Here is a 102,668-nt window from a genome sequence, read left to right as displayed (position 1 = left end):
TGTAGTGCCCCCAATTTAAACCGGTCCACCTAGCCAATAATTAACGACTAGTAATAGGACTAGTAATATGACTGTATCGACACCATTAGAATGTAATGAAATAATCCATTCAAGCAGCAATCGACGTCGTTGGACGCCGTTAGAGAAACAACAAATAGTCCATGAAACCTATCATTCAGGAGCAACGGTATCTTACGTTGCGCGAAAACATGGAATACCGCCCAGCCAATTATTTTATTGGCGTAAATTAATGGAGAGCAGTGCATTGACTGGAGTAAAGGCTGAAGAGTCTGTGGTACCCCAAAGTGAAGCGAATGAACTCAAAAGGCGAATTAAGCAACTAGAACAAGTGTTAGGCCAAAAAACGTTAGAGAACGAAATACTACGTGAAGCGGTAAAGCTCGGCCGGGAAAAAAAACTGATCTCGCGGCAACCCTTGCTCGGAATAAGCGATTTCGAATAAGAGCGATAGCCCGTGCTCTAGAAGTATCCCGTTCAAATCTAACAGAAAGGCTTAAAAAAATGGAACCACAAAAGAACCATTACGTTAAAACAGAGGACAATGAACTGCTCCCTTATATTCGCGAAATCACGGACAAACGCTGTAGCTATGGCTATCGAAGAGTCACTGTTTTACTCAACCATCGACTACAGTCTGAAGGCAGATTAAAAGTGAACCATAAACGTGTATATCGCATTATGAAGCTCAATAATTTATTGCTTCTGGCTCCTAAGAAAAAACCAACACGTTCTCACGACGGTAAGGTGATTACTTTAAAAAGTAATACGCGTTGGTGCTCTGATTGCTTTACCATTCAGTGTGCTAACGGAGATCGAGTGCATGTGGCTTTTGCTATGGATACCTGTGACCGAGAGGTTATTAGTTACGTTTCATCAACTATCGGTATAGATGGCAGAACTATTAGAGACTTGCTACTTGAAAGTATGGAGTATCGTTTTGGCAAAATCGACGTATTAGCAAAGCCGATACAGTGGCTTAGTGACAATGGGCCTTGTTATACAGCTCGCGAAACAGTAGCATTTGCTAGGAAACTTGGCTTTGATGTGAGAACCACCCCAGCTTATAGCCCTGAAAGTAATGGAATGGCTGAGGCATTCGTCAAAACGTTTAAGAGAGACTATGTCGCATTTAGCGATCCATTTGATGCTCTCACGCTCATGAGGCAGTTACCCGATTGGTTCAATGACTACAATGAACATGCGCCCCATAAAGGGTTAAATATGATGGCACCAAGACAATTTATCAATAGTGCTTTGGCTGGCTAAGTGGTCCGGTTTTATAGGGGCAACTCCAATATGTCGCAATCATCTCTAGTTTTTTATATAAAGAGTCACTAAAAATTTATTAAAAGTAATTAAATAATCGTTCACGCAGTGCATTGCTAAAGAATGGCATTCCTGTAGAAACAAGAATACTCAGTGGGGCAGGCTCGATTGCTTTTCAAATCAATATTTAAATATTACTCCACAAGGAAGCTGGAAGGGGCCTATGATGAATACTAGAGTAGTACTCAAATACGCAAACTCACACCCAAATCTAGGAGGCAAGAATCAATTCTTTATTTACAATGTCTGTTTGGTAGGTATCATTTCGATTAAAAGAGTTGTATATTGATTTTTCAAACTCCTTGCCTGTAGCCTGCTTTATCCAAAAAGCTGATCTGGATACCGATATTATCGGGATATTATTTTGTTTCGCATAAATGGCAAGCCAGATATCGGACATATTTGGCGTTAAAAATATATTTTGGGTCAACTTAATATGTTCGGTATGAAAAGCTAGCGTTCCCGTCCCCGGGATATCAGCGGGAGTATCTTTTTCTAATTGTTTTGCAAAGTGTATACCTTGTTTGTCTTTGTAATAAGATGAGATTGCTCTTTTAGGTAGAATGTTTGCATGCGTACAAATAAAGGCTTTTCTGCCATAAGATTCAATTTTATCTAATAAAGTCATTACATAATCTGATGGATAAATTAAATCGTCATCTAAAGTAAATACATATCCATTTATTTCTTCAATTTGATAAAATTTACCTACATCCCCTCGGTCGCCATATTCTTGACTTGTGAAAACTTGTATATTTTTCTTCTCTAAGAAAGCCGGAATTTTATGGTAATTGTTTAAGTAGACTTGAATTCTGTCTACTTGCTTCAATAGTACTTGAATCGTTAACTCAAGCTGATGAGCCCGCTCTGGGATAGATGCAATTTTTGCTGTAATCACGCTCTTAATTCTCGCTTAGATAAAATTTAAGTTCTTTTGGTGGTACATAATCTATTTTCCATGTCCAAGCTTTATTTTTAATATATATATCCTTTGCCTTGTTATAGAAGTCTATATCGTTATTTATGCTCAAGATGTTTGTATTGTTGTGATTATTATCTGATATTATGGGGCAATATATCTTAGTTTTAGAAAAAATCTCTTTAACTAAATCGTGAACTAAAATATGGTCATCATGACCATACTCCCCAACTGAATTATGTGTAAAAATTTCTGTAAACGAATATTTTGATTTCAATTCGAGTAATGAGTGATATAGGCTGGTTTTTGCATCAATAAATTGTTCTTGCCTCTTTTTATCTTTCCAATATCCCGATTCATCAATTTCCAGTAACAGTAATCTATCATTTAAAGGATGTTCATTGAGTGCAAATCTTCTGAATTGTGCGGCATGGGGTCTATCATGACGAGCAAGAAAAGCAATGACAATTAAATCAAAATATTTTGCAGGGAACCAAATGATTTCATCATCAGGATGAGCAACAATCAATGCTTTCATACCAGTTTATTTCTCTCAAGCTTTAATTCAGTTAATTGTTGATTGGATAATTGAAGCTTATAGGGGTGCAATTGCGCGATTTTATCTTCTTCATGGCAAGTGAGAATAAGGCCAGAATTTCTGGATTTTTTTTCGAGTATTGTTAAGAGAATAGACTGGGAGTTTTGATCTAACCCATTCATCGGTTCATCTAAAATGATAAAATCTGGAGTCCCTATTAATGCGGTAGCTAAGAGAAATTTCTTTTTTGTCCCAAATGACATATTTGAAATTTTTGTGTTCATATGTGGGTTTAAATGAAAGCATTCAAGAATATTTTCTATTTCACCACCATGGGGCGCTCTTGCTTGTGCAATCCAGTTAAGAAATTCTCGACCAGTAAGAAAAGGATAAACTTCCAAATCATCAGGAACATAATATATATTTTTAGCCATTAAATTATGGCTGCTTACTTCCCAATTACCATTAATTATTACAGAACCAGAGTCAGGTAATTCTAAGCCGATTAAAAGTCGTAAGAGTGTTGATTTTCCAACTCCATTGCTACCAATTATATGATAGATATTTTTAGTAAACTGATATGAAATATTATTCAAAAGCTGACGACTTTCATAACTTTTGCTGACATGATTCAATTGTATATTAATATTCAAAAATACCTCCTAATATCCAATATTGAGCGATCATCCATAAAATACTATTTATTAATGATGTAAAAAAACAGAAACGAAGGGATAGCCAATAGAAAATTCTATTGATTGTTAGGGGAATGAAACTCATTAAAAAAGCTGTAAAAATGACGATGAATAGATTTTCATTTTCTATTGCCAAATAAAATAAAAGAGGCAAGCCTGCAATTAAAAAAATCAAAAATGTTAAAGTGATTTCTTTAACATACTTGAGGAAGCTTTGGTATGGGAATATTGTATGAAATAACTTGTAACTCTTATCATCTTGTTGAAAAACAGAAAACAAGGTGCAAAGAATATATATACTAAACCCCAGTATAGCCATAAAAATACCAATGTGGTCGATATTTAAATTTTGTATCATTACTAAGTAAACTAGAAAAATATTAACAATGGTGCAATATAAGGCTTTAGTAAGAAATACTTTCCTATGTTGCTTATAAGTGGCGAGTTGAATTGTAAAATATCGCCTGAGTGAGTTTGATACTAATTGTTTATTATAACCGGTAGCTCGTTTATTCGATGTATTTTCTTTTCCTGAAGGTATTTCTCTCCTGAAAATAAATAAACTGAAAAGAGTTCCTAAAATCGACCCTGTATAATTTGCAAAAGGTATTGTTAATAGGGGAATACATGCAATAAAAATTAAGTTCACAAACAATAGAAACATATATTTTTTATTGCGATACAAGTGACTTAATAATAATACTAAGTAACTAAATATAAATGATACATATAAACAGAAAAGAGAAAATAAACTGATGATATTTTGTGAGTAGGAATAGATAAATCCAGCACCCAAAACTATTGCAACCCAAATAAAATTAAGTGAAATCGCTAAAATCATTAAGTCTATTTTTTTATGTGTATGCACAGAAATATCGAAAGTATTTAGATAGTTTCTTAATTTACCCCCTTTTATAAAATTCGACTGTGCATTGGTTAGCATGAGTGAAAAAGCTAAAATAATTCCTAGGCACAATAATTTTGATTGTATGGTTGCTAATGGATTAATTATTTCAAAAAACGGAATACCAATTTTAGGTAGATTGTGTACTCCTGGAACCAATAAACAAATAATAAAAGCCAGTAATAACTTATGTCGGGTAAGAAAATCAGCGGTTTCATTGAAATAATTTTTTATTCGATACTTGCAAAATAATATGTTGAAACTGTTTTTATTAGAGAAATAGGTTTCTAGCATACTGCCTCTTTGGTCAAAGTATAATAAGTTGATCTCTTTTTAGGCATCACAATGTGCCTGCTTATAAGTGCTTGTATCTCAGTTGAGTGACTAATAACTAATAATGTTTGTTCTTGAATAGACATTAAGTTACTAATTACTTTTATTTCCAGCTCTTTTTCCAGTCCGGAGGTGGATTCATCGAGTATAAGCAATTTGGGTTGAGCTAGTATTGCTCTTGCGAGCGCTATTCTTTGAGTTTGTCCTCCTGATAGTAATACTCCTTCTTCTCCGATTTTGGTTTCAATTCCATCGGGGAAATCATTTATAAATTCATGACAACATGAAAGACGAAGGGCAGTAAACAATTGCTCGTCCGTATAACTGGTATTGTTATAACATATGTTTTCTTTAATAGTTCTATTAAACAGTAAAAGGTTTTGTTCAACTAATACAATGAGCTTTCTTAATTGTTCTCTTGTTATTTCTTTAATATTAATTCCATCAATAGAAATACAGCCAGAATAGTTTGTGTGTAAACCAGACAATAGTTTTACTAACGTTGATTTACCTGTTCCAGATGTTCCTTTTAAAAGAACTTTTTCACCGTAATTAATTTTTAGCGAGAAGTTATCAATTATATTTTCATGTTTTTTGATTGAAAAATTTAAATTTTTTACTTCAAAGCTCGGCGAGGCACTAATTAACTGATTTTTTGTTTCTTGTATTAAGCCATAAGGGTCAGAGTCACCCTTCTGTAATGTATTAAAGGAGTTTTTTATAATTCCCATCTCTCTAATAAAGATAGTAAGTTGAAATGAGCAGAACCACACATAATTAATTAAGTTATAGGTTATGAAGAGCACAAATATAAAATTTCCTGCCTGAAATTTTCCATTAATTAAACCATGTAATTGATGGAAAACTAGAGTAAATATTAAAAAAATGGAAAGTATGCTTTGCAATACTTTGATTTTTTCGAAGTAGATCTGTGCTTTTTGCAAAGATTGTTTTTCCATAGAGAATCTATTTTTCATTCTTTCTAGCTCAAATATCTCTCCATTAAATATTTTGACAGTGGCAATTTTTGATAGTAAATCAATCAAATTGCCAGATATATTAGAATGTATTGAATGATGATCCTTAATATATTTTATTGACTGATTAAACCTCAAATAGGTTGAAAACACATGGATAGCAAACCAACTGATGAGAAGAATAGAATACAGTGGCGTTATAAAAAATAATAAAATTGAAGTTAAAATGAAGCTTATTATGATTGTGAAAAAATTATAGATAATAATTAGAAGTATTCTTTCCGATGAGGAAGTAAAATCTTGTATTTTTTGTGTTAATGTACCAGGCATATTATCTATGAAATATCGATAATCTTTGTTTAAGATACTTTTGATTAGAAAGCTTTTTACATTTTCTTTAAAGCTTGGAATAACTTTGGCAATGAGCACTCCCTGGCTTCTTATAATAATTTCTGAAACTAAATAAACTGAGAGAAAAATAGATAGAATTGTAATTAAATCAGTTTCTTCAAAATTTTTAGATTGGAGTGTGTTCAGGATAAACTTGATTAACCAAGGTGTCAGGCATTGCTGAATTGCAGCAAATAAAGATGATATAAGCAGTAATAAAAATCCTAGCTTTTGTTTCCGTATGTTAATTATAAAGACTTGTATTATGGACATAGTTATATAGCAATACTCTGATTCCAAAATCTAAGTAATAGCCTTTCGTCTTGCATGTTAAATCCAGTTCTACCGTGTAGAATCCTGCAATTATCCATTATAAGAAGCTGATCTTTTTGTAAGGAAATACGGAATTGGTTTTGAGGGTCATGTATGAATTGGTTGATAAATATAATCATATCAGAAATAAGATTGGTGGATTTCCAATTCAACAAAATAGGGGAATAGGACATTCCAACTAAACCATTTTTTAGTTTGAAAAGAACTTGTTTTTTTATAGTGCCAGTGACTGTTTGTATTGATAATGCATCAGGTTGGAAAAGTTCCGAGACCTTGTCTGCGAATTTATCGTACAATGCATCCAGCAACGTTTGCACATGAACAATGGTGCTAATTCCTCCCTGACTAGCTTGCTGGACACAATACAAAGAAGCATAATGTGGGAATATATTTGTATAGCCTTCATCTGTATGTAACGGCTGAGGCTTATCAGAATTAATGTAAAATTTTCCATTATTAGCAGCCTGCACTTTCGCTATGTACTTTTTATAGACTCCAGAATCCTTCATGGATGGCCCGAAATATTGAACAAGCTTTCTTAGTAGTGAGCGCAAAGGTTTATTATTCAATTGCACGATTGCAAATCCGTTTTTATTAATAAATTGGATAAATTGCTCTGAGTTTAAAAAATCTTCTTCTGTATGGAAATGATACGCACAATTTTTGCCTTGATGTGTACAGTATTCGCTAGTACTTATATGTTTTTGGATTTCTTTAAGATCACTGAGCATATTGAATCCTTTTAGCTAACTCTTCATGAAGTGCATGGTATTTATATAGAAGCTCTTTTCCACTATGAGTAAACAAATCAATGTATTCATTTAATTTGTTTATCCCATTTGTGCACCTTTTTATAGCTACTTCTGTTGTTGGGTGATAGTGAATAGGGCTATCTAATGAGTTGTTTTCATATCGATAGCTGAGGACTTCAAGCCCCACACAAACACTATGAAACAGAATATAAAAAGGAAATTTATTTCCGCCTTTCTTATGGGATAATGAGGTAGATATTAAAAAATTTTTTTTATCATCATCTACCTGAGGTTCTATATAATCATCAATAAAAAGCAATGTATGGGTTATTTGATGAACAATGAGTTCATTAAAGTCTTCTTGGTTGTAACTTTCTTTAAAATCTATATGTGCAATACCAAGCTCATCGGCAGTGGTACCTTCGATATAATGATCGAGTTCCGCAATGAGTATTAATTTTATTAGCTTACTGCAAAAAGTACTTACTCGAGGATGTGTTTGGCTTAGATGTGAATAAAAATTATCAATCAGATTCTCAGTGATTAAAAAATTAGAGTATTGGTCTTCGAGTGAAAAATATTGTTCTCTTTTATTGAGATAACTTGGAATAAGTTTGTTAGATTGCGCCTTATTGAGAAATTTTGTTGTAATCCACTCAGGTTTAACGACAAATGAAGAATAGGATTGCAAAATCTCCTCATAGCCAATGTCATGTTCTAGGTGATTTCTTTTAGAGTATGTTGATTGAAAATTTATCAATAGATCTTCTAATTTACTATTATTATTGATTATCGAAAGCACTAGAGAATCTCCCTCGATAGTTTTTTTCGCCAGGGTTCGTAATCCTTGTTTTCTTTTCTCTCAATTCTGGGAGGGAAGTTTTCACGTTTATAAATAAAATACTTTGTTCTTTGATCACCATAATCCGCAGGAGAATATGTAACAAAAAAACAACTCCTATCAGATGAGGATAAATTATTTTGTGATTGATGAACTAAGAATGAGCTGAAGAAAAAAGCATCGCCCGGAGATAATAAGATATTTCGCCAATTATCTGATAAGTCCTCTTCATATCCTTTTAATGATATTTTGCCATTTGCATGTTGGAGCAGTTGCTTACTATATATTTGATTTGAAATTTGAAAGCAGCCATTGTTTTCATTTGTATTATGAACCGGAATGATTATGGTAATCAGCTCGTCATTAACAAAACTTCTAAATGCTGCACCATCTTGGTGTGGTTTAAAGCCCCCACCACCAGATAATTTAAAATTAATCTTCTCTTTAAAAAGAATATATTCTCTTCCGGTAATTTCTTTCAACGAGTTAAGTAGCTTTTCTCCGTTGAGAATTCGATTTAATAGGGGCAGATAATCACAAAATTTCTCAACTCGATTTAATATAACGGAGTCATCTATTTGACTTTTTTCAAAATATTTTAATGGTCCGTCAATAATCTCCGGAGTTTGCTTAAGATAATTTGCTCCCGCTATAAATTGTTCTAACTCTGATGCATCAAAATAATTCTTTGCAAGAAAAAATCCATTAGCTTGATAATCTGACATCACTAGCTCACATTAATACTTTAGAAGGTTGTTTATATTTTTTGATAATTGACTTGGCTCGGTTTGCTTCATCAACCAGATCTGAAAAAGGTTCAAAATTGGCGTCACGCTCAATAATTACCCCTCGAAAAGGTATTGTACGTGTTGCATATTCAAACAATTTCCAAACTTCATTAGCAATGGAGTTGGCGTGTGTATCCACATGCATATTCTCTTTAAAAGAACCTCCCGCCAGATGTATTTCAACTACTCGCTCTGTAGGAATTTTTTTTAAAAATTCGTATGGATCATAATTGTGGTTAAGGGCATTTAAATATAGGTTATTTAAATCAAGAAGCATTCCACACTCTGCTTCATTTAAAATTTTGGAAATAAAATCATATTCTGTCATGTTTGAAGAGGGTATCTGATAGTAATATGTTATATTTTCTAGCAAGAAAGGTTTTTGGATTCTCTCGTTTAATGTTTTTATTTTAGACACAATCAGTTCAATATTTTGTTCGTCAAAACTGACCGGCATCAAGTGTCCCACTTCAACTTGTTCAATTTTAGTAAGGCTAATGTGATCACTATACCAATGACAGGGTGTTTCATTGATTATTTGTTCGAGTTTTTCAAAATAGGGCACATCTATCGGATCTGGAGAACCTACAGAAAGATCAAGCCCATGCAAAACAAGTGGTTTATGTTTAAGAATTTCCTTTAATTTACTATTCTGCTCTCTAATAAAGAATCGTTCGGTATATGCCTCAATAAAATCAAAACTTTCAATATGATTTAGTATGTGTTCGCCTATAGCGCTCATGTAGCTTATGCCGACACCAAGGTCAGGCCCTGAATAGTACATCATTTTTATTTCTCTATTTGTTGGATACTTAAGACACCAATTTGTTCAAATTTTTTAAATAATTGTTTGAACTCTTGTAAACTCAGCTTATTTTGAAAATAGGTATAGGATTCTTCTAGGCTATTGCTTTCGAAAGACTTTAAAAGTAAATCCTTTACGTCGGCGGATATTTTTATTGTTCCAATCCCTTCTTTCTTTAAATTCTTGAAGAATAAAATAAGGGTATTATCAGTCTCTACATCATCTTTGGAGGTATTTCTAAGGATCGCTGGTATGTTGTATGAGAATGATTCTATTCTGAAGCAACTATGAATATAAATTTTATAATTATTTAAATTATCAATTGGTTCATTATCGTTACGATTGATTATTGAATAGACAGTAAAATCATTATGATGATCATAAGTGACTTCATTTCTGGTTTTCTCATATTTAATAATCTGTTTGTCTAGTGATGATAGTAAATTACTTTTTTCTGCATAATCTAAAAATAAGATGCTCTCTGATAGAGGATTTTTGGAAACAATCGAATTGATTTGTAGATGACTTAGATAACTTTCCCATAAACTCTGGAGAACATCATCGTTTAAATAGCCAGTTGTAACTGGAAGAGAAGCTTTTATATCATCCCATCTGCTTTTCTTTAAAATTCTCGCAGATGCCTGGAATTTTTGTTTGTTTACGTTGTAAAAAGAATCTAGCATATTGGCAACATCAGCACTTAAATTTAAGGTTGAAATAATTTCATTTTTTAGACTGTCGTAATTTTCGCAATATCTAGGATTAGTAATTAATTTTGCGAGTGTTTGTTGAATTAATTGATTATTCATGATTTTTAATCTCTACATCCAAAGCCATTAAAAATTCATCTTGATAATTATTTAAAAGCTTAATGGCTTTCGTCTTCCTTCCTTCAATAACAAACCCAAATTTTTCTGCTAGCTTTATAGATTTTTGATTACATACTGCTACATGGGCTTCTATTCTTGTCAGGCAATATTTTTTTGCATGCTCTACCATTTGGCTCATTAATTGGTTTCCAATCCCTTTAGCATAGTGTGACTTAAGAACACCGATTCCAGCTGTTGCAACATGGTTTTTTCTCTTATTTTTAAATGCATCTAAGCATAAAAAACCTACAATGGGTTCATCTCTGAGCGTCTTATCGAAAGCAAAAAATATAGCTGATTTGTAATTCTTTTGAGACTCAAGAATTTTTTCTTCATACTTAGAAACTTGTGTGGCTCTTTCACCGGGTTCAAATACTGAATAAATGACTTCATTATCAAGCTGTAATAACATCTTGGCCCATTTTAATGCATCTTTAGGAGACGCATTTCTTATAAAAATATCAGAAGTCAACATGATAAGAGGGGATATTAAAGGCTAGGCTATTTACCTAGCCTAGATGCTTATGGGCAACCAACTGAATTGCAAAGGACTTCTACACTGTCAGTAGACTCTTCGATGATTTCAATATCTAAATCCATTATTTTCTCCTAAATATAATTAAATCTGACCCAATTGACATTGATTTGATAATGTCGTGCGCATGATACATAAAAAGGAATCAGTTGAAAATAAAATAATATAGACAGAATATTTACAATTTATTCATATAGTTATTTTGATGAGACATTTGGTTTAAACTTGTTACCTTTATACAAGTATCACTTTAAAATATTTATTTATTAATTTTGATAGAAATATTAAGCCCCTAATATGGGGCTTAATAACAGAAAACCTTATTTACAAAACAATAAGAGAAGCATAAAAGAGGCAGCAAAAAATATAGCTGATGATACCAATGCAAATCGACTAAATTTTTGCGTCTTTTGTGTTAAGGAGTGAACCTCAATTAATGAGTCCGAGATCAAATTCTTCATAGCTTGAACAGTTTCTATAGTAGATTCTTGTAGTAATCTAGCTATAGCTTCTTTACTACTAGCTAATGCCGTATTGAGAACTTTTTCAGCTTTTTCCTTCGCGTCATCTTTCCACTGAGAGGAAATGCTTTCCATTTCCTCTCGGAACTGCACTAGCAAATCTTGTTGGGCTTTTCGATTTTCCTCAATCAGTTGTTCATTCATGGTCTGAAGCATTAGGATTGGATCGTCTTTACCCAAAAGTACACCATGTTTGCTGGTGATGTTTTGAATGATTTTATCAAGATTTTCTGACATTAGATCACCTTGGTGCTATCTAGCAGCCCAAAGAGTTGATCGCGAACGATTTTTAAGCGCTGGCGGGTCATAATGCTTTTCTCTGACATCCCCAGCACTTCATCGAAGGTCAGCTTTTGTTGCAGCATCTCAGTTAGATCTCGGCCGTAGGTTTCTTTTTTCAGCTCAGGGATTTGAATTAAAGCTGATATTTTGTCCTTGTTATCACGGTAGGCTTTCAGATGTTCAAATGCTTTGCCTTCATGCTCAATAGCTCCCCAATAGGGATTGAGCCAGACGACAAACTGTGCTTCATTTGCAAACTGGTCAATCAGCTGAGCAAAGCCATTAATGGTGTCGAACAAGGCTTGGCCGCCGGTGATGACAGTATGAATCACCATTTCATGGCCTAATTCCTTTAACAAAGCAGGAACCTGATTGCTGATGAGGTAATGAGATAGTGGCACAAAAGAACTGGCCCCGTTGTCAATGACTACATCATTAGTTGTTGAGGCAATTTTTTCGATGAGGGCATCGAAAAGACGGGGATTAATTTCATCGCCGCTCATGACTTGAATATGGTCGACATTGAGTGCTTTAAATCCATGAAAGGTTGAATTGATAGGGTCGGTGTCAATGCACAATGGGGCTTGGCCTTTGTGATACTTGTATTGTGCAGTGGTTGCTGAAATAAATGATTTGCCGACACCGCCTTTTCCCTGCAGTGTGATATGTATTTTTGCCATTACAAGAGTTCCTCCAAGTTGGGTTTGGGATTAAAAGTAAAGCCGCGAATTTCGTTTTTTGCCTTACTTTTAGCCTGTTCATCCTTGGTGTTCTCCTGCATAGATGGCTTTTTTTCTGCAGCAATCAAACGTGCTACATAGCCACAAAATGTTTTATATGAAAATGAGATTTTTCCTTCTTCAACTAAGGTTTCCCAGACAAGCTTTATAGACCAGCCGTCGGCTAGCGCTGAAGCGATATCTTTTTTTAGCGCAAGAAAAGCTGCTTTGTTGATCGATTTATCAGAGCATTTCCTATTTATCTGCTTGGTTGCGATTCGTTCGCTGAGGGAGTTTCCCATATGTCATATTGTCAATTTATTGTTGTTCTCTTCGATGGTATGAAATATTACGTTACACTGCAATAGGTTATGTAATTTTCCTTCCTTTTGGCGTAATTAAATAAACCATTAAACGTACTTAAGTATAATTTATCGTAATTAATGGTAATTATCTGTAATTAATAGGGAGTTACGAAAAATAACCTTGAAATTACATAAAATTACCTGATAGTATCCCATTTAATGAACTTAAAACGCAGGGCAAGATAGGTGAAGTTAGCTAACCAGCAAGCTGGCTACCAAACCTCACAAGTCTTATTCGCACCTTCGATGCTCAACGAAAAACCAGTGTTTTGAGATCAACTTAATACCCAAAGGATTGCATAACCACTTAATTAAGAGGTCAGCATCCTTATGGACGATAAGCTTAAAGCACCCACCAGAAAAAAGGGGCGCCATCTTCGCGTTCCTGTTTTGCCTTCCGAAGAAATTCAGATTAAAGCGAATGCAGCCACTGCTGGCCTTTCAATTGCCGAGTACTTAAGACGGATAAGTCTCGGTTATCAAATTCAAAGTAGTGTTGATAAAGATCATATATTGCAGCTAACCAAAATTAATGGAGATTTAGGACGGCTTGGTGGACTGTTAAAACTATGGTTGACTCAGGATAAACGCGTTGCGCATTTTGACCTCCAAACAGTAAAAACATTATTAAATCGTATTCAAACCACCCAGGATGCAATGTTGGAAGTGGTGAAAAAACTATGATTATTCGCCATATTCCTATGAAAAAAACAAGACTCAGCAGTTTTTCAGGTCTTGTCCAGTACCTTTGTAATAAACAAACCAAACAGGAGCGAGTGGGTAAAGTCAGATTATCAAACTGTAATAGTCTCGATCCCATTTGGGCCGTTCAGGAGGTATTGGCAAAACAGGCTAAAAACCAGAGAGCGACGGGTGATAAAACTTACCATGTACTCATATCTTTCGCGCCAGGTGAGAACCCCTCGGATAATGTCTTACGAGAAATAGAAGAAAGTGTGACGTCTTCCATCGGATTTAAAGAGCATCAAAGAATCTCAGTTGTTCATCATGACACAGACAATCTCCATATTCATCTTGCTATTAATAAAATTCATCCCCGGACCTTTAATATGATTGAACCGTTCAGGGCATATAAGACTTTTGCCGAGATTGCATCCAAGCTCGAAATTGAATTAGGTCTTAAAATAACCAACCATCAAACCCGTAAAACCCGTTCAGAAAATCTTGCAGACGATATGGAACACCATTCAGGCATTGAAAGCCTGATTAATTGGATGAAGCGTCACTGTAAAGAAAAAATAGAGGCAGCTAATAGCTGGAAGGCGATTCATGGTATTTTGGCAGAACATGGATTGATGATGCGTGTAAAAGCTAATGGTTTTGTATTCTGCAATATCCAAGGGCTTACCGTTAAAGCAAGTTCAATTTCCAGAACTTTTTCTAAAAAAAATCTCGAATTTAAGCTTGGTTCATTCGTACCATGCTACTCAGAAAACAACTTACCTGCATCAAATGTTTATCGTTATGAGCCATTAAATAAAAAAGTACTTGGTTCCGAGCTCTATGCCAAATATCAGCACGAAAAATCACACAATAAACGCTTTATTTCACAAAAGCTCAAACAGTTGCGCGAGGCTAGAGCCAAACTTATTGAAAAGGCGAAAAAGCGAGGTCGTATTAAACGAACGGCTTTGAAGTTAATGAACATTTCTAAAGTACAGAAAAAGTTCCTGTATAGTAACATAAACAAAACGCTGCTAAATGATATTGATAACATAAGGAAAAATTATGAAAAGGAACGTGGCCGGTTAATAAATTCTCGCCAAAATAAAACTTGGGCAGATTGGCTGAAGCACCAAGCGCAAGGAGGTGACCAGGATGCCTTAGTGGCAATGCGTTATCGCAATCGTAAAAATAAGTTTGATTACACCATATCGGGAGCAGACTCCGTTTTTCCTTCTTTAAATTTTGGACAAATCGACTCTATTACTAAAGAAGGCACTGAGATTTATAAAAAAGATAACAGTGTTATTAGAGACAATGGAAAAGAAATTATCATTTCTAAAAGCGGGTCTATTTCTGCTCTTAAAAGAGTATTGGAAATGGCAAGGCAGCGCTATGGCGACTGTATTTGCGTGAATGGTTCTCCACTATTTAAAAAGATTATTTTGCAAATTGTTATTCAATATCAAATGCCAATCACGTTTGCTGATTTGGATTTGGAAAACCAACGCCAAAAACTAAATTTTGAACAGGAGAAATTTCATGAGAAATCAAGATCAAACCGACAAAACCATCGAAGAAGAACTCCAGGAAGCCATGAGGTTGCTGGAACAGCCAATGGAAATAGAGGGCACCGGGTTACAAAGCCCAACTCTTTCGGCACTAGACAAGGCGCGCCAGCCAAAGATCACAACAGCTTGCGAAACTTGTCCGAATGCGATCTGGTTCAGTTCACCGGAGGAGGTCAAGTGCTATTGCCGGATAATGCACATGATCAGCTGGAGCGGCAAGGACTCAAACCTGATAACCATGTGCGACGGAAAATTTTTGGAATAAAGAAAAGGCCAAAGACGCACTAATGGGGAGATATTTGCGATTATCAGATTGCCATATAAACTCTTTAGCAAGAATTAGATTCCGCTCTTAAACTGAACCAAGTGTATTATTCTTTATATTTCTGTATTTGTTCTGAAAAAGCCATCATGAATGATGTTTGAGGATATTCTTTTACATACTTAGGATTTTTCTTAAGATAATTTCTATGAATCCTAATAAAAAAATCATTGTTAACATCTTCATTTTCATTTAATTCCACAAACCATTTTGGTGGGTGTTTATACTTCGAAAGATATTGAGCAACTTCAGTCATTATTATTTGGTTACCAAGGCCTTCGTGCCATCCCTGACAATATATATAATCAAGAGTATTTTCTTTTATACATTTCTCAAGTATAAATTTATTATCTATAGCATTAGCTGCTATATTAACTAATATTAGACTCAAAATAAGTGTTATTTTTACAACAACGTTCATTTTTCCCTCATTTTTATTTATTAAGAAAATTTGACACTCCTGGATGATCGGTGCTATTGGCTAAACAATAACCCAACATTTTAGCTAGCGTTGCTTCTGTACGCCGCAGAGCGCAAGGGAGGCTGAAAGCCGAGGAGCATAGCCTTATTAGGGATGCATTTTAAACAGTTTGTCTCTAATTTGTCTAGCGATTATTTTGCATATCGGCAACATTACTCAGATTCATTTTTTTCTGATGATAATCCTTAATGATTTTTGCTAAATTGAGTTTAAATTGACGTTTTACCCCATCCATACTTAACTTACTATGGTTTGCCAAATCATTAAAATCACTAAATTGTTTAGGGTTTTGTGACTGTTCAAGTGGAGCAAAACTCGGAATAATTACAATACCGTTGACCGCAGTAGCGGCCTCTATAGCTTTTTCTTTACCAGGATTGATGCCTTGTGTTAACTCGAGATGCTTATCATCATCAGCGGCTATAACAAAGAATTTGTGTGGGTATTTTTCATGCAATCCTTTTGCTACCGCTTTAAGATTTCCTGAGTCAAATGCTGAAACAACGGCTGGCAGTTCAGTAGCTTCTTTTATTGTGGCTGCTGTGGCATAGCCCTCAGCAATTACAATCACTGGTGTTTCAGAAAGCTTATCTATGCCGCCCAATACATGGAAGCAACCCTCCTTTCTTGAGTCTTTAGCAAAGCCTTTGGTTCCGTTTTCGGCAATGTACTGAACAGTCCAAAGTGTTCCTTCGCAATCGATTGCTGGAATACAGGTTAGTTTTTTTTCTTCATCGGTATACACACCAGAATGAACTTGAATACCTTTGGCCTGCATATAAGGTGTGGGTTCCACAACCTCTGTCATCATGGATAATTTTTGTTTGAGTCTTAATGCGGTACTTTTTTGTTTGACTTCAAGCTCACGATGACGAGTTTGTTGATGTTCAAGTGCTTCGGCTTTAAGCGTTGCCTTTTGTTTATCAGTTAAAACGTAACCCTTACATTTCCAGTTAAGTTCAGCACCAGTTCGATTGTTTTTAATATATCCTGCTGGAATACCATCTAAATGAGCCACATAAAATCCTGCTTTTTCACCATTTTTATCGCCCTCAGTGGGGATACGATGGGGTTTACCATCCATAATTGGATGCCCACCTGAAACAATAGCACCAAGGTTTATCAATGCCGCTTTAAATTCATCAGCAGGTATAAGCGCTTTACCCTGAATCATTACTTGATTTTCAGGAAGCCAGGCCTTGATTTTCTCAACAGGAACACCAGGGTTTGCATACCAACACTTTTGCACTTTATCCCAGGCAATTCCTGGTGTTCCATCGGGGAGTTTGCCGATGGTGGATTTTGCAATCTCTTTTTGTTTGTAGGGGATGCTTAACCAGACTTTTTCAGAAGTGGTTTTTTCACGTGCCATAAAGACTTCCTCTTTAAGTTGATCATCCTTGATTTCAATAAGTTCTCCCTGTTGAATGTCTTGGGTTTGCTCTAACGCACACAGATGATTCACTATTTTTTCTGCATCTGCGGATGCTCTGAATATTTCTAAAGGCTCATCTTCCAGAACTCGAATCCATGATTTGATGTAGGCAGTGTGTTGTGAAGGGTCATGACCTATACCAAGCTCAGCACCCAAAAGCATGCTTGCAATTTCTGCTCTCAATTCTTCTTTGGCATAGGCATCTGAACCAAAGGGATGACCTAAATCTCTATCCAGTCTTGAAGGATGACCGCTCCAATGCCCTAGTTCATGCAGGGCAGTAGCATAATATTTCGCTGCGGATTTAAATTGCTCTTTTGGTGGAAGATGGATGCTATCCGTTGATAATCTGTAAAAAGCTCTATCCGCCTCAGAATGAATAATGGTAGCGCCGGAGTTATGCAATAGTTTTTCTGCTCTTTCAATTAAGGACCAGTCCGGCTCTTTTGCAATGAGTTCAGGCATATTATCAATTTGCGAGGCATGGAATACCGTTGCATAAAACACCTTGGGTCGCTCAAGACTCACCTGCACTTTTAATGGATTACCTTGCGCATCAAGTACAGGGTTACCAGCATCATCGTGTTTGGTTTGTTCTTCATGAAATTTCCAATACTGAATTGTGGTGCCTTTTTCGCCCTTACGAACCTGAGCATCCATGCTTTGTGCTTGTTTGTAGGTTAACCAGCGGTTGTCATCACTTTCGTTCAGCATTAAATACAATGCATTAATCCCGCGATAACGTTTACCTGTTATCGGATTATAAGGAACTTGACCATTACCTGTGCCTGGTTCCCATGGTTTTAGCCAAGGTGCTGTTCCTGCTTTCAGGCTTTCAATAATTTGATTGGCAACGATTTGATGGCAAGGCATTTTAGTCATAAATGGCCTCCATCGCATCTTCTTCATTGAGTGCATCTTCAACAAAAGCTCCCATGAGGTCAGCTTCTATCGGGCTGACTTCGACAAGAAAGCCAGGGATTGCTAAATCTTCGAATTTTTCTGAAATCACATCCATTAACTCGGTTTCGTGACTCATGTGGTTTTCTCCCGTTTATTAATTACCCATATGGGTGTGATTATTCCCTTGATTTGTCTTATGTGAACAAGACCATAATATCGACCATCGAATGACCATTCGCTTTGATTGGTCATGGTCATCACTTCATTTTCTTTAAGCTGATAATCTAATGTCCTCCATTGAGGTAATGTTCGGCTAATTCCATCCTTTAACTTTGGCTTTGAAAAGGGAAGCAACGTTTGATTTACCAAGACCCCTTCAGGTGTTACAGAAAGAATATCGCCAGATATCGCGACCACTTTTTTCATTAAATAACCATATCCATCACAGTAAAGACCATGGTCTATATAACCTCTATCCCTTGCTAACCTAAACGATTTCCTGTCATCAGGACAAAAAATCACATAAGCATTTTTCATAGGGGCTTCGCTGGTGATGCAATATAAGCCTATTGGAATGGATTCAGTCAGGTTTATCCTAAAACCCATGGCATGAAATAGTGCGGCTACAACAATAAGGCTTATCAAAAACATAGAGGTGAAGGCTGACAGTTTTTTCATAACCTGATGACCTCTTCTTCACTTAAACGAGTACGTAAAATATCTGAGTGAACAGGAGCCTCAACTGATGCTCTTGCCATGAAGATCGGATCTTTAAAATAAAGAGGTTGTTTCCCATAAATAGCAGGGAAGCCCGCAGCATAAACCACCATATCACCAGCCTCACGTATCAAACCATTGGCATCTTTTTTGGGACCTGGCATACGCAGGCACTCATCAACAGTTAAAAGAGGTCTCGATATTTCCTGAGCTGTTTTTGATATTTGATTTAAGAATGTAGAAAAGCGTTTGCCACTGGTGGTGATTTGTTCTTTAACAATAGTTGTTTGACCTGTCAGCTTGGAAAGATGTTCTGCGGTTTCAACTCTGTTGGGTGGATACGCATTTTGGATATGGCAATTAGAAGTGATGGTTTCATCTGGGCCATAACCACGTTCACGGCTTTTAAGCTGATTAATGTCCTGGCAAATTAAGTAAAACTTTAAACCATAACCTGCAACAAAGGCTAATGACTCTTGTAGAATATCGAGTTTTCCAAGGCTTGGAAATTCATCAATCATACAAAGCAATCGATGTTTATACGTTTTTTTCGTTCTGACATAGGATAAGCCTTTATCATCCGATACACGCTCAAACTCCATTTTGTCAGCCAATAGCCTCACTACCATATTAATCATGACCCGAATCAGAGGTTGAAGCCTTGCCTTATCATTGGGTTGAGTCACGATATAAAGACTCACAGGATTTGCATGGTTCATTAAATCGCGGATGCAAAAATCAGAGGCTGAGACGTTATTCGCTACCACTGGGTCGCGGTAGAGCGCCAGATAAGATTTTAAAGTTGATAACACAGAGCCGGCTTCTTCCTCAGGTCGGTCTATCATGTCACGGGCAGAGGCAGATATCACAGGATGGGTTTTGCCCTCGATATGGGGGTATTGGGTCATTTCAACGAGTAGGTCGGCAATATTAATATTGGGATCAACTAGCATACGGTCAATGTTGGGAAATGTAGCCGGTTCCCCCTGGTTGTTCAGTTTGTAAATCGCATGCAGAATAAAACCCACCAAAAGAGCTTGCGATGTTTTCTGCCAGTGCGTTTCTAACCCTTTACCATCAGGATCAACCACAAGCGTTGCCAAATTTTGTACGTCACCCACCTCTGATTCTGTACCTACTCTGATTTCATCAAGCGGATTCCAACGGGCTGAGCTAGTTAATGTTGCTGGTTCAAAGCGAATCACTTTATTGCTGGCATGCTTTTGTCTCCAGCCGGCAGTCATTGCCCAAAGCTCACCTTTTAAATCCGTGATGACACAGGAGTGCTTCCACGATAAAAGGGTTGGAATCACAAGGCCAACACCTTTTCCAGATCGCGTTGGTGCATAGGTTAAAATATGCTCCGGTCCATTATGGCGCAAATAATGAATTTCTCCCTGCCTATCTTCAATCGCCCCAACATACACACCTTCCTCCTGGTTAAGCAAACCCGCATTGTTCAAATCATCCTTATTCGCCCATCTGGCTGAGCCGTGAAGGTATTCGCTGATGTTTTCTTTTTTTAAATGACGACTTGCAAACATCAGCAGCATTAAAAAAAGACAGCTACTCATCACCACCATGCCAAACGCAGCATTAAAATATTCGGGATGGTAATGATGATAGTTCATGTTCCACCAGAGCAGATTCCAGGGTAGATAAACATGCGCAAATGAAAAGCCTAAACTATTGTGATAATGAAACTTATAAGCCACATATTGTGTGCCAATTTCTAGACTGATTAAAAACCCCAGAATAATCATTCCAATGAGTCGTACGGTTTTCTTTTTATCCTGTTTTTTCCTTACCTGTGGGCCAATAGATTTATTAGGCTTATTCAGATTCATAGGCTGTCTCCGGAAGCTTTGCGATTGACAAAATGGCTGACTTCATCGTCATTTTCTCCAGAACTAAAGCTTCCTTCTGGGACACCGATGGAGGTAATATTTTGAAATACTGAATCCTGATGTTCCGATAGTGATAAATCATTTTGTGATTCGACCCGTTGATGAATTGCATCGGCAATTTTCCCACCGGTAGTTTCGGCCACCGTTGCAGCGATTGCCTCCTTTACAGCACTTGCCTTTTCACGAGCCACATCAAATGCCCCTGATGCCAAATGTGACCCGAACGAACCTGCAAATTTGGATGCTTGCCCCATGGCTTGTGCCACACTGCCGGTTTTGGAGCTGACATTGCCTTCTGACACAGAACCTAAATCACCAGCACCCATACTTTGGGAAGCGGCTTTGAATGCCGCATGAAGAGCGGATAAGCCTCCTGCACTTTGAGCACTGACAGCTCCTGCGCTGCTTGCCAAAGCGGCACCTGCAATGCCGGCAGCACCTAAAGCGCCACCTAGACCAATACCACCGCTGCTGCCTCCGCCGCCACCTGATACAATGTTGGCAAGAACAGGGGGGATTTTATTAATCAATATCAGCAAAATAATGGATACAACGAGCATCACAAACATTTCTTTTAAGAGAATGTCTTTTGCCATATCGGCATAATATTGATCGACAAAAGACTTACCAATACCAATAATCAAAATCATCGCAAATGCCTGTAAAGCAATACCCAACACCGTTTTGTAGTATTGAATCGCGATATCGCAAGTCCAGCGTCCGCCACCAAACCCTAATAAGATGATGCCGCCATAGGTTAAAATCCAGGCAGTAATCAGAATAATCAGCATGTTAATACTGACTAGTGCCAAAACGACCAGAATCACCCCTGCAACGATCAATCCCACCGTAGTTGCCGCAGGGGACCAGAGGGACGAGTTATCAATTGCTTTTGAGACAATATCAAAACCTACGTCAATAATGTCAGAGGGGGAAATGTGCGTATCAATTCCGGAAGCCTTAGCTGCGAGTTGTCGCATGGAGTCGATAATTGCGGTTGCAATGGCAGGTCCATTATCCAAAATCCAATAGAAAAAACCGACAACCACTAAAAATCGAACCGTTTCAGCCATAAATTCCTGAATATCCGCTCTTCGTAATGACATAAGCCCATAGGTCCATACCATACTGATTAATGCCAGAGACCAAAAAAGGTATCGTGCATAACTTAATATGGTTTGGCTCCATGTAGAGGCTGTACTGGAAAAACGATACAGAATATTATCCAGCAAATCCCTGCTGTCCATGCCGCTTTGAGCATGGGCGGACATGGCGAACCCAATTAAAAAGAATACGATTAAATAAGTGATTGTCTTTTTTTTCATAGGATTACCACTTTATACCTGAGCTTTTGGAGTAACTTCCGCCTTTAAAACAAGCATCAGCTATGGCCTGGAGTTCATCGGCTGTCCTACCTTCTTTGGAGCTGTCGCAGGTTAACGATGCGAGATGCTTTTGTGCTTTCGTTTCAGTGCTGTCACAGCCTGTAAGCAGAAATGCTAAAAGTGCTATGGATAATCCTAATCGTTTCATTGTTGTCTTCCTCTTGTTATAAATGAGTTACCATTTTTTACCTGAACTTTTATGGTAGCTGCCCGATCTAAAACGCTCATCAGCAGCGTTTTGTATGGCTTCCTTATTCGCGGCTGCTGCATCTTTTGTGGTTTGTGCGCCTTGTTGTGCTAACAAAAGTCCTCTTATTTGAAGCAGTTGATGGGATTGTTGACTTGCCAGTTGCGAGGCAGCCTGGAGCGCTTGTTTTTGCCCCTGGGCAGTTTGAGCCTGAGATTGCAAGGTGCGCAGTTTTACCGAATCATCTTTTAAACTTTGCTGCTGTTTATCAATTCCCTTGAGCATGGCATCATTGGCCCGTTTTTGAGCAACAGAAGCTGATATTTTACTTTGCCTTATTTTCTGGATTTCTTCGGGGCTACACTGGTTGCTGCCATTAAAGCAGGGTGTTTTTTGATAGTATTCCTGACTTTGATACCTATCCAGGTAACCTTGAAGGCTACCTGCTTCCTGTTTGTAATAATCAATCGTATCGGTCGATTCAAGCAGATTATCTATTACCCCATTGGCATTGTCCCACTGAAACGATGTGAGTGATTTGGTGTTATCCAGCATGTTTTGATATTGCTGAATCTGGTTGTTGTATTGATCAACCTGAGTTTTATACTCTTTAATCTGATTCAGTAGCATTTTTCCATTTTGTACGTAATTGGGTAAATCAAACACGGGCATATTGGAGCAGGCATTAAATGTCCATAAATAAACAAACAGGATTCGAAGTTTCATCACAGTTCCTCTTTTTTGTTATCTGAACTGCCGGTAGGGCTTTCTAAAAGTTAAATCTTTTACGACAATGATGTTGAATCGATAACCCGGACGAATGTTTAGAGTCGGTGCTACATTCAGATTTTTTGCCACCAGTTGTGACGTTACTTCGCCTAGCTGTTGACCCAATGCCTGACTTAATACACTGCCCGCTGTAGGGGGGCTAAATCCATACTGATTGGACTGATTACTGTTTTGACTGTAACTGATTCCCCCAACGATACCGGACATCAAGAGAGCTGAACCATAAATTCGTAAGTAATGATTATTAATTTGATCACGAAAGCCTGCGAAACCTGCGCTATCAGCTCCTGGCATGGAGCCAATATCCAAAGCTTTTCCATCTGGAAAAGTAAGGCGTTGCCAGGCTACCAGCACCGAACTCTGACCAAAGCTCACCTCACTGGAATAAAGACCAAAAATCTTTGTACCTTGTGGGATTAAAAGATACTTACCGGTCGCCGTATCATAAACGTTCTGGGAGACTTGACCGATGATTTGCCCAGGCAGTTCAGAAGAAATACCGCTTACCATCACTCCAGGAATAACACTTCCGGCTCTTAACTCGTATTTACTGTTGGGATTCTCGAGTCGTGAATTTAAATGCCAGCGCATTTCATTTTCCTCACCGCCCAAGGTTTGCGGCATGGGTCTAGCATTTTGTCGTCCCTCGAGCAGTTGAAGTGGCTCTTTAAAGGAACTGCCGCCATCGACATCGAATGGTGCAACAGAATTGGCTCTGTGTGTATTGATACGTTCTCTGGTATTCAGGTGAGGATTATCAACCATAATTGATGTTTTTGCTTTGACCGCTTCTTCAAATGCTTGAGTTTTTTCCTGACGAATTCGTTCCAGCTCCGTATCCGATACATTTTGACTATCCATGTCTTGTTTTTGAAGGAAGTTTTGCTCCACAGGTAACTCAAGTACCTGCTCATGATTGATGATGAGTGCCTCAGGCATCACACCGGTTTTGTGATTTCCAACGATTTCATTGGCCAGATTCATGTTATTTTTCTTCTGTCCCGTGACTTTTATGGCCTCTGGGATTTGGTTTTGTGCATTGGCTCTCTTATGGGCAACAAAGACAATGAGCACAACAAAAAGGGTCAACACGCCAATGGCTATCACTAAAGGGATATTATTCACACGCTTGACTCCTGTTGTTTTGAGTTTTTGCGGTGAACTATTCGGTGATAATAAATCGTTATTTGGTTTCATCAGTATTACTCCTTGTGTGACCATGGGCTGGCTGGAGCGATTTGTTCTTTAGTTTTGACATAGACTCTGCTTAAGGTTTGCGAGCCGACATATAGGCTGACTCGATAAAGAGCGCCTTTTCGAATCTCATCTACCACATAAAACAAATTTGCTTTTTGTCTTGGTTGGACACTTTCAATCACTCCGTAGCCTTTGTTTCGCATTTCATGAATCAAATTAATGCCAAAGCCATCACTGACTTTTTGACTGATATAAAATGTATTTTGAGCCGGCGGATAAATATGTGTGAGTTGTGACGCAGCATCTTTAGCCAAATAAATATCTTTGCTCTGAGAGGCAACTGTAAAATTTCCATACTGCATGCTTGCGCAGCTCGACAAAACAATTACCAACAATAAAACACTTAATTTCCTCATTTCTAGCACCTCGTAATGGTAATTTTTTCTTGAGAAGAGCCACTGCCGATAATCAATATTGCCTTGTCGAATACAGTATCGACGATATATCGGCAGCCTTGCAGACGATAATTGACCATCACCGATTCTGGTTTTTTAAACAAACCACCATTTCTTAAGACCAGTAGTGCCGGGGCTTCGCGTTCAGACATGCCTCCAGGCATTTCAATAATGGTTTTCACACCATTGTTATAAACCCGAACCGGTTTAAATCGGGAATTGCCTTGTATCCTGTAATTGAAATGAAGGTCGCCTAAATATTCGTTGGTTTCGGTGAATGTATTAGCTTTTCGCTGTTGTGCTTGCATGTGCTGAATCAAACGCCATTTTGCTTTCGCATCATCTGGATAAGTAAAAGAGACATAGGGCATAAAATCGTTTTGATCGGACTTCAATCTAAAATGATAGGTTCTTCTGTCTGTAGTAACGACTAGAGAAGTATCTAGCCCAACATCTTTGGGTTTTATTAACAGGTGGATTTGTTGATCCATGCCTGAACCTGTAATCGAAGGTTCAACCAAAAAACGTGGATCACCGACATTCATATCGTTAAGCTGTTCACCTTGCTGTAATGCAATGTCGCAAACCTGTAATGGCGCACATACCACTCTGATTTGGCCTGAACCATAGACAAAACTTACCGAGCCATCAGAAGAGTGGAATGGCTTGCTGGTTTTGTCACCCTTCTGCCATTCTTCTGCAATGCTTAAAGCCTGCTTTTCCTGATTCGTGAGTGCCGGAATGGTTTTGGAAAAATAAAAATTAGCAAGCTCTGTGTTGTCCACAGCAAAGCTTGTCAAAGGGAGTACTAAACTGAAGGTAAGAATTATTTTTTTCATGCATTTTCTCCATTCTTTAAGTCATAAGACCAATTGAAATCGCGGACATAAATCAGATGAGGGTTCTTTAAAATCGATTCATTAGATGCATCATTGAGCTCACCATCCTGATACATGGTCAAAAGTGCTTTCATCTGGGCGGGCTTTTCTTTAAGCGTTCCGTCACGATTTCTTACTGTCTCGACCCAATCAACCTGCCAGGTGTCCTCAGACTCTTGCAGGACAGAGCGTATTTCAATGCTGACGATTTCATGCGCTGCTCGGTCAAATGGATTGGAGTGTTGTTTGTCACTGTAAAATTCCTGAACTTTGGTCAATGCCGCATCGTTTTGGTTCAAATAGGAATAAACTTGAAATACAGCCTTTTTCTGCAGTGCGACATCCACACTGACCATTCGGATGTTTTCAATGAAATGGGCTGCAGCTGCTCGGTAATCATCGATACTTACATCACCGACACGATCTGCGCGAGTGACTGATAGCGTATTGCCGCTGGCATCCTGCTGAAATACCAAGGGGATAAATTTGGACTGACTTCCAATTGTTATGAGTCCGCCAATAGCAGCCAAAGTGATTAAAAGACTACCCAAACTGACTAATTGCCATATTTGCAATGATTTCATAAGACCTGCCGTGTGGAAATTCCAGGATCTTTTGGCATTGAGATAAGGATTATCAGTTAAGTCGTTTTTTTTCTTTTTAAGACTTAGCTTTTGTTTTAATTGGTTCATGCTGCTTCTCCAAATCGATTCATCGTGATTCCTTTTTCTAAAAGCCAATACGAGACCCACTCTGCGCCATGTTTCAGTTCAAGCTGTTTCATTCGCTCGATGGAGTCAGGATCTGTGGCACCCACAAATGCCAAAGCCATTGGACCTAAAGCCAATTGGTAAAGGCGTTGTCCTTTTTCACTGACGTAGTAGTAATCACGCTTAGGTTGAGCTGATGCAATGATGTCAATCTGACGAGGGTTTAATCCCATACGTTCATAGATCAGGCGTGTTTCAGGATCTCGTGCATACAGATTAGGTAAAAAGATTTTTGTGGCGGTTGATTCAACAATGATGTCTAAAATTCCAGAATTCGCGGCATGCGATAAATGTTGCGTTGCCATGAATACCACGCAATTTTTCTTGGCCATGGAATCAAGCCATTCGGCAATTTTGTTTTTAAATACCGGGTGTGCCAACATCAGCCATGCTTCATCGAGTAAAATCAGGGTTGGCCTGCCATCCAGTGATGTTTCAATGCGCCGAAACAGATACAGCAATACAGGCAAAGCAAATTTCTCACCCAACCCCATAAGATGCTCAATTTCAAAGGTCATAAATGAGGACAGTCCTAGACCATCGGTTTCGGCATCCAATAAATGGCCCATCAATCCATCGATCGTGTACTGCTTCAGAGTTTCACGGATGGGTTCATCTTGAATGGTCATGACCAAATCAGATAAGGTTTTCGAGCCACTCTGATGCATGCTCATAATGGCGTGGCCAATTTCATTGCGTTGGGCAGACGTGGTATTTAACCCGTTTAAGGCAAGAATCGTATCAATCCACTCCATAGCCCAAGCTCTGTCTGCTTTGGTTGATAAAAACTGTAATGGTGCAAATGAGAGGAGCGAGTTTTTATCCGCAATAGTGTAATGCTCTCCGCCACTGGCCTTACACGTGGGATACATGGACATCCCTTTATCAAATGAATAAATGCGTGCATCTTTGTAGCGGCGCCAGGATAGTGCAATTAAACCTAAGTGAGTCGATTTCCCGGAGCGTGTAGGACCAAACATAATACCGTGTCCTAAGTCTCTGACATGAAGATTCAGCCGAAAGGGTGTGTTCCCCGTGGTGACACAATGCATTAATGGAGGGGATAGTGGTGGAAACAGTGGGCAAGGGGATTTGTTTTCGCCGGTCCAAATGCTGGAGGTCGGTATCAAGTCAGCCAAATTCATGGTGTTGATTAAAGGCCGTCTTATATTTTCAACACCATGTCCTGGAAGACTGCCCATAAAGGCATCCATGGTATTAATGGTTTCTGTTCTTGCCGAAAATCCCAAGGCATTGATGTTCTTTTCGATCAAAAGGGCTGTTTTTTCGACTAAATCACGGTCTTCATTCATCAAAATGACAACTGAGGTGTAATAGCCTTGACCCACCATGCCTGAGTTGGTTTCTGCAATGGCTGATTGTGCGTCATTCACCATATTGAGCGCGTCTTCATCAATCACACCTGAATTTGTGTTAAACACCTGGTCGAAAAAACCTCTGACTTTTTGTTTCCACTTTTTACGGTATTTGGTGAAATGCGCCACCGCTTCATGTGAATCCATAAAAATAAAACGAGAACTCCAACGATATTCAACCGGCAATTGAGTTAGGGCGGTTAGAATGCCAGGGTAAGACTCCATTGGAAAACCTTCAATCGCCACACACTGAATGAATTTCCGGCCAATTTTAGGAGTAATCCCCGGTGTTAATTCCTGACCACCAATTAACCCATCAAGGTAAATCGGGTTTTTAGGAAGATTGACCGGATGGTTAAGTCCTGTGACACAATACTGAAGATGCCTTAAGAAGTTATCCTGAAGCAGGGTATTATTATATTCATCACGATGTTGTTCAGCGTTCAGTCGTTCGAGGTTAAGGGCTGAACTTAGTCGTGACTCAAAGTTTCTGCAGGCTTGTTTGAATTCCTCTATCAGTTGATGCGTCTTTGCCTTTTGGCTGAGATTCAATCCTTCGTCATCAAACATCAATTCCACAAAACGCTTTTGGGCAATCACCGGCGGATACCAGGTCAAGGTAATCACAAAATACCCTTCATATAGGGTTTCCATGCGTTCAAATAATTGCCTTCTTTCCTCATCAACCGCTAAAGAAATTGCGTCTGGAAAATGAGAATGAGCGCGTTCACTATAACCTGGAGCCGCTCGTCTTATAGCGTCTACATGAACCATCCAGCCATTGCCCATAGTAGACATTGCCTGATTGATTCGAAACGAGACCATCTCACGAGCCTCATCCGTGGTATTGGCATTGTCTTCACCCTGGTATAGCCAGGCTGCCATAAAGGCCCCGTTTTTACCGACAATCACGCCATCATCAACCACTGAGGCATAATTGAGTAAATCAGCAGTACCTCCTGAATTATGGCGATGCTTTTTTAAATGGTATTTACGGCTTTTCAGGCGAATTTCCCAAAAGAGGCAGCTCAAAAATAAAAGTCCTGTGGTGCTAATTAAAAAAGTGGTTAATGCAATCATAGATAACCTCTTTTATTTACTCTGAAAGGAGTTGAACGGGCGGAATAATAGGCTTGGTAACGTCTTTGCCTTAGATATATAGCCCTCATATAAGGATCGGATTTTGCCATTAAACGAAGCCCTTTCAGGGATAGAAACCACATGACACAACCTGCAAAGGCTGCCAGCCAGTCTTGAGCTGCAAATATTAGGATTGCTGACAAAAGCCCTGAGAACATGACTAGCTCACGGTCTCCGCCCATAAACAAACTTGGGCGGTTTCCACATCGGCGTATGGGGATGGTACGAAGACTCATGGATGAGACTCCGTTGCAACGATCCCAACAGATGGTTTAGAAATTTCAGCGCCTTTGCCAGTAATTGCCGTCATGGTATTTTGAGCTGCTACCAGAAATGAGAGCACCAATACAAAAAAGACAAGAGATCGCATAAATCCATTTAATTCACCGCCAAAAATAAGCGTCGCACCTGCTGCAACTAATCCGATGATGGCAGCACTAAAGGCAAAAGGGCCTGTAATGGATTTTTGAATTTTAGTCAGCCATGAGTCGAAGGGAAGTCCTCCGCCTGCAGAAGATGCAGCAGCAGGATGGGTGATTAACAACAAAAGTAAAACGATTAATCCCATTATCCAGTAATTCTTTTGATTAAACAGAGTTGTTTGATTCATTCATTTTCTCCTAAATAAGTTTTTCGATGATGTAATGACCGTTTTCATAACCATGAACTTTGATGATTTCTTGAATTTGTCGTCCCTGCGGGGTTCTTGAGATGTGTACGACACAATGGACAGCCTCGCCAATTAAAGGTTCGATTTCAGAAGGTGCAGCCGGATTTCTGGTGATGAGTGATTTCAACCGATGAAGTCCTGCAAGACAGTTATTGGCATGCAATGTGGCTGTTCCTCCCTCATGTCCGGTGTTCCAGGCATCAAGCAAGTCAAGTGCCTCGCTACCGCGAACCTCACCAACAATGATTCGATCAGGTCTCATCCTAAGAGTTGTTTTCAAAAGCTGGGTCATACTGACATCAAGTGTTGTGTGGTATTGAACACAATTTTTAGCCGCACATTGGATTTCTCCTGTATCTTCAATGATAAAAATCCGTTCTTCAGGTGCATGAATAACCATTTCATTGATAATGGCGTTCACCAATGTGGTTTTGCCAGAACCTGTGCCACCAATGACTAAAATGTTTCGGTGTGAAGAAACGGTTTGTTTAATAACCTCGCACTGTGCTTCGGTCATAATTCCCGATTGAACATAGTCATTGAGTGTAAAAACCGATAAAGCTTTTTTGCGGATGGCAAAGGTTGGACTTGAAACAACTGGAGGCAGTTGTCCAGCAAAACGTGATCCATCCAGAGGCAATTCTCCCTCCAACAAAGGCTTCATGCGGGTTACTTCTTTTCCATGAAAACCGGCAATAGTTTTGATGATGGATTCAGCACGACCTTCATTGATATTCCCTATATAACGCATGGCTTCACCAAGCCGTTCTTGCCAAAGCTTTCCATCCGCATTGAGCATGATTTCAACGGTTTTAGGATCCCTTAAAGCTTGTTCAATCATGCCGCCCAAGTCACGTCTTAGCTTTTCACGGGCGCGGTCTTTAACCGTTATCGCTTGTTCTTCTTGTGCTTTCATACGGTATAATCCTCAATTACTTGATGCTTTTTAAGCAGATTTCAACTCGTGCTTGAATTTGCTAATTAAGCGGTCAACAATGCTTTTTTTATGGGGAGGAGAGTCATTGAACGATTGATCTTTCTGGCGTTCCCGATAAATGCGTCTTTGAATTTCATCACGGTGAATTGGAATCGATTGAGGGGCATCAAACCCAAGGCGAACTTCACCGTCACGATAACCCACAACAGTGCAGTAAATGTCCTCACTTATAACAACGGATTCGCCAATTTTTCTTGTTAAAACCAACATATCGTTTTTCCTTCTGCTATTTAAATAAAAAGGCTTTGCACTGCCTGATATTCTCTTCAACCACTTCTTTACTGGCTGGTTGATATTTTTCGAGTGCGACATAAAAAGCATTTCGCTTTTTAATATCACGACAAAAACCAATCATTTGCGGCAGGGTAGGAGGCATTTCGCAATGATCGCGACAATCAATAATGACCTGATTCAAAATCTCATCACTGAATTGACTTAAACCTTCGAGCCACTCCTTCTTGGCAAACTCCAAGAAACCATCACTTTTAAACTGACTGCGCCATAAATGTCCGTAGAAGACCGCGAAGCGCGTAAAAAGATTCTCAATACACTTTTTTCTACTTTCGGTAGCATTGCAGGTTGACGACATTTGATTGCTGGTATTCGTCTTCACTGGTGATTGCCGCGTCTCCTGTTTCTGGATTCCAGAATGGATCAATGGCTCTGTCCTTAGTATTTGGGCCGCACTTCTCATTCCTTTTCTCCTGCGTTAATTCAATTTTGACTTCATCTTCCCAACATCTTTGAGATAACCAGTTGGCTGGAAACTTCCATGCCGGAACCCATTCTCCATGCGCTTCTTTTTCTGTACGGGCTTTGATTTGCTGATCAAGAGATTGCAACATGCTTTGGAGTAAAGGCTCATCGGGATTGATTTGTTTAAATATTTCAAAGGCACGCTCACGTGACTTTTTCTCAGGGTACATACGCCAGAAGTGGTCGAAGCGTTGTAATAAATAAATATAATTATTTTCTATTATTAGAGGTGTGTCGGCTTTTATGATTTTATCTGTGTCGGCTTTTACCTCTGTATCTCCAGAATTTCCTGTATAAACAAGAGATTTTGTGTGCGGCTTTGTGTCTACTTGCTGTGTCGGGTTTGTGTCGGGTTTATTTTGGACACAATAACGGATATCCGCTAAAAGGCATTTTAAAATAAGATGTTTATCGAAAGACTGAATAGCAATAAGCCCTGACCGCTCAAGCCCTTTAATGGCTCGGCGAATTTGCTGACGGCTAGGACTCCCTGATTCTTTAATCCCTTGATGGGGTTCAATATAAAGTACCTCTGCTAACGATTGGTAACTAATTCGTCGCTTAATTCCTACTATGAGTGTATTGCGATCCATGTAAGGTCGAATTCCTCTTAAGTAAGTAATTTGTTGGATATATGAAAGGCCACAGAGCGCACCCAATTCCTGATCATTCACTGTAAAGTACATAAATAATCCGTTATTCCTTAACTTAAAGTCTTAGCGACCAATGAAACATGTGATACCATTTTGAGAATAAAAGGCTAAAAATGGCTCTTAATGAGCTTAATTACTCGAAACGAGTAATTAATGGATCTCAAAATAACACATAATGAGCAATAGTCAATGGGTAAATGAATTAATTTATTTGCCAAATACCGTGGAATGGATATGAACATCAAAGAGAAAATCGGCCAAAGAATCATGAGTGAACGAAAGGCCAAAGGACTGACGAGAAAGGCATTGGCTGAATTGACAGGTGAATTGAAAATCTCCCGTATTAATAATTATGAACGAGGGGACCGTACGCCTGGCCCCACTGAGATAAAGTTATTGGCCGATGTGCTGGAAGTATCTGCTTCATATTTGATGTGTTTAACTGATAATCGTGAAGGGAAGATGACTAAATCCCTTGGCATGGGTGCATTGATTCCTGTCTTGGATTACAAACAAGCAACTGCTCCTGATAACTGCATCCAAAAAATTAAAGAGGATGTTGATACCAAAGTTGAATTTGTTCCTGTAAGTTCAGTTCTCAGTGACAGTATTAGCAAAAATGCTTTCGCATTGCGGATTCAAGATGAAAGTATGATACCGGAGTTTCGGATTAATGATGTCCTCATCGTAGATCCTGATACAAGCCCTAAACCTGGTGATTTTGTGGTAGCTTTGATTGAGGGAGAGCAGGAGGTTATTATACGTAAGTATAAGCAATTATCTGCTTCTAAAGAGGCACGGCAGTTTGAGTTAATTGCACTTAACGAGGATTGGGCTAATATCCGCGTTGGTTTCAACGAACTACAAGCCCAGATTGTTGGATGTGGGGTTAGTATAATTCGAGGGTTGAGAAATTAGGTTTGTTATAGGAAGTCATAGTTAAAGAAATGATATGAAAAATCGAATAGCTGATATTAACTGGGATAATTTCAGGACAAAATTTAGTGATGATAAGCAATCGGCTTTCGAGCGCCTATGTTATCTTCTCTTCTGCAAAGAGTTTGACAAAAACATTGGTATATTCCGCTTTAAAAATCATGCAGGAATAGAAACAAACCCTATTGAGAAAGATGGGTTTGTTATCGGATGGCAAGCAAAATTCTACGAGACAGGATTATCTAAAAATAAAGCTGACTTAATTGGTTCAATAAACATAACCAAACAGAGATATCCCGAAGTAAATAAAATAATTCTTTACACAAATCAGGAGTTTGGCCAGCATGCAAAAAAAACTGATCCAAGCTATAAAACCGATATTGAGAAATACGCCAAAACCAACAATATTGCCATTGATTGGAGAACAGCAAGTTATTTTGAATCTCCTTTCGTTTGTGAACAATTTAATGTTGTGGAACATTTCTTCAGTTTAAAGAAAGGTATTCTCGACTCTATTGCCGAAATAAGGTTAAACACTGACTCCATCCTGAAACCAATTCAATCTGAAATTTTTTTTGGCAAAAAGAAAATTAAATTTGATCGTTCTAAAATTGTTAAACAAATAAAGGATATATTCCAAACTTCTCCGTTGGTAATAGTTTATGGGGGTACAGGTGTTGGAAAAACAGCAGTTACTAAAGAACTTTATGAAAATGTAAAAGAATCAATTCCCTTTTTTTTATTTAAAGCTGCTTTATTCAAGAATATTTCTCACATCAATGGACTTTTTAAAGCGTATGGGGAAATTACTTCTTCAGAATTCATTAGCGAACATAGAGATATACCAGAAAAATACATTATCTTTGATTCAGCTGAAAAGTTTTTGGAGATTGAGGATAAAAATGTCTTTCAGTTGTTCCTCACAGAACTTGTTGATAATGATTGGAAGATACTTTTTACTGTAAGACATAGTTATCTTGATGATCTCAGATTTCAATTAGAAGAATATTGTGTAACAAATTTTAAATCTCTTAATATCCCATTGCTTACACATGAAGAGCTAACGAAAATATCTAAAACACAAGAATTTAATCTGCCCAAAAATGAGAGATTGTTATGTCTTTTGCAAATTCCTTTATATCTAAATGAGTATCTGAAAAACTATAGTTCACTAAAAAATGACATTAATTATTCAGATTTCAAAAATATTATCTGGTTAAAACATATCCAAAACTCAAGCTATCAAGAGAATAATCTACATCGGCGTAGAGAAGACTGTTTTTTGAGGATTGCAAAACAAAGAGCGAATGATGGTGGATTTTTGGTTAAAATTAATGACCCTGATAATAAGGCATTAAAAAAGCTTGAAGAAGATGAAATCATTAAATTTGAATCAAATACAGGGGGATATTTTATAACCCATGACGTCTATGAAGAATGGGCTCTTGAAAAACTCATTAACCGATCATTCTGTGCGTTTCCAGATTATGAATGTTTTTATAACGATATCGGAGACTCTCTAGCTATTCGACGATCTTTTCGAAATTGGCTTTCTGATAAACTTTTCGATAATGTTGAGAATGCAAAACAGCTAATTGAGTTCACTATTCAAAATACACACATTCATAATCATTGGCGAGATGAAGTCTTGGTTTCAGTTCTTCTTTCAGACTATTCCCAAGTGTTCTTTGAGCAATTTGAGAATGAATTACTTATTGAGCCAAAGCCCTCAGATGAATACGACAAATTTGATCAAGACTTATTATACAAGGTTATCTTCTTACTAAGAATTGCTTGCAAAACAGTAGATGAGGGTTCTCTAAAGCAGTTGGGCTTTTCAGGAAAAAATTCTAAGGTATTGGAAACAATTTTTACAATTCCCAAAGGAAGTGGATGGAGCACAACAATAAGTTTTATCGACAAACATAAAGAAAAAATAAAGTTGCGAAATCTGGATATAATTATTTCAATGTTTGATGATTGGAACCGGAGTTATAAGACTGGAGATATCACAAAAAAAGCAAGTCAATGTGCACTTTTCTATTACGAAGTATCGATTAGTGAATATGGTTTCAATTATAGCCTACGATCCGAGCTAGGTAAGAAAATAATTAGAACTATTCTTAATGGTGCTGGTGAGATAAAGGAAGAGCTGACCCAAATTATCGAGGAAGTAATATCCACGAAAGATAACGATAATATAGGCAAATACAATGAATTAGTGAAAGCAATTTTATCCTCGATTATTAATAGCTCCGAAGTAGCAAAAAACATACCAGAAGAAGTATTAAAATTAGCCGATTATTTTTGGTTTGCAGCCCCCAATAAAATCCCCTCTTCTTGCGCTCACTTATCTGATATAGAAACGTGCTGTGGTCTTAAAATGTGTTATCAAGAATATTACCCGTCAAGCGCTTTTCAAACTCCTGTTCTAATACTTCTTCAAACAGCTTTTAATGCAACGATTGACTTTATTCTATCGTTTACAAATAGATCAATTGAACATTTTGCTAAATCAAGATTTAGTAATGAAGTAGGAGAAATAGACGTTCTTATTGATGAAACTGGCCAATCTGTAAAACAATACATTGGACATGAGATTTGGAATATTTATCGTGGTACTCAATCAATGCCAAATATCTTAGAGTCTATCCATATGGCTCTGGAACGATGGCTTTTAACATTTTCAAAAGAAGCATCTCCTGAAGCTTTAGAAAATTTATGTTTTTACCTCTTAAAAAATTCGCGATCAACATCGATCACTGCCATTATAGTAAGTGTTGTTCTTGCTTATCCCACCAAAATGTTCAATGTCGCTAAAATACTTTTTCAAACAGAAGATTTCTTCATTTTTGATTCGTCCAGAATGCAACTCGATAAAAGTGCGAGGAGTTTGTATTCCATGTGCCATGACTCTATAGGTATATTCAAAAACGAACGTTTAGAAACATGTAATGATGAGCATCGAAGCTTTTCTCTTGAAAATCAAGCTCTTAAATACCAACTCAACATTCACGGAGAAACAGAGGAAGAAACGCTTAAGAGACAGGAAGTTTTATGGAAGATATTTGATGAATACTATGCAAACTTATCTCCTGTTTCAAATGAAACAGATTACGACAAACCATGGAGACTTTGCCTGGCAAGAATGGATATAAGGAAAATGAAAATCAGCACCGAAAAAAAAGGCGATCAGATTCTCATTACTTTTAATCCAGAACTAGATCCGGTATTAAGTCAGTACAGCAAAGATGCATTAACAAAGATCTCGGAGAATAATAAATATTTATCTCTCCAATTATGGTCAAGTTATAAACTTGAAAATAACGATAAAGCCAAGGATTATCCTCAATATGAAAACGATCATAAGCTAATACTTTCTGAAACTAAAGAGGTTATCGAACACTTAAAAAAATATAACATTGACGATAGACCCTATATTTACGTTGAACGTCAAATCCCAGCATATGCATGTAGTATTCTTCTACGAGACCACTCTAACCAACTTAGTACTCAGGATGCTGAATTTTGCAAAGAGATTATTCTTGAATACTCATCAATGCCCTTAAGAGAAAACTATAAATATCAATTCAACGACGGTTTAGATGTAGCAATCAGCAGCCTACCACTTCTATTGAAACAGTTTCCTAAAGACCGTGAAAAAATTAAAGAGATACTCTTGCTGCTACTGTTCGATTCTCAAACAATTGGTAATCAAAAAGTCTCCGACTATGCAACATCCGCAATTTTAGAGTTATGGAATGAATATTCTCATGATGCCAATGCTCTATTGTATGGATATTTATTATTAAAACCAAAGTTTGATAATATATCTAAGTTGATTCGTAAAAAAAATAAAGTAAAAATAAACCATACCTCAATAATTTCTTTAATAGACTTTTTCAAAAAAAAGCATGCAGAAGAAATTCAGCAATTTATTTCTAATCAACTTACTTATCGTGATATAGAAAATGTTAGTGCGATACTGCCAGCTACCCTAATGACTGCTTTTCTATTAATTCCTTTGAAAACACCCGATTCAAACCATAAGAAATTCCTAGCCGATATTATACCTGTCCTTATAGCTACTATGAGAACAGAAGACAGAAATGGGTGTCGTAATCATAGCCTTGAGCAAAAATTCTTTAATAAATTTGCTCATTTTATTCTCACATCGGAAAAAACAGAAATTGAGTCTTATATTCTACCCTTTGCTGAACTTATTAGTGATAGACCTGCTAGAGAGATGGTAACGAATCTTTTGAATGAACTTGTTTGCGCGGAAGATGTACTGAGCCAATACGATGAGTTTTGGGTTATATGGCAGATATTCTATCCCCACATTGTCAAGCTCTGCTCTAACGAAAATATACACAGAGATTACAGAGCTATTATTCATAATTACCTATTAGTATTCCAATGGAAAGCAGGAACTAAGAAATGGCATTCATTAAAAGATCGGGAACGAACTTTTTTTAAAAAAGTTTCCAATGATATCGGTAATAATAGTGTTGTTTTATATTCAATCGCAAAACTACTTAATGACATAGGAAGTAATTTTGCTTCTGACGGTATTTCCTGGATCAGCAGTATTATTCAGCGTAACCCTGATTTATACCGCAAAGAGCTAGAAGAAGACACTGTTTATTATTTAGAAAACTTTGTTCGAAGCTATATCCTCAAAAATAGGCAGAACATAAAAATAACTTTACAATTAAAAACTCAGATTTTAGTGATTTTAAATTTCCTCTTGAAAAAAGCATCAGTAACAGCATACCTGCTAAGAGAGGATATCTTGTAATAAACTGAAGAATTTTTTATGTTATGCCATTGTATTTTGAGATTTTACCTAGTTTCCCGAGATTTGCTGCCCAGTTTCCAAATAAGAAACACCACATGTCTTACTATTATCTTAAGAGGAACCAACAACTTCCATTAATGCAGAAAAGCTATCAATCACATCATATCTAACTTTATTTTCATTAATATTCTTATTTAAACGATGAAAAAATTTCCTGGCACAGTTGATTTTATGTTGCTCGATTTCCCGTAGTTGCATTGAAGACAGGGTGCCTTTAGTTTCAGCAACAAAATAAATGTGTTTGACAGCTCCCTCTTTAAATGCGATCGCCCAGTCAGGGTTATAATCACCTACAGGAGTTGGTATAGTAAAACCTCTTGGTAATTTTGCATAAACCACAACCTCAGAACTTGTATCTAACTCTTCAACAAATTTTCTTTCTACATCTGAATCTGTAATAACATAATCATAGATATGACTGCGCAGGGGTGTTCCAGCAAGACTGAAATCCTCCTTGATTTGAGCGCCAGTAAAAATATCCAAATCATGCTTGTCATTTAAAGTATCGTAAGCGAGATGTTCAATGACCTGAGAGGCTTTTTGATCGTTGATTATCTTTGTTGCTTGGCTGATAAATTCTTCAGGGTTTTGTTTAAACTTAGCAAAAGTTTTCTGTTCTATCTTGGATAAGATCGTGGCAATTGTTTTTCGGGTTAATTGGGTGTTATCAACCACGCTCCCAACCAAATCATAGCGAACCTTTGATTCGGTATCTCTGTTTTCATAATGTGATGATGTTTCTTTAAGAATAAAACCTTTTTGCTGTTTTAATTCATCGGTACTGTATGTGTCTAGCTGCTCTCCAGTTTGAATTGTATAGGATAAGGGGCTCACCTTTAGATTTTTATCCAGTTCAGCCACACATTTTTGGATAAGCTCATTTGAATCAAAATGTACATTGTACGTTACTTTTTGATTTATTCTATTCCAGAGCTCTTTGAATTCTTTTTTGTGAAAATTTTCGTTTAACGGATTAATTTTAAACTTACGATCGTTGACGATAGATGGTAGTAGTGCATCGCTATATACCCCCTTAATTAATTCAACAACCTGATCCGCGATGGCACTCAGTGACTCAGGAAATTCTACTAATGTTCCACATTCCAAATCATCATGAAATTTTTGAGTAATGCTATCATCGGTATCAATATAATCATGCTTAATTAAATAGTGATAAATATCCTTGGCTTCAGAAAGAGATAATTCGTGTTGTTGATTGTTTTGTATAATCACTTTGCCCGTAAAATAGTCAACACTTGCTTTTCTGGCTCTTTCCGTTAGTGATTCACTAATGTCCTTTTGTAATGCACTCACAAACTCCTTATAACTTTCACTCGCTACTACAGTAAGTCGATTGATTTCGTGAACTGTTGAAGGATGGTCTTGGCGCTCACCATGCTGGTTAACTGCTAGTCTGAGACCTCGACCAACCTCTTGTCTTCGAGATATTTGGTTATCACTATGTTTTAAAGCACAAATGACAAAAACATTAGGGTTATCCCAACCTTCTCTCAAAGCAGAATGTGAAAATATAAAACGAACGGGCTCGTCAAATGATAACAACCGCTCTTTGTCTTTAAGAATCAAATCATAAGCATCTACATCATCCGTTTCTTTATCCCTATTTGTTTTTGGATCAACATATTGCTTGGTTTTTTTATCAATAGAGAAATAACCATTATGTATTTGATTGACATCATGTTGATTTAGATACTTTTGATACTCATGTCTATCAGATAAATCGAGGTCATCAAGACATGCCTTATATTCTTCCATAAACATTTCGGCATAATCACCATCAACCTGGCTGTGCTCATCATATTTACGATATTTGGCTACTTCATCAATAAAAAATAAGGTTAGTACTTTTATGCCTTGATAAAACAAAGTTTGTTCTTTCTCTATATGGGCGCGTATTGCTTCACGTATTTGGATACGACGTAATGTACTTTCATTAACGTTGCCGAGCGCTTCACCAGCACTGATTTCGACCCCATTCGTAAAACTCACAGTGTCGGTAATTGCATTAATATCACTAATTACATAACCGTCATATTCTGCAAGCCCATTCGAGTGGTCAAACAAATTATCACCTTTTTTGAGTTTTTTAATGATACGTTTGATAAGGCCTGTTTTTTGTTTTACTTCAAATTCAATTCTTGCTATAGGAGCTGACGTTGATAGTTCAATTGACTCAAGATATAGATAAGCATTGGTTCCACTCAATCCATTTACTGTAATACCTCTAACGGATATTTTCTTAACAAGTTTTTGATTGTAAGCGTCTAAAGCATCAAGACGATATATCTTATTATGTGTTGTTTTATGAGTAGCGGAATATCGCAACACCATTAAGGCATTAAACTTTTCTAAGGAGTTTAATGTTTTTCCGCCTTCCATTTTTTGTGGCTCATCTAATATTAAAATAGGGCGATTTGCTTTGATAACATCAATGGGTCTTCTGCTTTGAAAATCGTCCAGTTCTTCATATATTCGACGGTTATCTTTACCTGTTGCATTAAACGCCTGCACATTGATAACCATCACATTAATCCCTGCATCGGAGGAAAAACTTTCTATATTGTGAAGCTCCTTGGAATTATAGATAAAAAACTTTGCTTTTTTACTATATTGTTCAAGAAAATGCTCGCTGGTAATCTGTAAACTTTTATATACACCTTCACGAATAGCAATACTTGGTACGATAATGATAAACTTAGACCAGCCATACTGCTTATACATTTCAAAGATCGTTTTAATGTAGCAATAGGTTTTACCTGTTCCAGTTTCCATTTCTATATCAAGATTTACCAGCGCAATAGCATTTTTACTAAGGTGTGCCGATACTGGGATATTTTGCTTTTTTTGTATCGCTTGGATATTCTTTAAAATTTGAGCTTCATCGATATCTAAATCAGCGTTTTTAAAACCAGACTCATCAAACATATCCATTTGGCCATTGGATTGAATTCCAGGATCGACTCGGTACAAAATTCCTTCATGTCTCTTCTGGCCTTTAAAACACTCTATCACTGCATTAACTGCTTCTGCCTGATAAGCTTGATGTTTAAATTTTAACTTCATCATTTAACTTAAAATCCTTAAATGGTTTTAACCTCAGTATGCGGAGATAGCTGTTTAAATATTTGCGTCACATTGATTTTGACATTATCTGAAGCAAAACATGCATCTCGGAATACGACTCTGAGAGGGCTATATTGAGTTAGCTCTTTGACAAATTCCTCTGTTATTTTTCCATTGTTATCAAAGCAAGCAACAAGAGCATCTTCATCGACAAAAAATACTTCACGATCATGGATAATTTTTTTTGCGATTGGCAGGCTTAAACCGACGCCCCAGTCTAGTAGGACTTGAAACAGTAAATCTTCTGGAGTTCGATCAGGTTTTACATTATCGGTGTGTGAGGTCAATAAATCCTGATAAATCGTGTTCGACGTGTAATATACATCAGTCATGTTACTTGAGTCGATTTTGAGAACTCTGAAGCCAATATCTAGCTTTTCAACATATTCTTTATTTGCATTTTCTTCTTTGATTTTTATTCCGGCGCGACGTATTCGTTCTTTGCTGATTTCAGCAATATTAGTATATTTGTTTTTAAAGGCGGTGCTTTTATTATCACATTTTTCAGGTAGCTGTATTTGAATGAATTTTCTATTCCCTCCATCTTCAGCATTCAGATCAAACAATGCATGTGCTGAAGTACTAGAACCAGAAAAAAAATCCAAATAAATACCATCATTTTCTTCTTTATCATTAACGGTAAAACTAAATAGATATTTAATAAGATTTAATGGTTTCGGAAAACTAAAAATATTTTTTCCTAATAGTTCTTCAACTTCTTTAGTGCCTTCCTGATTAAATGGGCCATTTAACAGTGATAACGGCTTCCCTTTTCTTATTTTTCCATTTTCATCTTTCAAATAAACTTTTGCTCTTACACTATATTCGCCGTTATTTTTCTTCTTAAAAACCACTTCATCATTTTTAATAGCCTCGAGCAATCTAGCTTTACTCCAGACCCACTGTTTTCTTGGAGTAATTGTCTCTTCATTATACTTAATTGAGTATTGTAAGTTATCTCTATCATCCAAGCTATTAGTCATTAATGGCTGGGTAACAAAGCCTCCTCGAGTCATGAATTTGTCATCTTTGTTTTTATATTCATTAATTTGTTCTTGGTTTAATTTCGATGAAATATTATTAATATCTTTTTTGGAGTAACAAAGAATATATTCATGTACTTCAATAAAGCCTTTTGTTTTTGCTCCAGCACCATATTTATTTTTCCAGGTTAATATGCCAATACAATTTTCTTCAGAAAATATTTCATCACATATTTTTTTTAAGTTATTTACTTCATTATCATCAATGCTGATAAAAATTATGCCATCGTCTTTAAGAAGATTTCTGGCTAATTTAAGCCGAGAATACATCATGCTCAGCCAATTAGAATGGAAGCGGCCATTAGAATCTTTATTAGCTATAAGCCTGTTATCCTCATTATCTTTTTGCCCTGAATTATGCAGATAATCATCAATAGACTCGGTAAAGTTATCGTTGTATATAAAATCATTGCCAGTGTTATACGGAGGATCAATGTAAATCATTTTTACCTTGCCAAGATAGGTTTCCTGAAGCAGTTTTAAGGCGTCTAGATTGTCCCCTTCGATAAAGAGATTTTTTGTCTTATCGAAATCAACACTCTCTTCACGGCAGGGGCGAAGTGTCTTAGCAATAGGTGAATTAGCAGTTAACAGTGACTGTCTTTTCCCTGGCCAGTTTAATTGATAACGCTCCTGAGGTCCTTCCACAATTTCTCGAGACAATTCTTGCCGCAGCAAATCAAAATCAATCTTTTTTCTTAACTGCCCTTGAGCATCTATAGCCTCAGTTAGGCAATTAGGGAATAATGACGCTATTTTTTCAATATTATCTTCTGTAATATTTTTACTGTGCATCTTCAAAGAATTCATGCGTATTCAACCTCTTTATTTAATCTCTTAATTGTTCAATTTGTTTTTTTACATCGCGCAACTGCGCATTAATTTCAACTTTATAATTAAACTGTTTCTCTTGATGCAATCTCTTTTGCAATTGCTCTGATTTTCGCTCTAATTGATTCAAAGCCTGATAGCGAGTTAAGAGCTGCTCAATGGATTCATCTTGACGTTTAGTTAGGGGAATTAACGCTTGCAAGAGTGAATAATAAAGGCTTTTCAAATCCAATGCTTGTGGTAAATCGGACTTTTGATATCGCTTAATTATCCAGGCACTTTCAAAATAATCCCCAACTAACCACTTGGTTGAATCGGCATCGCTAACCCGTTTATATGTCGCTCGATACTGAATACTTTGGTCATCATAAATCACAAAGAAAATAGGGGAAGGTATGGCCTTATCAATGGTTTTTAAGAGTTCATTGTTAAGTTCACTGCCTTTAAGAAAAATCTCAAATATCTGAATTTCTTCAATGCCCTCTTTTGAGGATAAATTGATAGTTTCAGGAGACAGTTTATAAGCCCAAATTATTCGTTCAACTTGTGCTGCAAATAGATTTTTAATCGTTGTATTCGCTTGAGTCCATTCAAATAATTTTTTTTTGGTTATCTGTTTGTTTACAGCGGCATTATCAGGAAAAGCCAGCAAATCAAGCACGGTTGGCTCCTTCTATCACGATAAAGCTAAGAAGCTCAAAATCATCTAATCCTTTGATTGAATCGACTAATGCTGTAGTTTTACGTTGCGTAAACAAACTATCGATATCTTTTTCTTCTTTGACTTGAATAATCGATTGGATTGTTTTACTCAATAAATCTGAATAATAGCCCATGTTACGGCCATCATCTGTTTTCATATTAAAGTGTCCACAGATATCTAATATAGGATTATTGATCCCTTTACAATTCGCCCGAAGCAAATCCAATATTTGCTTGACTGCCGTATGATCTGTGATGACCTCGCCTTTTTTGTTGATATAAACCAAATAGTAGGGATGCAAACGATTATGTTGGTTTATGTTTATGCTTTGTTGTCTGTTTCTTAAAGTAAATACAACACCGGGATATAATCCCTTTTCAGGACATGCAGGTAACACAGCATGCATGCCACCCGGTAGGTCGTCTAAATCTCCATGATGTTTAACATAATTAACCAAATCCATTCGAAAATCATTTAATCCTAAATCGGTAATATTGACTCCTGTTTTTAAATCTTCCATTTCAATCACTTCGTCCTGTAAACGCTGCAATTGCTCTTTTCTGTATGAAACATCATTAGCCTGTGCTGACAAAACATTATCATCGCCCGTTGCTGTAACGTCGACAATGACCATGCGGTTTTCTACACGTTCTTTTAGGTTAATATACTCATCTAAAGAGATGTCAGGCCAATAATTAACCAACTGTATTACTTTATTTTTGGAGCCTATTCGATCAACTCGACCAAAACGCTGTATGATGCGTACAGGGTTCCAGTGAATATCATAATTAATCAGGTAATCACAATCCTGTAAGTTTTGGCCTTCTGAAATACAATCAGTGCCAATTAATACATCAATCTCTTCAGGTTCGTCTGGTACTACTTGTTCTTTTTGTAGGGAAAGAGGGGAGAACAACGTCAAGATAGTTTGAAAATCATATCCTTTTTTTAAGGTAGTAATCGCACCGTTACTTCCTGTTACCTTTGCACAATGTATACCCTGATCTTTTAATATGGGTGACAAATAACCATATAAATAATCAGCGGTATCAGCAAAAGCTGTGAAAATTAATATTTTTTTGTTTCCTGGATTAATAGGATTAGCAATTTTATTTGCGATATGTTGATTGAGGCTTTGAAGTTTTTCATCATCTTTAGGAATGATTTTTTCCATCACATTGAGTAATTCACTAATAACCTTTAGATCCGCTTTTAGATCAAATTCCCAGGAGGGTAGATCCATATCAGCAAAATTAATTTGAACTTTACCACCTGTTCTGAAGTCACCCAGATCAGAAAAGTCCTCATCCTCTGCTTCTAATTTATCTAATGAATCTGCTAAATCATGTATAGATGAAACTTCTCCATTGCTTTTAAATAACTCAATTTTGTTCAAAATATATGTGTGGTTGTTTTTTAATGATTTTAAAGTTAAACGAAATGCTTCAACTGAGCTCTCCAATCGTTTGAGCAAATTTGTAGTCATTAATGACTGTAAACTTCTTTCACGATCAACTTGTCGTAGTTTTCCTTTACCGCCTTCAACGGTGGTATCATATAAATCTTCATATTTCTTTATCCGACTCGGCAATATATAGCTTACAGGTGCATAGACGGACAATTTCAGTCGTAAAAGTTCTTGATAAATTTCATTAAAATCAGGAGTATCTTTGCGAGTAGTAAGAGGGCTGCGATAAGAAATTGGTTTTAACCGAGTTGGGAATGACCCAATTTCTGTCGTATCATAGAATGTTTCAATATGTTTTCTCGAGCGGGCAATTGTAACACTATCCAGTAACTCAAAGAAATCAAAATCAAGCACATCTAAAATAGCTTTAGCGGTGCGTTGCTCAATTGGTAATTTGCTCCAGGCATTAAAAGCAGCTTGAGCTTGCTTAAAAATTTCTTCAATACTTTTCCCTGTCTTTAATTTATCCCTGAGCGTTTCTGACTCCCCTTCATAAGCTAGGGCTAATTGATTTCGCAAATCATTAAATCGGTTATTTACTGGTGTCGCAGATAACATGAGAACTTTGGTTTTTACGCCATCCTTGATAACTGCATTCATAAGTTTTTGATAACGGGTCTCTTTATCCTTATAAGCCTCATTGTTTCTAAAGTTATGTGACTCATCAATGACAACCAGATCGTAATTACCCCAATTTATTCTATCCAATTGGATGCCAAATGATTCTCCAGATGTTCGTTGTAAGTCGGTGTGACATAGGACGTCGTAGTTCAAGCGATCTTTTGCTAATAAATTAGTCTTAAGGTTTTTATTATAGTTAAGCCAATTATTTGCAAGCTTTTTGGGGCAGAGCACTAGAACAGATCGGTTTCTGAGTTCGTAATATTTGATGACAGCCAGTGCGGTAAAGGTTTTACCAAGTCCGACACTATCTGCCAAAATACAGCCATTGAATTTTTCAAGTTTATTGATAATGCCAGTTGCTGCATCTTTCTGAAAATTAAATAGCTTATTCCAGACAACCGTATTTTGATAGCCAGTTAAGTCATTAGGTAGAACATCTTCATTTAAATCTTCCAAAAACTCATTGAAAATGTTGTATAAAATAAAAAAATACATTTTTTCTGGAGAGTTTTCTTGATACACAGATTCTATGTGGTAACAGACTGTTTCAGTAACATCTTGAACTTTTGAGGTATCATTCCAAATTTGATCAAACATCTGCAAGAAGGCTGAAGTGTTCTGAGAGGTATTATCTTTACTGATGAAATTAGAGATCGCATCACCTTTTTGATAACCTAAATCAACAGCAGTAAAACCATTTATCATGGTATAAAGGCATTGTTCTGGGTTCGAATCTACGCAAGCAAACTGCTGCATAGGTGACTTGGTTGAATTAGAACGAAATTTAACCTTTTCCCTTATCCATGCAGCACACTCTTTAGCAATCGCTCGCTGATTAAGTTTATTCTTTAATTGTATTTCAAACTCAGTTCCATAAAGGTTTTTTTCTCGCATCTTTTTGGGAATATAAAATTCTCTATGCTCTTTCCTCAGTTTGTCAGTTACATCATTGGGAACAAACGCTGGTTTTGTAAAAATAAATTGTAATGATTCAATTTGGCTTAATTCTTTTTTTAGTGCTTCAAATGCATAAATTGAAAAATAGGATGCAGCTATTTTTAATTTAGATCCGGGGTGTAGTGATTTTTTAAGTTCATCACCCCATAAATTATATGTGTTATCTATTAGCTGCATAGGTTGAATTTCTCATTCAGTATTAACTCAAGAAGTACTCAAACTTTCATTGTTTGAGGCATTTGCTTCACCTTGTTTTACCCAACTGTCAACATCTTCTTTCTTAAACTTCCAAAGTCGTCCAATTTTATGGGCTGGCATTCCTTTATCATTAATCCATTTATAGACAGTATCTCTTTTCACCCCGAGATACTCTCCAATTTCATCAACCGATAACCACCTATCATTCATTGCTTTTCTCTTATGATTATTTTTGCAATATAAAAACAAGTATAGCCAATGAAAAACTAGATTACATTAGGCTAAAGAGGTTTAAAACCGGCTTATGCTAATGAAATTATTTTGATTAATCAATTTGCAAGCATGATTATAGTCAAAGTGTGTAAATATTGATTTATTTGATGGATGGATCTGTTCTTTAAGTTATCTAAAAACTACAGAGCAGATCTGGTTTGATAGAAATTAGAAGCATTAATGCCCAATCATCATGGCAAAATAATGGAACAAGTCGTGTGCCTTCGAAGGGCCTAAGAACTTTTTTCCAGCCAATACTTGGCTGATCACCAGTGGACTCGCCCCAAGTATTTGGGCTAGTTCATTACAGTTCAATTTACTGTAAGACAGAATGAAATCGATCAAATATTTCTGAGAGTCTTTTTTTAATTGAAACTTAAAGTCAACAATAGGTTCTGAAACCTCGATAAAACATTCCATGTAACATCCTTCATTTTCATCTTATTACGACAACAGTCGAAAACAGTAAACCATAGCCGTGATATCGATAAAATTAGTTTTTTTACATGGAAAAGATCAGAGGTAAAATGCAGTTTTGACCTATTTTATATCAATTATTATCGTTTGATATTCCTTTCTATACGGCTGTTACTGCTTCAGATAAGCTCGAATCTGTTTTCTGCTCAATAACAGGCTTAATTCTTTTGGCGATCAAGTAAAGGAAAAGCGCGCCCAATAGTGCCCACATACCCAACTGATTAAACACATTCAGGTAATCACCATTGGATAGTAATGGATTCGTGGACTCACCTTTGGTCATAGCATTGGAAAAGTAATGTGATAACGATGCTGATACTCCTGATACCATCATCCAAGTGCCCATCAGTATACCTTGTAACTGTGGTGGAGAAATTCTGCCGATCATCGCATAGCCTACTGGTCCTATCAGTAACTCTGCAATTGCTTGCGTGATAAAATGGAGCATTACCCAATAAACACTAATATACCCATGTTTATTGGCAGAGAGAATGCCAGCGGATAACAAGAAAAAGGAGCCGGCCAGTATCAGAAAGGCCCATATAAATTGTTTGGTTACCGATACATTGTATCCGTTTTCCTGCAGTCGGGTTAGTACTATTGATAATAATGGGGCGCCAATAATGATCACTATGGAATTGATATTCAAAATCCATTGGGTCGCCATTTCATAATAGAACAGGTGTTTATCGACATTGTTTTTAATGAATAGGGTTACGCCCATTGGGCCTGTGAAGTAGGTCATCCAGAATAGAATTGATGTTACTGCCAGAATTAGAAAAGCCATAATCTTTTGCTTATCTAAAGTCGATTTTTGTTGGTAGCCAAGGTATAAAATGACAAAAAACATAAAAACGCTGAGACCTACTACAGCTCCATTACTGAACTGGACTTTATAAAAGCAAAGCAAGGTGAATGGGATAAGAGATAAGATAATTCCCCATCCAAGGGTTTGTTTGTAATTCAGCGAAGCTATTCTCTTAACTTTGAGTAAGGGGGTATTACGATCATTCAGGTTCGACCAGTAACCCCACATAAGTAAAAGCGTGATTACGTTTGGCATTATGCTGGCATAGAGCAGCGTTTGATACTGATTGGAGTAATCAAAAAAGCCGCTGATAATGTAGCCAGCGCAAAAGCCTACATTCATGGCGGAGTAACTGAAGAAAAAGGCTTTATCTCTGCGGTTATCATCCGGCGCAAAGCGTTGTGTCAGTATGCTGTTGTATGCGGTAGTATTTAAGCCACATCCAACCAGAAATAAACTCAGTCCAAGGTAAAGCAGTGATTTAACTGAAAGTGCCAGAAGTAAAATGCCAATGGTTTGTATGGCAGTGGTAATCAAAAACAAGGCTCGGTTACTTAGAAATCGTCCGCCAATCACTCCGCCAAGTAAATGTAGAATATAATTAAATGCTAGAAATAATCCAACAATGCTGTTTGAAAGGGTATTAGACAATCCTAGTTGTTTCGTGAGAAACAGAGATAATGAGGAATAGAGAATCGCATAGGAAAAGGTTGAAAAGGCTTGTATTAAGTACAGGGGTATAATTCCTTTTGGCATTTTTTCTGATAACAACATATTTTATCCCTAAAACTATTTTGGAAGGTGACTCTATCATTAAAAATGGATAAACTTAATCCCTTTCTGCAATTATCCTGATTTTCAAAAGATGATAATTGATATTTAATTGCTGTATGGGTGTTTAGGATGAACAAAATTACCAGAGTTTCATGGGATGAAATCAAACATAAGTTAAAACCAGTCAACGAATCGATATATCGTGTCATTGAAGAAATTAAACCTGACAAAAAAATACCATTCTTTTTATCTCGTTATAAATTTGGTGAGCATTTCGGTATTAAAAATCATGCTTATCTGCCAACCAATAACGGCAAAATGGAAAAAATTGACAGCAAGCACACCGATAATGAGTTATTTTCTCATCTTGGCTATGGCAAAAATAGTTTACCTTTGGGCTTAATACTGGATAAGTTTTGTGAGTGGCATTATTTTGGTGAAGATGAGCGCATCTTTCCAGACTGTGTTCAGGGACCTGGTGCAATTTTTAATATGCAGGTTATTTTTGATGAAGATCAGACTGTTGATAACAATGTGCTGTCCGTTTCTTCTGGAGCGCTTTCATCTTTTTTATTGCCGAATATCGGTTGTAAAAGAAAACATGCAAGAATTCAGAAATATTTTAATGTTACTGTTCCTGCTCCCAAGTCTCCTTATGAGCATTATCAGGTATTCAAAGAAATATTGAAGGATACTAACGAGAGCTGGTATAGCGAGATTCTTTATTTTTCTGAGCAGTTTATTAATGAAGTCAAACATAACGATAAATGGCTTAAGCTGAAACTTTATTTCTCGGAGTCATTAAGAAAAAAGCTGACTCAAAATACCTACGATGCTTCCTGTAACGATTTATTTCTCAGTGCCAAGAGTATTAATCGTTTCAGGCCTACGCCATTCATCATGGATACAGCTAAATACATTTTTAATATTTGCATGGGCTCAGGTATTGGTGTGAAGCCGGCAATTGATGAGCAATACTTTCCAGTTAAAACGATTCAGAAAATTTATAATGAATGTTATGACTTAGAATACACCGCGACCGTAATGGTGCCATCAGCTTTGAATGGTTCGTCTGATAGTGTTTATTATCCTTTACAGTGTCCATTTGCCAAGATTAATACTTTTAAAACCAATCAAAGCAACAGCGCTTTCAGTGAACTGGAAATGCTAAAAAATGTGCTGTTGGCTTATCAGTCGGAGTTTACTGCAGATAATAGTTCTGCGTTTGGAAGTCCACTTTACCATGTGAGCAAACAAATGGAATTCTCTTTTTACCACTATAAATCTTCTAATAATAAGAACATTAATAGTTCAGAGGAATTAGAAGGTATCGATAACCGATTTGCTTTTTCTTATTGCAGTAACAGAACACAATTTGCCAGCGATGCGAAATTATTTAGAGGTTGCGTTCGATTAAGAAAATAATAGAGTATTTATCATTTCAGTATTAAATCATCAATTGTTAGATTGAGCCGCTTTAAGTATTTGTTGCTAATTCCCTTTTTTTCGATTGGTGGAATATATACAGTCGTTATTGAAGAAATAACTGATTGATCAATATGACCGAGTGGAATCCACTCTATTCTAGGGATGTAAGTGGGCAGAGAGGGGGCCTCATAAAGACAGATGGAATAATCTGCTGGATAGTAACCAATTAGATAATCTTTTAAAATTGGTAAGTTATTAGCTTTTTTTCCATCAGTTCTTCCAAAGTTTGCTACCTGCCAAAGTATTAAATGCGCATGAACATCAATGTACCGTTCAAATAATACCAGCTCTGTAGCTTCAATTGAAAAACACCCCTGATCACCTGGATCAATTTCAAGATCACTAAACAAGCAGTCTTGGGCTGATACTGCAGGTAAAATAATAGCTTCACCACCATTTTCTTTAATTTGTCTTACAGCATTAAGTGCCGAATCTGCAAAAACAGTAGGATGGCCGTAAAAAACAACACATAAAATTGAAACTTTCTTGTATTCTTCGATGATATGATTTGTTAATGCCTGATATGCTTCAATCCGTTTTTCAAAGCTAAAGTAGATAGAATCCAACGATTCAGAATTTTTTGCTTCTCGTTGAATCCATTGTTTTAGGTTATCTTCATTAATGAGGTAGAGTACCTTATCAGCACTTTGGATAACCCGTTTAGTTTCTTCGGTCAGATGGGAAATCGATTTTATTCCTGACCCTACTACTATAAGCTTATTCATTAACTTGTTTTATATTCACTATCTTATTGCTATCAGGCTGATGGTGTCTTTGTACAGAAACTATTGTATTAGAATTAGCCTGCCTCTGTTTGTTTTGATTTGTGTCTAACAATAAATCTTTGTGGCTGATCAAATACTCATTTCCTACAGCGTGTTCAAGTTTTTCCAGTAAACTCATTTGATGTCACCTTACTTATATTAAATTTTGATAAACATTGTACAAATAAAACTCTTATAGGTATAGCCTAAAAAACATTTGCAGTTATGTGCTCAATATGGTGTAATAAATACTCGAAACGAGTATTTTATTTCGTGAGTTACAGGAGTTGAGAAGTCATGAGCAATATTCACCTAATCCCTCGATTAATTCGCTTAAGAGACGCTCCGACCTATCTAGGTATGGACCGCCATCGATTTAATAAAGATGTCAGGCCAAATCTGGTTGAAATTCCAATGGGAACTCAGGGAGTAGCATTTGACCGGCTTGATTTAGACGCTTGGGTAGACGATTATATACAGTGTAGTGGTCGTCCCGCGGCAGTTAAACGTAGGAGTTTGGAATTATGGGACGAAAAAGAACGCCAGGGCTGCAAAAGCGTGGCAGCGTCTGGTGTATTGACAAAAAGGTCTTCGGACGACGACTTTGCGAAAGCACTGGTACTGACAACCTCGAAGAGGCGGAAAAGTATCTCGCAAGGCGTCTCGAAGAGATAAGACTTGCAACAGTCTACGGTGTTCGCCCAAAAAGAACATTCAAAGAAGCCGCTACTAAATTTCTGATGGAAAACCAACACAAACGCAGTATCAGTGATGATGCTGGCCGTTTGAGAGAAGTGGTTAAGTACATCGGGGATTTGCCTATTGAAGCAATTCATATTGGTAGCTTGCAATCCTTTATTGAAGGTCGAAGAAAGGATAAAGTGAGCACGAGAACTATCAATCATGGTTTGATGATTGTTCGGCGTATATTAAATTTAGCGGCTAGTGAATGGATGGATGAGTTCGGTTTAACCTGGTTAAATTCAGCACCAAAGATAAAACTTTTGCCTGAACCAGATTTAAGGAAGCCTTATCCATTAAGTTGGGATGAACAGCATAAGCTTTTTCAGCAGTTACCTGAACATCTGAAAAATATGGCTTTGTTTGCTGTAAACACCGGATGTCGGGATCGTGAAATATGTGAACTGCGCTGGGATTGGGAAATACAGATTCCAGAATTGCCACACATCATCGTTTTTATTGTACCAGGTGAACTGGTAAAAAATGGTGAAGAACGGTTGATTGTTTGTAATGAAACAGTTCGGGAAGTGATAGAAGGGCAGAGAGGTAAACATTCTACTCATGTCTTTAGTTTTAAAGGTCGACCATTAAGTCGTATGTTATCGACGGGTTGGCGACAGGCTAGAGAAAAGGCTAAGTTGCCTGAAGTAAGAGTGCATGACTTAAAGCATACGTTTGGCAGACGATTGAGAGCTGCAGGAGTAAGTTTTGAAGACAGGCAAGATTTACTTGGGCATCGTTCAGGTAGGATTACAACTCACTATTCTTCAGCTGAGCTGCAAAGTTTATATCAAGCTGCCAATAAGATTTGTGAGAATCGTAAAAGCGGAGTGATATTAACGTTATTACGAAACCCAAAGAGTAGACCTGCCAGTCAAAATACTCTAAGGGAAAGTCACGTAAGTTTGTAAGTGCGTGATCTAGGTCACGCAAAAGTCACGCAAGGACTTTTGTGTTAAAACAGGTAGTCAACGTAACTTATTGATTTTAAAGGTCTAAATTGGTGGGCCCACTAGGACTTGAACCTAGGACCAACGGATTATGAGTCCGCTGCTCTGACCAACTGAGCTATGGGCCCGGAGAGGGGGTCATTTTAAACTTAATTTGCTTAATGTTCTAGTTTTTTTTGTGATTTTTTTAAAACGCTTTCCTCTCCCTTTAGGGAGAGGGGAGGGAAGGGTAAAGAGGTATCACAAATCCTTTTATCCTTCCTCTTAATTTGGATAACTAGCCTTCATCGCCTTCTAGGAAGCTTCTCAGCTTTTCTGAACGAGATGGGTGGCGTAGCTTGCGGAGCGCTTTGGCTTCGATCTGACGAATCCGTTCGCGGGTTACGTCAAATTGTTTGCCCACTTCTTCCAGAGTATGGTCGGTATTCATTTCAATACCAAAACGCATGCGGAGTACTTTGGCTTCTCTTGGAGTTAAAGTTTCCAGAATTTCCAGAGTTGCTTCACGGAGACCTTCGGCGGTTGCCATGTCGATTGGCGACTCGATGTTATTGTCTTCAATAAAGTCACCTAAGTGCGAATCATCATCGTCACCCACTGGGGTTTCCATAGAAATAGGTTCTTTGGCAATTTTTAAGACTTTACGAATCTTGTCTTCGCTTAATTCCATTTTTTCAGCCAGTTCTTCAGGTGTGGCTTCGCGGCCAGTTTCCTGTAGGATTTGTCTGGAAATACGGTTAAGTTTGTTAATCGTTTCGATCATGTGAACCGGAATACGGATGGTACGTGCCTGATCGGCAATCGAACGAGTAATTGCCTGTCTAATCCACCACGTTGCATAAGTAGAGAATTTGTAACCACGACGGTATTCAAACTTATCTACTGCTTTCATCAGACCGATGTTGCCTTCCTGAATTAAATCAAGAAATTGCAAGCCACGGTTAGTGTATTTTTTCGCGATGGAAATAACCAAACGTAAGTTTGCTTCAACCATTTCCTTTTTGGCACGTCGTGCTTTGGCTTCACCGATGGACATTTTACGATTGATGTCTTTAATTTCAGCAATGGTTAAACCGTATTCGATTTCGAACGCCACCAATCGAGATTGGATGCGCAAAATATCCTCGGTATATTCCTGGATACGGGTCAGATCGAGTTTTTTGCCGTGTTTGCTAATAACGCTATTGAGCCATTCCATGTCGGTTTCCTGACCAGGGAATGTATCGATAAATAGTTTTCGTGGAATACGCGCTTTTTCAATGCAAAGACGCATAATGCTACGCTCAAATTCTCTAATATGGTTACGCAGTTGACGGAAATGACGAGTTAAGCGATCAACCTGTCTAGAAGTGAGTTTGAGCTTTAAGAATGACTCAGACATGGATTCTAATGCTTTTTGCGCTTTAGCATGTTCTCTGCCAAATTCTTTTAAAGCAGCCGCTGCGATTCCGTATGTTTCACGTAATTCATCAAAATAAATTTTAGCTTGCTCTGGGTTTGGACCATCATCGACCTCTCCCAAACCGCCGCCTTCGCCGTCTTCATCTTCTTCATCGTCTGCCAGCAGTAAATCATTCACTTGTTCTTCATCAAGCATAGAGCCAATGCTTGAAGCAGGGGCTATTTCATCTTCTACATCAGAAAAACCACTGATAATTTCATTGAGACGAATTTCTTGAGCATTGAAACGGTCATAATCGTCAAGTACTAGCTGGATTGTTTCTGGATAATGAGCTAAAGACTTAAGTACTTGATAGATACCCTCTTCGATACGTTTTGCAATGCGGATTTCGCCCTCACGGGTCAACAGCTCGACTGTACCCATTTCACGCATGTACATACGGACTGGGTCGGTAGTACGGCCAGTTTCTTTGTCAACAGAGGCGAGTACCATGGCTGCTTCTTCGATATCTGGTACTTCTTCTGTATTAAGCAGAAGTGCCAATTCATCATCACCGGGCGGCAACTCGAATACTTTGATGTTCATGCCTTCCAGCATGCTGATAATTACATCAAAATGTTCTGTATCGACGATATTAGGCAGCAAGTCATTGATTTGACTGTACGTCAAATAACCTTGCTCCTTGCCTAAGCTGATGACTTTGGTTATCTGTGAGCTCTGCTGTTCTTGATCATTCATGGTCATAGGCACTTCTCTAGGGACAATTGGACATTTTCCTAAAAAACAATGGAATCTACAGTATTTATAGCACTAATTGGATTTAAATTGCTTATCTAGGATTAAAAAAACCTTGCAATTATAAACCTTGAGACTGCAACATACCAGTAATTTTTCATCGCTTTTTTCTGGACATCTTCTTTACAAGATTTTAGCACATAATGAACAATTACAAGAGTTAAGGTTAATACCAATTGCAAAGCAACAAACTTTATTACTCAAACTCTACTCAAAATCAAACATGACGTTCTTTTAACATTTCTTGTAGTTTTATTCGTTCTGTTTCACTTAATCCTTGCTGACGTGATTTATTAATCAGCTGGCGTATGGTTAATTCCCGGTTTTGTTTTTGTAAAAAGAGGATAATGTCGATAAATTCTTTAACTAACTCTTGTTCGGGAACCAGATGCTCCCACGCTGCAAGTTTGTTCATCGAGTCAAAATAAGGATGATCACGCCATGATTCAATGAGTGTTGCGGTAGTGGCCTGTGGATTTGTTGCCAGTTGCTGCAACACGTGCAATAGGATTTCATGTTCTTTCGTATCGAGAAGCTCAGGGTTGATTTGCTGTTTGATTTGAGCATAAATTTCTGGATGTTGGAGGAGCAAAGCTATCGCAATACGCATTGGTGTACGCGCAATGGTCATCGCCTGTTCGTGCTGAGGTGTTTTCGACTCCTCGGTAATCAACTGGCTTAAGCGATGAGTTTCGATATGGGTTAAACGCGCCAAATCTTCAATGAGCAGTTGCTTGTATGAACCTTCATCCATTTTTTGTAAAAAAGGCTTGGCCAAATTTATGAGCTGGGTTTTTCCTGCGGGTCGAAGCAGATTGAGGTCTTTGGCTAAGCTGTCAAAAAGGAAACGGTGTAATGGGGTCGCTTGCTTGATTCGATTTAAAAAATTTTCTTTGCCTTCATGGCGAACCAAGCTATCGGGGTCATGACTATCTGGCAAAAACATAAAACTGGCATCGAGTCCCAGATTCAAATGCGGCAAGCTGCTTTCTAGAGCACGCCATGCGGCTTGTCTTCCTGCATTATCACCATCAAAGCAAAAAATCAGCGATTTGGTATGTTTGGCTAGAAGTTGAATATGGTAGGTACTGGTTGCGGTGCCTAAAGTGGCTACTGCATTCATGATCCCATGTTGGGCTAATGCAATCACATCCATATAGCCTTCAACCACAATAACGTACTCAATGTTTTTTTTCTGGCTTAGAATTTGATGCAAGCCATACAATTCCCTGCTTTTTTGAAAAATCACGGTTTCAGGTGAATTAAGGTATTTGGGTTTTTGCTCATTGTCCAGGACACGTCCGCCAAAGCCTATAATCCGTCCATGGCGATCATGAATGGGGAACATGACACGGTTACGATACCGATCATAGATTTTTCCATCATCGTTTTTAATTAACATCCCGGTTGTCAGCAGTTCTCGTTGATTGCGAGGGAATGCTTTTTCGAGGTTATGCCAGCCTTCGCTTGCATAACCTAACTGATAGAGTTTGGCAATTTCGCCGCTTAAACCTCTTCTTCGCAAATAATCAATGGCAGGTTGTCCTTCATGCCTTAATTTTTTTTGATAATAAAGGCTGGCATCCGCCATGAGTTTATAAAGATCGAGGGATGGATTATTTTTCTCGTTTTGTTTGTCCCGAGGAACCGTTAATCCGACCCGGGTAGCTAGCGTTTCAACTGCATCAACAAATCCCTGATTGAGGTAATTCATGACAAAGCTGATGGCATTGCCTGAAGCTCCACAGCCAAAGCAGTGATAAAACTGTTTTTTTGCAACGACGTTAAACGAGGGGGATTTTTCGTTATGAAATGGACAGCAGGCAACATGACTGTTCCCTCTTTTTTTCAAGGGAACATAACTGTCAATTAGTTCAACCAGATCCGTTCGGTGGAGGAGATCATCAATGAATGGCTGCGGGATTAAGCCAGACATGGTACTCCTTAGCTTAATTGGGCCTTAATCATGGCACTGACTTGCGCCATATCAGCACGACCTTGTAAGCTGGGCTTTAACAGAGCCATCACTTTACCCATGTCAGCCATTTTTTCAGCTCCAGTTGAAGCAATAGCATCTTGAACCATTTGTTTTATTTCTGCTTCCGATAAAGGCTCTGGCAGGTATTTCTTAATAATATCCAATTCAAATTGTTCTTGCGCAACCAAATCATTACGATTGGCTTTTTCATATTGCGCTATAGATTCTTTGCGTTGTTTGCTCATTTTATCCAGAATCACCAACATCCGCTCATTATCAACTTCGATGCGCTCATCAACTTCGACTTGCTTTACGGCTGCAGTAATTAAACGAAGCGTGGACAAAAGCTCTTTATCCTTGGCACGCATTGCATCTTTGACATCGTTATTGAGACGTTCTTTAATTGTCATTTTTTATTCCTTAAAATCTAATGAGCAGCTCGGCTCCTAATGCAAGGAACGGCTATCTGGCATATCTTGAACAAACTGAACCGTTCGTCAAGATTGTTATATACTTTGAAAAGCTAAAGGCCACTAGATACAACATCATAATCATAATTTATTTGTGACTATGCGAAGTATATGTGGCCTTAGTAAAAAATACAGGACAGAAAAATCCTATTTACGTCGGCGTTTTCCGCCTTGTTGTCTTGCTGTCATATCACGAGAAATTTTCTTCAGATGACGTTTTACTGCAGCAGCTTGTTTGCGCTTACGCTCAGCAGTTGGTTTTTCATAAAATTCACGACGGCGTAATTCGGTTAAAATACCGGCTTTTTCACAAGAGCGCTTGAATCGGCGCAATGCATATTCTGGATTTTCGCCTTCTTTGACGCGAACTGTAGGCATTAAATAGTCCTCTGGTTATTTGATCTTAATAGGTGGGCAATTCTAGTGCTAGTTGAAACCCTCGTCAAGTTTTAAATCAATAAATTTTATTTTTAACTCATTCCAACCTGGGTTTTAGGCATATGCCGTAACCTGACGTAGATATCATAGAATTTCCTCTGATCCGCTGCGCTTTACAAAAACTACTTAGACAATTTTTTAGCAGCCAACGAATTAGACTCAAACTTGGTTTCAGTTTGGTAAACTAATTGAACTCAAATCCTTGTTGGTCTTCTGGTGACTCATCATATTTACTTTTCATCTCAATGAGTTCATTTTTCATTTTGAGAGAACTATTTTCATAATTTCTTGCCGATGCAAAGAAGTAACCTTTACTAACTATATTTATTAAGCGTTGTACTATATTCATCTCATAAGGTTTTAGTGATTTTTTTAAATCCTCCTCGTTTACAGCCTTCATAAAGTTAGAAGTTCCGGCATTGTATGAATTAAGCGCATCACTTAATGCATGCACTGGTACTGTTACATTGCTCTGGAGGAGATCACCATATTCCTTTTCATACTCAGATATGTACTGTTGCGTTAACTTTAGTTGTTCGCGGAATTTATTCATTGTTTCTTTTAATTCGGGGCTGTGAATTTTGGGTTCGAATAATTCTATTATATTTTGCAAACGGCTCACTTTAGCTTTAAGTTCAGGATATGTGAGTTGCTTTCGACTCTGTTCTTTTAAATCAAATATTGAATCTGAGCCTGTTCCTTGCGACAATCGAAATCCAAGTTGTTGCAGTGGATTCGTCATTGCTCCTAATTCTACATTTGACTCATGAAGAAGTTGTGTTCCTCGAGAATACAATGCCTGACATTTTTTTAATAACGGCCATAGATCTTTTGCCTCGGTTTCCCCATTCAAGGCAATCTGAGCTTGAGCAATTATCAGTTTCGCTTGTTCATCAAATTCTTTTAAAGTTATGTCTTCGGATATTAAATTGAGCTCTTCCCATCCAGAAGGGAATTCTCCTTCTGGTTGTATTTTAAATTTAAGTGCGGTCATTTGCTCTTCAAGACGGCCTCTTGTTCTTTCCTCTGCTAACACGTTATTTTCATAAACACTTAATGAGTAGCATGCTAGAATTGCCCGGAGGAAGGATTCAGCAAGAAGTTTTTCAGCCGCTTCAAATTCATTTATTTTTTCACTTTCATTCGCTACAATTTGGATTCCATCTTCTTGGGCAATATTTTTTCCTTTGACTAAGCGACAATAGTTATCCACACCAATTGCTCTAATTACTTCATCATTAAGTCGAGCTTTATCTGGGGTTAGTAGTAACTTTGCAATCTCATTAATGATGGGTTTCATGTACGCTTCAATACTTCCAGCCTCCTCCATCCTTGTTTTGAATTCTTCTCTTGAAACACAATGAAGTGTGGATAATAGATCAAATATTCTCGATATTTTACCGTAATCATCTACCGAAGCTTGCTCTAGCATCTTTTGTGCTGCATTCTCGCTTTGAGTATCGGCACTACTTAAATGCTTAATATAAGCCTCTTTAAATCCATTGATAAAACGTTCATCAATTTTTTGATATGCCATAATACTCTCCACTATTGAGCATATTGATATTGCAATGGTTCGCAGTCTATCTTCTAAATAATACTATATTGTATCACAAATTAACCAACAGATTCATTTATATAGCATAAAGATTTATTTTAATTCACTCATCCGCTAAGACCCTTTTCGATTTAATGTGTTACAATTCTGAGATTTAATTTTAATTTTTAGGCTAGGTTTTCATGTTAATTTTAGGCATTGAATCGTCTTGTGACGAAACCGGAGTAGCGATTTATGATTCCGATGCTGGTTTGTTAGCGCATGCGTTGCATTCGCAAATTGACACCCATCGAGTGCATGGTGGTGTGGTACCTGAGCTTGCTTCACGTGATCATATTAATTATTTAGTGCCTTTGCTTGATAAAGTATTACAACAAGCAGACCTTGATAAAACAGCACTGGATGGAGTTGCCTATACTGCAGGTCCTGGTTTAATTGGTGCATTGCTGGTTGGCTCTTGTTTTGCCAAAAGTTTAGCCTATGCATTACAAATTCCTGCGTTAGCCATTCATCATTTGGAAGCACATCTTTTGGCGGCAAAAATGGAAACGCCTTCACTCGAATTTCCTTTTATTGCGCTTTTGGTATCCGGCGGCCATTGCCAACTGGTTGAAGTCAGGGATTTGGGGCAATACAGCATACTCGGAGATACTCTCGATGATGCGGTGGGTGAGGCGTTTGATAAAACCGCCAAGTTAATGGGAATACCCTATCCTGGAGGTCCGGTACTCGCAGCGCTTGCTGATCAATGTGAATCAACTCCTTATCGTTTTCCTCGTCCCATGACCGACCGCCCCGGCCTTGAGTTTAGCTTTAGTGGTTTAAAAACATTCGCCTTAAATACTTGGAATCAAAGCGCAAAAGATGAATGTGCACGCGCTGAAATTGCCAAGGCATTTCAGCAAGCCGTTGTGGATACCTTGATGATTAAATGCAAACGCGCGGTACAAGAATCTGGCTGTAAGCAATTGGTAGTTGCAGGGGGAGTAGGGGCGAACAAAGCCTTACGTTCAGGCTTAAGTGAATGGATTCAGAGTATTGGCGGGACGATTTATTTTCCAGCTTTAGAATATTGTACCGATAATGGAGCGATGATTGCTTATGCTGGATGTTTGCGGATGTTAAGAGGGGAAAAGGATATAGGTACTGGCGTAGAAGTTAAGGCAAGATGGCCTTTAGCTTAATTTTTCTTTCTTCTAGCCTTTGGCAGCGGTCTATATCAAATAAGTTGCAGTATTTTTGATATTTCTGCCCCATGGCGCTACTACATGCATACATGTTTTAATGTATGGGTATGGCATTCATACCCATAAGATTTATGGTTAAATTGGTTAAAACCATCTAAAACTGTTTTAATTGCTAAGGCACAAACTCCACTTAGCCTATGGAGTTTTTATTCTTCGTCTTGTTTCTTTTCTTTAGATTTTTCGGGAGCAGATTTTTTAGCTGCTTTGGGCTTCTTTTCAGGTTCTTCGGTCTTTTTAGCAGTTGTTTTTTTTGTTTTAGGTTTAGTCACTTCTGTTTCGGTGATGATGACTTCCTCCACCTCAATTATTGCTTCCGAGGAGGTAGCTTCAGTCTTTTTAGGTGTAACATGCTGTTGGGATGCTCCCTCCATCATGTCATCAAGAACATTCTCCTTCAGTTTGATTTTAGGTTCTTTCTTATCAATAAGACGAACAATATTGTCTTTATGCTTGTAAAGGATTAAGAGCGCCATTATGAATATGGGCGGAAAAATATCCAGACGCTGAATCAGTAACAGTGAATAAAATGGGGCAAAACCAATGGCGCAGATCGATGCTAAAGAGGAGTAGCGTGAGAATTTGGCGACGATCAACCAGGTTGCAGCGACTAAAACACCAACCAGAAACTGAAAGCCCAAGAGCGCCCCAATTGCTGTTGCAACTCCTTTTCCTCCCTTGAAGTCAAAGAAAACCGGGTACATATGACCAATAACTGCTGCTAAAGCAGTAAACCCTATTGTTGCTGGCTCAGCTTCGAGGATTTTGGCAATGAGTACTGGAATAGTACCTTTGAGTAGATCCGCCGCCATGACCAAGGCCGCATATTGTTTTCCAGCAATGCGCAAAACATTAGTGGCGCCAGGATTTTTTGAACCTTCTGTGCGTGGATCTGGTAAGGAGCAAGCCTTGCAGACAATGACCGCAGAACAGATAGATCCCATTAAATAAGCAAGAACCACCAAAAATACGAATGATATCACCGATTGCTCCTTTTCCGGAAAGTAACTTATTATTAAATAATCTTTATTTGCTAGCAAGTAGCTGTAGTTAACTCTGCTATACCCAGGCAGTTTGTGTGATTCTATAAGTATAACGCTTGTAAGTCATTGGTGTAACGTCTGCCAAATGCGGTGATTTGCCAATGGGTATCCGTTAACGTGATTAATTTTTTTTGTTCTGCTGTTTTGAGTTTGGGAAGCAAATCACTCAATGGTAATCTGGTAGTTTGTGTGAACAGTTCTAACGGGATGGGTTGTTCCAGACGAGTGGTGTTGAGCATAAATTCAAACAGAAGATCCTGAGCCGCTACGGTTTCCATAGCCGCCAAAAAAGGTTTATCTGAGTCGAGATATTCTTTAGGCTGACGATGTTTACGTGTTCTTAGGATTCCTTCCGGAGTTGTGATTTTACCATGAGCTCCTGCACCTATGCCTAAGTAATCACCGAATAGCCAGTAATTCAAATTATGTCGCGCTTGCCGTGCGGGTTTAGCAAAGGCAGAAATTTCATAGCGTTCAAACCCGGATTCTTTAAGTAGAGCGAACCCTTGTTCTTCCAAACACCATGCATCATCTTCAGAAGGTAAGGGAGGTTTTTCTTTGTAAAATACCGTATTTGGTTCTATGGTTAATTGATACCAGGATAAATGTTCTGGTTGATGGGCAATTGCAGTACGTAAATCTTCGATTCCCTGGGCTACGCTTTGCTTGGGTAAACCGTGCATAATGTCCAGATTTAGATTGCTAAAGCCGGCATTTCGTGCGGATTCGATAGCGCGATGCGCCTGTTGTGCATCATGAATACGACCCAAAATGTGTAGATGCTCCGGATTGAAGCTTTGAATGCCTAAGGAAAGTCGATTAATCCCAATTTGTCGGTACTCAGTAAAGCGTTGTTGCTCTACAGTACCTGGATTGGCTTCCAGAGTAATTTCAATATTTTGGGAAAAAGATAAAATCTGTCTTAATTCGGTAAACAAGGTCTCATAGGCATGAGCAGAAAAAAGGCTGGGTGTGCCTCCGCCAATGAAAATGGAGCAAATCTCACGCGCTTCAACGTGCTGCAAATCGGTTTTTAAGTCAGCAAGAAGTGCTTGAACATAATTTTGTTCCGGTAGGGTCTCAGGACTTTTGTGGGAGTTAAAATCGCAGTAAGGGCACTTGCGAATGCACCATGGAATATGAATGTACAACGATAAAGGGATCATTACTCTTTTTAAGACTGGCTTGTTTGGGAATGCAATAGTATCATGTTGCGAGTTTTCTAACAAAAAATGTAATCATGCAAGTTGCTTTCTTTCCTACTTAGTGAGAGAGAATTTTGATGATTACCCGAAAAACAAGAGGAAATCACATGGGAAATAAACGAGTTAGAGTTGCTATTACTGGAGCAGCTGGACAAATTGGTTATGCATTATTGTTCCGGATCGCATCTGGGCAAATGTTTGGTGCAAACACTGAAGTAGAATTAAATTTACTTGAGCTTGAAGCAGCGCTGCCTTCTCTTGAAGGGGTTGCGATGGAACTGGATGATTGCGCCTTCCCCTTATTGAAGCGCATCGTTTGTACCTCCGATATGAACAAGGCAATGGATGGAGTGAATTGGGCGTTGTTGGTTGGTTCTGTACCTCGCAAACAAGGTATGGAGCGTTCTGACTTATTGCAAATTAATGGTGGCATATTCACCAAACAAGGCAAGGCAATAAATGATAATGCAAGTGATGATGTGCGCGTCTTTGTTGTGGGTAACCCTTGCAATACAAACTGCCTGATTGCAATGAACAATGCCAAAGACATCCCCAATGATCGGTTTTATGCCATGACCAGTTTGGATGAATTAAGAGCGCGCAGTCAATTGGCTAAAAAAGCTGGGGTTGATATTACAGCCATCACAGAAATGACCATTTGGGGTAACCATTCTTCTACTCAATATCCAGATTTTTATAATGCAAAAATTAATGGGGTTTCTGCAGCTAAAGTGATTGATGAGTCCTGGTTGAAAGACACCTTTGTTTCTACTGTACAACAACGTGGTGCTGCAGTAATTAAAGCGCGTGGTTCTTCTTCTGCTGCTTCTGCTGCCAATGCCGTGATTACTGGTGTGAACCGTCTGGTCACTGATACCCCTGCTGGTGAGTCATTCTCAATGTGCCGTAGTTCTCAAGGCGAATATGGTGTTGATGAAGGGTTAATCTTCTCTTTCCCTTGCCGACGTGAAAATGGAGAATTAAAAGTAGTCGAGGGCTTGACCTTTAATGACTACGGTCGTGAAATGTTCCACAAAACTTTAGATGAGCTAAAACAAGAGCATGATACGGTTAAAGCTCTAGGCTTGCTGGATTAAGGGGCGTTTCTCTAAATTCTGCTGCTCCATATATGTCATTCCTGCCTTCACGTGAATGACATATTTTTCAACAAAATTGCTCTATGGGGAGGAGGCTCTTATGCATGAGGAATCTGATTGCGTGAGGAACTCTTCCCGAATTGAGCCAATCGATTAAATCAAAGTTCCGGGTACACCTTAGGCTTGATCTACTGTTTCAAATAATTCGAGGCTTAAATTGCTCGTTTTCTTCAAATGCGGGTTGCTCTTGACGATTTTTGTATTCTTCACTTTGATATATTTGAAAAATCTCTGAACCATCTAAAATGGCTTTGGCTTCGGAATTACGTAAAAGCGTGGAAATAGAGCGCCCATTCGATAATATTCCATTCAATCTATCCACGAGCTGTTCTACCTGGACTAAGGGATTTGGATGGTCCTGCAGCAAATCAGGTAAGTATTTAATTATCGCTTTTGCAATTTGTTCATCGGTTAAGTAAAAAATTAAGCGCGTACCAGAAATCTGAATGAACTTTTCTTTGGATTCCATAATCAAACGCAATAAAAATTCCGGATCTTTTTGCAGATGAGAAATGAGTCTTTGACTAAACCCAAGCTGATCTCGGTGAGCAATTAGTTTGGTATGTAAACTGGATTCTTGCCGCGCGTAAATTTTCTCGTACATGGAGTTTAACCATGGGACGAACTCAACATCTTGTTGCGCGTCCATAAATTGAAATCTATGTGAGATTTTAGGATGAGCAAGATACTTATCCCAGTTTATTGCCGGCATTTTGTGTTGTGCAGCCAGAGAGTCAATTGAACTTTGTATCGGTTCAAAATTAATACGCCATTTGTCCAAATGGTGTAACGTTGCACCTAATGCTTTTACCAGCTCAACGAACGTTTTTTTCTGATCAGGCTGATAATGTTCAATCGCTTCCTTAAGCCGCTGGATTTCAGGATAAGTATATTTTCCATTTCTCATCGGTATTAAATGAAAAACAGACTTAATAGCTTCTATTAAAGCAGAGAAAGGGTCATCCATTGATTTATCCTCAGCAGGAGCAGGCCCTTCTTTAAAGGTAGTTTATAAAAAAGAAAATGCCAAGCTTTTTTACATAATGACGCTAATAAAGGTTAAATATTCAAAAAAAACACTTAAAATCAAACGTTTTTAGGTGCAGCGCAGCATGTCTTGCGCTTTAATTTGACACATCGAATACTTTCTAATGCGAACGTTGCATGCGTCATATAGCGTGATTGTTTAGAGTAATTCTGGTACAATAAGTCCTTTATTTTTTCTTGGGGTGGTGAGGCATGCAGTCTTTAAAAATAAGCTGTATCATGATAATTGCCATTGTTTTATGGGCTTCAGCATACGTTGGAATACGCATTGGATTAACTGGCTACACCCCCGGAGCACTAGCTCTTTTACGTTTTACGGTCGCTTCATTGTGTATGATGATCATCTATTACGGTCTAGGCATTAAAAAACGAGTGATATGGAAAGATCGCCTTCAATTACTGCTTGCCGGAATGGCTGGCATAGGTATTTATAATATTTGTTTGAATTATGGTGAGCAGAGTGTTTCTGCTGGCATAGCCAGTTTTGTTATGGGCTTAATGCCGGCTATGACCATTCTTTTATCACTGGTTTTTTTACGAGAGAAACTGGCGCGTGGTGTTTGGTTCGGGATCATAATCAGCCTATTGGGTTTGACTTTATTAACAATTGGTGAGAATACAGAACCCGGAATACATCAGGGAATCATGGCGATTTTGGTTTCTGCATTGATGGGCGCAATTTTAACGATTATCCAAAAGCGATTCGTAAGCGTTTATCATCCTGTTGCAATTATTGCCTGGGTGATGTGGGGGGGAACTTTATTGTTATCTATATTTCTGCCCGACCTGCTCCAGGAAATTAGAGTAGCAGAAATACAAACTACGGCAGCCGTTGTTTATATGGGTATTTTCCCTGCCACACTTGCTTATTTAGCATGGGGCTATGTGTTGAAATATTTATCGGCATCCAATGCGTCCATATCTTTATATGCTCTTCCCATCGTATCGACATTAATGGGATTTCTTTTGTTAAATGAACAACCTTCATCGCTTTCTCTTGTTGGATGCAGCGTCACTTTATTAGGTGCTTTTATTGCCAATCGCTTTCAAATGCGTCTTTCTTTTGCTCAAGAACGACAACTGTCGAATTAATTAGTCTGGTGAAGGCCTAGCCTTAACCCGAGCCCAGACAATTCCATATCCTCAACTACGCTTCACTGTAGCCATGAAACAGATGCTCTAAGTTTCTTATTTATTCTCTGTGAAAAGAGACGAACACGGTTTATACTTTTGATTTTGATGCTATTTGTGAGAGCACTCATGGAATTGAGAATTGATAATACCCCCTTTAAAGCCTTATTTCAGCCTTTGGATTTAGGTTTTACTCAATTAAAAAATAGATTGCTGATGGGGTCTATGCATACTGGCCTTGAAGAAGATAAAGAGAGCTTGAATCGTTTGGCACAATTTTATCGAGAAAGAGCGCTTGGAGGAGTAGGACTGATCACAACGGGTGGTTTTGCCCCGGATCGTGCAGGGCGTTTAGCCCCCTTTGCCGCCAAATTAACCAACAGCAAAGAGCAACATCGACATGAATTAATCACTCATACAGTACATGAAGCAGGCGGCAAAATTATTTTGCAAGCGTTACATGCAGGTCGTTATGGCTTTCATCCCTTTGTTGTTGCACCCAGCGGTATCAAATCACCTATTAGTCCTTTTAAACCCTGGGTAATGAGCCAATATCGCATAAAAAAAACCATCAAACATTTTGCCCGCTGTGCGCGTCTTGCTCAATTGGCTGGTTATGATGGCATTGAGATTATGGGCAGTGAAGGATATTTAATTAACCAGTTTATTGTCACGCATACCAACCAACGTCAGGATGAATGGGGTGGAAGTTATACGAATCGTATACGCTTTCCTATTGAAGTAGTGCGCAGTGTACGAGAAGCAGTAGGCGAAAAATTTATTATCATTTTTCGTTTGTCGATGCTTGATTTGATTGCTGATGGCAGTAATTGGGAAGAAGTAGTGACTCTGGCCAAGGCGATTGAGGCGGCCGGTGCTACATTGATTAATACAGGTATTGGCTGGCATGAAGCACGCATCCCAACGATTGCTACTATGGTACCTGCTGCAGCATTTACACACCTGACACAGCATTTGAAACCTGAGGTAAAAATTCCATTGATTACCTCAAATCGCATCAATACACCCGAATTGGCCAACCAATTAATCGAATCTGGGGTTGCAGATATGATTTCTATGGCCAGGCCTTTTTTAGCAGATCCCTTATTTGCTGAAAAAGCCAAAAAGGGCGAAAGTGAAGCGATTAATATATGTATTGCTTGCAATCAGGCGTGTCTTGATCGGGTTTTTGTAAACAAAACTGCTTCCTGTTTGGTGAATCCGCGTGCATGCAATGAAACGGAATTGATTTATGAGGTCACTGCAAAACCTAAATCCATTGCGGTAGTGGGATCTGGACCTGCTGGGCTTGCTTTTGCCACAGTTGCTGCCGAGCGTGGTCACAAAGTAACGTTATTTGAAAAGAGCAATCAAATAGGTGGACAATTTAATCTAGCAAAAAAAATACCAGGTAAGGAAATTTTTCAACAAACTTTGGATTACTTTAATTATCAATTGCAAAAATTTAAGGTAACTATCCTACTTAATACCGAAGCAACAGCCGATCTATTGCATGAGTTTGATGAGATTGTTTTAGCCAGCGGAATTAAGCCCCGTGTTCCTGAAATCAAGGGTATTGACCATCCGAAAGTGGCGAGTTACATCGACGTGATTACCGGGAAAAAAGAAGTAGGTAAACGGGTGGCTATTATTGGTGCCGGTGGAATTGGCTTTGATGTGGCTGAATTTTTAACGCACGAGCATCCTGTTCCGAAGGATCAGTTTTATAATGAGTGGGGTATTGATATCTACGGAGCATATCGAGGCGGCATTAAACCTCCCGAGGTGACCCCAAGTCCTCGTGAAGTTTATTTGTTACAGCGTAAAAAAGAAAAAATGGGCAAACGCCTGGGCAAAACAACAGGTTGGATTCATCGTTTAAGCCTGAAACATAAGCAGGTCAAAATGATTTCTGGCGTACAATATGAGGCGATTGATGATGAAGGCTTACATGTGAGCATCAATGAAAAGTCGCAGGTTCTACCCGTTGACACAGTAGTTATATGTGCTGGGCAAATCGAATTTGCTGAATTGTATACACCTCTAAAAGAAGCAGGAAAGCTCGTGCATTTAGTGGGAGGGGCATATAAAGCACTAGAGCTCGATGCGCGTCATGCAATTGATCAGGCCTGTCGTTTGGCAGCATTGATTTAATTATTTCTTGTAGCCTTGGTGAAGGCACCGCTATAATTCGGACTCTGATAACCTCACACCCCGGATTTCGCTGCGCTGCCCCAAGCTGCGGTTACAACATACTTCAATTGATATAGAGTTTGACCTAATCAATTCATAAATATAGTGCATTATTTTGTTTATTTTGTTATTATACTGTTCAATTTTTATATCACTTAGCCTTTTGTAGGTTATGTTTTAATCGAACAGGATTTTTATGTCTCAAGAAATCAAAAGCTTCGCGTCCTTTAACTTTTCAGATGCTTTAAACAAAGCACTAGAGGATATGAAGTTTACTACCCCATCCCCAATTCAAGCACAAACAATTCCTTTACTGCTGGAAGGTCGTGATGCGATTGCTCTGGCACAAACAGGAACAGGGAAAACTGCAGCTTTTGCTTTGCCTATATTGCAAAATTTATCTCCTAATGTGCAAGGGACTCAAGCTTTAATTTTGGCTCCCACCCGTGAATTAGCAATTCAGGTTGCTGAGCAATTTGAGTTATTAAGTGCTAACCAGCGCGGTATTACTGTTGCTGTTTTATGTGGCGGCCAAGATTACGGTCGTCAATTAAAACAATTAAAAACAGGGGCTCAAGTAGTGGTTGGAACCCCAGGCCGTATTTTGGATCATATAGATAGACGTACTTTGCAATTAGATAATTTGCGTACGTTTATTCTTGATGAAGCTGACGAGATGTTGCGTATGGGCTTTATTGAAGATATTGAAACCATCATGGCAAAACTGCCAGAAGAAAAACAAATAGGCCTTTTTTCAGCAACTATGCCTTATCGTATACGCCAAATTGCCAATACTTATTTGCATGATCCCGTTTCCATCGAAATCCGTTCGGAAACTGCGACGGTGAAAAGTATTGAGCAACGCTTTTTATTTGCCTCAGGACATCAAAAACCCGATGCACTATTGCGTGTGTTGGCTGTAGAAGAATATCAGGGTGTTATCGTCTTTGTGCGTACTAAAAGCAGTACAGAAGAAGTTGCCGAGCTGTTACAACAACAAGGATTACGCGCTATGGCGATTCATGGCGACATTACCCAGGCGCTGCGCGAACGCATTATTGCGCAGTTCAAACAAGGGGCAATTGATATCCTGGTAGCTACTGATGTGGCTGCTCGTGGCCTGGATGTAGACCGCGTAACTCATGTAATTAACTATGATTTACCCCATGATAATGAAACTTATGTGCATCGTATCGGTAGAACAGGTAGAGCCGGACGTTCTGGAATTGCTGTTTTATTCGTAACACCTAAAGAATCGCGTTTAATTACGAGCATTGAGCGACATACTCGTCAACGTATTACCAAAGTAGCTGTACCCAATGATCATATGATCCAAGTTGCGCGGCAAGAACGATTTATGGCAAACATCACTGCACGTTTAGATAATGAAAACCTACCTTCATACAAACGGATAATCGAAGAGTACATTAAACAAAATGACGTTTCTGCAGTAGATGTTGCTGCAACCCTTGCCTTATTGCTAAACAAAGATCTTCCCTGGCAAAAGGAACAAACTTTACCTAAAGCGTCACGACCTGCTAAAGAAGGACGTGTTGAACGTGGCGGCAAATTTGAACGTTCTCGTGGTGATGAGCGCAGGGCAGGAGGCAGTGACAAGAAAGGTTTCCGAGAAGGTCGCGAAAGTCGTAAAAAATTTAATGATGAATTTGTAGAACAGGATTTATTCCGAATTGATGTGGGTAAAGTTCATGGAGTAAAACCCGGGAATATTGTGGGTGCTATTGCCAATGAAGCTGGTCTACAAAGTAAACATATTACTGGTCTGAAAATTCATGAAGATCATTCAACAGTACGCTTGCCTAAAGGTATGCCCAAAGAAGTCATGAGTGATTTAAACAAGGCATGGGTTTGTGGACGTCAGTTGAAAATAACCTTGATTGGTAGCGCTCAATAAGCAGGCGAAGCCAGGCTCTCTAATAGAAGTAACGGATTCCGCTGCCACTGCACTCAGGTTGCGGGTGTGGAGTCCTCGAGTATCGCCTGGGTTAAGGCAAGGCCTTAGCCCAAGGTTCTGTGATATCCCTATCCTTTAGAAGACAATAAGGCTATTGTTGTGGCGGCTGCAGCCATCAAAACTAATCCTGCTGTAACTGGAGTAAAAAAGGCATAGGGATTATCAATGCTGTTTTCTATTTTATTTTTTAGCTCTGTTTTAATTCGCATAATATTGTCTTTTACTGAATCAATCCTGTTATTGGGGTTGGTATTTCCAGTTAAGATGGGTAGATACTGTTTTAGAAATACTGTATTGGCAGCACACATTTCTTGAACTCGCTCATCGTTTTCTGAGTAAAACGATAAGGAGCTGCAGGCAATTGCTTCAAAAACAGCGGCACTAAAGTGGAGTTTATCTTGTTCATTCCATTGTGATGCGTCAGTTATTTTGGTATCCAGTTGGTAACGAGAGGTAGGTGCTTTATTTTCGATGTAATGATGAATTGCTTGTTCCAACTCCCCATCATGCGAAAGAATTCGTTCCATATGATCAAGACATTTGAGAATGAAATTTTGTTCAAAAGTCATTAATTAAGCCTCCCTGACAGAAAATACTAATATAAATATCTTTTGATTGAGGAGCAATTGAAAAACCTTCATAAGGGGCTTCTTGTCCATGAAATAAGCATATTTATGATGTGAATCGTTGTTTTTATAGACGTTCAATTTATTTAACCTATTGATAAATAAATTAAAATGAAGAAAGTTAGGTTTATGCAAAAAAATTGCTAATAAACAATCTTTCATACTATAATGCGGGTGGCTTTTTGTTTTTAAAATAACCAGATACACTCTTCAAAATTCAGTGCAGTAGCCATTTGTAATAAGATGTCACTGCTTTTTTTAGGATTAGACTTAAGGGTATTCATGAAACTGCTAGCAACTATAGGGGCTTTTTTATTTTCCGGGATTATTTGGGCTACACCTCTTCATAATATAGTTGTATTTGGTGATAGTTTATCTGATAACGGTAATTTATATAAATTTATGAAGTATCAATTGCCACCATCTCCTCCTTATTTCGAAGGTCGTTTTTCTAACGGACCTGTCTGGATTGAACATGTAATCGCCTCTTACTTTCCTGAAAATCCTGCCGGACATTTATTAGATTATGCTTATGGTGGTGCTGGTGTGTCAGAGGAAGAAGGAGCTGATGATGTCTTGTTTACTTTGAGAAGAGAAGTGAACAACTATTTGCTGGAACACAATGACAAAGCGAGTGAAAACAGTCTTTTCGTTATATGGATAGGCTCAAATAACTACCTTGCCTTTCCATCAGAAACTGAACAAACATTGCATGATGTGCATGCAGGCATTGTTCGCAGTATCCATCGATTGGTAGAAAAAGGTGCGAAACATATTTTAGTGGTTAATTTGCCAGATTTAGGGCGAACTCCCGCTGCAATTGAATTTGGTTCAATTAACGAAATGACTTATTATGCCCAAGAGCATAATAATTTATTAAGTAAGTCAGTTGAGGATTTCAAACAAAAATACCCAGATGTAGAGTGGTTGTATTATGATCTGCATCAAGCTTTTGAAGAAGTTATGATGCATCCACAAGATTATGGATTCACCAATATAACGGGTACTTGTGTTAATTCTGTAGTTGACGATATTACTAAAAAATCGGTCTTAAAAATGGTGGCATCAGTCAAACCTAAAATAGCACCGGATGCATGTAACGGCTATTTGTTTTTTGATTTAGTACATCCAACTGCATTGGCACATCAAATTCTGGGGGAAAAAGCCAGAGTAATGTTAGATCAAGCGGGCATACAATTAACAGATTAAATGAAAAACTATCCTTCAATTTAGACTGGGGATTAGCGTAGAACAACCCGGGATAAAGGATGGTCAAATAGCCTGGGTTTCGCTACATTTGTACCAGGCTATACATTCATTTTTAATCGAGCAAGGATTATTTATTAGGATGATATGAAATATATTACAAGGATAGTTCTAGTATTTTTTTTCGTATTTTCATCTGCGTTTGCAGACAAACTAGCAATCAAGGTTGATGGTAAGAGTATTGATTTACCTTATTGGCCCGCAAAAAAAGAAAAATATGGTGCAGTGCTTCTGGTCAATGGCGGTGCACAGACTCAATCTACGCTATTGTTAGATAACCTGGCCAATGAATTGGCTCAAAATGGATGGCAGGTTGTATTACTCAATAATGAAAGTACCAATGCTGTCCCCTGGATCAAACAATTTCCTGAAGTGGTCACTACGTTGCGGAATCAAAAAAACATGCGTATTGTGGTCATTCATTATGGAGAACAATTGAAAGAAACATTTGATTATCTGGAAAAACCTCCTGTTCCAGAAATTGAAGGTCTGATCTTGTTATCCGCTTATGATCTTCCTCCATCTAAAAATAAGAAACCTGAATTAAATATGCCTGTCTTTGATATTGTTGCACAGTTTGATTATGAACTGACAAAGCAAGAAATGGCAGCAAGAAAAAAGGAATTTGGACCAAATAAAAAAAATTATTTGGCTCTAGAGATACCAGGTGCTCATCATGATTATGAATACAGCAAGCAACTTCTGTTTTCATTTATCCATGGCTGGATGGTAAAGCTGCCAGAGTTTCATCCTAAATCCCCTCCAGTGATGTACTCTTATTTAGGACCGATTGGTCCTTTTTTCGGAAGTCCTGAACATTATGCTGCACAAAGTAAGTCGTCTGATTTCGAGCAGCTACTCGTGATTGATTAAAGGAATTCAAGGGTTCCACTGCGCATAACACATGTTTCGATTACCAGCCTTTACTGGTACAAATTAACTCGTAAGCTTTCACTATTTTCTGGGTTTTTTCATTTGCTATTTTAATCATTTCCTGGGGTAAGCCTTGAGCAATTAATTTGTCTGGGTGATTACGGCTTAACAAACGTCTATAGGCCTTTTTTACTTCTTGTTTGCTGGCATTTGGCGATACTTCCAAAAGAGCATAGGCATAATCCATATTCGTCTTGCTGGGTTGATAATTGTATCTATTGTAGGATGAGTACGAGTTCGATGAGGAATAGGATTGTTGTGATTGTTGCTTGCCATCATGTGGTGATTCTTGTGAATAACTCGTCCCAAAATCTTCATAAAAGCGATATTGTCTGTGAAGTGGTGCAAAATCGAGCTTGGAAAAAATTTTATCCAATATTTGGATTTTTTTGGTCCCAAGTCCATCAACTTGAGCTGCGCGATATTGAATATCGATAAACAATCGTAACAAGTCGCGTTTGTCCTTACAGGTTTTTTTTAAGTTTTCGAGCACAGCATCTAAGTTGAACTGAGCTTTTTTTCCATCGTTAAATAAATGCTTTGCCAGAGTTTTTTGTTCACTGGTCAAACGCATTTCGTCCATAAATAGACGCGCCATGTCCAGTTCTTGTTCCGAAACACGGCCATCAGCTTTGGCCAAATGCCCCATAATGGAAAAGGTGGCTTCAAAAAAAGCTTTTTGAATCGCTTTACGCTTTTCAGTGTAATACAACCAATGAGGATTGGAAAAATAACTATATATACCCCGATCAAAGAAATTGCCCACTAAAAGACCAAAGATTGCCCCTGTAGGACCGTCGATTAAATAGCCAAAAAATGCGCCAATAATCTTCCCCCACCATGTTGAGACGATAAAGAACTCCCGAAGTGACATTACAAAGGATTCCTTAAATTAGTTCGTTTAAATTGATTTAATCGCTTTATACCACATTTTAAGTATATACTGTCCGTTTTTGGGTTTGCTTTTATATGCTATTTTTTTACTCTTTTTTGATGTATTTGCTGAGTCCTTTTCTGCTCATTCGGTTATGGTGGAAGGGGAGAAGCTTGCCTTCATATAGAGAGCGTATCTCCGAACGTTTTTTTCTTGGTACGCATGATTATAAACCTTTTGATGTTTGGATTCATGCTGTATCTTTAGGTGAGGTAATCGCTGCTATTCCATTGATTGATGCCCTATTGGAAAAAAACTGTTCCATATTGGTCACTACCATGACTCCAACTGGTTCGGAACGAGTACAAGCACGTTTTGGTAATAAGGTGACTCATCAATACGTACCCTATGATCTTCCCTGCGTGCTAAAACGGTTTTTCAAACAAATTCAGCCTCGTGTTGGTGTGATTATGGAAACTGAGTTATGGCCGAATTTAATTTATCAAGCCCGGGCAGCACAAGTTCCATTATTACTCGCTAATGCACGGATCTCGGATGATTCTTTGCATGGATATAAAAAGATTAAATTTATAATTAGACCTATTTTGAATCAATTCTCTGCGATTTTGGCACAAGGTGAAGAAGATGCACAACGTTATATCGCTCTAGGAGCCAGAAAAGAGATAGTGCATGTTTTGGGAAATATGAAATTTGATCTGCAAACCAATAAGATTGACAATAAACGCTTTAGCGATTTAAAAAGTCATTGGGGAGCAGAACGAGTTACTGTGATTGCTGCAAGTACTCATGAAAATGAAGAAGCGCAGATTCTGTCGCATTTAAAACGGCTGCAACAGGCAATTCCGCGGGTAATTTTATTAATAGCCCCACGCCATCCGGAACGTTTTCAAACGGTGTGTCAATTATGTCAGCAAGCAGGCTTTAAGACCGGCCTACGCTCTGATTTAAACACCTTGAGTCCGGATAATGAAATTGTGGTGCTTGACAGTTTGGGAGAACTTTTAGGTTTCTATCAAATCAGTGATTATGCTTTTGTGGGAGGCAGTCTAGTCCCTGTGGGAGGACACAATGTGCTGGAACCCATTGCCATGAACGTACCCGTATTGAGCGGCAACCAGGTCCATAACTTTAAAGCCATTTGCAATGCACTTAAAGAAGCCCATGGGATTTTGTTAGTGCAACAGGCCAATGAAGTCATTGATGGAATCATTCAATTGCATACTGATCCAACATTTCGTCAACAGATGATTAAGAATGCAGCTGCAGTTTTTGAAAAAAATAAGGGCGCAGTGATGCGGCATTTACTGCAAATTGAAGCGGCAATTTAGCATGAGCTTGGGCATTTTTTCTTATTAGGGAATAAGTCGCTTGCTCTTGTTACGGTTGTTGAAAATAATATCACAGAAAGCAAACGTGATTTGGCAGCCCCATTTTAAATAACAAACTGTCTCATCTCGTTTGCAGAATTCTAAGATAATGACTTGTTCCTGTTCGACTGTAAGTCTTCTTTTATTTCATCCAGGGCAAGAGAGAATTGTTTTCTATTGCCAAAAAAACCTTTTTTGGCGGCAATATCTCCAAGGCTATATCCAGATCTGGACAGGGATAAAACATGGGTTTGATTCATATTCAGCACACTTAGGCCTGCTCCTAAGGTAGCCCCTCCTAATAAGCCAATAATTTTTAGCCCCCAATATAGAATAGCGATAATTTGGGATGGTCGACTTGCTTGCTGGGCAAGGTTTAAATCAGAATTGAATTGCACCAGACTTTCTTTGTGATGAGGATTTTTCAATAAATTATCATAACTTGTTAACAGTTTGCCAATAACAACGGACTCATTTCTATTGTCGAAATTTTTTTCCAGCTGAGCAAGTCGTAATTTACAAGCTGTCAGGAAGTTTTTATTAAAGATCCTAAGTTCCTTATTCTCAATAGCATCACCTGCAGCTGCTCCTGTTTCGTTGGTTGGCTCTTCAGTCAATAATACCTCGTCGCGTAAGATGTGTGTTATTTTTTCCAGGTTGCTGTGGTTAATTGCATCAGACTCTTTGGTATCAGTTTGATTTGTTGCGTGGGCAGATAAATTGCCAAGTTCCATTTGTATCGGGGCGGTGCGGCTGCATGCAACATAATGATTTAAAGCATTAAATAATCGAATGCAAGGAGCCGTATTATCCGGATCTGGATTGGTGTAGGTTTTGCCTTCAGCTCGAATATAAAATACATCTTCAGCTGGAATTTCCTTCCCGCTTATTTCATCAAAATGCAGTTCATAATTTATGACTTCGAAAATAAGCTCAACACCCAGATTTTCTTTGAAATATCTGGCAAGAATTACTCCTTCACAATCCTGATTTCCCCATAAAGGCGGATCATCACTTTTAATTTTCTTGACATAGTCCTTAATATTTTTAAAGTCTCTAAAGTCCTCTCTTTTTTTTAAAAGAGCAAATAGTTCACTTTCCGCATGACTTTCAGCGTAGCTTGAGCAAATATCCCTTAGATTCTCGATGGAGTAAGAGATTAATGCAGGCATCTGGCCAAGCTGTTGCGAAACTGCATCAAAGAAACAATCCCCATTATCTATCGAGTCATGCACAAGCAGTCCATTCTTCTCCAGATAAGCATTAATTACCTCAACTTGACGTTGTCTCCGTTTATATTTTCCGTTGTACGAATCAACAAATTTACCGTTTTTAACTTTCATGACATCTCCTATAGCTTTAATTAATAAGTTACAGGAGGCTCATTAAGATAAGATGAACAATTGAAATAGGTCATACCGTATAAATACAGTATTGGTCCTGAGAATTCATCGAATGATGGTCTCATATCGTCCATAACTCAAACGCTCTTAGGAAATTGAGGTGAATTCATCGGGAAAGAACTGAATCAACTTTGTAATTAGAAGCCCCTTATTATGGGCATTTAATTTTCTTTTTAAAATATCAATATAATGCTCAATAGTACGTTTTGATAAGCCAAGAATAATTGCTATTTCTTCTGCTGTTTTACCGATAATTAATAATCGGGCACATTCAATTTGGCGCTGAGATAAACTAATTGATTTGATTCCTGAACGCTCAAGAGAGTAGTCTTTGAAAAATTCATCCAAAGTACCTGCATAAGATTTTATTGGAAAGGGTTCTACGGCTGTATCAGGTAAAATGAATTTATTTTGTTTTTCACTATAAGTTAATAGTTTTGCTGCTCGTTCGATGAAGTAATCACAAAATTTATTCAGTGAAGCCTTGTTATGTACATAATAATTATTCATATCAATTTGATATTTGTTCCCGATAAAATGAAAGTAATCACTGTAATCCTCATGCTTTCTGACAATAGTAAAACTATATCCATATCCAAATTTTTGCGCAGTAGTTTCATAAAAAGCAGAGGATTTTCCATCAAGGGCGGGGGAGTTTAGAAAATAGCCCTCCAGGGTATGCATTGGCGTACGAAGCATTTCAAGCTTGGAAATTCTTTTTTCACGTTGAATGCATTCCACGTTAAACTGGTATTCGGTAGTCAGGAGAAATGCAGTTTTATCCTCATAAGTGCGGCAAAATGTGAAGCCTTTAATAGGCGATAGACTAAAGAGCGGTAAACAATATTCTTTGATCAAATTACTGTAAATAAAATACGGTGAATCATTCAGCTCATACATACTTTAAAACCGATATTTTCTTATTTTTATGTTAGTATAAATAATTCCTGCTTTCCACTCAGACAACAATTATCCTCGGTCGATATTAGGCCTTCCCTGGCCCATTCCTTTTAAGCAAGTTTTGGAGGAGTCCATATTAGTGCATCTCCATCTAGGGTTGCTGTATTCCCATCCGAGATTACTGCACCTCCATCCGGGGAGCAATGATAGACAGTATTTGTTGTTCCTAATTCAGAATTTGTTATCCACTCAATTTTATCCCCCCATGGCGAGCGTAATCTAATTGCTCTTTCTACCGAATAGCGGTCATCATATTGCTCTACATACCTATTTATATTCGCATGGAGATACAGTAATAACCCATCGGAAACTATGAGTTGCGTGGCTCCACCTTGTCCATGTTCGGTATTGGAAGAGGTGCTGGCAGCAACAACGGGGACATCCAGCATCCAATCTTGGACAGTAAATACTCCTAGTGACTGTCTTAATGGGAGTAGAGCTTTTTTAGTCTCCGGGCATCTGGGCTCACCAACCTGAACTTTCTGATGATAATGCTCATCTTTTTCGCAATGATACCCATGGATTCTTCCCGAGCCAAATGCATCAGGCAGCGCAAAGTATCTACTGGTTCCTTTGGGAACCGGTTGTCCCAACCAGCGCAGAAAATCGTTAAACTCCATTGTATTGCAATTAGTAGGCGCTTCGATAATGCTCTTTTTCCCGATAAGGGATTGAATGAGAGATTTTTTGGCAACATCTCCTAAGCGAAGTTGTCGCCACTCATCTGCCTTATAGCCTCCTCCAGTCTGCATCGATATTGCCTGTTCAATAGTTACATTTTTTTGACTGTCTTTGATAATATAATCTCGTATTTCTTTTATTGGGTAAGAGTTGCGCGGATGCACTCTCCGTCTAGGGTTTTCGTGGGGTTGAAAAAATCTCATAATTTTGCTCCAGTTCATTTTGCTTCCAGTGCAACAACTTCTTTATTCCTTCACATAGAATAAAAAATGAACATGAAACCAGAGTTAAAACTAGAGATGTTTACTACCGTATTTCTACGGTATTTCGTTAAATCCGTTTTTAGTAATAATGATATGGAATACTAAAAAGGAGCAAAAAATATGCACTCATTTTTCTTAAGTAAAAATACAACCAAACCTGCGGAAGCAGTATTAAAAAGGGAAATTAAAAAAATTTTAAATAATCGGCTCGGGCTTATGTTTCTTGAAAAAGGAGATAAAGTAATGAGTTACACCAAACATCCTTATCATGATCCCCTGGTTTCTGCTTACACCCCTAATATCATTTACTCTAATGAACGTATGAATCAGGTACGCGAGGTGATGCGTAAAAGACAGTGTGGGTTTGCGCTGTTTCGAGTTAAAGAAGATACAATTTGCCAGTCCATGCGCCTAACGAATTATGCTGAAGACATCGAGGGAAAAGACTCATCGAAATTTATTATTGCCCCTGAACGTTTGGAACCAGTAAAAATGCTCCAACACGCCCCACCTCTTTGAGGATTTTGAATATAAATAATTTAATGAATCGGATCAAACCGGTTGTATATCCTTTTTCCTGACCTGCTTGCCTTAAAAGATCACAACGGGTTCAGATAAATCCATCGAGCAAGAGTTTTCTAAGTTCGGCAGCGTTTATAAACAATAAGCTGAATGATTTTTGACTTCACCTTTGTTTTCTTGAAAATAGAAACTCATTAGGGCGTGTTGACAATTGCTCTCTCCACCTACGTGCCTCGGCTTGTCCGAGGCATCCAGGCGATCTGGATTAAGAACAAATTTCCTCGTACAGATCAAACCACTCAGGGTTAATCTGTTCGATCAAATTAATTTTCCATTGCCTGCACCAGTTTTTAAAACGTTTTTCACGTCGAGCAGCTTCTATATAAGTAGAGTGAGTTTCGTAATAGACCAACATATGAACATTATATTGAGCAGTAAATCCTGATATCACCTTATTTTTATGCTCCCAAACTCGTTTAATCAAATCAGAGGTTGAACCGACATAGAGGGTACCATTGCGCTGACTCGCCATCATATAGACGTAAAATGCTTTCATTTTTCTTCCTTGTTATCGAGCTTTGGACTCATTCAGATAGTATCATTCAAATTGAGCGGATCACATGGGAAGCCAAATATAAGAGCATGCCATTGCTAACATTGATGCGTAGTTTCGTTTTAATTTATCATAACGCGTGGCAATGGCACGAAAATGTTTGAGTCGAGCAAATACGTTTTCAACCAAATGGCGATGTTTATAGAGACCCCAGTCAATATCATTGTTTCCTGTTTTCGAATTTGCTCACGCACATCCTCGCTATCATAACCTTTATCAGCGATGGTGTGCTCCGAAATGGGCACCTTATCAATAAGTGCAGGGGCTGCTTTACAGTCATGTACTCCACCACCGGTTAAGTCAAATTCAATTGGAACACTACAGGCATCAACGGCCATATGAGTTTTTGTTGTATTCCCACCAACCGATTTTCCAATGGCCTGATTTTCATGTCCTGTTGCGCCAGAACTGTGTTGATGTGCTCGAACAATACTACCATCAATAAATTGCCATTCAAGATCTGGATCGTGTACACGATCTTTGAAAATACAAAGTAACTTGGCTTTTGATGACCAGCGATTAAACTGTTGATAAATTGAATTCCAGCATCCAAATTCTGCTGGCAGATCTCGCCAAGGGCAACCAATTCGCATACGATATAATATCGCCTCAACGATTAAACGTAGAGTGGGCTTGTCATAAATCCTAGGTTGTAGCATGATCCCTCTTAGCTTCGACCAAAGCTCATCACTGAGCATAAGTCTAGCCATTGCAAACTCGTTTTATACCTGGGGGCAGAACCGTTATATTATGAGTTTGCTCCTATTAACCAATGGATTAATGCTTTCAAATTAGCTTTGTTTTTAATTTGAGCATCACCATCTCCTGGATGCCTCGGACAAGCCGAGGCACGTAGGTGGAGAGAGCAATTGTCAACACGCCCTATTAAAGTGACTCAGCATTTCATTCAGAGAGAACATTCCCGCCTTCGCGGGAATGACATAATTTTAAATTAAAGGCAGTGGGTTTATTTCTTCTTAAGAATGCTCTTAACAAAGTGTTGATTTTGAATGAATCTCGGCTTTGCAAGAGCTGGATTTAGTTAGGAGCCCTGATTTTGTTTTTCTTTAATTTCGGACAAGGTCTTACAATCAATACATAAAGTTGCTGTAGGTCTTGCTTCTAAACGTTTGAGGCCGATTTCGATACCACATGCTTCGCAATAGCCGAAATCTTCATTTCTCAAACGCTCTAAGGCATCCTCAATTTTCTTAATCAATTTACGCTCACGATCACGAGTACGTAATTCGATGCTAAATTCTTCTTCCTGGCTGGCTCTATCTGAAGGATCAGGAAAATTAGCCGCTTCATCTTTCATGTGCGTCACTGTGCGGTCGACTTCTTCCATCAACGATTGACGCCAAGCTAGCAATATTTTTTCAATATGTGCTAACTGGTTTTCATTCATATATTCTTCACCAGGGGCTTCCTTATAGGGGGTGATTCCCATGCTACCTATTGCGTCATTTTTCACGTTGTGTCGTCTCTCATTGGTTTTATCAATTAATTGTTCGGTCATTTTAGCCTCCGTTCCCAACTCATGTACTACCTGGGTTTACAGAAAGCGGTTAGGTATACCAAAAAACGATTGTATCATCAATAAAATTATCGCCAACCCCCACTTACTCTGTCATTTCCCTGAATATCATGCCAACATTGTACGTTCTTATATTGTAATTCATTTAGTATAGTCTGTACTTCTAATTTTTGATCATACCCATGTTCTAGCAAAATCAGGCCGTCAGGTAAAAGGTAGTCATAACCTTGTTTAATAATACATTGTAGATCAGCTAAGCCTTCTTGACTACTCACTAAAGCATTTTGCGGTTCAAATCGTAAATCGCCTTGTTGCAAATGAGGGTCGTGCTCTGAAATATACGGTGGATTAGCAACCAATGCGTGATATTGGCGTCGAGGAAGGTTACTAAACCAATTGGATAGATAAAAACTTACATTCCTTATTTTATGGCTTTGTGCATTTTCTTTTGCAATCTTTAAAGCTTCTTGACTGATATCTGCAGCAACAATGTGCCAATGAGGTCGTTCATTAGCAAGGGCTAAGGCGATGGCCCCGCTGCCAGTACCCAAGTCAAGAACATAGGTATCTGGGCGATTGGGGATAAGCTCCAAAGCTAATTCAACTAATCGCTCTGTTTCATGTCGTGGAATTAAGGTATGCCTATTAACTTTTAAATTAAGTGACCAGAACTCGCGTTCGCCGATGATATAGGCAATAGGAATTCCTTGGGCTCTTTGAGCCATTAAACTTTGGAAGTGTTCCCATTGTTCTGAACTGAGTAATTCTTCAGGATGTGCAAAAAGGTATGTCCTGGTTCTCTTTAAAGCATGACAGAGTAAAATCTCTGTTTCCAGATCTGGAGTTTTTCCCAGAGCGGTGCGAATACTAATCATTTCGTCCTAGTTCTGCGAGTAATTCTGCATGGTACTCGCGTTTTAATGGTTCGATAACTAATGCCAAATTTCCTTCCATCACGTCACCAAGTTGATAGATCGTCAAATTAATCCGATGATCTGTCAGTCGGCCTTGTGGATAGTTATAAGTACGAATTCGCTCAGAACGATCGCCTGTTCCCACCAATGATTTACGAGTTTGCGCTTGCTCTTTCTTTTGTTTGCTTTGCTCGGCATCCAGCAAGCGGGTTTTAAGTAAAGACATGGCTTTGGCGCGATTTTTATGTTGGGAGCGTTCATCTTGGCATTCTACTACTACACCCGTTGGGATATGCGTGATGCGTATCGCGGAATCAGTTTTATTGACGTGCTGACCTCCAGCCCCTGAAGATCGATATGTATCAATTCGTAAGTCATCGGGATTAATTTGAATGTCATCAATTTCATCCACCTCAGGCATAATAGCTACAGTACATGCAGAGGTATGTACCCGACCTTGCGATTCGGTTTCAGGCACACGTTGTACACGATGTGCTCCGGATTCAAATTTAAGTTGTGAGTACACCGCATTACCACTAATACGCACAATAATTTCTTTATATCCACCATGCTCACCGTGGTTGGCACTGATTAACTCTTGTTGCCAGCCTTGATTTTCTGCATATCGGCTGTACATGCGATAAAGATCCCCAGCAAAAATTGCGGCCTCATCGCCGCCGGTTCCTGCTCTGACTTCGAGATAAATGTTACGTTCATCATCCGGATCTTTGGGAATCAAATGCCATTGTAATTGTTCATCAAGCTCATCAATTTGCTTTTGAGCACCTGCCAATTCTTCTTCAGCCATTGAGGCCAGCTCTTTATCATCTCCCTCGAGCATTTCGTTCAATGAAGCCAAATTGTTTTTGGCCTCAACGTAGGTTTCATAACATGTCGCTACCGGCTCTAGCTGAGCGTATTCTTTAGAAAGAGTTTTAAACTGATTCTGATCCGCAATAACTGATGCCTCTGATAACAAGCGACCTACTTCTTGATATCGCTCGAGCATTTGTTGCAGTTTAACTTCAAGAGATTTCTTCATAGGATGATTGATGTGTTGTTGTATTAAAAAGATATTGTGCCAAAGTAAATAAATCTTCCCGGCCATCTTTAGCGATTTGCCTTAAACCAGCAGTAGGGTTATGTGTAAGTTTATTAACCAAGCGTTCACTAAATTCATTTAAAACGACCTGCTGGCATTGTCCGGCAGAAAGCTTTTTCAAAGCGCGTTGCAACTCTTTTTGTGCCAAGTCTTGCATTTGACTGCGGTAATCACAAATGACTTTTTTGGCTTTGAGTGAACGATGCTTACGGATGTATTTATTTAATTCCTCATCGATTAATTGTTCTGCATGTAATGCAGCATGGCGTCTTTCTTCCATGCCTTTTTCAATCATGAATTGCAAATCATCGATGTTATAAAGTTGTATTTGTCCCAATTCTTTGATGTTGTCTTCTACGTCTCGGGGAACTGATAAATCCAAAAAAAACATGGGTGCATGATTTCTTTGATTTAATGCCTCTTCGACTAAACTTTTATTAATAAAATGGATTGGACAATTTGTAGCGGAGACAATGACGTCTGCTTGAGGTAAATATTCAGCGATATCAGTGATTGGAATGGTTTTTCCATTAAATGAGTTGGCAAGTTTTTCCGCATTTTCCAACGTTCTACTTGCAACCATAAAACGCTCAACACCTTGCTGACGCAAGTATTTTGCAACTAAAGAAGCGGTTTCGCCTGAACCAATTAAAAAAACATTCAGCGATTTGTAGTCTGTAAAAAGCTGTCCTATCAATTGGACTGCCGCATAGGCGATTGAAACAGGATTTGTACCGACTCCACTTTGGGTTCGTACGCGCTTTGAAGCACAAAAAACATATTCAAAAATGGGACGTAATTCCGTTTTTATTGCACCGAGGTTGCAAGCATGTTGGTAGGCTTGTTTCATTTGCCCAAGAATCTGGGGTTCACCAATCATCATGGAGTCTAGGCCACTGGCAACACGTAAAAGATGCTTGATTCCCTGATGGCTTTTATGCACATAAAAAAATGGGGATAACGCGTCCAATGGTAATTGATGCTCCTTGCTAAGCCAACGTGCAATGATTTGCGGATCTTGGGTGTCACAGTATATTTCTGTGCGATTACAGGTTGATAAAATAGCCGCTTCATTTACTTCCGGCAAATTTAACAAGCTATGGAGCAAGGAATCCTGGGTAGCCGGAGATAAGGCGACTTTTTCACGCACGTTTATTGGAGCAGTTTTATGATTTAGTCCGCAAGCAACAAACACCATAGAATATAAATTATTTGAATATGATTTATTGAGTTAATCGTGGAATTGTAAACGATTAGGCAGTAAATTTGTAGGGGCATACTGCCTTATTTCTATATTTTGATTCCGGAACAATGATTCTGAAGCGCAACAGAGGCTTTGTCTACAGCCCAATTAAAAAAAACCAGCTGTAAAATTAAAGTACATTTTTATTTTGCCGCTAACAAGATTAGAGGGTTTTATACAAAAATCCCAAGTTATGGGGAGAGCATCATGGATATTATCCTGCAAGGCGAACACAGTGGCGAAGAAGCAGCAAAAAGTTTGGCACGTGTATTAGAATTGTTTAAAGATCGATATCATATCGCTGGATTTCGTGAGATTCATTTAACAGTTACGTTAATTGATGAACAGGGAGATGACGTTGAGTTAGTTGATAGTGAATCGAATCAGGCGTATCGTATTTTTGAAGTTTATCGGCAAGGTTATGAACTCAATGGTAGAAAAGGAACGCCTGTATTGCAATTAATCGTTGATAACACACGTCCTCGGTGAAGGAGTAGCTTATGTTTTTGGCAATTATCGCCATTATTCTTACATTAATTTTGGTTGTTGGAATACATGAGGGTGGGCATGCATTAGTTGCACGCATTTTTAAAGTAAGAATCAAAAAAATTTCTATAGGTTTTGGCAAGCCGTTATTGCGTTGGCAAAGTCAAAGTGGTTGTGAATGGGTATGGGCATTTTTTCCGTTAGGGGGCTACGTCCAATTAGAAAATACACGAATCAGTCCAGTTCCTCCGAAACAGCATGCTGTATGTTTTGATAAAAAACCGATTTGGCAGCGTATTCTTATTTTATTGGCCGGAGCGGCGGCAAATCTGATTACAGCATGGTTCGCTTTTGTTTTAGTGTATAGCATAGGTCTTGCGTATACTTTGCCAGAAATCAAAGAAGTACTCCCCAATAGTACTGCAGCGCAAATGGGAATGCTTCCTGGCGATAAATTTAAATCGATTGACGGTTCTGCTACCCCGACCTGGAGTGATGTGGGGATGCGTTTAGTGATTTTATGGGGAAAGGACAATATTCCGGTTACGCTTACTCGGGCTGATGGTAAAGAATCAAAGACAATTCTTGACTTAAGCCATCAGCAGTTTCACGGGGTAAAAATATCTTTATTGACGCAATTGGGGATTAAACCTAATTTATCTGCGCCAAAGAACACATTGCGCGCTTCATCCCTTATGGATGCAATACATAAAACCAATGAGTACATGGGCAATATGGCTTATTTTTTTCTAATGATCTTGAAACAATTACTTACTGGAGTAATTCCTTTTTCAGTATTGTTAGGGCCTCTAGGTATTTTTGCCGCGTCAGTAGCTTCATTCACCCAGGGAGTGGCTGTTTTTCTATTTTTTATAGCCACCTTAAGTTTTGCCGTTGCAGTGATTAACCTGTTTCCTATTCCAGGTCTGGATGGAGGTTCTATAGTATATGCGCTCATTGAAAAAGTCCGCGGCAAAGCGGTTTCGGTACCTATGGAGCTTTTATTGCATCGACTGGTATTTATTATATTTTGTGTGCTATTGGTCCATCTATTGATGAATGATCTGCAGCGAATCTAAATTTTGATTTCAATTTTATGATTTACCCACGGTTCGTGCACAGCACCATATATCAACCTGTTTTACTCCCGATTTTTTAAGAGTGGATGCCAGCTCATTTGCTGTGCTGCCAGTAGTTAAGAGATCATCAATAATTGCAACATGGTGCCAGGGAAGTTTTTGGGTTTTAAACGCATGGTGTAAATTTTTTTGTCTTTGTTCCCCATCAAGAGTTGCCTGGGGATCTGTATTGATGATCTTTTTACAACTGGTTAAATCATAAGGCAACTGTAATTTTTTGGCGAGTAAACGAGCTAAAACGGCTGCTTGGTTAAATCCGCGTGCTTTGATGCGTTGCGGATGCATAGGAACAGGGATTAAACATTGAGGCCTGGTTTCATGACTGAGTGAATTAAGAATTAAGTGACTTAGAAAAGAACCAAGATAAAGACCATTATGGTATTTAAATTGATGCAAAAGGCCGCGTAGTGGTTCTTCAAAGAGGTAATGAATGATTGCACGATCGAAATGAGGCGCTTTTTTAATACAGCGACCACAGACTAACAGCTGTGTATCGGGCAAAGGATAAGCGCAGTAGCGGCAAGCAGGACCTAAGCGCGTCATGAGCTCAATACATGCGTTGCATACCGCCATTTTGCAGTTATGAAATTGGTTGCATAAGACGCATATTGAGTACAAGCGCAAACTTTGTGTTAAACTCCATATTTTCTGGCGCACGAGTGTTGGAATCCATTAATTTTTCCTGGTTTTATAATGGCTGTTATCTACGAAATTAGCAAGGCATTTAATCAACATGCCGCTGAATATGAACTTGCTGCTAAAGTACAACAAGAAATTGGACTACGGTTATTAGAGCGATTGCAGTATTTGAATATGAAGCCACAACGTATTCTTGACCTTGGATGTGGTCCAGGTTTTTTTTCTTATGAATTAACCAAAATGTATCCCAAAGCCCAAGTCGTTGGTTTGGATTTGGCTCAGTTGATGTTGATTCAGGCACAAAAGAAACAAGGTTGGCGGCGCAAATGGCCTTTAGTAGCTGCAGATATGCTGCATATGCCTTTTGCTTCAGGCGCATTTGATTTAATTTTCGCCAATCAAGTGATTCACTGGGGCGGTTCTTTAATGCGAGTTTTTCGTGAATTGAATCGAGTCATGAAAGCAAATGGCTGCTTGATGTTTACTACTTTGGGTCCCGATACTTTTAAAGAATTGAAACACGCATGGTCTGGAGTGAATCCTTATGCTCATGTAAATGAGTTTGCTGACATGCATGATGTAGGCGATTACTTGATGTCAGAGCACTTTTTGGAGCCAGTAATCGATATGGAATTATTGGAAGTGCATTATGAAACTCTGCCCAAGTTATTAAGGGCTTTAAAAGCTCAAGGAGTAAAAAATATTAATCCCGAAAGAAACCAGGGCTTAACCGGCAAAAGAGCTTGGCAACAATTCGAGCAAAATTATTCTACTCTGCAAACGGATAAAGGGAAATATCCATTGACCTATGAAGTGGTTTATGGACATGCCTGGAAAGGGGAGCAAAGAAAAACAGAACTTGGGGTAGAAACCATGATTCCTGTTTCGCAAATAATGAGGCGCAAAAGTTAGATGCCTCGCTTAGACAAAACGCATTGAAGAGTCCCGTCATCCTTTAGAATTTACGATGAAGGGCTCCTGCTTTTAGTATTGTATTGTCACATATCTATGTGAATACTTATGTTCTCTTAATTTCCTGATACAGTTGCAATGCTCTTTTCCTTGCTAGATTATGATCTACTAACGGAAAAGGATAATCTTTGCCAAGGGTAATGAGTAGCTCATTTTTAGGTGCTTCCCAAGGCTTGTGAACCCATTGATTAGGAACTTTTGCTAATTCTGGTACCCACGTTTTAACGTATTTGCCTTGGGGGTCAAATTTTTCTCCTTGGAGTATGGGATTAAAAATGCGAAAGTAAGGTGCGGAGTCTGCACCTGTGCCAGCTACCCATTGCCAACTTGCAGAATTACTTGCCAAATCGGCATCAAGAAGTGTATACCAAAACCATTTCGCTCCTTCTCGCCAATCGATTAATAAATCTTTGACCAAAAAGGAGGCAACAATCATTCGTACTCGGTTATGCATATAACCAGTCCGCCACAATTCACGCATTCCAGCATCAACAATGGGATAACCGGTTAACCCTTTTTGCCAGAGTTTCAATTGTTCATTATCATTTTGCCATAAAAAAGCATCGAACTCTCGGCGAAAATTTTCATGAGGCAAACTTGGGACGTGATAAAGTAAATAGTAGGAGAATTCTCTCCAGCCTAATTCCGCTTGAAAACGTTCGACTGAGCCAGGGTCAAAATTTTGTTGAAACTGGACTTGTTCGATTGCCCGCCATACTTGCCAGGGACTAATTTCGCCGAAATGTAAATGAGGTGACAGACGCGATGTACCTATTTTGCTTGGTTCGTCACGATATTTTTTATAATTTTGCAGATGATGTTGAATAAAAAGCTCCAGTTTTTTCAGGGCTCCGACCTCACCAGGCTCCCAAAAATCATGAAATTCTTTTGCCCAATCAGGTTTTTTAGGTAAAAGGTTCCAGTTGGATATATTGTCCGAAGTAATATCAGGACTATCAGGCCAGTCATGAATAACAAGAGTATTTGGTATTTCAATTTGCTTTAGGCATTGCTTCCAAAATGGAGTGAATACTTTAAAGTACTCATTATTTTTATTTTTAATGGTCCAAGGTTCATTTAGTAAGCGCCCGTTAAATGAGTTTACTTTTATCCCTAGGGTGGTCAACTCGTTCTTAATGTGAGTATCACGCGCAATATGTTCTGGCTCATAACATCGATTCCAATAAACCTCAGTAATTGCATGATGTTCTATGAGTTTTTTTAAAATCAGTAATGCATTTCCTTTCTTCAGGCATAGCTCCAGGCCATGAATTTTCAATTCTTTTTGCATGCTGGAAAGGCTATGATGTAGCCACCAACCTTGCGATCCACCGATTGATTCGCTGGGCTCTTCTAAAATATAAAGAGGAATGAGTGCGCGATGATTATTACAGGCTGCATACAACGCTGGATTATCATGACAGCGCAAGTCTTGGCGAAACCACACGATTGCGGTTGACATACCTGTCTCCTTTCAATTAAGGCCACGGATTGATTTTTGGATTGTAATTATAGCCTGGGAGGGGCGTAGCGCAACCCAGGTTACCTGTCTAATTTGCTACGTTCTTGTAATTTCCTGGTTAAGTCAATCAATGCAAGTGCTTTTCGATCAAATATTTTTAGTGCATCGAAGGCAATTTGATAATGTGAGTTGATTTTATCTTCCAATTTATTTTTGGAATATAGAGTTGCAAACGTGGTTTTTTGGTTTGCCAAGTCAGAGGAGCGTCCTTTACCCAAGTCAGTAGGAGCATAATGATCCAAGTAGTCATCCTGCATTTGAAAAACAAGACCTAAATGACTGGCGTAAGTCCGTAAAGCGACTTGATATGCTTCGGATGCTGTACGGGCATTCAGGACCATTTCAATGCACGCTAAGATAAGTCGCCCGGTTTTAAGATAATGAATTTCTCTAAGCTGTTTTTCGCCGGTAGACGATTTGGCTAATTCAGACAAGTCCAGGCTTTGCCCACTTACCATCCCACTAATGCCGCTGGCTTTAACAAGCTCAAGAGTAACCGCAATGACTTGTTGAGGTTGGATCAGTGGCGAAAGGTGAGTTAACAAGACTTCAATGGCCAAGGGTTGCATGCCATCACCGGCTAAAATCGCTGTTGCCTCATCAAAAGCCTTATGACAACTCGGTTTACCACGACGAAGATCATCATTGTCCATGGCCGGGAGATCATCATGAATTAGAGAATAACAATGCGTTAATTCAATCGCTGCAGCAATAACATCAAGAATTTTTAAATCAAGATCGAGCAAGTCTCCGGTTAAATAAACCAAAACCGGTCTGATTCTCTTTCCACCAGGAAATAGAGAATAATTAATTGCAGAACGTATCATTGTTGCAGGTATAGACGCGTCATTGATGATTTGCTGTAGAAATTCTTCGTGCCGTTTTATGTAATTACTTATCACTTAATTGTTCATCCGAGCTGGGTTCTGCAGAGGTTAATGTTTCTATTTTCTGTTCGGCTTTTTGGAGCACATCCTGACAACGTCTCGCCAGGCTAATTCCTTTTTCAAATTGTTTCAGTGAGTCTTCTAAAGAGAGTTCGCCCTTTTCCAGTTGCCTGACAATTTCTTCTAGTTCCGTGATCGACTGCTCAAAATGCATACCTTGGCTCATAGATTTTGTCCTGATTGTGCAAAATGTACTGATTATACTAAGTTGTAGTCAGGATTCAATGTAAGTAAATTAATTTTATTTGAATTGTATTCCCTGGTTTCTCTCCGCAGTGTTCAGGAGATGCCTAATGAAGATTCGATAGATTAAATCGTGTATATTAACGACAACTGAATCGGATGGAACAAGTATGAAAACGAAAACCCAATTTGTATGCAGTCAATGTGCCGCAATTTTTAAGCAATGGGCTGGACAATGCACGCAGTGTGGGGCATGGAATTCGATCGCGGAAGAAGGGATGCCGGTGAGTCGGAATTCGCGCAGTGGTTCTTGGGTGAATCAACGCTCAGTAATCACCGCTGTAGAAGATGTGGTTATGGATAAAGAAGTGCGTATGGATTGTGGTTTATCTGAACTGAACAGAGTACTTGGTGGGGGATTGGTTTATGGCTCTGTAGTGCTAATTGGCGGCGATCCGGGCATCGGCAAATCTACTTTGTTATTGCAAACCTTGGCTAACCTCTCCATGCAAGAAACTGTTTTATATGTCACTGGTGAAGAATCCTTACAGCAGGTAGCCATGCGTGCCAAACGTCTGGGATTGCCTTTGGCGGGTTTAAGACTTTTAGCCGAGACCCAGGTTGAATCAATTATTGCGCAAGCACAAAAAGAACATCCTAAAGTCATTGTGATCGATTCCATCCAAACTATTTTCACGGAAACGATTAGTTCTGCTCCTGGAGGGGTAAGCCAGGTGCGTGAATCGGCAGCACAATTAGTTCGTTTTGCCAAGCTAACCCAAACCGCAGTGTTTCTGGTTGGACATGTAACCAAAGAGGGTGCTTTAGCAGGTCCACGAGTTTTAGAGCATATGGTAGACAGTGTTTTATATTTTGAAGGCCAAAGTGACAGTCGGTTTAGAGTCATTCGTGCCATTAAAAACCGTTTTGGTGCAGTCAATGAGCTTGGTGTGTTTGCGATGACGGACAAAGGATTAAAAGAAGTCGCGAATCCTTCAGCGATTTTTTTATCGCGTCAACCAGAACCTACTGCAGGTAGTGCCGTGATGGTTACTTGGGAAGGGTCGCGCCCGATGCTGGTTGAAGTACAAGCTCTAGTTGATGAAGCACATGGGCAGCAATCCAAGCGGGTGACGGTTGGTCTGGAATCCAATCGTTTGGCTATTTTACTTGCTGTTTTACATCGACACGGAGGAATTGCTACGTACGATCAGGATATTTTCATCAATGTAGTCGGTGGCGTGAAGGTGACGGAAACGGGGTCCGATTTGGCTTTATTAGCAGCAGTAGTATCCAGCTTACGCAATCGAATTTTTGATCGGGAAACCATTATCTTTGGTGAAGTAGGACTGGCTGGTGAAATCAGACCGGTGCAAAGTGGGCAAGAGCGATTGAAAGAAGCGGCAAAACATGGTTTTAAACGAGCAATTGTCCCTTTTGCCAATGCACCGAAACAGAATAATTCTTCAATGGTAATTGAACCTGTTAAATATTTGCACGAAGTTTTGGAAAAAATGTAGCCTATTGGTAATAGGCTGGGTGAAGTACCTCGGAACCCGGAGGGCGTCTTTGTCTGCACCAAGGCTTCAATAAGTCTTATTGTAACGTTTTAAGAATTTATGACATGATGGATGAGTAAGTCTTTACCTTTTTGATGTTTAATCAACAACAGGAGTAATGATGACTTTTCCAGCCAAGCTAAAAATTGAATTTATAGATACGCTAACTCGCAACAAAATTTCTTATCGTCAGGGTTGGACGAATTTTATGGGGAACGTACGTAATCCCTCAGCAGTGGTTGTTGATGTAGACAGTGAAGCGCAAGTCCAATTAATCATGAAAGAAGTAAAACGGATGAATGATAATCGGACTCCAAAAGATAAAATTACCTTACGAGCGACTGCCGGTTGGGAAGATAAAGACAAAAGTGTAGGCTGTTGCTTATTTCCGTGGTCCAAAGTTCAGGAAGAGGAATATGCTAAAGGCAGTTTTTCTTTTTCAGAAGTGGTTGGAGGACGAACGTCACCTGAAAGTGAAGGTACCGACATAATTCTTCGCTTTAAAAAGAAATTCCATAAAGCGAAGGTCCTTGGGCCTCTTAATACGAAACCGACATGGCTTAATCCTGACAATCCAATTCATCAGCTTCCTGCTTCTTTGGTCGAAGTGAGTGCTGGAATGCAAATAGCCGAATATACAGAATTTTTGCGGAAAAATAATTTATCTTCATCGACGCTTAGTATGTTGAGTTGGGCAAGTTTGGTAGGATTGCTCGGTCCTGGAGGGCATGGTACTGGCCGTGATGAGCCGGCTGTTAGTGGCTTGATTGAATCAATCAGAGTTTGTGATATGGATGGAACCATTCGTGAACTAACTCCTGACCATCCTGATTTTCAAACCTTGTGTGCAGCACATAGCGGTTTTTTAGGAGTAATTCTTAGTGTCAAAATGCGCGTGGTGAAGGCTTACAATTTACGTGAAACCATCGCCGTATTTCACAATACCGAAGAAATGAACGGCAAACTAGGAGATATATTAAAGAATAATCAATATGTAAGTGTTATGGGAATGCCAAGCGCTTCCATACTGGGTGAAAATGTCCATCAGTGGCAAGTGCGTATGTGGAATTACACTACTGATAAACCAACTCAAAATAGCCAACCTACCTATTCGCCAACAAGCACTTCTTTTGTTCAAGAGCTGGGATTAAGATTGGGTGAAGATTTAATGGATTTTTTGGTTAATTCGGACTTAAAGGGTTTATTGCCTGAATTTATGTTAATTGCTGCCGCTCAGTCAATTGAAGAACGTGGAACAAAACCTATAGTTGATTTTGAAAATCATATAACCCATCCCCAAGTAGCGTTCCCCGAAAAACTCCGAGATGTGGATTATTTTATCCCTGTAAAAGACGACAAAGCTGGAGAGCATTTGGAGGCGATTTTGCAACAAATTGAATATCAGGTAAATAAAGCATCAAGGCGTGGAGAATATCCAATAACCTATGCGGTCTATGTGCGTTATTTGAAAGGAACTAATGGAGGCTTATCTCCGACGGAGACGAGTAGCTCTGATGAACGTATTATTGCTTTGGATGTGGTGACTCATCCTCAAACACCCGGCATTGTTCGTTTTGAAAAGGAATTCTTAGGTTTTTTAAAAGAGCAGGAATTTGAAGTAAGAAATCATTTAGGGAAACAGTTTCCAGCCGGAGTTGTTCATTATTCTCAATTTTTAGACCCGAAAAACATAAAGGACTTTATAGAAGCAGCGGAACGCTGGAATGCGACACCCAATAAAAATGATGGGGCGGAGCGTTTGGCTATGGCTCCTTATAATACCAATTATTTCCAGGAAATGCTTGATCTGAATCCTGGGTTGGAACGTGAATTGGAGGATAAGAGTCTAAAAGAGGAACCTCTTTCTCCCAAAATGAAATCTATAGAATATAATAAAGAGGAATGTGTACGATTTTTGACTCGCCTCTATGAAGTGGTTGATTTAATGCCGGTGCAGAGTGAGGCAGCCAAAAATGCCAAGGCGATTTTTTTAAAGACGTGTCAGGATGAATTGGAAATTCGCAGGATACGTGATTTGGTGATTTCTTAAATGGTCTTGTCGCAGCCTGGGTGCAGCGAAGCAGAACCCAGGGATGTAGTATTATCGATGCCGGGTTCCGCTTCGTTTCACCCAGGCTACACTCTGACGATGGTGATATATGGATATAACTCCTTTTTTTAAATTAATGGTTGACCGCGGTGCCTCAGACTTGTTTTTTAGTGTAGGAGCGCCACCACATATTAAAATCGAAGGAGTCATTTCTCCTGTAGGTCAGGTACCACTCAAATCCCAACAAATGGCAGAAATTGCTTTATCGTTGATGAATGATGATCAGCGTAAAGAATTTGAGGCTAATTGGGAGCTGAATATGGCGCTCTCCATTACCTCAGTTGGACGCTTCAGAATTAATTTGTTTCGCCAGCGTGGAGACATCTCTATGGTGGTGCGTTATATCAAGAATAAAATTCCTTCAATTGAACAGTTAAATTTACCGCTGATTTTAAAATCTATCGTTATGGAGTTACGCGGCCTGGTTTTGGTTGTAGGTGCTACAGGCTCGGGTAAATCAACAACTTTAGCGGCGATGATTGATTATCGCAATGAAAATCAAAGTGGGCATATTCTAACCATTGAAGACCCAATCGAATTTATTCATCAGCATAAAAAATCGATAGTCGATCAACGTGAAGTGGGTATTGATACAATGAGCTATGATAATGCCTTAATCAATGCAATGCGTGAAGCTCCGGATGTGATTTTAATCGGAGAGATTCGTGAGCGTAATGCCATGAAGCATGCCATTGCCTATGCAGAAACAGGACATTTATGTATTTCGACACTCCATGCCAATAATGCAAATCAGGCAATGGATCGAATTATCAATTTTTTCCCTGAAGATGCAAGAAAACAGGTATTAATGGACTTGTCGCTTAATTTGCGAGCTATTATTTCAATGCGCCTTATTCCTGGGGTGAACAATCAACGTATGGCAGCTGTAGAACTATTATTAAATACCCCTTATGTTTCTGATTTGATTGAGAAAGGAAAAATTGATGACATTAAAGAGGCCATGGAACGAAGCACCGAACAGGGCATGCAGACCTTTGATCAGGCTTTATTAAAATTATATCGAAATGGGGTAATTTCCCAGGAAAATGCAATTAAGTATGCTGACTCCAAAAATAATGTTGGTTTGCAAATTCGTTTAAACAGCAGCGCAGACTTTGATTCACAGGATGATAATCTGACAATCGATGAGAATTGATTTTTTTGGGCTTCGTGTTAAAATTTAGCGCAATTTGACTCCGATTTATGGTCCATGCCTGCATTTTTTCATATTAAAGATATTACCTTAGGGCCGGCTTCACATGCATCGGGCCATGAGGCGTATCTAAAAGCGGTATATACTCCTGCTAATCGCGAAAAACCACCCTACAGAATCATTTATAAAAAGAACAAGTACGGTCGATCGGAATTTTCTCGTTTGGAAGTAATGTTTAGCCAATTGGCTCGCCTGTTTTTATTTTCCGATCTAACGCCATCCAACAATCTGGTAGTGGATGATGATAAAAACATTCTTGGTTTGGCTGTTCAGCATCTTTGCTATGTTATAGCAAACAAAGAGCGTTTCGAGCATGACTTTTATACTTTAAATGATCCCAATACAGGTTGTGCCTCTACACCTTTACGACCCAATGATCCTACCCAAATACCTATTTATTTTCTAGATAAATTGCCGCAGGGTTTTTTTGCGCGCATAGTTGAAGCGGAGATGGATGGAGATTTAACCATTGATTACGAATCTTTAGCCAGCATCCTCGCGACTTCTTATACTTTGGAAGAGGATGATTTGCATAAAGGAAATTATGGTTTTTATCTGGTAGAGCGCAATGGTAAGCCTCAGGTGGTATTTTTTAAAATCGATCATGATTTGATGTTTGTGGACAGCATCATGGGGTTTCATACTCGCCGGCCATTCCACTTAATGCACGGTGCGCATGCGTTTGATATCACAGTCAATGATCTCAAGTCTCTAACCTGTTTAACCAACTCTTCTAATTCCTATTGGCCAACAAAATTTAGTTATATTGCTAATCCTTTTGACAATAAGGAATACCATAATTATGCCGATATCAATGCATTTTCGCTGCTAAGTCATAATTCTCAGTTTATCAACGCGAAATGGAAATCTTTTTATAAACATATTTTAATTCCGAATGAGCTGATTGCGCAGACATTACAAGATTGTGCGCAGATGGAGAACGCATCTGATCGCGCCGAAGTCGCTTTAATGACCCAAACCACTATTGCAAGGCTTGCGCGTTTGCGTGCTGCGTTGTTTTCGATAAACGATTTTCGAAATTACGTATGTAAATTAGATAAAGAACAAACTCGGGTTTTATTGAAAGAAATCATACCACCACATTTGGTCACTGAAGTGCTTGTAAATAAGGTTCGTGAATCTTTTCGTCAGTACGAGAAGCTATGTAACGCTGCGGGTGGGTTTGAGCAAGGAGATACCCCTTTACATACAGCAATTAGGCTGGGTGAGTATCGCTATGAAGAAACTTTAAGTATGTTCGGTGAGTTCATTAATGTAAAAAACAAAGCAGGTAAAACTCCTTTAGATCTTGTGACGGAACGAGTTCGAGCTGGAGCGATTGATGCGCATGATGTACAGAACAATGGAATATTAATCATCCAGCATTTAATAAAAAATGGGGCGGATATAACCAGAAAATATAGGGATTCTGGCGTTATGCCTTTAGTTAAGGCATATACTTTTAAAAATCCTTATTTGGAAGGAATAAAACCCAATATGAGTTATCGATCGTTTAAACGGATTTTAAGAGATATAGGGGAGGATCATCGTTTTTGCCTTAAATTTCAAAAGAATTTAGCTCTAGAATGCGTGAAACGTTTTATTGAAGTGAATAAAAATCATCCTAATTTTGAGAACAGACTGCATCAATTAGGAGACGATATAAATGGTTACTCATCTGAAGAAGAGTCGGCGGGAGTGAAATACATACGCCAGCTACGCAGCAAGTTATGGATTATTCGCCAGTTACGGGGATTATATGGTTGGAGTTCTACTCAATGGGAAATCAATACCCTGATTAACCGGGCTTTAGAGCGTCATCAAGCCAAAGAATCCAATTCTTTTTCATTCTTTTCTTGTGCGAAGCAAACCGAAGCCTCCTCGACATACGAGTTACAAGAGCCGTGTCACGCAATGTAGCCCGGGTTTATAATAACTGAGACATCATCACCTTTTTTTGAGCCGATTTGGGTCCATTAGCGGACAAATTGTTTATGCTCTATGTCTCATTCCCGCGCAGGCGGGAATCTATCCATCAAGTTAGTTCATTACTTTGTTTGTGAGATGGATTCCCGCCTGCGCGGGAATGACATCAATTTTGAACAAAATGAAGTATTAATGTTGGCATTGGTTATTAAAAAATCGTGTTTTAAAAAAGATGATGATACCCCAGGTTTGCGATACCTGAAACGTCGACGATTAGAGATTAATGCGTTTGCATTTCTCCCAGGTGGAATGGGTAATCATGGCGGCAACGGGCATATGCGGCGCCAATCTTGGTGGGGTCGGGGTAAAATGCATAATGAGTGGCTTTATACGCACAGCAGGGAACAGCGCTGACAAAACAGCCTCTTTTGGCATTCCAGCGATAATGGCCATCCTCTGCAAGCTGCAATGTTTTGCCATCAAAACAGACGTAACGGGGTTGTGAAGGAATCTCACCAATGACGCAACCTTGAGCATAAGCAAAATTTATGAATGCAAATAATAGTCCCCAAAGTATAATTTTCATCATTTCAATCCCTTTATCTTGCTATACTAATGTTATACGTTAGTCCATCTTACGGTCTTTCTTCAAGCAAGATGTAATTATTTAATGTGATACTTAAGGATAATTTAATTAATTTAGCATAAAATATACAGATAATGGTTTTAATGGTTTGATTATGCCTAAGAACAACTCTCTTTTAGCTGCAATAAATAATCCTGCGTTGTTATCAAAAGGGGATTTAGCACGCCATGCACTAGATGAATTAATCTCGGTTGATTTGAGTGATCCGGTAAATTTACGTAAAGCAGTTACAAAACATCGGGTTTTATGGGGAAGAGAGTTTGGCATAAGGCCGGATGGAATTGATACTTGGGAATCTACAAATCCAAGGTTTTTGGCGGGAGCCGATGCTGATGATTATCTAAATGACGAAACTTTTTTAGACTCAACGGATCGGGTTGATAGTTTTGCAAAAATCAAACAAGCGGCTACAGAACAACGCATTCACTTTGGTCTGAGTGCAGTTACCGATCAAGAAGTTTTAATTAATATTTTAAAATATAATTCTGATGAGTGTAGGGCTTATTTGACGAAAAAGGTAGTCCCTGAGATGCCTGAGCCTCAAGGATGGCATGCAACGGCACCTCATGCTACACCAGGACATCCAGGTACCAATGATTCCAGGGATATCTTGACTGATGAAGCGGTGATTCGAATTCAACAACAGGCAGCGAAACAGTTATTATTTCAATTAATCGCTAAACCAGACCTCCAGAATCCAAAATTACTCGATGATTTAATCAGCGCCAGGAATGACCTAGCCCAATTTAAAGTGGCTGCACAGGCACTGGGTTTTCCAGCAGAAGGGCTGACTTCTTTGGAGCAAGAATTTCCCGATGAACTGTTTGATAAAGCTCAAGAACGTAGTGATGCCTTAAAAAAAGTTGCTGCCCTGGAAGAATTTAACCGAATTCTTAGCACACTGGATTATACCTGGCTATCAAGCAAAACCCCAATGTTAGGAATTGCCAGCCCAGAAGGGTTCCTTAATACCTTGTTAAATCAGCCAGAATTCCTTGCTGTAAAAGACACACTTAAAGAAGATAAAGCCGTATTAGGCGCAAAAGTACAACAACAATTGTGTGCACGATATTTGCAAGATAAATTATTAAAGGATGGCCTAAATCTAGGCGAGCGCACCACCAAAGGAGCTCCAATTTGTAATGCCAATAATGAAGCCGATTTAAAAGCTGCATTAAAAAATGGTATTCCAGGACATGATGCGATTATCGATAAAGCGGTAGGAACAGATAATCTGAATTTGTTTAAAGTGTCTATGATCAAGGGGTTGTTGTCAAAAATTCCTTCCAACGCTCATAACATAGGTTATTTAAAAGGGCTTGATCAAGCTAAAATCAAAGATTTACCAAAACGATTGGCTGGGTTTATAGATAATGGAAATGATTCCTTATCATTAGATTTTCTTAAGCCAGAACACCTAAATGATATAAAGGGCGTCATTCGAGAGCAGCTTAAATCATTTGCTCGTGATCAGCGTATCGAAGATTTTAAGGATTTGGTCGATAAAGCCCAAAGCAGTTATGGACGCGAAGCCCATAAAGCATTAATTGATTTGTTTCGCCAATTGCCTGAGGAAAAGCAGGTCGAAATCCTTTCAGTGGAAAAGCGTAATGACTTAAATCTTGTAATTAATGCGCGAACTCTGGAACAGATTAAGTTTTTTTGGGGAACTGTTAATTCTCATGGTCAACCTCTCAATGTTAGCGCTCTGGTACTGGAAAATGAAAGAAATGCCGCTTTTAAGAATGTTCATAATCCTGTTATAGCCAAGTTACTGGTCAACCTCGATATTCCTACCGATAAAATTGCAGCAGTAAATCAAGCTTTATTTGATCATAGAGCACTTAATTTCTCGGATCCTGATCATTATAAAACATTGGTTGAAGCACTTTGGGTCGCAAGTGGGAGTCCTGCCAATAAGAATGAATTTTATCAAGCGTTTAATTTAACAGCTGCTGATTCAAATGTTTTGGTTGATCCTCATGAAGTAGCCAATAAAATTCAAGCACATCATAAGAACAATGTTATTGTCTATGAACGACTACAAGAACCTAGAATATTACCGGCTGGGAAAAGGTTTGATGAACTATTTTTAAAAGTTGGCAGACCTGGTTCTTGGGCATCAGCGGACGATGTAAAGAAGGCGGAAGCCCTTTTTGTTGCGAGTAAAGATGTCCATGAGTTTCTTGATAAGTTGATTCCTGAGCCAAACGATGAGCAATCAAAAGCACTGAAAGAGTCATTAAGCAGAGCGCTTACTCCAACGGTATTTCGTGAAATAAAAGCTGAAAAACGAAAGAATCTATTTGACAAAGATAACGACGAAAATAAACAAAAGATTATCAATGAAGTAACTCAGGAATTAACTGAACTACAAAAAAGCAAGCCATCCATTGAAGAACATAAAGCAAAGCTTGAGAAAATTCCTGACAATAAGATATTGCAGGCAAGCTTATACAACTTGGCACTCGAAGGGAACACATCAGAAAGAACTCAGGCAATGAAAAAGACATATAAAGAATTGTCTGAGCAATGTGATGAGATTATAGAGCACTTAGAGACTAATTTACGCGATTTGGATGCATGTCTTGAGAGTACAAAAGAGCCACAACCACCCAATGACATCAAGAGTCTGGAAGTAAGACGACAATTTACCGAGATGCGCGAAAAGTTAGAAGCCGAGAAAAGTGCAGTTTCTGAGCAGTTAGCTTTTTATAAAACGACGAAAGCTAAAATTTCGGGCGAAAAAGGTTTGTTATCAACAATTGATGAGTTTTCCAGTGGTAAAGTTAGATTACAGCATAAGTCATCAAATGTTATGTATAAAGCCATAGAAAAAGATCAAGTGGCAACTTTAGCTAGGCAATTAAATCCTGCGGCAACCACATCGCTAGGAACCACGTTAAGTACCAATCGAGATCCGAATTATTCAATAGAAGAAATCCCTGAAAAGGGCAAAGTTCTATGCGCTGATATGGTTCATTACCAGCCCGATGAAAATAATCCGGGTAACAAAATTGAAGCCGATAAAGGCCGTTTTACTGTCGATTTTCATCCTGAGGGGAAAATTGTTCCCGGGCTTCTGCAGGGATCAGAGGTTTATAAACGTCATCCCCAAGAAGTGAAGATATTTTATTTATCTGAAGACCCAAACTACAAAGCCAAAGATGCAATCGAGGCAGCAATGAATTTGCTGGAACGTTGGGATGGTAAAACCCCAATTACATTGAAAGGGGTTAAAGGAAAAGAAGAGGAATTGCAATATTTATGGACTGCATTAGTTGTACTTGGTGAACACCATCCTAATTTTTCTCAAAGTAAAATAGAATTTTCCGTCCGCAATACAGCCGCATGGAACCCCAGTGTCGAAAAAAATTGGAGAGGCTTTACTAAGGAATCTGTTTATGAGAGCGTATTTAAAGGTACGGCCAAAAGCCATATTGCAGAGCAAGTAGCGGATTTTAAGAGCATTATGGACAAAAGAAAAAGAGAAGAATTGGATACTACAAGCAAGAAGACCGTTTCTGATTATAAAGAGAACTTAAGTGGTATAAAAACACCGAATGATAAAAATAAAAAAATCGAAGGACCGGTGTTGTCACAAGGTAGTAATTCCATTAAAAAATAGCAATGAGATAAATAGGTGCAATGGGAACAAATTTTATAACGATGTGAAGTTTAATGAATAATGCCATGGGCTATTATTATAATATAGGTACAGAAACCCTTCGTATACGGGAGAATAAATATGCCAGATCCATATTTGGGTTATTATAAAACTCTACTTAAGAGCGCTACTGAGAATGATTTAGTACAACTTCAGGCAATTATTGATGCAAGAGACACTTCTGTTTTCCCGCCCTCTAATGAATTCAATAATATTCGTCAACAATTAGAAGCGCTTGCAACTATTAAAAATGTACCAGAGTTTGATCGTGACTACGCACTTTACACAATGTTTAGAGCTGGTAGGGCTTACGGCGATCGAACGCGGATTAATGATGGAGAGGCCATCGCCTTAAGAGGCTTGGCCAACAAGCGGTATAAGTTTCTGCAAATCAAAGCGGCGATTGAGGACCATGACGATCAAGGTTTAGTAGATGCCGTTTCTGTGGCAGATATCAATCAACCTGGTTTTG

90 protein-coding genes, 1 tRNA gene and 1 pseudogene are annotated in these 102,668 nt (G+C 38.5%); 25 read left to right on the top strand and 67 right to left on the bottom strand.

Annotation, left to right across the window (positions count from 1 at the left end; translation table 11 throughout):
* Positions 1-67 precede the first annotated feature (67 nt).
* Positions 68-1,287 (top strand): IS3 family transposase gene (locus BW930_RS11140; protein WP_115266147.1). Its coding sequence is split into 2 segments (ribosomal slippage): positions 68-410 and positions 410-1,287, totalling 1,221 coding nucleotides; the frame shifts between segments, so codons are not numbered across the junction.
* Positions 1,288-1,558: 271 nt separating this feature from the next.
* Here the strand turns inward: BW930_RS11140 and BW930_RS11135 are convergent.
* From BW930_RS11135 to BW930_RS11070, 14 genes are all read right to left on the bottom strand, one after another.
* Positions 1,559-2,245: a hypothetical protein gene (locus BW930_RS11135; RefSeq protein ID WP_058468099.1), complete on the bottom strand. Its 687-nt coding sequence runs from the start codon at positions 2,243-2,245 to the stop codon at positions 1,559-1,561.
* A gap of 4 nt (positions 2,246-2,249) precedes the next feature.
* Positions 2,250-2,804: a hypothetical protein gene (locus BW930_RS11130; protein ID WP_058468100.1), complete on the bottom strand. Its 555-nt coding sequence runs from the start codon at positions 2,802-2,804 to the stop codon at positions 2,250-2,252.
* The gene (locus BW930_RS11125; protein ID WP_058468101.1) at positions 2,801-3,457 is read right to left on the bottom strand and encodes an ATP-binding cassette domain-containing protein; all 657 of its coding nucleotides are present in this window, start codon (positions 3,455-3,457) and stop codon (positions 2,801-2,803) included. The genes BW930_RS11130 and BW930_RS11125 overlap by 4 nt, the downstream gene beginning before the upstream one ends.
* A complete protein-coding gene (locus BW930_RS11120) occupies positions 3,447-4,697 on the bottom strand; it encodes a DUF6136 family protein (protein WP_058468102.1) in 1,251 nt (416 codons plus the stop codon). The genes BW930_RS11125 and BW930_RS11120 overlap by 11 nt, the downstream gene beginning before the upstream one ends.
* Positions 4,691-6,376 carry an ABC transporter ATP-binding protein gene (locus BW930_RS11115; RefSeq protein WP_058468103.1) on the bottom strand — a complete coding sequence of 562 codons (1,686 nt, stop codon included), beginning with the start codon at positions 6,374-6,376 and terminating at the stop codon, positions 4,691-4,693. The genes BW930_RS11120 and BW930_RS11115 overlap by 7 nt, the downstream gene beginning before the upstream one ends.
* A 2-nt stretch (positions 6,377-6,378) precedes the next feature.
* The gene (locus BW930_RS11110) at positions 6,379-7,167 is read right to left on the bottom strand and encodes a TauD/TfdA family dioxygenase (protein WP_058468104.1); all 789 of its coding nucleotides are present in this window, start codon (positions 7,165-7,167) and stop codon (positions 6,379-6,381) included.
* Complete coding sequence (locus BW930_RS11105) at positions 7,157-7,990, bottom strand: hypothetical protein (protein ID WP_058468105.1); 834 nt, start codon at positions 7,988-7,990, stop codon at positions 7,157-7,159. Before BW930_RS11105 ends, BW930_RS11110 begins: the two co-directional genes overlap by 11 nt.
* Positions 7,990-8,754: a phytanoyl-CoA dioxygenase family protein gene (locus tag BW930_RS11100; protein WP_058468106.1), complete on the bottom strand. Its 765-nt coding sequence runs from the start codon at positions 8,752-8,754 to the stop codon at positions 7,990-7,992. The genes BW930_RS11105 and BW930_RS11100 overlap by 1 nt, the downstream gene beginning before the upstream one ends.
* 7 nt (positions 8,755-8,761) lie before the next feature.
* Positions 8,762-9,604, bottom strand: a complete 843-nt coding sequence (locus BW930_RS11095; RefSeq protein ID WP_058468107.1) for a multinuclear nonheme iron-dependent oxidase — start codon at positions 9,602-9,604, stop codon at positions 8,762-8,764.
* Positions 9,605-9,606: 2 nt separating this feature from the next.
* The gene (locus BW930_RS11090) at positions 9,607-10,431 is read right to left on the bottom strand and encodes a hypothetical protein (RefSeq protein WP_058468108.1); all 825 of its coding nucleotides are present in this window, start codon (positions 10,429-10,431) and stop codon (positions 9,607-9,609) included.
* Positions 10,424-10,966, bottom strand: a complete 543-nt coding sequence (locus BW930_RS11085) for a GNAT family N-acetyltransferase (RefSeq protein ID WP_058468109.1) — start codon at positions 10,964-10,966, stop codon at positions 10,424-10,426. Before BW930_RS11085 ends, BW930_RS11090 begins: the two co-directional genes overlap by 8 nt.
* Positions 10,967-11,346: 380 nt before the next feature.
* Positions 11,347-11,784 (bottom strand): conjugal transfer protein TraM, encoded by a 438-nt coding sequence (locus BW930_RS11080; protein ID WP_058468110.1) that lies wholly within the window; start codon positions 11,782-11,784, stop codon positions 11,347-11,349.
* The gene (locus BW930_RS11075) at positions 11,784-12,509 is read right to left on the bottom strand and encodes an ArsA-related P-loop ATPase (protein ID WP_058468111.1); all 726 of its coding nucleotides are present in this window, start codon (positions 12,507-12,509) and stop codon (positions 11,784-11,786) included. The genes BW930_RS11080 and BW930_RS11075 overlap by 1 nt, the downstream gene beginning before the upstream one ends.
* Complete coding sequence (locus tag BW930_RS11070) at positions 12,509-12,850, bottom strand: TraK family protein (RefSeq protein WP_058468112.1); 342 nt, start codon at positions 12,848-12,850, stop codon at positions 12,509-12,511. The genes BW930_RS11075 and BW930_RS11070 overlap by 1 nt, the downstream gene beginning before the upstream one ends.
* Positions 12,851-13,243: 393 nt before the next feature.
* Here BW930_RS11070 and traJ point away from each other — a divergent pair, with 393 nt between their 5' ends.
* Both traJ and traI read left to right on the top strand, forming a co-directional pair.
* Positions 13,244-13,597: a conjugal transfer transcriptional regulator TraJ gene (gene traJ / locus BW930_RS11065; protein ID WP_058468113.1), complete on the top strand. Its 354-nt coding sequence runs from the start codon at positions 13,244-13,246 to the stop codon at positions 13,595-13,597.
* On the top strand, positions 13,594-15,456 hold the full coding sequence (gene traI / locus BW930_RS11060) for a TraI/MobA(P) family conjugative relaxase (RefSeq protein WP_058468114.1): 1,863 nt from the start codon (positions 13,594-13,596) through the stop codon (positions 15,454-15,456). The genes traJ and traI overlap by 4 nt, the downstream gene beginning before the upstream one ends.
* A gap of 83 nt (positions 15,457-15,539) precedes the next feature.
* Here traI and BW930_RS11055 read toward each other — a convergent pair whose 3' ends face one another.
* From BW930_RS11055 to BW930_RS16955, 19 genes are all read right to left on the bottom strand, one after another.
* Positions 15,540-15,911 carry a hypothetical protein gene (locus tag BW930_RS11055; RefSeq protein WP_058468115.1) on the bottom strand — a complete coding sequence of 124 codons (372 nt, stop codon included), beginning with the start codon at positions 15,909-15,911 and terminating at the stop codon, positions 15,540-15,542.
* A 184-nt stretch (positions 15,912-16,095) separates the two neighbouring features.
* Positions 16,096-18,288 (bottom strand): zincin-like metallopeptidase domain-containing protein, encoded by a 2,193-nt coding sequence (locus tag BW930_RS11050; RefSeq protein WP_058468116.1) that lies wholly within the window; start codon positions 18,286-18,288, stop codon positions 16,096-16,098.
* Positions 18,281-18,445, bottom strand: a complete 165-nt coding sequence (locus BW930_RS17160) for a hypothetical protein (RefSeq protein ID WP_058468117.1) — start codon at positions 18,443-18,445, stop codon at positions 18,281-18,283. The genes BW930_RS11050 and BW930_RS17160 overlap by 8 nt, the downstream gene beginning before the upstream one ends.
* Positions 18,442-18,987 (bottom strand): conjugative transfer signal peptidase TraF, encoded by a 546-nt coding sequence (gene traF, locus BW930_RS11045; protein WP_058468118.1) that lies wholly within the window; start codon positions 18,985-18,987, stop codon positions 18,442-18,444. The genes BW930_RS17160 and traF overlap by 4 nt, the downstream gene beginning before the upstream one ends.
* Positions 18,984-20,873, bottom strand: a complete 1,890-nt coding sequence (locus BW930_RS11040) for a type IV secretory system conjugative DNA transfer family protein (protein ID WP_058468119.1) — start codon at positions 20,871-20,873, stop codon at positions 18,984-18,986. The genes traF and BW930_RS11040 overlap by 4 nt, the downstream gene beginning before the upstream one ends.
* Positions 20,870-22,258: a P-type conjugative transfer protein TrbL gene (gene trbL / locus BW930_RS11035; protein ID WP_058468120.1), complete on the bottom strand. Its 1,389-nt coding sequence runs from the start codon at positions 22,256-22,258 to the stop codon at positions 20,870-20,872. The genes BW930_RS11040 and trbL overlap by 4 nt, the downstream gene beginning before the upstream one ends.
* A 4-nt stretch (positions 22,259-22,262) precedes the next feature.
* Positions 22,263-22,466, bottom strand: coding sequence for a hypothetical protein (locus BW930_RS11030; protein WP_058468121.1), 204 nt, complete (start codon positions 22,464-22,466; stop codon positions 22,263-22,265).
* A gap of 27 nt (positions 22,467-22,493) precedes the next feature.
* On the bottom strand, positions 22,494-23,231 hold the full coding sequence (trbJ, locus tag BW930_RS11025; protein ID WP_058468122.1) for a P-type conjugative transfer protein TrbJ: 738 nt from the start codon (positions 23,229-23,231) through the stop codon (positions 22,494-22,496).
* Between the two features lie 18 nt (positions 23,232-23,249).
* The gene (locus tag BW930_RS11020) at positions 23,250-24,491 is read right to left on the bottom strand and encodes a TrbI/VirB10 family protein (RefSeq protein WP_058468123.1); all 1,242 of its coding nucleotides are present in this window, start codon (positions 24,489-24,491) and stop codon (positions 23,250-23,252) included.
* Positions 24,492-24,496: 5 nt separating this feature from the next.
* Positions 24,497-24,907, bottom strand: a complete 411-nt coding sequence (locus tag BW930_RS11015) for a conjugal transfer protein TrbH (protein WP_058468124.1) — start codon at positions 24,905-24,907, stop codon at positions 24,497-24,499.
* A gap of 2 nt (positions 24,908-24,909) precedes the next feature.
* Positions 24,910-25,785 (bottom strand): P-type conjugative transfer protein TrbG, encoded by an 876-nt coding sequence (gene trbG, locus BW930_RS11010; protein WP_058468125.1) that lies wholly within the window; start codon positions 25,783-25,785, stop codon positions 24,910-24,912.
* Positions 25,782-26,516 carry a conjugal transfer protein TrbF gene (locus BW930_RS11005; RefSeq protein WP_058468126.1) on the bottom strand — a complete coding sequence of 245 codons (735 nt, stop codon included), beginning with the start codon at positions 26,514-26,516 and terminating at the stop codon, positions 25,782-25,784. Before BW930_RS11005 ends, trbG begins: the two co-directional genes overlap by 4 nt.
* Entirely contained in the window at positions 26,513-29,050 is a 2,538-nt protein-coding gene (locus BW930_RS11000) for a VirB4 family type IV secretion/conjugal transfer ATPase (RefSeq protein WP_058468127.1), read from the bottom strand. The genes BW930_RS11005 and BW930_RS11000 overlap by 4 nt, the downstream gene beginning before the upstream one ends.
* Complete coding sequence (locus tag BW930_RS10995; protein WP_058468128.1) at positions 29,047-29,346, bottom strand: conjugal transfer protein TrbD; 300 nt, start codon at positions 29,344-29,346, stop codon at positions 29,047-29,049. The genes BW930_RS11000 and BW930_RS10995 overlap by 4 nt, the downstream gene beginning before the upstream one ends.
* Positions 29,343-29,720, bottom strand: a complete 378-nt coding sequence (locus BW930_RS10990) for a TrbC/VirB2 family protein (RefSeq protein ID WP_058468129.1) — start codon at positions 29,718-29,720, stop codon at positions 29,343-29,345. Before BW930_RS10990 ends, BW930_RS10995 begins: the two co-directional genes overlap by 4 nt.
* Before the next feature lie 10 nt (positions 29,721-29,730).
* Positions 29,731-30,696, bottom strand: a complete 966-nt coding sequence (gene trbB / locus BW930_RS10985; protein ID WP_058468130.1) for a P-type conjugative transfer ATPase TrbB — start codon at positions 30,694-30,696, stop codon at positions 29,731-29,733.
* 30 nt (positions 30,697-30,726) lie between these two features.
* Positions 30,727-30,987 (bottom strand): carbon storage regulator CsrA, encoded by a 261-nt coding sequence (gene csrA / locus BW930_RS10980; protein ID WP_012979403.1) that lies wholly within the window; start codon positions 30,985-30,987, stop codon positions 30,727-30,729.
* A 16-nt stretch (positions 30,988-31,003) separates the two neighbouring features.
* On the bottom strand, positions 31,004-31,366 hold the full coding sequence (locus BW930_RS10975) for a Vir protein (protein WP_049774998.1): 363 nt from the start codon (positions 31,364-31,366) through the stop codon (positions 31,004-31,006).
* Positions 31,335-32,219: an LvrA C-terminal domain-related protein gene (locus BW930_RS16955; protein WP_058468131.1), complete on the bottom strand. Its 885-nt coding sequence runs from the start codon at positions 32,217-32,219 to the stop codon at positions 31,335-31,337. Before BW930_RS16955 ends, BW930_RS10975 begins: the two co-directional genes overlap by 32 nt.
* Before the next feature lie 201 nt (positions 32,220-32,420).
* On the opposite strand from BW930_RS16955, the gene BW930_RS10965 reads away from it, so the two are divergent.
* Together BW930_RS10965 and avs4 are read left to right on the top strand one after the other, a co-directional pair.
* Positions 32,421-33,104: a LexA family protein gene (locus tag BW930_RS10965; protein ID WP_058468132.1), complete on the top strand. Its 684-nt coding sequence runs from the start codon at positions 32,421-32,423 to the stop codon at positions 33,102-33,104.
* A 34-nt stretch (positions 33,105-33,138) separates the two neighbouring features.
* Positions 33,139-37,923: an AVAST type 4 anti-phage nuclease Avs4 gene (avs4, locus tag BW930_RS10960; protein ID WP_058468133.1), complete on the top strand. Its 4,785-nt coding sequence runs from the start codon at positions 33,139-33,141 to the stop codon at positions 37,921-37,923.
* 111 nt (positions 37,924-38,034) lie between these two features.
* Here avs4 and BW930_RS10955 read toward each other — a convergent pair whose 3' ends face one another.
* From BW930_RS10955 to BW930_RS10925, 7 genes are all read right to left on the bottom strand, one after another.
* On the bottom strand, positions 38,035-41,070 hold the full coding sequence (locus BW930_RS10955) for a type III restriction-modification system endonuclease (RefSeq protein ID WP_202972265.1): 3,036 nt from the start codon (positions 41,068-41,070) through the stop codon (positions 38,035-38,037).
* A 14-nt stretch (positions 41,071-41,084) separates the two neighbouring features.
* A complete protein-coding gene (locus BW930_RS10950; RefSeq protein WP_058468134.1) occupies positions 41,085-42,980 on the bottom strand; it encodes a site-specific DNA-methyltransferase in 1,896 nt (631 codons plus the stop codon).
* 19 nt (positions 42,981-42,999) lie between these two features.
* Complete coding sequence (locus BW930_RS10945) at positions 43,000-43,662, bottom strand: DUF4391 domain-containing protein (protein ID WP_058468135.1); 663 nt, start codon at positions 43,660-43,662, stop codon at positions 43,000-43,002.
* Positions 43,655-46,930, bottom strand: coding sequence for a helicase-related protein (locus BW930_RS10940; protein ID WP_058468136.1), 3,276 nt, complete (start codon positions 46,928-46,930; stop codon positions 43,655-43,657). The genes BW930_RS10945 and BW930_RS10940 overlap by 8 nt, the downstream gene beginning before the upstream one ends.
* A 27-nt stretch (positions 46,931-46,957) precedes the next feature.
* Entirely contained in the window at positions 46,958-47,161 is a 204-nt protein-coding gene (gene mads1, locus BW930_RS10935; RefSeq protein ID WP_058468137.1) for a methylation-associated defense system helix-turn-helix domain-containing protein MAD1, read from the bottom strand.
* A 240-nt stretch (positions 47,162-47,401) separates the two neighbouring features.
* Entirely contained in the window at positions 47,402-47,644 is a 243-nt protein-coding gene (locus BW930_RS10930; protein ID WP_058468138.1) for a hypothetical protein, read from the bottom strand.
* 157 nt (positions 47,645-47,801) lie between these two features.
* Positions 47,802-49,283, bottom strand: a complete 1,482-nt coding sequence (locus BW930_RS10925; RefSeq protein ID WP_058468139.1) for a peptide MFS transporter — start codon at positions 49,281-49,283, stop codon at positions 47,802-47,804.
* 129 nt (positions 49,284-49,412) lie between these two features.
* On the opposite strand from BW930_RS10925, the gene BW930_RS10920 reads away from it, so the two are divergent.
* Positions 49,413-50,708: a hypothetical protein gene (locus tag BW930_RS10920; protein WP_058468140.1), complete on the top strand. Its 1,296-nt coding sequence runs from the start codon at positions 49,413-49,415 to the stop codon at positions 50,706-50,708.
* An 11-nt stretch (positions 50,709-50,719) separates the two neighbouring features.
* Here the strand turns inward: BW930_RS10920 and BW930_RS10915 are convergent, their stop codons facing one another.
* Both BW930_RS10915 and BW930_RS10910 read right to left on the bottom strand, forming a co-directional pair.
* The gene (locus BW930_RS10915) at positions 50,720-51,496 is read right to left on the bottom strand and encodes an SAM-dependent methyltransferase (RefSeq protein ID WP_058468141.1); all 777 of its coding nucleotides are present in this window, start codon (positions 51,494-51,496) and stop codon (positions 50,720-50,722) included.
* A complete protein-coding gene (locus BW930_RS10910) occupies positions 51,489-51,674 on the bottom strand; it encodes a hypothetical protein (RefSeq protein ID WP_058468142.1) in 186 nt (61 codons plus the stop codon). Before BW930_RS10910 ends, BW930_RS10915 begins: the two co-directional genes overlap by 8 nt.
* Before the next feature lie 385 nt (positions 51,675-52,059).
* Between BW930_RS10910 and BW930_RS10900 the strand changes: the two genes are divergently transcribed.
* Entirely contained in the window at positions 52,060-53,187 is a 1,128-nt protein-coding gene (locus tag BW930_RS10900; protein WP_238587861.1) for a tyrosine-type recombinase/integrase, read from the top strand.
* Between the two features lie 90 nt (positions 53,188-53,277).
* Here BW930_RS10900 and BW930_RS10895 read toward each other — a convergent pair.
* From BW930_RS10895 to BW930_RS10870, 6 genes are all read right to left on the bottom strand, one after another.
* Positions 53,278-53,354, bottom strand: a tRNA-Ile gene (locus BW930_RS10895).
* Positions 53,355-53,503: 149 nt separating this feature from the next.
* Entirely contained in the window at positions 53,504-55,372 is a 1,869-nt protein-coding gene (rpoD, locus tag BW930_RS10890) for an RNA polymerase sigma factor RpoD (protein WP_058468145.1), read from the bottom strand.
* 268 nt (positions 55,373-55,640) lie between these two features.
* Positions 55,641-57,359, bottom strand: a complete 1,719-nt coding sequence (gene dnaG / locus BW930_RS10885; protein WP_058468146.1) for a DNA primase — start codon at positions 57,357-57,359, stop codon at positions 55,641-55,643.
* Between the two features lie 8 nt (positions 57,360-57,367).
* The gene (locus BW930_RS10880; protein WP_058468147.1) at positions 57,368-57,811 is read right to left on the bottom strand and encodes a GatB/YqeY domain-containing protein; all 444 of its coding nucleotides are present in this window, start codon (positions 57,809-57,811) and stop codon (positions 57,368-57,370) included.
* Positions 57,812-58,018: 207 nt separating this feature from the next.
* Positions 58,019-58,249: a 30S ribosomal protein S21 gene (gene rpsU / locus BW930_RS10875; protein ID WP_058468148.1), complete on the bottom strand. Its 231-nt coding sequence runs from the start codon at positions 58,247-58,249 to the stop codon at positions 58,019-58,021.
* 244 nt (positions 58,250-58,493) lie between these two features.
* Positions 58,494-59,846 carry a hypothetical protein gene (locus tag BW930_RS10870; RefSeq protein ID WP_058468149.1) on the bottom strand — a complete coding sequence of 451 codons (1,353 nt, stop codon included), beginning with the start codon at positions 59,844-59,846 and terminating at the stop codon, positions 58,494-58,496.
* Between the two features lie 203 nt (positions 59,847-60,049).
* Between BW930_RS10870 and tsaD the strand changes: the two genes are divergently transcribed.
* The gene (gene tsaD / locus BW930_RS10865; protein ID WP_058468150.1) at positions 60,050-61,051 is read left to right on the top strand and encodes a tRNA (adenosine(37)-N6)-threonylcarbamoyltransferase complex transferase subunit TsaD; all 1,002 of its coding nucleotides are present in this window, start codon (positions 60,050-60,052) and stop codon (positions 61,049-61,051) included.
* Positions 61,052-61,260: 209 nt separating this feature from the next.
* Here tsaD and plsY read toward each other — a convergent pair whose 3' ends face one another.
* On the bottom strand, positions 61,261-62,094 hold the full coding sequence (gene plsY / locus BW930_RS10860; RefSeq protein ID WP_058468151.1) for a glycerol-3-phosphate 1-O-acyltransferase PlsY: 834 nt from the start codon (positions 62,092-62,094) through the stop codon (positions 61,261-61,263).
* Positions 62,095-62,195: 101 nt separating this feature from the next.
* Entirely contained in the window at positions 62,196-63,320 is a 1,125-nt protein-coding gene (gene hemW / locus BW930_RS10855) for a radical SAM family heme chaperone HemW (protein ID WP_058468152.1), read from the bottom strand.
* A 146-nt stretch (positions 63,321-63,466) separates the two neighbouring features.
* Between hemW and BW930_RS10850 the strand changes: the two genes are divergently transcribed.
* The gene (locus BW930_RS10850) at positions 63,467-64,456 is read left to right on the top strand and encodes a malate dehydrogenase (protein WP_058468153.1); all 990 of its coding nucleotides are present in this window, start codon (positions 63,467-63,469) and stop codon (positions 64,454-64,456) included.
* A 196-nt stretch (positions 64,457-64,652) separates the two neighbouring features.
* On the opposite strand, the gene BW930_RS10845 is transcribed toward BW930_RS10850, so the two are convergent.
* On the bottom strand, positions 64,653-65,483 hold the full coding sequence (locus tag BW930_RS10845; protein WP_058468154.1) for a hypothetical protein: 831 nt from the start codon (positions 65,481-65,483) through the stop codon (positions 64,653-64,655).
* 272 nt (positions 65,484-65,755) lie between these two features.
* Between BW930_RS10845 and BW930_RS10840 the strand changes: the two genes are divergently transcribed.
* From BW930_RS10840 to BW930_RS10830, 3 genes are all read left to right on the top strand, one after another.
* Complete coding sequence (locus BW930_RS10840) at positions 65,756-66,655, top strand: DMT family transporter (protein WP_058468155.1); 900 nt, start codon at positions 65,756-65,758, stop codon at positions 66,653-66,655.
* Positions 66,656-66,823: 168 nt separating this feature from the next.
* Positions 66,824-68,848 carry an NADPH-dependent 2,4-dienoyl-CoA reductase gene (locus BW930_RS10835; protein ID WP_058468156.1) on the top strand — a complete coding sequence of 675 codons (2,025 nt, stop codon included), beginning with the start codon at positions 66,824-66,826 and terminating at the stop codon, positions 68,846-68,848.
* A 235-nt stretch (positions 68,849-69,083) separates the two neighbouring features.
* Positions 69,084-70,802 (top strand): DEAD/DEAH box helicase, encoded by a 1,719-nt coding sequence (locus tag BW930_RS10830; protein ID WP_058468157.1) that lies wholly within the window; start codon positions 69,084-69,086, stop codon positions 70,800-70,802.
* A gap of 128 nt (positions 70,803-70,930) precedes the next feature.
* Here the strand turns inward: BW930_RS10830 and BW930_RS10825 are convergent, their stop codons facing one another.
* Positions 70,931-71,431, bottom strand: a complete 501-nt coding sequence (locus BW930_RS10825) for a hypothetical protein (protein WP_058468158.1) — start codon at positions 71,429-71,431, stop codon at positions 70,931-70,933.
* 339 nt (positions 71,432-71,770) lie between these two features.
* Between BW930_RS10825 and plaA the strand changes: the two genes are divergently transcribed.
* A complete protein-coding gene (gene plaA / locus BW930_RS10820) occupies positions 71,771-72,697 on the top strand; it encodes a GDSL family lysophospholipase PlaA (RefSeq protein ID WP_058468159.1) in 927 nt (308 codons plus the stop codon).
* Positions 72,698-72,841: 144 nt separating this feature from the next.
* Positions 72,842-73,627, top strand: coding sequence for an RraA family protein (locus tag BW930_RS10815; protein ID WP_058468160.1), 786 nt, complete (start codon positions 72,842-72,844; stop codon positions 73,625-73,627).
* 40 nt (positions 73,628-73,667) lie between these two features.
* Here BW930_RS10815 and djlA read toward each other — a convergent pair whose 3' ends face one another.
* On the bottom strand, positions 73,668-74,561 hold the full coding sequence (gene djlA / locus BW930_RS10810) for a co-chaperone DjlA (RefSeq protein ID WP_058468161.1): 894 nt from the start codon (positions 74,559-74,561) through the stop codon (positions 73,668-73,670).
* Positions 74,562-74,656: 95 nt separating this feature from the next.
* Here djlA and waaA point away from each other — a divergent pair, with 95 nt between their 5' ends.
* Complete coding sequence (waaA, locus tag BW930_RS10805) at positions 74,657-75,910, top strand: lipid IV(A) 3-deoxy-D-manno-octulosonic acid transferase (RefSeq protein WP_058468162.1); 1,254 nt, start codon at positions 74,657-74,659, stop codon at positions 75,908-75,910.
* 140 nt (positions 75,911-76,050) lie between these two features.
* On the opposite strand, the gene BW930_RS10800 is transcribed toward waaA, so the two are convergent.
* The 3 genes from BW930_RS10800 to BW930_RS10790 form a co-directional block, all read right to left on the bottom strand.
* Positions 76,051-77,292, bottom strand: a complete 1,242-nt coding sequence (locus tag BW930_RS10800; RefSeq protein ID WP_058468163.1) for an OTU domain-containing protein — start codon at positions 77,290-77,292, stop codon at positions 76,051-76,053.
* Positions 77,293-77,439: 147 nt separating this feature from the next.
* Positions 77,440-78,252 (bottom strand): helix-turn-helix transcriptional regulator, encoded by an 813-nt coding sequence (locus tag BW930_RS10795; RefSeq protein ID WP_058468164.1) that lies wholly within the window; start codon positions 78,250-78,252, stop codon positions 77,440-77,442.
* A gap of 110 nt (positions 78,253-78,362) precedes the next feature.
* The gene (locus BW930_RS10790; RefSeq protein WP_238587863.1) at positions 78,363-79,196 is read right to left on the bottom strand and encodes a hypothetical protein; all 834 of its coding nucleotides are present in this window, start codon (positions 79,194-79,196) and stop codon (positions 78,363-78,365) included.
* Positions 79,197-79,376: 180 nt separating this feature from the next.
* Here BW930_RS10790 and BW930_RS10785 point away from each other — a divergent pair, with 180 nt between their 5' ends.
* Entirely contained in the window at positions 79,377-79,775 is a 399-nt protein-coding gene (locus BW930_RS10785) for a hypothetical protein (RefSeq protein WP_058468165.1), read from the top strand.
* A 268-nt stretch (positions 79,776-80,043) separates the two neighbouring features.
* Here the strand turns inward: BW930_RS10785 and BW930_RS10780 are convergent, their stop codons facing one another.
* From BW930_RS10780 to hemA, 6 genes and pseudogenes are all read right to left on the bottom strand, one after another.
* Positions 80,044-80,334, bottom strand: a complete 291-nt coding sequence (locus BW930_RS10780) for a GIY-YIG nuclease family protein (RefSeq protein WP_058468166.1) — start codon at positions 80,332-80,334, stop codon at positions 80,044-80,046.
* Between the two features lie 60 nt (positions 80,335-80,394).
* A pseudogene (locus tag BW930_RS10775) lies at positions 80,395-81,035 on the bottom strand (IS5 family transposase).
* A gap of 398 nt (positions 81,036-81,433) precedes the next feature.
* Positions 81,434-81,910, bottom strand: a complete 477-nt coding sequence (gene dksA / locus BW930_RS10770; protein ID WP_058468167.1) for an RNA polymerase-binding protein DksA — start codon at positions 81,908-81,910, stop codon at positions 81,434-81,436.
* A gap of 86 nt (positions 81,911-81,996) precedes the next feature.
* Positions 81,997-82,803, bottom strand: a complete 807-nt coding sequence (gene prmC, locus BW930_RS10765) for a peptide chain release factor N(5)-glutamine methyltransferase (RefSeq protein ID WP_058468168.1) — start codon at positions 82,801-82,803, stop codon at positions 81,997-81,999.
* Positions 82,796-83,884, bottom strand: a complete 1,089-nt coding sequence (prfA, locus tag BW930_RS10760) for a peptide chain release factor 1 (protein ID WP_058468169.1) — start codon at positions 83,882-83,884, stop codon at positions 82,796-82,798. Before prfA ends, prmC begins: the two co-directional genes overlap by 8 nt.
* Positions 83,868-85,142, bottom strand: a complete 1,275-nt coding sequence (hemA, locus tag BW930_RS10755) for a glutamyl-tRNA reductase (RefSeq protein WP_058468170.1) — start codon at positions 85,140-85,142, stop codon at positions 83,868-83,870. The genes prfA and hemA overlap by 17 nt, the downstream gene beginning before the upstream one ends.
* Before the next feature lie 252 nt (positions 85,143-85,394).
* On the opposite strand from hemA, the gene BW930_RS10750 reads away from it, so the two are divergent.
* Both BW930_RS10750 and BW930_RS10745 read left to right on the top strand, forming a co-directional pair.
* On the top strand, positions 85,395-85,676 hold the full coding sequence (locus BW930_RS10750) for a hypothetical protein (RefSeq protein WP_058468171.1): 282 nt from the start codon (positions 85,395-85,397) through the stop codon (positions 85,674-85,676).
* Between the two features lie 11 nt (positions 85,677-85,687).
* A complete protein-coding gene (locus BW930_RS10745) occupies positions 85,688-86,752 on the top strand; it encodes a M50 family metallopeptidase (RefSeq protein WP_058468172.1) in 1,065 nt (354 codons plus the stop codon).
* Positions 86,753-86,767: 15 nt separating this feature from the next.
* On the opposite strand, the gene BW930_RS10740 is transcribed toward BW930_RS10745, so the two are convergent.
* Complete coding sequence (locus BW930_RS10740; RefSeq protein ID WP_349267180.1) at positions 86,768-87,469, bottom strand: ComF family protein; 702 nt, start codon at positions 87,467-87,469, stop codon at positions 86,768-86,770.
* A gap of 36 nt (positions 87,470-87,505) precedes the next feature.
* Between BW930_RS10740 and bioC the strand changes: the two genes are divergently transcribed.
* On the top strand, positions 87,506-88,363 hold the full coding sequence (bioC, locus tag BW930_RS10735; protein WP_058468174.1) for a malonyl-ACP O-methyltransferase BioC: 858 nt from the start codon (positions 87,506-87,508) through the stop codon (positions 88,361-88,363).
* Between the two features lie 106 nt (positions 88,364-88,469).
* On the opposite strand, the gene BW930_RS10730 is transcribed toward bioC, so the two are convergent.
* The 3 genes from BW930_RS10730 to BW930_RS10720 all read right to left on the bottom strand — a co-directional run bounded on the left by BW930_RS10730 (position 88,470) and on the right by BW930_RS10720 (position 91,058).
* A complete protein-coding gene (locus BW930_RS10730; protein WP_058468175.1) occupies positions 88,470-89,885 on the bottom strand; it encodes a cryptochrome/photolyase family protein in 1,416 nt (471 codons plus the stop codon).
* 80 nt (positions 89,886-89,965) lie between these two features.
* A complete protein-coding gene (locus tag BW930_RS10725) occupies positions 89,966-90,847 on the bottom strand; it encodes a polyprenyl synthetase family protein (protein WP_058468176.1) in 882 nt (293 codons plus the stop codon).
* Positions 90,837-91,058 (bottom strand): exodeoxyribonuclease VII small subunit, encoded by a 222-nt coding sequence (locus tag BW930_RS10720; protein WP_058468177.1) that lies wholly within the window; start codon positions 91,056-91,058, stop codon positions 90,837-90,839. Before BW930_RS10720 ends, BW930_RS10725 begins: the two co-directional genes overlap by 11 nt.
* A 187-nt stretch (positions 91,059-91,245) precedes the next feature.
* Between BW930_RS10720 and radA the strand changes: the two genes are divergently transcribed.
* The 4 genes from radA to ankK all read left to right on the top strand — a co-directional run bounded on the left by radA (position 91,246) and on the right by ankK (position 97,877).
* The gene (radA, locus tag BW930_RS10715; RefSeq protein WP_058468178.1) at positions 91,246-92,595 is read left to right on the top strand and encodes a DNA repair protein RadA; all 1,350 of its coding nucleotides are present in this window, start codon (positions 91,246-91,248) and stop codon (positions 92,593-92,595) included.
* Positions 92,596-92,755: 160 nt separating this feature from the next.
* Positions 92,756-94,684, top strand: coding sequence for an FAD-binding oxidoreductase (locus tag BW930_RS10710; RefSeq protein WP_058468179.1), 1,929 nt, complete (start codon positions 92,756-92,758; stop codon positions 94,682-94,684).
* A gap of 109 nt (positions 94,685-94,793) precedes the next feature.
* The gene (locus BW930_RS10705) at positions 94,794-95,900 is read left to right on the top strand and encodes a PilT/PilU family type 4a pilus ATPase (protein WP_058468180.1); all 1,107 of its coding nucleotides are present in this window, start codon (positions 94,794-94,796) and stop codon (positions 95,898-95,900) included.
* 54 nt (positions 95,901-95,954) lie between these two features.
* Positions 95,955-97,877 (top strand): Dot/Icm T4SS effector AnkK/LegA5, encoded by a 1,923-nt coding sequence (ankK, locus tag BW930_RS10700; RefSeq protein WP_058468181.1) that lies wholly within the window; start codon positions 95,955-95,957, stop codon positions 97,875-97,877.
* Positions 97,878-98,163: 286 nt separating this feature from the next.
* On the opposite strand, the gene BW930_RS10695 is transcribed toward ankK, so the two are convergent.
* Positions 98,164-98,472 carry a hypothetical protein gene (locus BW930_RS10695; RefSeq protein WP_058468182.1) on the bottom strand — a complete coding sequence of 103 codons (309 nt, stop codon included), beginning with the start codon at positions 98,470-98,472 and terminating at the stop codon, positions 98,164-98,166.
* A gap of 151 nt (positions 98,473-98,623) precedes the next feature.
* Here BW930_RS10695 and BW930_RS10690 point away from each other — a divergent pair, with 151 nt between their 5' ends.
* Complete coding sequence (locus BW930_RS10690; protein WP_058468183.1) at positions 98,624-102,157, top strand: hypothetical protein; 3,534 nt, start codon at positions 98,624-98,626, stop codon at positions 102,155-102,157.
* A 120-nt stretch (positions 102,158-102,277) separates the two neighbouring features.
* Positions 102,278-102,668 (top strand): hypothetical protein (locus BW930_RS10685; protein WP_139325580.1); only part of this gene is annotated, 391 nt, incomplete at its 3' end.

The sequence above is a fragment of the Fluoribacter gormanii genome, from assembly GCF_900156395.1.
Lineage (GTDB): Bacteria > Pseudomonadota > Gammaproteobacteria > Legionellales > Legionellaceae > Legionella > Legionella gormanii.
This window is presented reverse-complemented; position numbering and strand designations above follow the sequence as displayed.

Coding starts and splice junctions, on each gene's coding strand:
- BW930_RS11130 (WP_058468100.1), bottom strand. CDS start 2,804: ATGAAAGCATTGATTGTTGCTCATCCTGATGATGAAATCATTTGGTTC.
- BW930_RS11120 (WP_058468102.1), bottom strand. CDS start 4,697: ATGCTAGAAACCTATTTCTCTAATAAAAACAGTTTCAACATATTATTT.
- BW930_RS11115 (WP_058468103.1), bottom strand. CDS start 6,376: ATGTCCATAATACAAGTCTTTATAATTAACATACGGAAACAAAAGCTA.
- BW930_RS11110 (WP_058468104.1), bottom strand. CDS start 7,167: ATGCTCAGTGATCTTAAAGAAATCCAAAAACATATAAGTACTAGCGAA.
- BW930_RS11100 (WP_058468106.1), bottom strand. CDS start 8,754: ATGTCAGATTATCAAGCTAATGGATTTTTTCTTGCAAAGAATTATTTT.
- BW930_RS11095 (WP_058468107.1), bottom strand. CDS start 9,604: ATGATGTACTATTCAGGGCCTGACCTTGGTGTCGGCATAAGCTACATG.
- BW930_RS11090 (WP_058468108.1), bottom strand. CDS start 10,431: ATGAATAATCAATTAATTCAACAAACACTCGCAAAATTAATTACTAAT.
- BW930_RS11085 (WP_058468109.1), bottom strand. CDS start 10,966: ATGTTGACTTCTGATATTTTTATAAGAAATGCGTCTCCTAAAGATGCA.
- BW930_RS11080 (WP_058468110.1), bottom strand. CDS start 11,784: ATGTCAGAAAATCTTGATAAAATCATTCAAAACATCACCAGCAAACAT.
- BW930_RS11075 (WP_058468111.1), bottom strand. CDS start 12,509: ATGGCAAAAATACATATCACACTGCAGGGAAAAGGCGGTGTCGGCAAA.
- BW930_RS11070 (WP_058468112.1), bottom strand. CDS start 12,850: ATGGGAAACTCCCTCAGCGAACGAATCGCAACCAAGCAGATAAATAGG.
- traJ (WP_058468113.1), top strand. CDS start 13,244: ATGGACGATAAGCTTAAAGCACCCACCAGAAAAAAGGGGCGCCATCTT.
- traI (WP_058468114.1), top strand. CDS start 13,594: ATGATTATTCGCCATATTCCTATGAAAAAAACAAGACTCAGCAGTTTT.
- BW930_RS11055 (WP_058468115.1), bottom strand. CDS start 15,911: ATGAACGTTGTTGTAAAAATAACACTTATTTTGAGTCTAATATTAGTT.
- BW930_RS11050 (WP_058468116.1), bottom strand. CDS start 18,288: ATGACTAAAATGCCTTGCCATCAAATCGTTGCCAATCAAATTATTGAA.
- BW930_RS17160 (WP_058468117.1), bottom strand. CDS start 18,445: ATGAGTCACGAAACCGAGTTAATGGATGTGATTTCAGAAAAATTCGAA.
- traF (WP_058468118.1), bottom strand. CDS start 18,987: ATGAAAAAACTGTCAGCCTTCACCTCTATGTTTTTGATAAGCCTTATT.
- BW930_RS11040 (WP_058468119.1), bottom strand. CDS start 20,873: ATGAATCTGAATAAGCCTAATAAATCTATTGGCCCACAGGTAAGGAAA.
- trbL (WP_058468120.1), bottom strand. CDS start 22,258: ATGAAAAAAAAGACAATCACTTATTTAATCGTATTCTTTTTAATTGGG.
- BW930_RS11030 (WP_058468121.1), bottom strand. CDS start 22,466: ATGAAACGATTAGGATTATCCATAGCACTTTTAGCATTTCTGCTTACA.
- trbJ (WP_058468122.1), bottom strand. CDS start 23,231: ATGAAACTTCGAATCCTGTTTGTTTATTTATGGACATTTAATGCCTGC.
- BW930_RS11020 (WP_058468123.1), bottom strand. CDS start 24,491: ATGAAACCAAATAACGATTTATTATCACCGAATAGTTCACCGCAAAAA.
- BW930_RS11015 (WP_058468124.1), bottom strand. CDS start 24,907: ATGAGGAAATTAAGTGTTTTATTGTTGGTAATTGTTTTGTCGAGCTGC.
- trbG (WP_058468125.1), bottom strand. CDS start 25,785: ATGAAAAAAATAATTCTTACCTTCAGTTTAGTACTCCCTTTGACAAGC.
- BW930_RS11005 (WP_058468126.1), bottom strand. CDS start 26,516: ATGAACCAATTAAAACAAAAGCTAAGTCTTAAAAAGAAAAAAAACGAC.
- BW930_RS11000 (WP_058468127.1), bottom strand. CDS start 29,050: ATGATTGCATTAACCACTTTTTTAATTAGCACCACAGGACTTTTATTT.
- BW930_RS10995 (WP_058468128.1), bottom strand. CDS start 29,346: ATGAGTCTTCGTACCATCCCCATACGCCGATGTGGAAACCGCCCAAGT.
- BW930_RS10990 (WP_058468129.1), bottom strand. CDS start 29,720: ATGAATCAAACAACTCTGTTTAATCAAAAGAATTACTGGATAATGGGA.
- trbB (WP_058468130.1), bottom strand. CDS start 30,696: ATGAAAGCACAAGAAGAACAAGCGATAACGGTTAAAGACCGCGCCCGT.
- csrA (WP_012979403.1), bottom strand. CDS start 30,987: ATGTTGGTTTTAACAAGAAAAATTGGCGAATCCGTTGTTATAAGTGAG.
- BW930_RS10975 (WP_049774998.1), bottom strand. CDS start 31,366: ATGTCGTCAACCTGCAATGCTACCGAAAGTAGAAAAAAGTGTATTGAG.
- BW930_RS16955 (WP_058468131.1), bottom strand. CDS start 32,219: ATGTACTTTACAGTGAATGATCAGGAATTGGGTGCGCTCTGTGGCCTT.
- BW930_RS10965 (WP_058468132.1), top strand. CDS start 32,421: ATGAACATCAAAGAGAAAATCGGCCAAAGAATCATGAGTGAACGAAAG.
- avs4 (WP_058468133.1), top strand. CDS start 33,139: ATGAAAAATCGAATAGCTGATATTAACTGGGATAATTTCAGGACAAAA.
- BW930_RS10955 (WP_202972265.1), bottom strand. CDS start 41,070: ATGATGAAGTTAAAATTTAAACATCAAGCTTATCAGGCAGAAGCAGTT.
- BW930_RS10950 (WP_058468134.1), bottom strand. CDS start 42,980: ATGAATTCTTTGAAGATGCACAGTAAAAATATTACAGAAGATAATATT.
- BW930_RS10940 (WP_058468136.1), bottom strand. CDS start 46,930: ATGCAGCTAATAGATAACACATATAATTTATGGGGTGATGAACTTAAA.
- mads1 (WP_058468137.1), bottom strand. CDS start 47,161: ATGAATGATAGGTGGTTATCGGTTGATGAAATTGGAGAGTATCTCGGG.
- BW930_RS10930 (WP_058468138.1), bottom strand. CDS start 47,644: ATGGAATGTTTTATCGAGGTTTCAGAACCTATTGTTGACTTTAAGTTT.
- BW930_RS10925 (WP_058468139.1), bottom strand. CDS start 49,283: ATGTTGTTATCAGAAAAAATGCCAAAAGGAATTATACCCCTGTACTTA.
- BW930_RS10920 (WP_058468140.1), top strand. CDS start 49,413: ATGAACAAAATTACCAGAGTTTCATGGGATGAAATCAAACATAAGTTA.
- BW930_RS10915 (WP_058468141.1), bottom strand. CDS start 51,496: ATGAATAAGCTTATAGTAGTAGGGTCAGGAATAAAATCGATTTCCCAT.
- BW930_RS10910 (WP_058468142.1), bottom strand. CDS start 51,674: ATGAGTTTACTGGAAAAACTTGAACACGCTGTAGGAAATGAGTATTTG.
- BW930_RS10900 (WP_238587861.1), top strand. CDS start 52,060: ATGGGACGAAAAAGAACGCCAGGGCTGCAAAAGCGTGGCAGCGTCTGG.
- rpoD (WP_058468145.1), bottom strand. CDS start 55,372: ATGACCATGAATGATCAAGAACAGCAGAGCTCACAGATAACCAAAGTC.
- dnaG (WP_058468146.1), bottom strand. CDS start 57,359: ATGTCTGGCTTAATCCCGCAGCCATTCATTGATGATCTCCTCCACCGA.
- BW930_RS10880 (WP_058468147.1), bottom strand. CDS start 57,811: ATGACAATTAAAGAACGTCTCAATAACGATGTCAAAGATGCAATGCGT.
- rpsU (WP_058468148.1), bottom strand. CDS start 58,249: ATGCCTACAGTTCGCGTCAAAGAAGGCGAAAATCCAGAATATGCATTG.
- BW930_RS10870 (WP_058468149.1), bottom strand. CDS start 59,846: ATGGCATATCAAAAAATTGATGAACGTTTTATCAATGGATTTAAAGAG.
- tsaD (WP_058468150.1), top strand. CDS start 60,050: ATGTTAATTTTAGGCATTGAATCGTCTTGTGACGAAACCGGAGTAGCG.
- hemW (WP_058468152.1), bottom strand. CDS start 63,320: ATGATCCCTTTATCGTTGTACATTCATATTCCATGGTGCATTCGCAAG.
- BW930_RS10850 (WP_058468153.1), top strand. CDS start 63,467: ATGGGAAATAAACGAGTTAGAGTTGCTATTACTGGAGCAGCTGGACAA.
- BW930_RS10845 (WP_058468154.1), bottom strand. CDS start 65,483: ATGGATGACCCTTTCTCTGCTTTAATAGAAGCTATTAAGTCTGTTTTT.
- BW930_RS10840 (WP_058468155.1), top strand. CDS start 65,756: ATGCAGTCTTTAAAAATAAGCTGTATCATGATAATTGCCATTGTTTTA.
- BW930_RS10835 (WP_058468156.1), top strand. CDS start 66,824: ATGGAATTGAGAATTGATAATACCCCCTTTAAAGCCTTATTTCAGCCT.
- BW930_RS10830 (WP_058468157.1), top strand. CDS start 69,084: ATGTCTCAAGAAATCAAAAGCTTCGCGTCCTTTAACTTTTCAGATGCT.
- BW930_RS10825 (WP_058468158.1), bottom strand. CDS start 71,431: ATGACTTTTGAACAAAATTTCATTCTCAAATGTCTTGATCATATGGAA.
- plaA (WP_058468159.1), top strand. CDS start 71,771: ATGAAACTGCTAGCAACTATAGGGGCTTTTTTATTTTCCGGGATTATT.
- BW930_RS10815 (WP_058468160.1), top strand. CDS start 72,842: ATGAAATATATTACAAGGATAGTTCTAGTATTTTTTTTCGTATTTTCA.
- djlA (WP_058468161.1), bottom strand. CDS start 74,561: ATGTCACTTCGGGAGTTCTTTATCGTCTCAACATGGTGGGGGAAGATT.
- waaA (WP_058468162.1), top strand. CDS start 74,657: ATGCTATTTTTTTACTCTTTTTTGATGTATTTGCTGAGTCCTTTTCTG.
- BW930_RS10800 (WP_058468163.1), bottom strand. CDS start 77,292: ATGAAAGTTAAAAACGGTAAATTTGTTGATTCGTACAACGGAAAATAT.
- BW930_RS10795 (WP_058468164.1), bottom strand. CDS start 78,252: ATGTATGAGCTGAATGATTCACCGTATTTTATTTACAGTAATTTGATC.
- BW930_RS10790 (WP_238587863.1), bottom strand. CDS start 79,196: ATGAGATTTTTTCAACCCCACGAAAACCCTAGACGGAGAGTGCATCCG.
- BW930_RS10785 (WP_058468165.1), top strand. CDS start 79,377: ATGCACTCATTTTTCTTAAGTAAAAATACAACCAAACCTGCGGAAGCA.
- BW930_RS10780 (WP_058468166.1), bottom strand. CDS start 80,334: ATGAAAGCATTTTACGTCTATATGATGGCGAGTCAGCGCAATGGTACC.
- dksA (WP_058468167.1), bottom strand. CDS start 81,910: ATGACCGAACAATTAATTGATAAAACCAATGAGAGACGACACAACGTG.
- prmC (WP_058468168.1), bottom strand. CDS start 82,803: ATGATTAGTATTCGCACCGCTCTGGGAAAAACTCCAGATCTGGAAACA.
- prfA (WP_058468169.1), bottom strand. CDS start 83,884: ATGAAGAAATCTCTTGAAGTTAAACTGCAACAAATGCTCGAGCGATAT.
- hemA (WP_058468170.1), bottom strand. CDS start 85,142: ATGGTGTTTGTTGCTTGCGGACTAAATCATAAAACTGCTCCAATAAAC.
- BW930_RS10750 (WP_058468171.1), top strand. CDS start 85,395: ATGGATATTATCCTGCAAGGCGAACACAGTGGCGAAGAAGCAGCAAAA.
- BW930_RS10745 (WP_058468172.1), top strand. CDS start 85,688: ATGTTTTTGGCAATTATCGCCATTATTCTTACATTAATTTTGGTTGTT.
- bioC (WP_058468174.1), top strand. CDS start 87,506: ATGGCTGTTATCTACGAAATTAGCAAGGCATTTAATCAACATGCCGCT.
- BW930_RS10730 (WP_058468175.1), bottom strand. CDS start 89,885: ATGTCAACCGCAATCGTGTGGTTTCGCCAAGACTTGCGCTGTCATGAT.
- BW930_RS10720 (WP_058468177.1), bottom strand. CDS start 91,058: ATGAGCCAAGGTATGCATTTTGAGCAGTCGATCACGGAACTAGAAGAA.
- radA (WP_058468178.1), top strand. CDS start 91,246: ATGAAAACGAAAACCCAATTTGTATGCAGTCAATGTGCCGCAATTTTT.
- BW930_RS10710 (WP_058468179.1), top strand. CDS start 92,756: ATGACTTTTCCAGCCAAGCTAAAAATTGAATTTATAGATACGCTAACT.
- BW930_RS10705 (WP_058468180.1), top strand. CDS start 94,794: ATGGATATAACTCCTTTTTTTAAATTAATGGTTGACCGCGGTGCCTCA.
- ankK (WP_058468181.1), top strand. CDS start 95,955: ATGCCTGCATTTTTTCATATTAAAGATATTACCTTAGGGCCGGCTTCA.
- BW930_RS10695 (WP_058468182.1), bottom strand. CDS start 98,472: ATGATGAAAATTATACTTTGGGGACTATTATTTGCATTCATAAATTTT.
- BW930_RS10690 (WP_058468183.1), top strand. CDS start 98,624: ATGCCTAAGAACAACTCTCTTTTAGCTGCAATAAATAATCCTGCGTTG.